Origin of the sequence: Ectopseudomonas oleovorans (assembly GCF_029845265.1) — a bacterium.
Lineage (GTDB): Bacteria > Pseudomonadota > Gammaproteobacteria > Pseudomonadales > Pseudomonadaceae > Aquipseudomonas > Aquipseudomonas oleovorans.
On sequence record NZ_JAOCLK010000005.1, the window covers coordinates 56938 to 142892 of the forward strand.

79 protein-coding genes and 2 tRNA genes (1 of these 81 running past the window's edge) are annotated in these 85955 nt (G+C 63.8%); 51 read left to right on the top strand and 30 right to left on the bottom strand.

Features of this window, described 5'->3' with window-relative positions; genetic code table 11:
* Together N5J71_RS04110 and N5J71_RS04115 are read right to left on the bottom strand one after the other, a co-directional pair.
* Positions 1–144 carry the 5' portion of an NUDIX hydrolase gene (locus N5J71_RS04110; protein WP_084340334.1) on the bottom strand. The gene continues 405 nt to the left of window position 1, outside the view, so only the first 144 of its 549 coding nucleotides appear in the window; the start codon lies at positions 142–144; its stop codon lies off the left edge, out of view.
* Positions 144–1205, bottom strand: coding sequence for a DUF2333 family protein (locus N5J71_RS04115; protein ID WP_279916368.1), 1062 nt, complete (start codon positions 1203–1205; stop codon positions 144–146). The genes N5J71_RS04110 and N5J71_RS04115 overlap by 1 nt, the downstream gene beginning before the upstream one ends.
* Positions 1206–1462: 257 nt before the next feature.
* Between N5J71_RS04115 and N5J71_RS04120 the strand changes: the two genes are divergently transcribed.
* The 21 genes from N5J71_RS04120 (at position 1463) to urtE (ending at position 28944) form a co-directional block, all read left to right on the top strand.
* The gene (locus N5J71_RS04120) at positions 1463–3067 is read left to right on the top strand and encodes a response regulator (protein ID WP_074856137.1); all 1605 of its coding nucleotides are present in this window, start codon (positions 1463–1465) and stop codon (positions 3065–3067) included.
* 96 nt (positions 3068–3163) lie between these two features.
* Entirely contained in the window at positions 3164–5128 is a 1965-nt protein-coding gene (locus N5J71_RS04125; protein WP_279916369.1) for a methyl-accepting chemotaxis protein, read from the top strand.
* Between the two features lie 167 nt (positions 5129–5295).
* Complete coding sequence (gene dsbD, locus N5J71_RS04130; RefSeq protein ID WP_279916371.1) at positions 5296–7080, top strand: protein-disulfide reductase DsbD; 1785 nt, start codon at positions 5296–5298, stop codon at positions 7078–7080.
* A 265-nt stretch (positions 7081–7345) separates the two neighbouring features.
* A complete protein-coding gene (gene aroQ, locus N5J71_RS04135) occupies positions 7346–7792 on the top strand; it encodes a type II 3-dehydroquinate dehydratase (protein ID WP_074856144.1) in 447 nt (148 codons plus the stop codon).
* Positions 7793–7842: 50 nt separating this feature from the next.
* On the top strand, positions 7843–8304 hold the full coding sequence (gene accB / locus N5J71_RS04140) for an acetyl-CoA carboxylase biotin carboxyl carrier protein (protein WP_004425115.1): 462 nt from the start codon (positions 7843–7845) through the stop codon (positions 8302–8304).
* A 17-nt stretch (positions 8305–8321) separates the two neighbouring features.
* On the top strand, positions 8322–9677 hold the full coding sequence (gene accC, locus N5J71_RS04145) for an acetyl-CoA carboxylase biotin carboxylase subunit (protein ID WP_074856146.1): 1356 nt from the start codon (positions 8322–8324) through the stop codon (positions 9675–9677).
* Positions 9678–9805: 128 nt separating this feature from the next.
* Positions 9806–10684, top strand: coding sequence for a 50S ribosomal protein L11 methyltransferase (gene prmA / locus N5J71_RS04150; protein WP_084340338.1), 879 nt, complete (start codon positions 9806–9808; stop codon positions 10682–10684).
* A gap of 53 nt (positions 10685–10737) precedes the next feature.
* Positions 10738–12015, top strand: coding sequence for a DUF3426 domain-containing protein (locus N5J71_RS04155; RefSeq protein ID WP_279916372.1), 1278 nt, complete (start codon positions 10738–10740; stop codon positions 12013–12015).
* Between the two features lie 229 nt (positions 12016–12244).
* Complete coding sequence (gene dusB / locus N5J71_RS04160; protein ID WP_026088754.1) at positions 12245–13243, top strand: tRNA dihydrouridine synthase DusB; 999 nt, start codon at positions 12245–12247, stop codon at positions 13241–13243.
* Positions 13240–13560 carry a DNA-binding transcriptional regulator Fis gene (gene fis / locus N5J71_RS04165; RefSeq protein ID WP_003242613.1) on the top strand — a complete coding sequence of 107 codons (321 nt, stop codon included), beginning with the start codon at positions 13240–13242 and terminating at the stop codon, positions 13558–13560. The genes dusB and fis overlap by 4 nt, the downstream gene beginning before the upstream one ends.
* Before the next feature lie 74 nt (positions 13561–13634).
* Complete coding sequence (gene purH, locus N5J71_RS04170) at positions 13635–15242, top strand: bifunctional phosphoribosylaminoimidazolecarboxamide formyltransferase/IMP cyclohydrolase (protein ID WP_279916373.1); 1608 nt, start codon at positions 13635–13637, stop codon at positions 15240–15242.
* A gap of 202 nt (positions 15243–15444) precedes the next feature.
* Entirely contained in the window at positions 15445–16734 is a 1290-nt protein-coding gene (purD, locus tag N5J71_RS04175) for a phosphoribosylamine--glycine ligase (RefSeq protein ID WP_084340341.1), read from the top strand.
* Positions 16735–16849: 115 nt separating this feature from the next.
* Positions 16850–19630 (top strand): hybrid sensor histidine kinase/response regulator, encoded by a 2781-nt coding sequence (locus tag N5J71_RS04180; protein ID WP_279916374.1) that lies wholly within the window; start codon positions 16850–16852, stop codon positions 19628–19630.
* Positions 19631–19705: 75 nt separating this feature from the next.
* The gene (locus tag N5J71_RS04185; protein ID WP_004425132.1) at positions 19706–20299 is read left to right on the top strand and encodes a MarC family protein; all 594 of its coding nucleotides are present in this window, start codon (positions 19706–19708) and stop codon (positions 20297–20299) included.
* A 270-nt stretch (positions 20300–20569) separates the two neighbouring features.
* Positions 20570–22369: an allophanate hydrolase gene (gene atzF, locus N5J71_RS04190; protein WP_279916375.1), complete on the top strand. Its 1800-nt coding sequence runs from the start codon at positions 20570–20572 to the stop codon at positions 22367–22369.
* An 8-nt stretch (positions 22370–22377) separates the two neighbouring features.
* Positions 22378–23082 (top strand): GntR family transcriptional regulator, encoded by a 705-nt coding sequence (locus N5J71_RS04195; protein ID WP_279870531.1) that lies wholly within the window; start codon positions 22378–22380, stop codon positions 23080–23082.
* 73 nt (positions 23083–23155) lie between these two features.
* Positions 23156–24421 (top strand): urea ABC transporter substrate-binding protein, encoded by a 1266-nt coding sequence (gene urtA, locus N5J71_RS04200; RefSeq protein WP_074856160.1) that lies wholly within the window; start codon positions 23156–23158, stop codon positions 24419–24421.
* Positions 24422–24522: 101 nt separating this feature from the next.
* Positions 24523–26091, top strand: coding sequence for an urea ABC transporter permease subunit UrtB (gene urtB / locus N5J71_RS04205; RefSeq protein ID WP_004425141.1), 1569 nt, complete (start codon positions 24523–24525; stop codon positions 26089–26091).
* A 125-nt stretch (positions 26092–26216) separates the two neighbouring features.
* Complete coding sequence (urtC, locus tag N5J71_RS04210) at positions 26217–27305, top strand: urea ABC transporter permease subunit UrtC (RefSeq protein ID WP_279870529.1); 1089 nt, start codon at positions 26217–26219, stop codon at positions 27303–27305.
* Positions 27302–28144, top strand: coding sequence for an urea ABC transporter ATP-binding protein UrtD (urtD, locus tag N5J71_RS04215; RefSeq protein ID WP_257597694.1), 843 nt, complete (start codon positions 27302–27304; stop codon positions 28142–28144). The genes urtC and urtD overlap by 4 nt, the downstream gene beginning before the upstream one ends.
* 101 nt (positions 28145–28245) lie before the next feature.
* Positions 28246–28944: an urea ABC transporter ATP-binding subunit UrtE gene (gene urtE, locus N5J71_RS04220; RefSeq protein ID WP_279916376.1), complete on the top strand. Its 699-nt coding sequence runs from the start codon at positions 28246–28248 to the stop codon at positions 28942–28944.
* Positions 28945–29121: 177 nt separating this feature from the next.
* On the opposite strand, the gene N5J71_RS04225 is transcribed toward urtE, so the two are convergent.
* Positions 29122–29907 carry an aldolase gene (locus N5J71_RS04225; RefSeq protein WP_279916377.1) on the bottom strand — a complete coding sequence of 262 codons (786 nt, stop codon included), beginning with the start codon at positions 29905–29907 and terminating at the stop codon, positions 29122–29124.
* A 182-nt stretch (positions 29908–30089) separates the two neighbouring features.
* Here N5J71_RS04225 and N5J71_RS04230 point away from each other — a divergent pair, with 182 nt between their 5' ends.
* Positions 30090–31409, top strand: coding sequence for an aspartate aminotransferase family protein (locus N5J71_RS04230; protein ID WP_279870527.1), 1320 nt, complete (start codon positions 30090–30092; stop codon positions 31407–31409).
* Between the two features lie 152 nt (positions 31410–31561).
* Here the strand turns inward: N5J71_RS04230 and N5J71_RS04235 are convergent, their stop codons facing one another.
* On the bottom strand, positions 31562–32485 hold the full coding sequence (locus tag N5J71_RS04235; RefSeq protein WP_255311552.1) for an aminotransferase-like domain-containing protein: 924 nt from the start codon (positions 32483–32485) through the stop codon (positions 31562–31564).
* A gap of 42 nt (positions 32486–32527) precedes the next feature.
* Here N5J71_RS04235 and N5J71_RS04240 point away from each other — a divergent pair, with 42 nt between their 5' ends.
* From N5J71_RS04240 to N5J71_RS04250, 3 genes are read left to right on the top strand one after another with little or no spacing between them, the layout of a single operon-like run.
* A complete protein-coding gene (locus N5J71_RS04240; RefSeq protein WP_211098120.1) occupies positions 32528–32695 on the top strand; it encodes an ABC transporter permease family protein in 168 nt (55 codons plus the stop codon).
* On the top strand, positions 32688–33446 hold the full coding sequence (locus N5J71_RS04245; protein ID WP_004425154.1) for an amino acid ABC transporter ATP-binding protein: 759 nt from the start codon (positions 32688–32690) through the stop codon (positions 33444–33446). Before N5J71_RS04240 ends, N5J71_RS04245 begins: the two co-directional genes overlap by 8 nt.
* A 55-nt stretch (positions 33447–33501) precedes the next feature.
* Positions 33502–34260, top strand: coding sequence for an SDR family NAD(P)-dependent oxidoreductase (locus tag N5J71_RS04250; RefSeq protein ID WP_279916378.1), 759 nt, complete (start codon positions 33502–33504; stop codon positions 34258–34260).
* A 66-nt stretch (positions 34261–34326) separates the two neighbouring features.
* Here the strand turns inward: N5J71_RS04250 and N5J71_RS04255 are convergent, their stop codons facing one another.
* Positions 34327–35040: a sulfite exporter TauE/SafE family protein gene (locus tag N5J71_RS04255; RefSeq protein ID WP_075745335.1), complete on the bottom strand. Its 714-nt coding sequence runs from the start codon at positions 35038–35040 to the stop codon at positions 34327–34329.
* A 179-nt stretch (positions 35041–35219) separates the two neighbouring features.
* Here N5J71_RS04255 and N5J71_RS04260 point away from each other — a divergent pair, with 179 nt between their 5' ends.
* The 5 genes from N5J71_RS04260 to ureC all read left to right on the top strand — a co-directional run bounded on the left by N5J71_RS04260 (position 35220) and on the right by ureC (position 39138).
* Positions 35220–36056: an urease accessory protein UreD gene (locus N5J71_RS04260; RefSeq protein ID WP_143509913.1), complete on the top strand. Its 837-nt coding sequence runs from the start codon at positions 35220–35222 to the stop codon at positions 36054–36056.
* A 184-nt stretch (positions 36057–36240) separates the two neighbouring features.
* Positions 36241–36543: an urease subunit gamma gene (gene ureA, locus N5J71_RS04265; protein WP_017678731.1), complete on the top strand. Its 303-nt coding sequence runs from the start codon at positions 36241–36243 to the stop codon at positions 36541–36543.
* A 3-nt stretch (positions 36544–36546) separates the two neighbouring features.
* A complete protein-coding gene (locus N5J71_RS04270) occupies positions 36547–37047 on the top strand; it encodes a GNAT family N-acetyltransferase (RefSeq protein ID WP_279916379.1) in 501 nt (166 codons plus the stop codon).
* Positions 37048–37054: 7 nt separating this feature from the next.
* The gene (locus N5J71_RS04275) at positions 37055–37360 is read left to right on the top strand and encodes an urease subunit beta (RefSeq protein ID WP_106732559.1); all 306 of its coding nucleotides are present in this window, start codon (positions 37055–37057) and stop codon (positions 37358–37360) included.
* 77 nt (positions 37361–37437) lie between these two features.
* On the top strand, positions 37438–39138 hold the full coding sequence (gene ureC, locus N5J71_RS04280) for an urease subunit alpha (RefSeq protein ID WP_279916380.1): 1701 nt from the start codon (positions 37438–37440) through the stop codon (positions 39136–39138).
* Positions 39139–39308: 170 nt separating this feature from the next.
* Here ureC and N5J71_RS04285 read toward each other — a convergent pair whose 3' ends face one another.
* From N5J71_RS04285 to N5J71_RS04320, 8 genes are all read right to left on the bottom strand, one after another.
* A complete protein-coding gene (locus N5J71_RS04285) occupies positions 39309–39854 on the bottom strand; it encodes an REP-associated tyrosine transposase (protein WP_279916382.1) in 546 nt (181 codons plus the stop codon).
* A 101-nt stretch (positions 39855–39955) separates the two neighbouring features.
* Positions 39956–40399: a hemerythrin domain-containing protein gene (locus N5J71_RS04290; protein WP_017678727.1), complete on the bottom strand. Its 444-nt coding sequence runs from the start codon at positions 40397–40399 to the stop codon at positions 39956–39958.
* A 74-nt stretch (positions 40400–40473) separates the two neighbouring features.
* Entirely contained in the window at positions 40474–40740 is a 267-nt protein-coding gene (locus N5J71_RS04295; protein ID WP_004425171.1) for a DksA/TraR family C4-type zinc finger protein, read from the bottom strand.
* A 69-nt stretch (positions 40741–40809) separates the two neighbouring features.
* Positions 40810–41673, bottom strand: coding sequence for an isocitrate lyase/PEP mutase family protein (locus N5J71_RS04300; RefSeq protein WP_026088748.1), 864 nt, complete (start codon positions 41671–41673; stop codon positions 40810–40812).
* A gap of 137 nt (positions 41674–41810) precedes the next feature.
* Entirely contained in the window at positions 41811–42812 is a 1002-nt protein-coding gene (locus N5J71_RS04305) for a type II secretion system F family protein (protein WP_279916383.1), read from the bottom strand.
* A 53-nt stretch (positions 42813–42865) separates the two neighbouring features.
* Positions 42866–43621, bottom strand: a complete 756-nt coding sequence (locus N5J71_RS04310) for a substrate-binding periplasmic protein (RefSeq protein ID WP_279916384.1) — start codon at positions 43619–43621, stop codon at positions 42866–42868.
* A gap of 53 nt (positions 43622–43674) precedes the next feature.
* The gene (locus tag N5J71_RS04315) at positions 43675–44448 is read right to left on the bottom strand and encodes a substrate-binding periplasmic protein (RefSeq protein WP_004425179.1); all 774 of its coding nucleotides are present in this window, start codon (positions 44446–44448) and stop codon (positions 43675–43677) included.
* A 79-nt stretch (positions 44449–44527) separates the two neighbouring features.
* Positions 44528–45451 (bottom strand): substrate-binding domain-containing protein, encoded by a 924-nt coding sequence (locus N5J71_RS04320; protein ID WP_055984180.1) that lies wholly within the window; start codon positions 45449–45451, stop codon positions 44528–44530.
* 164 nt (positions 45452–45615) lie between these two features.
* Here N5J71_RS04320 and N5J71_RS04325 point away from each other — a divergent pair, with 164 nt between their 5' ends.
* The 8 genes from N5J71_RS04325 to N5J71_RS04360 all read left to right on the top strand — a co-directional run bounded on the left by N5J71_RS04325 (position 45616) and on the right by N5J71_RS04360 (position 51501).
* Positions 45616–46341, top strand: a complete 726-nt coding sequence (locus tag N5J71_RS04325) for a VC0807 family protein (protein ID WP_279916385.1) — start codon at positions 45616–45618, stop codon at positions 46339–46341.
* 12 nt (positions 46342–46353) lie between these two features.
* Positions 46354–46791 carry a YqaA family protein gene (locus N5J71_RS04330; protein WP_004425185.1) on the top strand — a complete coding sequence of 146 codons (438 nt, stop codon included), beginning with the start codon at positions 46354–46356 and terminating at the stop codon, positions 46789–46791.
* 237 nt (positions 46792–47028) lie between these two features.
* The gene (locus tag N5J71_RS04335) at positions 47029–48003 is read left to right on the top strand and encodes a lysylphosphatidylglycerol synthase transmembrane domain-containing protein (protein ID WP_279916386.1); all 975 of its coding nucleotides are present in this window, start codon (positions 47029–47031) and stop codon (positions 48001–48003) included.
* Positions 48004–48067: 64 nt separating this feature from the next.
* A complete protein-coding gene (locus N5J71_RS04340; protein WP_279916387.1) occupies positions 48068–49333 on the top strand; it encodes an Hsp70 family protein in 1266 nt (421 codons plus the stop codon).
* A gap of 285 nt (positions 49334–49618) precedes the next feature.
* Complete coding sequence (locus tag N5J71_RS04345) at positions 49619–49783, top strand: hypothetical protein (RefSeq protein ID WP_004425190.1); 165 nt, start codon at positions 49619–49621, stop codon at positions 49781–49783.
* The gene (locus tag N5J71_RS04350; protein ID WP_004425192.1) at positions 49784–50266 is read left to right on the top strand and encodes a hypothetical protein; all 483 of its coding nucleotides are present in this window, start codon (positions 49784–49786) and stop codon (positions 50264–50266) included.
* A 271-nt stretch (positions 50267–50537) separates the two neighbouring features.
* Positions 50538–51071, top strand: coding sequence for a hypothetical protein (locus tag N5J71_RS04355; protein ID WP_279916388.1), 534 nt, complete (start codon positions 50538–50540; stop codon positions 51069–51071).
* 4 nt (positions 51072–51075) lie between these two features.
* Positions 51076–51501 carry a bleomycin resistance protein gene (locus N5J71_RS04360; protein ID WP_004425198.1) on the top strand — a complete coding sequence of 142 codons (426 nt, stop codon included), beginning with the start codon at positions 51076–51078 and terminating at the stop codon, positions 51499–51501.
* 38 nt (positions 51502–51539) lie between these two features.
* Here N5J71_RS04360 and N5J71_RS04365 read toward each other — a convergent pair whose 3' ends face one another.
* Positions 51540–52439 (bottom strand): AEC family transporter, encoded by a 900-nt coding sequence (locus N5J71_RS04365; RefSeq protein ID WP_074856201.1) that lies wholly within the window; start codon positions 52437–52439, stop codon positions 51540–51542.
* A gap of 275 nt (positions 52440–52714) precedes the next feature.
* Between N5J71_RS04365 and N5J71_RS04370 the strand changes: the two genes are divergently transcribed.
* The gene (locus N5J71_RS04370) at positions 52715–53194 is read left to right on the top strand and encodes a hypothetical protein (RefSeq protein ID WP_279916389.1); all 480 of its coding nucleotides are present in this window, start codon (positions 52715–52717) and stop codon (positions 53192–53194) included.
* A gap of 87 nt (positions 53195–53281) precedes the next feature.
* Here the strand turns inward: N5J71_RS04370 and N5J71_RS04375 are convergent, their stop codons facing one another.
* A complete protein-coding gene (locus N5J71_RS04375; RefSeq protein WP_424960557.1) occupies positions 53282–54364 on the bottom strand; it encodes a fatty acid desaturase family protein in 1083 nt (360 codons plus the stop codon).
* Positions 54361–55446 (bottom strand): ferredoxin reductase, encoded by a 1086-nt coding sequence (locus N5J71_RS04380; protein WP_147810412.1) that lies wholly within the window; start codon positions 55444–55446, stop codon positions 54361–54363. The genes N5J71_RS04375 and N5J71_RS04380 overlap by 4 nt, the downstream gene beginning before the upstream one ends.
* Positions 55447–55593: 147 nt before the next feature.
* Between N5J71_RS04380 and fabR the strand changes: the two genes are divergently transcribed.
* From fabR to N5J71_RS04410, 6 genes are all read left to right on the top strand, one after another.
* Complete coding sequence (gene fabR / locus N5J71_RS04385; RefSeq protein ID WP_147810431.1) at positions 55594–56229, top strand: HTH-type transcriptional repressor FabR; 636 nt, start codon at positions 55594–55596, stop codon at positions 56227–56229.
* A gap of 163 nt (positions 56230–56392) precedes the next feature.
* Entirely contained in the window at positions 56393–56893 is a 501-nt protein-coding gene (ureE, locus tag N5J71_RS04390; protein WP_108233601.1) for an urease accessory protein UreE, read from the top strand.
* A 67-nt stretch (positions 56894–56960) separates the two neighbouring features.
* Positions 56961–57635, top strand: coding sequence for an urease accessory protein UreF (locus N5J71_RS04395; RefSeq protein ID WP_279916391.1), 675 nt, complete (start codon positions 56961–56963; stop codon positions 57633–57635).
* A gap of 16 nt (positions 57636–57651) precedes the next feature.
* Positions 57652–58266: an urease accessory protein UreG gene (gene ureG, locus N5J71_RS04400; protein ID WP_013713893.1), complete on the top strand. Its 615-nt coding sequence runs from the start codon at positions 57652–57654 to the stop codon at positions 58264–58266.
* A gap of 22 nt (positions 58267–58288) precedes the next feature.
* Complete coding sequence (locus N5J71_RS04405) at positions 58289–58861, top strand: HupE/UreJ family protein (RefSeq protein ID WP_279916392.1); 573 nt, start codon at positions 58289–58291, stop codon at positions 58859–58861.
* 607 nt (positions 58862–59468) lie between these two features.
* Positions 59469–60083 carry a LysE family transporter gene (locus N5J71_RS04410; protein ID WP_279916393.1) on the top strand — a complete coding sequence of 205 codons (615 nt, stop codon included), beginning with the start codon at positions 59469–59471 and terminating at the stop codon, positions 60081–60083.
* A gap of 84 nt (positions 60084–60167) precedes the next feature.
* On the opposite strand, the gene N5J71_RS04415 is transcribed toward N5J71_RS04410, so the two are convergent.
* Positions 60168–60308, bottom strand: coding sequence for a hypothetical protein (locus tag N5J71_RS04415; RefSeq protein ID WP_187272782.1), 141 nt, complete (start codon positions 60306–60308; stop codon positions 60168–60170).
* 11 nt (positions 60309–60319) lie between these two features.
* Between N5J71_RS04415 and N5J71_RS04420 the strand changes: the two genes are divergently transcribed.
* The 3 genes from N5J71_RS04420 to azu all read left to right on the top strand — a co-directional run bounded on the left by N5J71_RS04420 (position 60320) and on the right by azu (position 62747).
* Positions 60320–60907: a cytokinin riboside 5'-monophosphate phosphoribohydrolase gene (locus N5J71_RS04420; protein ID WP_257597661.1), complete on the top strand. Its 588-nt coding sequence runs from the start codon at positions 60320–60322 to the stop codon at positions 60905–60907.
* A gap of 65 nt (positions 60908–60972) precedes the next feature.
* Positions 60973–61908 (top strand): DUF808 domain-containing protein, encoded by a 936-nt coding sequence (locus tag N5J71_RS04425; RefSeq protein ID WP_279916394.1) that lies wholly within the window; start codon positions 60973–60975, stop codon positions 61906–61908.
* A 389-nt stretch (positions 61909–62297) separates the two neighbouring features.
* Complete coding sequence (azu, locus tag N5J71_RS04430) at positions 62298–62747, top strand: azurin (protein ID WP_257597701.1); 450 nt, start codon at positions 62298–62300, stop codon at positions 62745–62747.
* A 50-nt stretch (positions 62748–62797) separates the two neighbouring features.
* Here azu and N5J71_RS04435 read toward each other — a convergent pair whose 3' ends face one another.
* From N5J71_RS04435 to N5J71_RS04450, 4 genes are all read right to left on the bottom strand, one after another.
* The gene (locus N5J71_RS04435; protein WP_257597659.1) at positions 62798–63691 is read right to left on the bottom strand and encodes a transglutaminase family protein; all 894 of its coding nucleotides are present in this window, start codon (positions 63689–63691) and stop codon (positions 62798–62800) included.
* Positions 63688–66174, bottom strand: a complete 2487-nt coding sequence (locus tag N5J71_RS04440; protein ID WP_084341826.1) for a circularly permuted type 2 ATP-grasp protein — start codon at positions 66172–66174, stop codon at positions 63688–63690. The genes N5J71_RS04435 and N5J71_RS04440 overlap by 4 nt, the downstream gene beginning before the upstream one ends.
* Before the next feature lie 112 nt (positions 66175–66286).
* Entirely contained in the window at positions 66287–69580 is a 3294-nt protein-coding gene (locus N5J71_RS04445; RefSeq protein ID WP_279916395.1) for a transglutaminase family protein, read from the bottom strand.
* A gap of 230 nt (positions 69581–69810) precedes the next feature.
* Positions 69811–72090 (bottom strand): YgiQ family radical SAM protein, encoded by a 2280-nt coding sequence (locus N5J71_RS04450; RefSeq protein ID WP_279916396.1) that lies wholly within the window; start codon positions 72088–72090, stop codon positions 69811–69813.
* A gap of 290 nt (positions 72091–72380) precedes the next feature.
* Here N5J71_RS04450 and N5J71_RS04455 point away from each other — a divergent pair, with 290 nt between their 5' ends.
* Positions 72381–74288 carry a diguanylate cyclase domain-containing protein gene (locus N5J71_RS04455; protein ID WP_279916397.1) on the top strand — a complete coding sequence of 636 codons (1908 nt, stop codon included), beginning with the start codon at positions 72381–72383 and terminating at the stop codon, positions 74286–74288.
* Positions 74289–74526: 238 nt separating this feature from the next.
* Here the strand turns inward: N5J71_RS04455 and alr are convergent, their stop codons facing one another.
* The 8 genes from alr to rnr all read right to left on the bottom strand — a co-directional run bounded on the left by alr (position 74527) and on the right by rnr (position 83326).
* On the bottom strand, positions 74527–75603 hold the full coding sequence (gene alr, locus N5J71_RS04460; protein WP_074855149.1) for an alanine racemase: 1077 nt from the start codon (positions 75601–75603) through the stop codon (positions 74527–74529).
* A gap of 159 nt (positions 75604–75762) precedes the next feature.
* Positions 75763–77157: a replicative DNA helicase gene (gene dnaB / locus N5J71_RS04465; RefSeq protein ID WP_004423263.1), complete on the bottom strand. Its 1395-nt coding sequence runs from the start codon at positions 77155–77157 to the stop codon at positions 75763–75765.
* 117 nt (positions 77158–77274) lie between these two features.
* Positions 77275–77721: a 50S ribosomal protein L9 gene (rplI, locus tag N5J71_RS04470; RefSeq protein WP_108234431.1), complete on the bottom strand. Its 447-nt coding sequence runs from the start codon at positions 77719–77721 to the stop codon at positions 77275–77277.
* Positions 77722–77742: 21 nt separating this feature from the next.
* Complete coding sequence (locus tag N5J71_RS04475; protein WP_104730035.1) at positions 77743–78636, bottom strand: YybS family protein; 894 nt, start codon at positions 78634–78636, stop codon at positions 77743–77745.
* A gap of 36 nt (positions 78637–78672) precedes the next feature.
* Positions 78673–78903: a 30S ribosomal protein S18 gene (gene rpsR, locus N5J71_RS04480; RefSeq protein WP_003246847.1), complete on the bottom strand. Its 231-nt coding sequence runs from the start codon at positions 78901–78903 to the stop codon at positions 78673–78675.
* Between the two features lie 28 nt (positions 78904–78931).
* A complete protein-coding gene (rpsF, locus tag N5J71_RS04485) occupies positions 78932–79354 on the bottom strand; it encodes a 30S ribosomal protein S6 (RefSeq protein WP_003246846.1) in 423 nt (140 codons plus the stop codon).
* Between the two features lie 715 nt (positions 79355–80069).
* Positions 80070–80834, bottom strand: coding sequence for a 23S rRNA (guanosine(2251)-2'-O)-methyltransferase RlmB (gene rlmB / locus N5J71_RS04490; RefSeq protein ID WP_074855070.1), 765 nt, complete (start codon positions 80832–80834; stop codon positions 80070–80072).
* A complete protein-coding gene (rnr, locus tag N5J71_RS04495) occupies positions 80831–83326 on the bottom strand; it encodes a ribonuclease R (protein ID WP_004423253.1) in 2496 nt (831 codons plus the stop codon). The genes rlmB and rnr overlap by 4 nt, the downstream gene beginning before the upstream one ends.
* Positions 83327–83533: 207 nt before the next feature.
* Here rnr and N5J71_RS04500 point away from each other — a divergent pair.
* Together N5J71_RS04500 and N5J71_RS04505 are read left to right on the top strand one after the other, a co-directional pair.
* Positions 83534–83620 (top strand) — tRNA-Leu (locus tag N5J71_RS04500).
* A gap of 84 nt (positions 83621–83704) precedes the next feature.
* Positions 83705–83791: transfer RNA gene (locus N5J71_RS04505), tRNA-Leu, on the top strand.
* A 121-nt stretch (positions 83792–83912) separates the two neighbouring features.
* On the opposite strand, the gene N5J71_RS04510 is transcribed toward N5J71_RS04505, so the two are convergent.
* A complete protein-coding gene (locus N5J71_RS04510) occupies positions 83913–85847 on the bottom strand; it encodes a methyl-accepting chemotaxis protein (RefSeq protein WP_084340819.1) in 1935 nt (644 codons plus the stop codon).
* Between the last annotated feature and the right edge of the window lie 108 nt (positions 85848–85955).

Here is an 85955-nt window from a genome sequence, read left to right on the forward strand (position 1 = left end):
GGTGCCGCGCCCGATCAGCCGGCGCTCGCGCATTTCGGCCCGGGAAACACCACCCAGTGGCCGATCATGCTCGTCGACCCAGGCCACCCGCTCGCGGTCAGAGGCAGCACGATGCGCCGCCTCCGCTGCCGAAATCGCGACCATCAACCCTGGCTCAGCAACTGACGCAGATCGATCAGACCCGCATTGGCGCGCGAGATGTAGTTGGCCATCACCAACGAGTGGTTGGCCAGAACACCGTAACCGCTGCCGTTGAGGATCATCGGGCTCCACAGGGTGGCCTGCGCGGCCTCCAGCTCACGAATGATCTGGCGCACGCTGACGGTGGCGTTCTTTTTCGCCAGCACGTCGGCGAAGTCCACCTCGATGGCGCGTAGCAGATGAGCCAGCGCCCAGGCCTGGCCGCGAGCCTCGTAGAACACGTTATCGATCTGCAGCCAGGGCGTCTCGTAAACGCCGCCTTCACCAATCACCCCGGACTCTTCGGCATCGCTGCCCACCTGCAGCTTCTCGTTCAGGCGCACCTGACCAACGCTGGCGGACAGCCGCTGGGACAGCGAGCCAAGACGTGTGCCGGCATCACCCAGCCAGTTATTGAGATTGTCGGCACGCGCATAGAACTGCGCGTTTCTCTGCGCCGGGTCGGCCAGACGAGCGAGGTAGCGGTCCAGCGACTTGATGCCCTCGCAATACTCGGACTCGGACGCCGGCAGCGCCCAGCTCTTGTTGTCGAAGTGAAAACGCGGCTCAGCCTTGGCCAGGTCGGGGTCCTCGGTGGACTGCGACTGCGAACGGGCGAAGTCCTTGCGCAGCGCACGCGAGAAATCGCGTACCTGCACCAGCACGCCGTATTCCCAGCTCGGCATGTTGTCCAGCCACAGACCGGGCGGCGCCAGGTCGTTGGAAATGTAACCACCAGGCTTGTCGAGCAGCGTGCTGGCGACCTGCTTGAGGGTTTCCACCGAGGTGTAACCGGTGACCATCTGCCGTTGCGCCTGCTGCGCCGAATTCTGCGCATGCTGCTGGACCTGGAAGGCAGACGGTTCCTGACTCCAGTACCAGCCGACCACCAGCGCGATCAGCAGATAGACACCGATCAGGCCGCCCAGAGCTCGGGCAATCAGGCTGCCGCCACTGCGACCGCCCCCTGAGGTCTTGGCGGCGCCGTCTGGCGAGTTCGTCGCACGATTCTTCCAATCCAGCATGGCAGTGTCCTTTTCAAGCGAATTCGAGTGTTCGACCACAACCCGACCAACGGGTTGCGACCTGCTACGCACTATAAGGCAAGCCCACAGCAAAACGCAGGGCAGAGGGGCAAACTTACCGCTGGTAAGAGAAAACTACATTTCTGTCGCTTATTCGACAGAAATACCGACGCCAATTGATCGACGGCAATGTCAGCGCCTCCAGCAGCTGATAGCATCAAGCCACCACTGACTTAACCACCTATAGAAGTCGGCCAATGACCGAGCACCCAGATCCCAGTCGCGATCGCCTCAAGCATCACTTCGCCCAGCGCGTGATTCACCAGGCGCGCCAGGTGCTGGAAGTCTGGCAGCGCCTGCAGCGCAGCGAATGGAACGATGCCGGCATGGCCGAGCTGACCGAGGCCAACCTGCGCCTGCTGCGTTACGCCGAGCGCTTCGAGCAGATCGAGCACGCGCAACTGGCGCAAAGCATTGGCACCAGCCTCGATGAGGTCGTGGAAAATCGCGGCCGTCTCAACAGTACGCTGATCGCTCGCCTCAATCAGGCCATGCAACGCCTCTCACGTACCGGCCTGCGCCACAGCGACGCCTTCGAGCAAACCTTCCTGCCACCGCTGCGCAAACCGGTGTATCTCGCCCTGCAGGACGCCCAACGCGCCGAGCGCCTGGCCCAGCAACTGGAGTTCTTCGGCCTGGCCGCGCAGGCACTGAGCGATGAACGTGCTTTCCGAGCCGCCATCACCGAACGCCACCCCGCCGCCATCGTCATGGACGTCGACTTCGCCGGCGCCGGCCTGGAGCTGGCAGGCTCGGTGCAGGAAGGCCTGGAGCAGAAGATTCCGCTGCTGTTCTTCAGCCACTGCGACACCGACACCCCGACACGCCTGGCCGCCGTACGCGCCGGCGGCCAGGAGTTTTTCACCGGCTCGCTGGATGCATCGAGCCTGCTCGAACGCATCGAAGTGCTGACTCACGTCTCGCAATACGACCCGTACAAGGTGCTGATCGTCGACGACTCCAAAGCCCAGGCGACGCACACCGAGCGCGTACTCAACAGTGCCGGCATCCTCACCCACACCCTTACCGAGCCTATCCTGGCGATGGATGCGCTGGCCGAGTTCCAGCCGGATCTGATCATCCTCGACATGTACATGCCCGAGTGCAACGGCACCGAACTGGCCAAGGTGATCCGCCACAACGACCGCTACGTCAGCGTGCCGATCATCTATCTGTCGGCCGAGGACGACCTCGACAAGCAGCTCGATGCCATGAGCGAGGGCGGCGACGACTTCCTCACCAAGCCGATCAAGCCACGCCACCTGATCGCCACCGTACGCAACCGCGCGGCACGTGCGCGCAACCTCAAGGCGCGCATGGTGCGTGACAGCCTCACCGGCCTGTACAACCACACCCATACCCTGCAACTGCTCGACGACGCCTGCTACCGAGCACGCCGCGAAGAGCAGCCGCTGGCCTTCGCCATGCTCGACATCGACCACTTCAAGAAGGTCAACGACACCTATGGCCACCCCATGGGCGACCGGGTGATCAAGAGCCTGGCGCTGTTCCTCAAGCAACGCCTGCGCAAGACCGACCATATCGGCCGTTATGGCGGCGAGGAATTCGCCGTGGTGCTGCCCGACACCGATGAACAATCGGCGCTCAAGGTACTGGAGGAAATTCGCCAGCGCTTCGCCGAAATCCATTACCCAGCCCAGCCGCAGGACCTGTCCTGCACCTTCAGTTGCGGCATTGCCATGCTGCAACCAGGCCTGGATGGCAATGCCCTGTCCAAGCGCGCCGACGAAGCACTGTACAAGGCCAAGCATGGCGGGCGTAATCGGGTCGAGCTGTACTGATAGCAATCTGATTGCACTTACCCTTGCGCCGTCATAAAACAGCAACCAAACCGCAATAAGCTCGCGACCATCGTCCAGTCGTCGATCGAGCCCGCCATGCGCCTCAAGCTGCTCACCAACCTCAATACAGCGCTGCTGGTCACTGTCTGCGTCGCGCTGGCGGCCACACTCTGGTGGTCGCAGCGCGCCTTGCAACAGCCCATGCAACTGATGGCGCGCTACCTGACGCTGTCCCAGCAGTTCCAGAGCCAGGTGGCCGATAACATCCTGGCCTACCTGGCCAGCGGCAATACCGTGCAGCACAGCACCGCGACCCAGGCCATCGACACCTTCGAGCAAGACCTCGCGCAACTCCCGCCGCAACTGATCGTCGAACTGCGCCCAAGCCTCGAGCAACTGCGCGACTTCAGCGCCAATCAGCTGCTGGCGGCCGGCAAACTGGCCGGCGACCCACAAGGGCTGCTGCTGCAGGCCGAACGCGAGATGCTCGCCACGCTGGAACAACTGAGCCAGTACGTCGCAGATGCCAGCAGCCCCGCCGCCGGTGACTACCGCAAACCACTGCAGGAAGCCGGTTCGCGCCTGCTGAGGCTGGCCCACGCCCGCGAGCGCTTCATCGGCCAGGGTCGTAGTGAGCTACTCGGCGATGTCGAACGCGAACTCAAGGCTCTTGCTCAGCTGGCAGAGGCTCTGGATAAGTTGCCGCTACTCGGCGTACAGCAGGCCGATAGCTCTGCCAGCGTCGGTTTCGCCGCGCTGCTAGATCTGGATGAGGCACAGCAGGAGCAACAGGCGCAGGACCGTGGCATCGAGCTGAAGCGTGAGTTGAATGCCCTGGTACGTCGCTACCCCGGTGAACTGCAGCGCACCCGTGAGCTGGTCGAGCAACGCCAGCAACTGGCCGTAACCACCACCGAACGCGTGACCCAGGTGCAGCAGGCACTGGCGGCACTGGAGCCGCTGGTGCAGAACGAATATGACCGCATCCAGGGTGAAGTACGCCTGCTCCAGGGCCTGATGATCGGCCTGATCCTGCTGATCGCCCTGCTCATCGACCGCATCCAGCGGCGCCTGTCGCAGGTGCTGGGCCATCTGGTTCCTGCCCTGTCGCGCTGGGCCAGCGGCGACTTCGCCATGACGATCACGATCGATTCGCGCACCCGCGAATTGCGTGACATCGAGGATTCGCTCAACCACCTGCGCCGCTACCTGGTGGAGCTGGTCGCCAGCATCCGCCATCACGCCGAACAGGTTGCCGACTCCAGCCACACGCTGGCCGACCTCACGGGAGGCCTGCACGCTGGCGCCGAACGCCAGGCCGGCGATACGGCATTGATCCGTGATGCGCTGGGCGAGCTGGAAGCAACCATCGGCCAGGTCGCCGAGGATGCCAGCCAGACCGCCGACGCCAGCCGCGACGCCGACCGCGCCTTGGTCCAGGGCCAACAGGTCATCGGCCAGAGCCTGGAAGGGCTGTATGCCCTGGTCACCGAGGTGCAGGGCAACGCCCAGGCCATCGAGCGCCTGGCCGACGAGACTGCCACCATCGGCAGCGTGCTTACGGTGATTCGCGGCATAGCCGAACAGACCAACCTGCTCGCCCTCAACGCCGCCATCGAGGCCGCACGCGCCGGCGAGGCCGGCCGCGGTTTCGCCGTGGTCGCCGATGAGGTGCGCTCACTGTCGCAACGCACCGGCAGCGCCACGGCGGAAATCCAGGATGTGATCGGCCGCCTGCAACAGGCTGCGCACCAGTCGGTACAGGCCATGCGTGCGCAGGTCGAACACGCCGAAGAGACCGCGGGCAAGGCCGAAGCGGCCGATGGTGCGCTGGACGAGATCGTCAGCGCCATCCGCACCATCGCCAGCATGGCCGGGCGCATCGCCGAGGCCACTGCCCAGCAGAGCGATGCGGTCAGTGAGATTCGCGAACATGGCGAACGCATCCACCAACTGGGCGACGACAACCTCGGCCTGATCGCCAACGGACGCAGCGAGAGTGAACGCCTGCTGCACTTGGGTGGCCAGTTGCACAGCGCCGTACAGGCGTTTCGCGTCTAAGCGCCTGCGACACGGCAGCGCAGGCTTGATCTGCACGGGAACTCGACAAGGCCGGCCTGCTCCAAGGTTCCGCTCATCCCGGCAATCGACGCCCCGGCGCGGCGACGACGATACGGGTGAGCGCTTTCCGGTATCATGCCGCCACCTTTCGCCGAGATATTCGCCCGATGTCACTGTGTCGACTGCTGCTTCCCCTGCTTCTGCTCTGCCTGAGCCTGCCCGCCAGTGCCAACCTGTTCGACCAGCGCCCTGCTACCTCGCCGATTGGCGCACCGCTGAACAACAGCAGCGATTTCCTGCCGGTGCGTGAAGCCTTCAAGCTGAGCCTGGTGAGCAGCGACTCACAGGCAGTGACGCTGCGCTTCGTCGCGGCCGAGGGTTACTACCTCTATCGCCATCGATTCAATTTCAGCGTCGAACCGGCGGACTTGGTGCTCGGCGACGCCCAATTGCCAGCAGGCGAAGCCAAGCACGATGAATACTTCGGCGATGTCGAGGTGTACTACGGCGTGCTGGATATCCGCGTGCCGCTGGACAACCCGGATAACCGCCCGCTGCGCCTGCAGGTGGACTATCAGGGCTGCGCCGACAAGGGCCTGTGCTACCCGCCGGAAAGCGAGTTCATCGAGGTCGGTGATATGCCTGCCGCCACCAGCGGTGATGTGGCACCGGTCGCGACAGGCTGGAACTGGAAAGTGCTGGCGCTGTTCTTCCTCGGCGGTCTGGCACTGACCTTCACCCCCTGCGTGCTGCCGATGCTGCCGATCCTCTCCGGCGTGGTGCTGCGCGGCCAGTTGGGCGGCCTGCGCAGCCTGACCCTGTCACTGGCTTATGTCCTGCCGATGGCCGCCTGCTTCGCCATTCTCGGCACGCTGATGGGGCTGTTCGGCGCGGGCCTCAATCTGCAGGCTCGCCTGCAATCGGCCTGGGTATTGGTGCCTTTCGCCGCCTTCTTCGCCTTCTTCGCGCTGGCCATGTTCGGCCTGTTCGAGCTGCGCCTGCCTCGTTTCATCAGTGAACCTCTGGATCGCCTGGCAGGCAAAACCCATGGCGGCTCGCATCTGAATGCAGCCCTGCTCGGCGTACTCTCCAGCCTGCTGGTCAGCCCCTGCGTTTCGGCGCCGCTGGTCGGTGCCCTGCTTTATATCAGCGCCAGTGGCGATGCCTTGGGCGGCGGCCTGAAGCTACTCGCGCTCGGCCTCGGTATGGGTACGCCGCTGGTGCTGTTCGCCGTTGGCGGAGGTGCGCTGCTGCCGAAAACCGGCACTTGGATGGTCACGGTGCGCAATGCCTTCGGCGTGCTGCTGCTGGCCGTTTCGGTCTGGCTGCTCGAGCGCGTACTGCCGGGCAGTCTCAGTCTGGCTCTATGGGGGCTACTGGCTGGCGGTGTGGCGGTATTCCTCGGTGCGCTGGAGTTCGGCCCCAAAACACATCGACAAAAGCTCGGCCAGATCGCCGGTCTGGCACTGCTGGTTTATGCCCTGGCCGCCTGGGTCGGTGCGCTACAGGGTGCAAGCGACCCGCTCAAGCCACTCGGCCAGCTGGCTGGTGCCGGCCAAAGCAGCGCCAAGAGCGGTGCCTGGCAAACCCTGAGCAGCCCCGCCGAACTGGACGCCGCACTGGCCGAGGCCAAAGCCGGCGGCCAACCGCTACTGCTGGACTGGTACGCCGACTGGTGCATCAGCTGCAAGGTCATCGAGCGCGAGGTGTTCGGCAATGCCGAAGTAGGCAGCAAACTGGCCGGCTGGCGCCTGATCCGCTTCGATATCACCGAAAGCAATGCCGCCCAGCGCGCTCTGCTGGATCGTTACAACCTGTTCGGGCCACCGGCCATCCAGTTGTTCGCCGGCAATGGTGACGAATTGCTCGATCTGCGTGTCGTAGGTGAGATCGATGCCGCCGCCTTCGCAGGGCTCCTGGATCAGGCCAGCAACCGCCTAGGAAAACGCTGAAAAGCCCCAAACCGTCACTCCCGCGAAGGCGGGAGTCCAGGTACTGCGGGGTCTGGATTCCCGCCTTCGCGGGAATGACAACTATTTCAGACCATCCCCAGGTAGCTGAACGCCGCCAAGACGATCATCGCTAGCGCCTGGCAACGACCAAAACCAACGCTATAGTCATATTTCTGCCGCAAACAGCAGGCATCGTGTCGACTATTGCTGACATCGCGCAGCTGCGGCATAGTCCTGCGCAGCCCGAACAACAAGGAACGCGACCATGGCCACCCTACTGGTGCTGCACGGCCCCAACCTCAACCTGCTGGGCACCCGCGAGCCCGACAAATATGGCGCCACCACCCTGGCCGAGATCAATCAGGATCTGGAGCGCCGCGCCCGCGAGGCTGGCCACCACCTGCTGCATCTGCAGAGCAATGCCGAATACGAATTGATCGACCGCATTCACGCCGCAAAGGGTGAAGGTGTCGACTTTATCCTGATCAATCCCGCCGCTTTTACCCATACCAGCGTCGCATTACGTGACGCATTGCTGGCGGTGAGCATCCCATTCATCGAAGTGCACCTGTCCAACGTGCACAAGCGTGAACCTTTCCGCCATCACTCCTATTTTTCCGACGTTGCAGTAGGGGTGATCTGCGGCCTTGGCGCCAGCGGTTATCGGCTGGCCCTGGAAGCGGCACTCGAACAACTGACCGGGCGCGCCTGACGCGACGCTCGGTAGACAAGTCCTACCTCACCTCTGGGAGTTGAACCTTCATGGATATCCGTAAAGTCAAGAAACTGATCGAGCTGCTGGAAGAGTCCGGTATCGACGAGCTGGAGATCAAAGAGGGCGAAGAGTCCGTACGTATCAGCCGCCACAGCAAGCAGCCGGCCTACGCGCCGCAGCCGGTCTACGCTCAGGCTCCTGCGCCGGTCGCCGCCCCGGTTGCCGCAGCTGCACCGAGCGCTGACGCTGCCCCGGCCGCCGCACCGAAACTGAACGGTACCGTCGCGCGCTCGCCGATGGTCGGCACCTTCTACCGCGCGGCTTCGCCGACCTCGGCCAACTTCGTCGAAGTCGGCCAGACCGTGAAGAAAGGCGACATCCTGTGCATCGTCGAAGCCATGAAGATGATGAACCACATCGAGGCCGAAGCCAGCGGCGTGATCGAGTCCATCCTGGTGGAAAACGGCCAGCCGGTTGAGTACGACCAGCCCCTGTTCACCATCGTTTGATGCCCGGGGAGCCTGCAATGCAGAAGCTGGAAAAAGTCCTGATCGCCAACCGTGGCGAAATTGCCCTGCGTATCCTGCGTGCCTGCAAGGAGCTGGGTATCAAGACGGTGGCCGTGCACTCCACCGCCGACCGCGAACTGATGCACCTGAGTCTGGCCGACGAATGCGTCTGCATTGGCCCGGCTCCTGGCTCGCTGTCGTACCTGAACATCCCGGCGATCATCAGCGCAGCTGAACTGACCGGCGCCACGGGCATCCACCCGGGCTACGGCTTTCTCGCCGAGAACGCCGACTTCGCCGAACAGGTGGAGAATTCCGGTTTCGCCTTCATCGGCCCTAAAGCCGACACCATTCGCCTGATGGGCGACAAGGTATCGGCCAAGGAAGCCATGATCAAAACCGGCGTACCGGTGGTTCCCGGCTCCGACGGCCCGCTGCCGGAAGACGAGGAAGAAGCCCTGCGCATCGCCCGTGAAGTGGGCTACCCGGTGATCATCAAAGCTGCTGGCGGCGGCGGTGGTCGCGGCATGCGCGTGGTGCATAAGGAAGAAGACCTGATCAAGTCGGCCAAACTGACCCGCACCGAAGCCGGTGCAGCGTTCGGCAATCCGATGGTCTATCTGGAAAAATTCCTCGGCAACCCGCGCCACGTCGAAGTCCAGGTGCTGTCCGACGGCCAGGGCAACGCGATTCACCTGTACGACCGCGACTGCTCGCTGCAGCGTCGTCACCAGAAGGTGATCGAAGAGGCTCCGGCCCCACTGATCGACGAGAAGGCCCGCGCCGAAGTGCTCAAGCGCTGCGTCGATGCCTGTGTCGAGATCGGCTACCGTGGCGCCGGCACCTTCGAGTTCCTCTATGAAGACGGTCGTTTCTACTTCATCGAGATGAACACCCGCGTTCAGGTGGAGCACCCGGTCACCGAGATGGTCACTGGTATCGACATCGTCAAGGAGATGCTCAGCATCGCCGCTGGCAACAAGCTGTCGATCAAGCAGGAAGACGTGAAGATCCTCGGTCACTCGGTCGAGTGCCGGATCAACGCCGAAGACCCGGACAACTTCATGCCCAGCCCAGGCAAGGTCAAGCATTTCCATGCTCCGGGCGGTAATGGCGTGCGCGTCGATTCACACCTGTACAGCGGCTACAGCGTTCCACCGCACTACGACTCGCTGATCGGCAAGCTGATCACCTTCGGCAAGGACCGTGACGAAGCCATGGCCCGTATGCGCAATGCCCTGGACGAGATCGTGGTCGATGGCATCAAGACCAACGTACCGCTGCACCGCGACCTGACTCGCGACAAGGGTTTCGTCAAAGGTGGCGTAAACATCCATTACCTGGAAAAGAAACTGGGTATGGACAAGCACTGAGTCCTGACTCGCTGCTTCACAGGGGCTGCCTTCGGGCGGCCCCTGTCGTTTCAGCGGTCGAACTGGCAAGCCGCCCGCCCCATCAAGTAAGCTGCGCGGCCAAACGCGCGCCCTTCACGAGGTTTTCCATGCCCTGGTTACAAGTCCGTCTCGCCATCACTCCTGAGCAGGCAGAAACCTACGAGGATGCGCTGCTGGAAGTGGGCGCCGTATCGGTAACCTTCATGGACGCCGAAGATCAGCCGATCTTCGAGCCGGATCTGGGCACCACCCCGCTGTGGTCGAACACCCACCTGCTGGCCCTGTTCGAGGCCGACACCGACGAGACCGCACTGCTCGCCCACCTGCAACTGCTGTGTGGCGGCGCACTGCCGGAGCATCATGTCGAGCGCATCGAGGACCAGGACTGGGAACGCAGCTGGATGGATGGCTTCCAGCCGATGCGCTTTGGCCAGCGCCTGTGGATCGTGCCGAGTTGGCACGCCGCGCCGCAGCCGGACGCGGTCAATCTGCTGCTCGATCCAGGCCTGGCCTTCGGCACCGGCACCCACCCGACCACCGCACTGTGCCTGGAATGGCTCGACGGCCAGAATCTGGACAACTGCAGCGTGCTCGACTTCGGCTGCGGCTCGGGCATCCTGGCGATCGCCGCCCTGTTGCTCGGTGCGCCGCAGGCAGCGGGCACCGATATCGACCCGCAGGCGCTGGAAGCTTCGCGCGACAATGCTTCGCGCAACGGCATCGATCCTGCCCGTTTCCCGGTGTATCTGCCGGCCGACCTGCCTCAGCAGCCTGCCGACGTGGTCGTCGCCAACATCCTCGCCGGCCCGCTGGTGTCTTTGGCACCTCAGATCACCGCGCTGGTCAAAAGCGGTGGACGCTTGGCGCTGTCGGGTATCCTCGCCGAACAGGCTGAGGAAGTCCGCGCCGCTTACGCAAGCGCCTTCGACCTCGACCCAACGGCCGTCAAGGACGGCTGGGTGCGCATCAGCGGCGTCAAGCGCTGAACCGCGCGCAGTCGTTGCGTTAGACTAGCTGCTTGGATTTTCCGGACCCGCGCATGAGCGAAAGCCACGTCACCCAGTGCCCCAATTGCCGTACCAGCTTCCGCGTCAGCCAGGCGCAGCTGGCTGCTGCCCATGGCGCAGTACGCTGCGGTGCCTGCCTGCACGTGTTCAATGCTGCCGAACAACTGTTCGGCCCGCGTGCCGTCGCACCTGCGCCAGCGGCAGCTAAAACGGTGAGCGCTCCGGCCACAGCCCAGCCCGACACACACACCAGGCCGCCAGCGACCAAGCCCGCCGACGATACCCTGTGGATTCATGACGATCTCGACCTGGACAGCCTCAACCTCGATGAGGAACTGGCCAGACTGGAGGAGCAGGAACAGCAGTTGTCGCAGCAGTTCCTCGCGCTGGAACAGGCGCCGCGCTACGCCGAGAATTTCGGCAGCCGCACGACGGACGAGCCCGACGACGTGCATGACGAAGCCTGGGCCGAAGCCCTGCTGCGTGACGAGCCGGTGAAGCGCGAGCGCGACAGCTTCGAACTGCAACCGACTGAAGAGCACCCTGAACCGATCACCGCACCTGAGCCCAAAGCGGCCATTGAATTCGTCGCTCCCGCCGCGCCCCGTAAGCAGCAGCCCATCGCCGATGACCTCGACGACTCCGTTGAGCCGCGCCTGGGTGATCTCGATGACGAGCAGACCGAACCGGAGCGCCAGGACGAAGACCTGCGTACGGCACCTGAAGAACCCAAGGTAGTACGCAACGAGCCGGGGCTGCGCGAGGAACGGCTGTTCGAACTGGACGACGAACCCCTGCAACTCGACTGGCACCAGCCACCGGCCACATCATGGGGCCGTCTGTTCGGCTGGTGCTTGCTCAATCTGCTGGCGGCTGCTGGCCTGCTGGCACAATACGCTGCCTACAACTTCGATGAGCTGGCACGCCAGGACCGCTATCGCCCCTGGTTCGAACAACTGTGCCCGAACATCGGCTGCACCCTGCCCTCGAAAGTCGACATCAGCCAGATTCGCAGCAGCAACCTGGTGGTACGCAGCCACCCGGAGTTCTCCGGCGCACTGATCGTCGACGCCATCCTGTACAACCGCGCGCCTTTCGCCCAACCCTTCCCGCTGCTGGAGATGCGCTTCGCCGACCTGGGTGGACAACTGGTCGCCAGTCGTCGCTTCAAACCCAGCGAGTACCTGGCCGGCGAGCTGGCCGGACGGAGCGAGATGCCACCGCAGACGCCCATCCACATCTCCCTGGAGATCCTTGATCCGGGCACCCGCGCGGTGAACTACAGCCTGAGCTTCCACTCGCCCGAGTAGTCTGGAGACGGCGCGCCCCGTGGTCGCAGACCTTCCATCTAACTACTGGCGATCAGCCCATAGCTGTTCAGAATTTGTTCAAAACGACCTTTATCCGGTCATCCAGAGCGGGTATCATGCCCACCCTTTCGCGAGCACCAACCCACCGCAGTTTCCCCTGAGGACACAGTGGAGGGCGGGTGTTGATCGCCCTTTGTCTCAACTGCGCAACAACAAGCAGGGACGCCCCATGTCGGCCCCACGTATTGGCCCTTACACATTGCCCAATCGGTTGATCCTGGCTCCCATGGCCGGCGTCACCGATCGCCCGTTCCGCCAGCTGTGCCGCCGTCTCGGTGCCGGCCTGGTGGTGTCGGAGATGGTCACCAGCGATGTGCGCCTGTGGAATAGCCGCAAGTCCAGCCTGCGCTTGCTGCACGCCGGTGATCCCGAGCCGCGCTCGGTACAGATCGCCGGTGGCGACCCGCAGATGATGGCCGACGCAGCACGCAAGAACGTCGAATTGGGCGCGCAGATCATCGACATCAACATGGGCTGCCCGGCCAAGAAGGTCTGTAACAAGGCCGCCGGCTCCGCCCTGTTGCGTGACGAGCCGCTGGTACGGGAGATCCTCGACGCCGTGGTCGGTGCGGTGGACGTGCCGGTGACCCTGAAGATTCGCACCGGCTGGGACCGGCAGAACAAAAACGGCATTACCGTGGCGAAAATCGCCGAAGATGCCGGCATTGCTGCACTGTCCGTACACGGTCGCACCCGCGCCGACCTTTATACCGGCGAAGCCGAGTACGACACCATCGCCGCCATCAAGCAGGCGATATCAATTCCGGTGTTCGCCAATGGCGACATCGACTCTCCACAGAAGGCCAAGGCCGTGCTCGACGCCACTGGCGCCGACGCCCTGCTCATTGGCCGCGCCGCCCAAGGGCGGCCGTGGATCTTCCGTGAAATCGAGCACTACCTGCGTACCGGCGAAACCCTGCCGGCACCGAGCCTGCTCGAAGTGGAACGCATTCTGCTAGAGCACCTGGCTGCACTGCACGCCTTCTATGGCGAATTGATGGGCACGCGTATCGCCCGCAAGCATGTCGGCTGGTATCTGGCAACCCTGCCGGGCGCCAGGGAGTTTCGCGCCCAATTCAACCGTCTGGACAGTACGGACGCACAGTGCGCCCACGTTCGCGCGTTCTTCCGCGAACGGCACAACGATGGAAACGAGGTGGCCGCATGACGTTGATGACAGAGACCCTAGTGAGTGGAATTGCACCCGTGAGTGACAACACCAGCCTTAAACAGCACCTGAACACGCCGAGCGAAGAGGGCCAGACCCTGCGCGGCGCCGTGGAGAAGGCGTTGCACAATTACTTCGCCCATCTCGAGGGCGCGGACGTCACCGACGTGTACAACCTGGTGCTCACCGAAGTCGAAGCGCCGCTGCTGGAAACCGTCATGAATCATGTGAAAGGTAACCAGACCAAGGCCTCCGAGCTGCTCGGCCTGAACCGCGGCACGCTGCGCAAGAAGCTCAAGCAGTACGACCTGCTGTAACCCTGAACTCCCGAAAAGGGCGGCCCGCATGAGCCGCCTTTTTTGCTGATATCCCCGCTCTGATGGATAGTGAAATGACCGACCAGACCACCCTTCTGCCTGTCCGCCGCGCGCTGATCAGCGTTTCCGACAAGACCGGCGTTCTCGAATTCGCTCGCGAACTGGCCGCCCTCGGTGTCGAGATTCTCTCCACCGGCGGTACCTGCAAGCTGCTCAAGGACAACGGCGTAGCCGCAGTGGAAGTGGCTGACTACACCGGCTTCCCGGAGATGATGGACGGCCGCGTGAAGACCCTGCACCCGAAGATCCACGGCGGCATCCTCGGCCGTCGCGCCATCGACGGCGCGGTGATGGAACAGCACGGCATCAAGCCGATCGACCTGGTCGCGGTCAACCTCTATCCCTTCGAAGCCACCGTGGCCAAGCCTGATTGCTCTCTTCCCGACGCCATCGAGAACATCGACATCGGCGGCCCGACCATGGTCCGCAGCGCGGCGAAGAACCATAAGGACGTCGCCATCGTGGTCAACACCGGCGACTACGCCGGCATCGTCGCCTCCCTCAAGGCCGGCGGCCTGAGCTACGCCCAGCGTTTCGACCTGGCGCTGAAGGCCTTCGAACACACCGCTGCCTACGACGGCATGATCGCCAACTACCTGGGCACCATCGACCAGGCGGCGGACACCCTGTCCACCGAAGGCCGTGGCGCTTTCCCGCGTACCTTCAACAGCCAGTTCATCAAGGCGCAGGAAATGCGCTACGGCGAGAACCCGCACCAGAGCGCGGCGTTCTACGTCGAAGCGAAGAAGGGCGAAGCCAGCGTCTCCACCGCCGTGCAGCTGCAAGGCAAGGAACTGTCGTTCAACAACGTCGCCGACACCGACGCCGCGCTGGAATGCGTGAAGAGCTTCGTCAAGCCGGCCTGCGTCATCGTCAAGCACGCCAACCCCTGCGGCGTGGCCGTGGTCCCGGAAGAGGAAGGCGGCATTCGCAAGGCCTACGACCTGGCCTACGCCACCGACACCGAGTCGGCGTTCGGCGGCATCATCGCCTTCAACCGCGAGCTGGATGGCGAAACCGCCAAGGCCATCGTCGAGCGCCAGTTCGTCGAAGTGATCATCGCCCCGAAAATCAGCGCCGCCGCCCGTGAAGTGGTGGCCGCCAAGGCCAACGTGCGCCTGCTCGAATGCGGCGAATGGCCGGCCGAGCGTGCTGCGGGTTGGGACTTCAAGCGCGTCAACGGTGGCCTGCTGGTGCAGAGCCGCGACATCGGAATGATCAAAGCAGAAGACCTGAAGATCGTCACCCAGCGCGCGCCGAGCGAGCAGGAAATTCACGACCTGATCTTCGCCTGGAAAGTGGCCAAGTTCGTCAAATCCAACGCCATCGTCTACGCCAAGAACCGCCAGACCGTGGGCGTCGGCGCCGGCCAGATGAGCCGCGTCAACTCCGCCCGTATCGCCGCGATCAAGGCCGAGCATGCTGGCCTGCAGGTGCAGGGCGCGGTAATGGCCTCCGACGCCTTCTTCCCGTTCCGCGACGGTATCGACAACGCCGCCAAGGCCGGCATCACCGCAGTGATCCAGCCCGGTGGCTCGATGCGCGACAACGAAGTGATCGCTGCGGCCGACGAAGCCGGCATGGCCATGGTGTTCACCGGCATGCGCCACTTCCGCCATTGATGATTGTGCCCACGCTCTGCGTGGGCGCGCAGCCTGGGACGCAGAGCGTGGGAACGATCCAGATCCACCCTGCACACAGGCGAGACGTAGGAGCCCGCTTGCGGGCGATCAACCCGCAAAGCATCGCCGGCAAGCCGGCTCCTACAAACAGCACAGACTGATCCTCCTCACGCAGAACGTGGGAACGATCCAGGAGAATGCAATGAATGTATTGATCATCGGCAGCGGCGGTCGTGAACACGCCCTGGCCTGGAAAGTGGCGCAGGATCCGCGCGTCGAGAAGGTCTTCGTCGCCCCGGGCAACGCCGGCACTGCGGTGGAAGCCAAATGCCAGAACGTCGCCATCGACGTGCTGGCCATAGAACAGCTTGCTGATTTTGCTGAGCAGAACGTGCAACTGACCATCGTCGGCCCGGAAGCGCCGCTGGTCAAAGGCGTGGTCGATCTGTTCCGCTCGCGCGGCCTGGACATCTTCGGCCCCACCGCCGCTGCCGCCCAGCTGGAAGGCTCCAAGGCCTTCACCAAGGATTTCCTGGCGCGTCACAAGATCCCGACTGCCGACTACCAGAACTTCACCGAGATCGAGCCGGCACTGGCTTACCTGCGTGAGAAAGGCGCACCGATCGTGATCAAGGCCGATGGCCTGGCCGCCGGCAAGGGCGTGATCGTCGCCATGACCCTGCAGGAAGCCGAAGACGCGGTGCGCGACATGCTCGCCGGCAACGCCTTCGGTGAAGCCGGCTCGCGCGTGGTGATCGAGGAGTTCCTCGACGGCGAAGAAGCCAGCTTCATCGTCATGGTCGATGGCGAGAACGTACTGCCGATGGCCACCAGCCAGGACCACAAGCGCGTCGGCGACGGCGACAGCGGCCCGAATACCGGCGGCATGGGCGCCTACTCGCCAGCCCCGGTAGTCACCGCCGAAGTACACAAGCGCGTGATGGACGAGGTGATCTACCCCACCGTGCGCGGCATGGCCAGCGAAGGCAACGTCTACACCGGCTTCCTCTATGCCGGCCTGATGATCGACAAGGCTGGCAAGCCCAAGGTCATCGAGTTCAACTGCCGCTTCGGCGACCCGGAAACCCAACCGATCATGTGCCGCCTGGAAAGCTCCCTGGTGCTGCTGGTCGAGGCTGCCCTGGCCAAGGCCCTGGACAAGGTCGAAGCGACCTGGGACCCGCGTCCGACCGTGGGCGTGGTACTGGCTGCCGGTGGCTACCCGGGCGACTACGCCAAGGGCGATGTCATCGAAGGTCTGGATGAAGCCGCCAAGCTCGACGGCAAGGTGTTCCACGCCGGTACCGCGCTGAAGGACGGCCAGATCGTCACCGCCGGCGGTCGCGTACTCTGCGCCACCGCCATCGGCGCCAGCGTCGCCGATGCCCAGCAGCAAGCCTACCGCCTGGCCGAGAAGATTCGCTGGAACGGTATGTTCCACCGCAACGACATCGGCTACCGCGCCATCGCCCGCGAGCGTGGCGAAGGCTAAGGCCAGCACCACTCGGAGAATACGGTGCGGATAGCGCAAAAAGCCGCGCCGCGCCGTATTCTCGCGAGCAGATGCTTGGCTATAATCCGGCCACTCATTTAGAAGGATTTTGCCCGTGCGCCGGCTCAGGATTGCCATCGGACTACTCGCCAGCATGCTGTTTCTCAGCCTTGCGCTGACAGCCAGTGCGAACTCAGTCCCGCCAAGCGCGCACAGCTGGTCCTATCTGGTCGACGCCAGTGCCCGCCTGGGCCTCGAAGAGGTCCGCGCCCAGCGCCAGCAGTTCAAGCCCCTCAGCAAGCAGTCCTTTACCTTCCCGCCCAGTGACCACGCCGTCTGGCTGCGTGCCGAATTCGCACCGCAGCAGCAGCCCGCCTGGCTGTGGATATTCTCGCCGCGGGTGCAGTACCTCGATTACTACCTGCTGAGAGATGGCCAGCTGGAGCAGAACCTGCACACCGGCGAGGCCATGCCGCTGGATTCGCGACCGCTGCCGTCGCGCTTCTACCTGATGCCGTTGCCCAATGACGGCCAGGCCCGCGTCGCCTATGTCCGCCTGACCTCCAACCACCCGCTGATGACCTGGTTCAAGGTGATGGATCAGGCCGAACTGGTCAGCCTGGAAAAACCCGCCTACCTCTACGGCATGCTGTTCGGTGCTCTGCTGCTGCTGACCCTGTACAACCTCATCCGCTTCATCTACAGCCGCAGCGCCAGCGGCCTGTGGCTGGCCGGGGTGAACATCGGCCTGGCCGTATGCTCGTCGGCCAACCTCGGCATTTTCGCCCAATGGCTGCCCAGCCTGGGCTACAACCAGTCATTGATCGCCGACCTCTCAGCGCTATTCGCCGCCTTCAGCGCCCTGGCCTTCGGCCTGAGTTTCATGCACGGCACCCCCGTGCAGCGCAGCCCACTCAACCGCCTGCTGCAGGGCAATGCCTTGCTGATCCTGGCCTACGCTCTGTGCATCGCCGTCACCGGGTTGTTCTGGTACAGCTCGCTGGTCTATTTGCTAGTGGTCATGAGCTCGATCAATCTGCTGCTGGTGAGCAGCCGGCACTGGCGCGCCGGTTATCAGCCGGCACGCCTGATCACCATAGGCATGCTGGTTTTCAACCTGGGCTTCGGCTTCTTCGTGCCGGTGCTGCTCGGCTTCGATCAGCTCAATCCGGGCTGGCTGGTGCTGGGCGTGTTCAGCGTTGCCACCCTGGCCGGCCTGATTCTCAGCGTGTCGCTGACCGAGCGGCAGCGGCAGATCCAGCGCGACACCCTGCAGGAAAGCACCGCCCTGGCCGCCAGCAGCGCCGAGCTGAAGGCCAAGGCCGAGTTCCTGGCCAAGATCAGCCATGAGATCCGCACACCGATGAACGGTGTACTGGGCATGACCGAGTTGCTGCTGGGCACGCCACTGTCGGCCAAGCAGCGTGACTACGTGCAGACCATCCACAGTTCGGGCAACGAGCTGCTCACCCTGATCAACGAAATCCTCGACATTTCCAAGCTCGAATCCGGGCAGATCGAGCTGGACGACGTGCAGTTCGATCTCGGCGCACTGATCGAAGACTGCCTCGACATCTTCCGCGCCAAGGCCGAACAACAGCGCGTGGAGCTGATCAGCTTCATCCAGCCGCAGGTACCACGGGTGATCAGCGGCGACCCAACGCGCCTGCGCCAGGCCCTGCTGAGTCTGCTGGACAACGCCTTCAAGCAGACCGACGAGGGCGAGATCCTGCTGGTCGCCGCCCTCGACAGCAGCGACGGCCAGCAGCGCCTGCGCATCGCCGTGCAGGACAGCGGCCGCCCGCTGCTGGCGGAAGAGCGCGACGCCCTGCTCAACGCCGAACTGCAGAGCCGCGACTTCCTTTCTGCCACCCGCCTGGGCGGGCGTCTTGGCCTGATCATCGCGCGCCAACTGGTGCGCCTGATGGGCGGCGAGTTCGGCATCCAGGGCAGCGGCAACCAGGGCACCACCCTGTGGCTGACCCTGCCGCTGGACGCCGCCCGCCTGGAACAGCCGGAAACCGACCTGGACAGCCCGCTGCAGGGTGCACGCCTGCTGGTGGTGGACGACAACGACACCTGCCGCAAGGTGCTGATGCAGCAGTGCAATGCCTGGGGCATGCAGGTCAGCGCCGTGCCCTCCGGCAAGGAGGCCCTGGCCCTGCTGCGCACCAAGGCACACATGCGTGAATACTTCGACGCGGTGCTGCTCGACCATGACATGCCCGGCATGACCGGCATGCAGCTGGCCACCAAGATCAAGGAAGACCCGAGCCTCAATCACGACATCCTGCTCATCATGCTCACCGGCATCAGCAACACGCCGAGCAAGGTGATCGCACGTAACGCCGGGATCAAGCGCATCCTGGCCAAGCCGGTGGCCGGCTACACACTCAAGACCACCCTGGCCGACGAGCTGGCACAGCGCCCCAACGACACCCCCGCCCAAGCCGCACCGACGCCGGTGAGCACACCACTGAACGTGCCGGCCGACTTCCGCATCCTGGTGGCCGAAGACAACAGCATCTCGACCAAGGTAATTCGCGGCATGCTCGGCAAGCTCAACCTCAAGCCAGACACTGCCAGCAACGGCGAAGAAGCCCTTAGCGCGATGAAGGCAAAGCCCTACGACCTGGTACTGATGGACTGCGAGATGCCGGTGCTCGATGGTTTCTCTGCCACCGAACAGCTGCGTGCCTGGGAAAAGAGCGAGAAGCGCCCGCGCACGCCGGTGGTGGCGCTGACTGCGCATATCCTCAGCGAACACAAGGAACGCGCGCGTGCCGTCGGCATGGATGGCCATATGTCCAAGCCGGTGGAGCTGTCGCAACTGCGCGAGCTGATCGAGCACTGGATCGCCGAACGCGAACTGCATCGCCAGCGCGAGGTATCGTAAGTGTCGTAGGGCGGGTGAAACCCGCCTGACTGTCGATGGCGGGTTGCACCCGCCCTACTCTCAAACGAGCGCCCCATGTCCGAGTTGTTCAGCCTGTACTTGAAGATGCTGGTGCTCTACAGCCCCTTCTTCGTCCTCTCCTGCTTTATCGGCCTCAGCCGCGGCTACACCCTCAAGGAACGCAAGCGCCTGGCCTGGAAGGTGGCGCTGGCCACGCTGATCGCCAGCGTGCTGCTGTACCTGTTCGGCAAGCACATTTTCACCCTGTTCGGGATCACCATCGACGCCTTCCGCATCGGCGCAGGCTCGGTGCTGTTCATCTCCGCGCTCGGCATGGCCCAGGGCAAGTCGGCGGTGCAGAGTGATAACGTGCAGCAGGATGTGACCATCGTACCGCTGACCATCCCCATCACCGTCGGCCCCGGCACCATCGGCGCCCTGCTGCTGATGGGCGCCAGCCAGCCGCACTGGGACGACAAGCTGGTAGCGGTGGCAGCGATCTTTCTCGCCAGCCTTACCGTCGGCGTGGTGCTGTACCTGTCCAACCAGTTCGAGCGCCTGCTCGGCGACCAGGGACTGCAAATCGTCAGCCGCTTGATGGGCCTGTTCGTCTGCGCCCTGGCCGCGCAGATCATCTTCACCGGGGTGAAGAACTACCTGATGCCATAAGACGGCGAGCTTCGAGCCCTCGGTGCGCACGGCGCCCCCTACCTAGCGAATGCCTGCAGGCCCCCCTCGATCCCGTAGGGAGGGCTATGCGCACCGCCAGCCCTTAAAACCCTGCACCATTCGCTTGCAGACCAGCCCCGCCTCGGTGCGACGCCTCTCGTCAAAACCCCTTCCGTTGCACTGTAATCCCCGAAAATAAAGGCCTGCACCAAACTGGCACCGTCATTGCTCCAGCGATTCCAACTTGGATACAAGATGGGATCTAAACGCATGTCCAACACACCAATCGCTTTCACCCTCGCACAATGGCAACAGGTCTACCGCGACGGCCAATCACCTGCTGAACTGCTGCATGCCCTGCGCCGGGAACTGCGCGCTGACGACACGGCGTGGATCGCCCTGGCCAGCGAAGCTCAGCTAAACGCCCAACTCGATGCCCTGACAATCGCACAGGAAGGTGCAGGCGGCGACCTGAGCAAGCTGCCGCTGTATGGCGTGCCCTTCGCCATCAAGGACAATATCGATGCGGACGGCTGGCCCACCACCGCCGCCTGCCCCGAATTCGCCTATCTGGCCAAGGCTGACGCCACAGTAGTCGCGCGCCTGCGCGCCGCCGGCGCGATCTTGGTCGGCAAGACCAACCTCGATCAGTTCGCCACCGGTCTGGTCGGCACCCGTTCGCCTCACGGCGCGGTGCCCAACAGCTTCAACCCGGCTTACGTCAGCGGCGGTTCCAGCTCCGGTTCGGCCAGTGTGGTCGCGCGCGGCCTGGTGCCCTTCTCGCTGGGCACCGACACCGCAGGCTCGGGCCGCGTGCCGGCGGGTTTCAACAATATCGTCGGGCTCAAACCGACCAAGGGCTGGCTGCCCAACACCGGCCTGGTGCCGGCCTGCCGCACCGTCGACTGCATCTCGGTATTCGCCCTGACCGTCGGCGATGCCCTGGCCGTGGCCAACATCGCTGGCGGCTATGACGCCGCCGATGCCTACAGCCGCAAGAACCCGAACAGCGCCAAGGTCGGTATGCCGGCCCAGCCGCGCCTGGCCGTGCCGGCCAACCCCGAGTTCTTCGCCGACAGCCAGAACCAGGCCGTCTATGAGGCCGCACTGGGCAAACTGCGTGAATTGGGCGCCGAACTGGTGGAGATCGATTTCGCCCCCTTCCAGCAACTGGCCGAGCAGCTCTACTACGGCCCCTGGGTCGCCGAACGCACCGTTGCGGTGGAAGGCGTGAACCCCGAACACATCAACCCGGTGGTGCGCGGCATCGTCGACAACGGCCACAAGTACAGCGCCTGCGACGCTTACAAAGCCGAGTACATTCGCGCCGAACTGAGCCGCGTGATCAACGGCGCCCTGGCCGACTTCGACGCCATGGTGGTGCCGACCTCGCCAACCATCCGCACCCTGGCCGAGATGCAAGCCGAACCCGTGCTGTTCAACAGCCAGTTCGGCACCTACACCAACTTCACCAACCTCGCTGACCTGTCTGCCCTCGCCGTGCCGGCAGGGCTGCGCGCCGACGGCCTGCCGGCCGGCATCACCCTGCTCGCACCAGCCTGGCATGACCAGGCACTGGCCGCCTTCGGTCAGCGCTGGCAGCAGGCAGTCAATCTGCCGCTGGGCGCCACCGGCAAGCCGCTGCCAAAGCAAACCACCAGCGACAAGCCTGCACCCGGTTGCATCCGTGTTGCCGTGGTCGGCGCGCACATGACCGGCATGCCGCTGAACTTCCAGCTCAGCACACGCGATGCGGTGCTGGTGGAGCAGACCACCAGCACGGCGCATTACCGCCTCTATGCCCTGCCCGGTACCGTGCCGCCCAAGCCGGGCCTGGCCCGTGTGGCCGAGGACGGCGCGGCGATCATCGTCGAGCTGTGGGACGTGCCGCAGGCGCGCTTCGGTGAGTTCGTCGCCGAGATCCCGCCACCACTGGGTATCGGCAACCTGGAGCTGGCCGACGGCCGTTGGGTCAAGGGCTTTATCTGCGAGCCCTATGCGCTGGATGGCGCGCGCGACATCACCAGCTTTGGTGGTTGGCGCGCCTATATCGCCAGCACCAAGGCCTGAGCACGCTCATGCCGCGTGCTGCCGAGCGCCCAGAGAGCCTGGCCGAGCGCATCTACGCCCGGCTCAAGGACGACATCTTCGAGTTCCGCCTGATGCCCGGCGACCGCTTCTCCGAAGGCGAGGTCGCCGCGCGCATGGCGGCCAGCCGCACGCCGGTACGCCAGGCGCTGCACCGTCTGCAGCGCGAGGGTTTTCTCGACGTGCACTTTCGCAGCGGCTGGCAGGTTCGCCCGCTGGACTTCGTGCAATTCGATGAATTGTACGAGCTGCGCATCGTCCTTGAACTCGACGCCGTACGCCGACTTTGCCAGCGCCCCACGGACGAACACCCGCCTGCACTGCAGATGCTTGCGCGCACCTGGATGGTGCAAAAGGAAGACCAGTTGCAGGACGGCGTCGCCGTTTCACGCCTCGACGAAGCCTTTCATTGCCAATTACTGGAAGCCGCCGGCAATCGCGAGATGGCCCGCGTGCACCGTGAGGTCAGCGAGAAGATCCGCATTCTAAGGCGGCTGGATTTCACTCAGACCCGACGCATCGACCTGACCTATGCAGAGCACCAGCAAATTCTCGAGGCAATCCTGATCCGTCGCTCAGAACAGGCACAGCAATTGCTCAAGGGCCATATAGAGGTCAGCAAGGCAGAGGTGCATTCGATCACCTTGCACAAGCTGTACGGCGCTCGCCAGTGCGTAGAGCCGATGCCGGAATAACCGAGCCATGACCTTCACTGCCACCAATAAAAACGCTGTCCACTTAGTCACAATTGTGAATGGAGATCGCACCATGCAACGTCGCAGCCTGATCAAGGCCTTTACCCTTTCCGCTTCCATCGCCGCCATGGGCCTGAGCTGGTCCATCCAGGCCGCCGAGACCATCAAGGTCGGCATCCTGCACTCGCTGTCCGGCACCATGGCCATCTCGGAAACTTCGCTTAAAGACATGGCGCTGATGACCATCGACGAGATCAACGCCAAGGGCGGCGTGCTCGGCAAGCAGTTGGAGCCGGTGGTGGTCGACCCGGCGTCGAACTGGCCGCTGTTCGCCGAGCGTGGCCGCCAGTTGCTGACCCAGGACAAGGTCGCGGTGACCTTCGGCTGCTGGACCTCGGTATCGCGAAAATCCGTGCTGCCGGTCTATGAAGAGCTCAACGGCCTGCTGTTCTACCCGGTGCAGTACGAAGGCGAAGAGATGTCGCCGAACGTGTTCTACACCGGTGCAGCGCCAAACCAGCAGGCCATCCCGGCGGTGGAATACCTGCTCAGCGAAGACGGCGGCGCCGCCAAGCGCTTCTTCCTGCTCGGCACCGACTACGTCTACCCACGCACCACCAACAAGATCCTGCGCGCCTTCCTGCACAGCAAGGGCATCGCCGACAAGGACATCGAAGAGGTCTACACCCCCTTCGGTCATAGCGACTATCAAACCATCGTCGCCAACATCAAGAAGTTCTCCGCTGGCGGCAAGACTGCCGTGGTTTCCACCGTGAACGGCGACTCCAACGTGCCGTTCTACAAGGAGCTGGCCAACCAGGGCCTGGAAGCCACCGAAGTGCCGGTGGTGGCCTTCTCCGTGGGTGAGGAAGAACTGCGCGGCATCGACACCAAGCCACTGGTCGGCCACCTGGCGGCCTGGAACTACTTCCAGTCCGTGGAGAACCCGGTCAACGAGAAATTCGTCGCCAACTGGAAAGCCTACGCCAAGGCCAAGAAGCTGCCGAACGCCGACACCGTGGTGACCAACGACCCGATGGAAGCCACCTACGTGGGCATCCACATGTGGGCGCAAGCGGTCGAGAAGGCCGGCACCACCGACGTCGACAAGGTGCGCGAAGCCATGGCCGGCCAGGAATTCGCGGCCCCGAGCGGCTTCACCCTGAAGATGGACGAGAAGAACCATCACCTGCACAAGCCGGTGATGATCGGCGAGATCCAGGAGGACGGTCAGTTCTCCGTGGTCTGGGAAACCGAAGGCCCGATCCGCGCCCAGCCGTGGAGCCCGTACATCGAAGGCAACGACAAGAAAGCCGATACCCCGGTGAAGTCGAACTGATTCTACGGTTCTCACCCGCTGTAAACCTGTAGGAGCTGGCTTGCCAGCGATCACCCTGATCGCCCGCAAGCGGGCTCCTACAGGCCATCAAGGACCCCCTTATGCCCACTGCCCTTACCCGGATTCTCCTGAGCCTGCTGCTGTTGCTGCCACTGGCGGCGCAGGCTGGCGAGGCCGACGATTTCGTCGCCGCCAACGCCAGCAAGCAGGCCAAACTGCTGCAGGACTGGGCCGCAGCGCCCAGCCCCGAGCGTATGCCACTGTTGCAAGCCCTGCGGCAGGGCCGCGTCGGCAGCGATGCCGACAAACGCGCCTTCATCGAACAGGACGGCACCTGGCAGGCCGCCGATGGCGCAGCCGAAGCCAATGGCACGCCACGCAAGCTGCGCCTGAACAACCGCCTGCGCGGCCTGATCGCCTTCGCCGTGGCCAGCCATCAGTTGCTCGATGACGATGCCGCCGTGCGCCTCGCCGCCGCCAAGCAACTGCAGCGCAATACACCGCCGGCACTGCTGCCGCTGCTGGAAAACCGCCTGAGCATGGAAGCCGACGAGAACGTGCGTGACGCCATCACCCTGGCCCTGGCCAACCTGCAGCTGGAGGCCAGCGACCCGGCCGTGCGCCTGGCTGCCGTGGAGCGTCTGGGCAAGACCGGCGACCCGCTGGCCCGCACCCGCCTGCAAAGCCTGCTCGATGGCGAAGAAAGCGATGCCACCGTGCGCGCCGCTGCCGAGCAGAGCCTGGCTCAAGTGAAGAACAAACTGCTGATCGGCGAACTGCTCGGCCAGGCCTTCAGTGGCCTGTCGCTGGGTTCGATTCTGCTGCTCGCCGCCCTCGGTCTGGCCATCACCTTCGGCCTGCTCGGGGTGATCAACATGGCCCACGGCGAAATGCTGATGCTGGGCGCCTACACCACCTACGTGGTGCAGCTGAGCTTCCAGCGCCTGGCGCCCGAATACCTCACGCTCTACCCACTGGCCGCGTTGCCGATCGCCTTTCTGGTCACGGCCTGCATCGGCATGGCGCTGGAGCGCACGGTGATCCGCCACCTCTATGGCCGGCCGCTGGAAACCCTGCTGGCCACCTGGGGCATCAGCCTGATCCTGATTCAACTGGTACGCGTCACCTTCGGCGCACAGAACGTCGAAGTGGCCAACCCGGCCTGGTTGTCTGGCGGCATGCAGGTGCTGCCGAACCTGGTGCTGCCCTACAACCGCATCGTCATTATCGGCTTCGCCTTGTTCGTCGTGGTCCTGACCTGGCTGCTGCTGAACAAGACGCGCCTGGGCCTGAACGTGCGCGCGGTAACCCAGAACCGCAATATGGCCGCCTGCTGCGGCGTGCCCACCGGACGCGTGGACATGCTGGCCTTCGGTCTCGGTTCGGGCATCGCCGGCCTCGGCGGCGTGGCCCTGAGCCAGATCGGCAACGTCGGCCCGGACCTCGGTCAGAGCTACATCATCGACTCCTTCCTGGTGGTGGTACTCGGCGGCGTCGGCCAACTGGCCGGTAGCGTGCTGGCCGCCTTCGGCCTGGGCGTGGTGAACAAGTTCCTAGAACCGCAGATCGGTGCGGTGCTCGGCAAGATCCTCATCCTCGCGCTGATCATCCTGTTCATCCAGAAACGCCCGCAAGGCCTTTTCGCTCTCAAAGGACGGGTGATCGACTGATGACCAGCGACCGTTATTGCGCCAACGGGCGTAGGGCGGGTGAAACCCGCCAGACAGACCGAACGCCATCACTGCAGCGGCGGGTTGCACCCGCCCTGCGGGCTTAAAGGACGAGTGATCGACTGATGAATGCGATAAATCAAACGCTGCTGGCCCGTGCCAGCGCCAAGCTCGGCCCTCAGGTTTCGCTGGCCATCGGCCTGCTGGTGCTGGCCGTGCTGCTCGCCATGCCACTGCTGCACCTGTTGCCGGCCGACCATGCCCTGCACGTCTCGGCCTATTCGCTGACCCTGGTGGGCAAGATCCTCTGCTACGCCATCGTCGCCCTGGCGCTGGACCTGGTCTGGGGCTACGCCGGCATGCTGTCGCTGGGCCACGGCCTGTTCTTCGCCCTCGGCGGCTACGCCATGGGCATGTACCTGATGCGCCAGAGTGCCGGTGACGGCCTGCCGGCCTTTATGAGCTTCCTCGCCTGGAGCGAGCTGCCCTGGTACTGGTACGGCACCTCCAGCTTCCTCTGGGCCATGTGCCTGGTGGTGCTGGCGCCCGGTCTGCTGGCGCTGGTGTTCGGCTTCTTCGCCTTCCGCTCGCGGATCAAGGGCGTGTACTTCTCGATCATGACCCAGGCGCTGACCTTCGCCGGCATGCTCTTGTTCTTCCGCAACGAAACCGGCTTCGGCGGCAACAACGGCTTTACCGGCTTCACCCGCATCCTCGGCTTCGACATCACCGCGCAGGGCACCCGCGCCGTGCTGTTCTTCGCCACCGTGGTGTTGCTGGTGGGCAGCCTGTACCTGGGCTTTCGCCTGGCACGCAGCAAGTTCGGCCGCGTGCTCACGGCCCTGCGTGACGCCGAGAACCGCCTGATGTTCTGCGGCTACGACCCACGCGGTTACAAGCTGTTCATCTGGGTGCTGAGCGCGGTGTTGTGCGGCCTGGCCGGCGCGCTATACGTGCCGCAGGTGGGCATCATCAACCCCAGCGAAATGGCGCCGACGCAGTCCATCGAAGCTGCCGTATGGGTCGCCCTGGGCGGTCGCGGCACGCTGATCGGCCCGCTGCTTGGCGCCGGCCTGGTCAATGGCATGAAGAGCTGGTTCACCGTGGCCTTCCCGGAATACTGGCTGTTCGCCCTGGGCGCGCTATTCATCGTCGTCACCCTGTTCCTGCCAAGAGGCGTCGTCGGCCTGTTGAAGAAGGAGAAGGATCAATGAAAGCCACACCGGTCTCTGAAACCATGCTCGAAGCCGCCTTCGACCCTACCGGCCTGGCGCTGGACACCGGCAAGAACGTCGGCAAGGGCGTCAACGTCCGCCATGGCACCATCCTTACGCTGGAAGATATCAACGTCAGCTTCGATGGCTTCAAGGCGCTGACCAACCTGACCCTGTACATCGGCGTCGGTGAGCTGCGCTGCATCATCGGCCCCAACGGCGCCGGCAAGACCACCATGATGGACGTGATCACCGGCAAGACCCGCCCGGACAACGGCGTGGCCTACTTCGGCGAGCAGTACGACCTGACTGCCATGAGCGAAGTGCAGATCGCCCAGGCCGGCATCGGCCGCAAGTTCCAGAAGCCGACGGTGTTCGAAGCGCTGACGGTGTTCGAAAACCTGGAGCTGGCACAGAAGACCAACAAATCGGTATGGGCCAGCCTGCGCGCCAGACTCAGCGGCGAGCAGAAGGATCGCATCGAAGAGGTGCTCAATACCATTCGCCTGGAGACGTCTCGCAATCGTCCCGCCGGTTTGCTCTCCCACGGCCAGAAACAGTTCCTCGAGATCGGCATGCTGCTGATGCAGGAGCCGCATCTGCTGCTGCTCGACGAACCAGTGGCAGGCATGACCGACGCCGAGACCGAGTTCACCGCCGAGCTGTTCAAGTCGCTGGCACGCAAGCACTCGCTGATGGTGGTGGAGCACGACATGGGCTTCGTCGGCTCCATCGCCGACCACGTCACCGTACTGCACCAAGGCAGCGTGCTGGCCGAAGGCTCGCTGGAGCAGGTACAGAACGACGAGCGGGTGATCGAGGTTTATCTGGGTCGCTGAAAAGCCCCTCTCCCCCGGCCCCTCTCCCGCAAGCGGTAGAGGGGAGAAGGCTGGCGCTCCGTAGGGTGCGCCGCGCGCACCGCATGCTTAAGGACATCCATATGCTGCAAGTCCAACAACTCCACCAGTATTACGGCGGCAGCCACATCCTCCGTGGCCTGTCGTTCGACGTGAAGGTCGGCGAAGTCACCTGCCTGCTTGGCCGCAACGGCGTGGGCAAGACCACGTTACTCAAATGCCTGATGGGTCTGATCCCGGCCAAGGACGGTAGCGTGCAATGGGAAGGTAAACCCATCACCGCTTTCAAACCGCACCAGCGCGTACACGCTGGTATCGCCTACGTGCCCCAGGGACGCGAAATCTTCGGCCGCCTGACGGTGGAAGAGAACCTGCTGATGGGCCTGTCGCGCTTCCCCGGCAGCCAGGCCAAGGCCGTGCCGGAATTCATCTACGAGCTGTTCCCGGTGCTGCGCGAGATGAAGCATCGCCGTGGCGGCGACCTGTCCGGTGGCCAGCAGCAACAGCTGGCCATCGGTCGCGCCCTGGCCAGCCAGCCGCGCCTGCTGATCCTCGACGAGCCCACCGAAGGTATCCAACCCTCGGTGATCAAGGAGATCGGCGCGGTGATCAAGAAGCTCGCCGCTCGCGGCGACATGGCCATCCTGCTGGTGGAGCAGTTCTATGATTTCGCTGCCGAGCTTGCCGACCAGTATCTGGTGATGAGCCGTGGCGAGATCGTCCAGCAGGGCCGTGGCGAGAACATGGAAGCCGAAGGCGTGCGCGGGTTGGTGGCGATCTGATGCGGAACGTAGGGCGGGTGTAACCCGCCTGATCCATCCAGGGAGCGTCAATTGGTGGGCTGAAACGGATCGCCGCCCGGCCCACCCTACAAATCTGATCCCGCCTTGTAGGAGCCGGCTTGCCGGCGATCCGTTGGCCGAAACGACGGATCGCCCGCAAGCGGACTCCTACAGGCATCACCCGGCGAAATCCGATCCCTCGCGCAGCAACTGGCGTTTCACGCTCTCCAGATGCAGATGCGCGCTTTCGGCGTTGCCCTGCAGCATCTGCCGGCACGCCGCACTGGCAATCGCCGGTGCCACGGCCTTCAGCGGCCGACCGCTGGCCATGGCCTTGAGCTGCACCTCGGCGGCGCGCTCCAGGTAGTAGAGGTCGTCCCAGGCTTCGGCAATACTTAGCCCCAGCACCAAAGGGCCATGGTTCTTCAGCATCACCACATCGGCATCACCTGCCGCGCGGGCGATGCGCTCGCCCTCGGCATCATTCAGGGCAAGGCCCTGATAATCCTCATCCACCACCAGCCGTTCGTAGAACTTCAACGCCGTCTGCCCGGCCCAGACGAAGGGCTCGCCCTCCAGCATGCACAGTGCCGTGGCGTTGGGCATATGGGTGTGGAACGCCGCCGTGGCGCGCGGGTTGAGGCGGTGCAACTGGGCATGGATAAAGAACGCCGTGGCCTCCGGGCGGCCATCGTCCAGCACCACGCGCCCGTCGAAATCGCAGACCAGCAGTGAGGACGCTGTAACCTCGGCGAAGGCCAGGCCATAAGGGTTGACCAGAAACAGCTCGGGCCGCCCGGGCACCACCACGGAAAAGTGGTTGCAGATGCCCTCGCCCATGCCGAGGCGTGCAGCCATGCGAAAGCAGGCGGCCAGGTCGATACGCGCCTGGGCGATCGCGGCGCTGTTCAGGCCCTCAGTGGACACCAGCGGGGCGGTGTTGATTTCGAATGCGTGGGCCATGGTTTCACTCCTGAAAACGGATGCCTCCAGCCTAGCCTGTACATACCAAGCGCCTAGGGACAGTTACCCGACGTCGGCGAGCCAGACGCGCTGACCCGGCCACTTCCAGCATCTGGCTCTACGGCCAACGACCGCTTTGTTCCTAAGGTGCAACCATCCGCAACGGCCAGCCCGAGGTCATCATGAGCACACCGATCAGCAACCAGTACGTCCACGATCTGGATCGCCAGCACGTCTTCCACTCCTGGTCGACCCAGGGCGCCCTCAACCCGCTGGTGATTGCCGGCGGCGAGGGCTGCACCCTGTGGGACTACGACGGCAAACGCTACCTCGACTTCAGCAGCCAACTGGTCAACACCAACATCGGCCACCAGCACCCCAAGGTGATCGCCGCCATCCAGGAACAGGCCGGCAGCCTGGTGACCATCGCCCCGGCCACCGCCAACCTGATGCGTGGCGAAGCGGCCAAGCGCATCCTCGCCCGCGCGCCGGCCGGTTTCTCCAAGGTGTTTTTTACCAACGCCGGCGCCGATGCCAACGAGAACGCCATGCGCATGGCGCGCCTGTATACCGGTCGCGACAAGATCCTCTCCGCCTACCGCTCCTACCACGGCAGCACCGGCGCGGCCATTGTCGCCACCGGCGACCCACGCCGTGTGCCCAATGAGTACGCCCGTGGCCATGTGCACTTTTTTAATCCCTACCTGTACCGCACCGAGTTCAATGCGGCGAACGAAGAAGAAGAATGCGCACGTGCCCTGCAGCACCTGCGCCGGGTCATCGAATGTGAGGGGCCGGGCGCCATCGCCGCCATTCTGCTGGAGAGCATTCCCGGCACCGCCGGCATTCTGGTGCCGCCCAAGGGCTACATGCAGGGCGTACGCAAGCTGGCCGACGAGTTCGGCATTCTGCTCATCCTCGATGAAGTGATGGCCGGTTTCGGCCGTACCGGCAGCTGGCTGGCGCTGGAGCATTTCGACGTGGTGCCGGACCTGATCGTCTTCGCCAAGGGCGTCAACTCCGGCTATGTGCCGGCCGGTGGAGTGATGATTTCCAAGCCGATCTGCGAGCACTTCGACAACCACTTCTTCCCCGGCGGGCTGACCTACTCCGGGCACCCACTGGCCATGGCCGCCATCGTCGCCACGCTGGATGCGATGACCGAGGAAGGCATGGTGGAAAATGCCCGCGATATCGGCGCCCAGGTGCTCGGCCCGGGCCTGAAGAAACTGGCCGAACGCTACCCGATGATCGGCGAGGCGCGTGGCGTCGGCCTGTTCTGGGCGCTGGAATTCGTCAGCGATGTGCAGAAGAAGACGCCGATGCCGGCGCCGGTGATGCAGGAAATGAAGGCGGCGCTGACCGCGCGCGGGCTGCTCAGCTTCGTGGTGGAAAACCGCATCCATGTAGTGCCGCCGTGCATCGTCAGCGCCGCGCAGGTAAACGAGGCGCTGGCGATCTTCGACGAGGTGTTCGCCCTGTTCGCACCGCGTTTTGCCTGACTCTGTCCAGGCCGCAGACAGCCCCCTCTCCCATTTATTGGGGGCACGCCTAGTGGAGAGGGTTGGGGAGAGGGCAAGTACGGCAGATAGGAGTCGCCGGCAAACCCTCTCCCCCGCCCCTCTCCCGCAAGCGGGAGAGGGGAGACAAGCGATCACAACCCCGCCAGCACCTCCCCCAGCTTCTGCACGCCCGGCCGAATGCGTTCGGCATCGATGGCGTGGAACCCCAGGCGCATGAAGTTCTTCGGCGCCTCGCCATCACCCAGGAAGAACTGCGCCCCGGATTCGATCAACACGCTCTGCTGCGCCGCCGCCCAGGCCAGGCGCTGAGTGTCGATGCCCGCAGGCGCCGCCAGCCAGCAGGCGCTGGCACCAGGGCTGCCCATCGGCTGGCAGTCGCTCAGGTCGCTGCGCAGCGCCTGGTAAAGCAGCTCGCGGCGGCGGCAATGTTCCTCGCGAAAACGCCGCAGGTGCGCGTCGTAATGCCCCTGGGCGAGGAAGTCGGCGAGCATGCGCTGGTTGTTCAGCGGCGGATGTCGGTACATCAGCCGGCGCAGGGCGCGGAGCTCGTCGATCAGCTCAGCGTCGGCGACCATGTAGCCGATCCGCAGCCCCGGCGAAAAGGCCTTGGACAGGCTGCTCAGATAGATCACCCGGCCGCTGCTGTCGCTGGCCTTGAGCGCCGGCAGTGGGTGGTTGTCGAGGTTGAATTCGGCGTCGTAGTCGTCCTCGATCAGCACCTGGTCGTGCTCACGAATCTGCCTCAGCAGTTGTTCGCGCCGCGCCGTGCTCATCGCCACGCCGGTGGGTACCTGGTGCCCCGGCGTCACGTAGAGGTACTGGCAGTCATCCAGCCGCCGGTCCACCACAAGGCCCTGATCGTCGACATCCTGCAGGTGCACCTTGGCGCCGTGAATGTCGAAGATGCTAGCCGCATCGCGAAAACCAGGGTTCTCCACGCCAACGCGCACACCGCGCGCCATCAGCAGGCTGGCCAGCAGATAGAGCGCGTTCTGCGAACCGAGGGTGACCAGAATCTCGTCGGCCCGCGCCCAGATGCCGCGCTTGGGCAGCACGCGGGTGCACTCAAGGACACCGCCTTTCTCACCATCATCACCGTGCAGGAACTGACCGCTGCGGCCAACTCGGTGCAAGCCACCTACTTCATCCCCAGCGAGGCGTTCATCGTGGTCATCGCCCTGTACTGGATCATCAGCATCTGCCTGGAACTGGCGCTCAAATGGGCGAGCCGGTTCGGCGCCAAACGAGGTTTCGAACATGCCTGAGGCACCTGCGGTACAGATCGACAATCTTTCCAAGAGCTTCGACGGTATCGAGGTGCTGCGCGACATCTCGTTGACCGTGAACAAGGGCGAGGTGGTCAGCGTGCTGGGTTCGTCCGGCTCGGGCAAATCCACCCTGCTGCGCTGCATCAACTGGCTCGAAGAGCCGGATCGCGGCAGTATTCACATCGCCGGCCAGCGCATCGGCGTCGACGCCCAGGGCAAGCGCATGAACAACCGCGACCTGGCAGCGATCCGCGCCAAGACCGGCATGGTGTTCCAGAGCTTCAACCTGTGGCCGCACCTGAACGTGCTGCAGAACGTCATGGAAGCACCGATGCAGGTGAAGAAGATGCGCAAGGACGAGGCCCGCGCCATCGCCCAGACGCTGCTGGAAAAAGTTGGCATGGAACAGAAGGCCGAAGCCTTTCCCTACACCCTCTCCGGCGGGCAGAAGCAGCGCGTGGCGATAGCCCGTGCCCTGGCCATGAGCCCGGAGGTGATCCTGTTCGACGAGCCGACCTCGGCACTCGACCCGGAGCGGGTCGGCGAAGTGCTGACGGTGATGAAAAACCTCTCCAGCGAGGGCTACACCATGATCGTGGTCACCCACGAAATGGAATTCGCCCGCGCGGTGTCCGATCAGGTGGTGTTCCTGGAAAAGGGCCTGCTGATCGAGAAATCCGCCCCGGAGAAGTTCTTCACCAACCCGGAAACCGAACGCGTGCGCAAGTTCCTCGAACTTTCCGCATGACCCTCGCCGGCACGCAGCCGGCGAGCCAACCGCTAGTAACGAAACGAGGTTATCCATGAGCAAGGTGGCATTCATCACAGGCGCGACATCCGGTTTCGGCCGCGCCACGGCACGACGCTTCGCCGAGGCCGGCTGGATCCTGGTACTCAGCGGCCGACGCCTGGAGCGCCTGGAAGAGCTGAAGGCCGAGTTGCAGGACAAGGTACCAGTGCACATCGCCGCGCTCGACGTGCGCGATGCTGCTGCGGTGAAGGCGCTGGTCGACGGCCTGCAAGCGCCCTTCGACCGTATCGACGTGCTGGTCAATAATGCCGGTCTGGCGCTGGCCCCGGAGGCCGCGCAGAAGGTTGCCCTGCAAGACTGGCACACCATGATCGACACTAACATCACCGGCCTGGTCAACGTCACCCATGCGGTACTGCCCAAGCTGCTGGAAATCGGCAAGGGCACCAGCATCATCAACATCGGCTCGGTGGCCGGCGAATGGCCCTACCCGGGCGGCCACGTCTATGGCGCCAGCAAGGCCTTCGTCAAACAGTTCAGCTTCAACCTGCGCTGCGACCTGGTATCCACCGGCGTGCGCGTCACCGACATCGCGCCGGGCATGGCCGAAACCGAATTCACCCTGGTGCGCACCAAGGGCAACCAGGCTGCCTCCGACGCGCTGTACGGCAGCACCACGCCGCTGACCGCCGAGGACATCGCCGAGCAGATCTTCTACGTCGCCACCCTGCCGGACCATATCAACATCAACCGTCTGGAAATCATGCCGAGCCGCCAGGCCTGGTCGCCCTTCGCCGTCGACCGCGATTGAAGGACGAAACTCACCGTAGGGCGGGTGCAACCCGCCAGGCCACCCATGTCTGATGACGCCCCTGCCCTACGCCCACAACACCCGCAACAGACTCCCCACCGACAGCAGTACCAGCAAACCACCGACCAGCACCCGCAGCGAAAACGGCTGCCAGCGCGGATGCAGCCATTGGCCGAGCAGGTTGCCGGCCAACGCCGGCAATGCCAGCTCCAGTGCCAGCCGCCAGAGCGCGCCGTTCAACACACCCGCAAGGCCCAACCCGATCAGCGCAGCGCCACTGCTGGCGAGGAAGAACAGCACTGCCGTACCGCGCAACTGGCGCGCATCGAGGCCGCTGCGCAGCAGGTAGATCATCAATGGCGGGCCGCCGGCCGAGGCCAGGGTGGTCGCCAGGCCGGATGCCAGCCCGGCCAACCAGGCCATACCCTGGCCCACCGGTGTGGCGACGGACGGACGCCACAACACCAGCACGCCACCGCACAAACAAAGCACCGCCACCAGCGGCGCCATGATGTGGGCAGGCAGCCACAGCAATAGCCAGGCGCCCAGCGGCACCGCCAGCAGCATGCCGACCAACAGACGCCCCAGCACGCGCCCATGCACGGCGCGCAGCGCCGCCGGCCACAGCGTTACGCTGCAGGCCACATCGAGAATCAGCGCCACTGGCACCGCTTCCGCAGGCGGCAGTCGCAGCATCAGTCCGAGCGCCATCAGCATGGCGAAACCGAAGCCGCTGTAGCCGCGCACCAACCCCGCGGCGAAGGCGATAAAGGTAAACATGAGCGCTCCGCACGAATCGACGCCCGACTCTAGAGCTGGCCATGCTCGATAGGCAGAGCCAGATGCAGCAGTGCGACTGGCCACCGCCGCAGACAGCCGTAAATGCGCACCGAATTGGTTCAGGGCACGCCTCTTGCTTGCCCACTCGGTCAACTATCCTGCGGACCCCCTGCCTTAACATGAATCTGCCTGCCGCCCTGTTCACGCCAAGCTGGCCTGCCGAGCTGGAGCTGGCCTACGCGCGCCACGGCGAACGCACCACACCAGTGCAGAGACGCCACCTAGGCCCACTTAGAGTGCAGAAGCACCTGTATGCCGAAGGCCCGGAGGTGTGCCAGCACATCATCGTCCACCCGCCTGGAGGCATTGCCGGCGGCGACGTCCTGGACATCTCGGCCCACGCTGGCGAAAACACCTGGGTGCAGCTCACCAGCCCCGGAGCGGCCAAGTGGTATCGCGCCTCCGGTGTCGCTCGGCAGGATCTGCGCCTGCGCATCGACGCCGGCGCCACCCTGGAGTGGCTGCCGCAGGAAACCATCATCTATGCCGGCGCCCAGGCCGAACTGCATACGCAGATCGACCTGCACGGTGACGCCCGCCTGCTTTACTGGGACATCGTCGCCCTCGGCCGCCCGGCTGCCGACGAGCGCTTTGCCAGCGGCCATTTTCAGGCCGCGCTGGATGTCCGCCGTGACGGCAAGCTGCTCTGGCACGAACGCCAGCGCGTGGTCGGCGGCGACGGTCTGCTCGATTCACCTATCGGCCTCAACGGCCAGCCGGTGTTCGCCACCCTGCTGATCAGCGCCGATGTAGACAGTGATTTGCTGGAGCGCTGCCGGGAGCTGAAGATCGACGGTGTACGCGGTGACCTCAGCCAGCTCTCGGGCCTGCTGGTCGCACGCTGCCTGGCCAGCGAAGCACTCAAGGCTCGCGCCTGGCTGATCGAGCTCTGGCGCCTGCTGCGCCCGGCGATGCTGGGGCGCGAAGCAGTGTCACCCCGAATCTGGAGCACATGAGCACAACGGACATGTAGGAGCCGGCTTGCCGGCGATCAGGCCTCTGTCGATCGCCGGCAAGCCGGCTCCTACAAATTGCAGTACAGCCACGCCAGAGTGGAACAGCGCACGCCGCGTTCCACCCAGCGACCGAAGCACTATTGCGGACAAGGCACAGCCTTGCCGCTCCAAGACTGGAGCCGTCATGGATTTGTCACCAAGAGAAAAAGACAAGCTGCTGATCTTCACCGCCGGCCTGGTGGCCGAGCGCCGCCTGGCGCGTGGGGTCAAGCTGAATTACCCGGAGGCCATGGCTTACATCTCTGCCGCCCTGCTCGAAGGCGCGCGCGACGGCCAGACAGTCGCCGAACTGATGCATTTCGGCACCACCCTGCTGAGCCGCGATCAGGTGATGGAGGGTGTGCCGGAGATGATCCCGGAGATCCAGATCGAAGCCACCTTCCCTGACGGCACCAAACTGGTGACCGTGCACCAGCCGATCGCCTGAACCATGAATTTCGACATAGTGAATGCCGGCGAAGCCGACCTGCCCGGCATTCTCGCCATTTACAACGACGCGGTGCAGCACACCACGGCGATCTGGAACGAGACCCTGGTGGATCTCGCCAACCGCCGCGCCTGGCTGGCGGAGCGCACTGCAGCGGGCTTCCCGGTACTGGTCGCACATGACGCCGCCGGCGAGGTAGTCGGTTATGCCAGCTACGGCACCTGGCGCACCATCGAAGGCTTTCGCCAGACCGCCGAGCACTCGGTCTACATACGTGCCGACCAGCGCGGCCAGGGCCTAGGCCCGACGCTGATGCAGGCGCTGATCGAGCGCGCTCGCGCCGCCAACCTGCATGTCATGGTCGCCGCCATCGAGTCGGAGAACGCTGCCTCGATTCGTCTGCATCAGCGCCTCGGCTTCGTCACCAGCGGGCAGATGCCCCAGGTCGGCCGCAAGTTCGGGCGCTGGCTGGATCTGACCTTTATGCAACTGATTCTGGAGTGAGAACCCCATGATTCCCGGCGAATACCAGATTGCCGACGGCGAGATCGAACTCAATGCCGGTCGCCGCACCCTGACCCTGTCCGTGGCCAACAGCGGCGACCGGCCGATCCAGGTCGGCTCGCACTACCACTTCTTCGAAACCAATGACGCCCTGCTGTTCGACCGAGCCAGTACTCGCGGTATGCGCCTGAATATCCCGGCCGGCACTGCCGTACGTTTCGAGCCGGGGCAGAGCCGTGACGTGGAGCTGGTCGATCTGGCCGGCGCCCGCCGGGTGTTCGGCTTCGCCGGCCGGGTGATGGGCGATCTATAGCCCGTAGGATGCGCCGTGCGCACCAGCAACGACACAGATAGCAACGGTGCGCACAGCGCACCCTACGAGGACTTCCAATGAAGATTTCCCGCCAAGCCTACGCCGACATGTTCGGCCCCACCGTCGGCGACAAGGTGCGCCTGGCCGATACCGACCTGTGGATCGAAGTCGAGAAGGACTTCACCACCTACGGTGAAGAAGTGAAATTCGGCGGCGGCAAGGTGATCCGCGACGGCATGGGCCAGGGCCAGCTGTGCGCGGCCGACGTGGTCGACACGCTGATCACCAACGCGCTGATCATCGACCACTGGGGCATCGTCAAGGCCGACGTCGGCCTCAAGGACGGGCGCATCAAAGCCATCGGCAAGGCCGGCAACCCGGATATCCAGCCGGACGTGACCATCGCCATCGGTGCCGGTACCGAGGTGATCGCCGGCGAAGGCATGATCCTCACCGCCGGCGGCATCGACACCCACATCCACTTCATCTGCCCGCAGCAGATCGAAGAGGCGCTGATGAGCGGGGTGACCACCATGATCGGTGGCGGCACGGGACCTGCCACCGGCACCAACGCCACCACTTGCACCTCCGGGCCCTGGCACATGGCGCGCATGCTGCAGGCCGCCGACGCCTTCCCGATGAACCTGGGCTTCACCGGCAAGGGCAACGCCTCGCTGCCCGAGCCCTTGATCGAGCAGGTCAAGGCCGGCGCCATCGGTCTGAAGCTGCACGAAGACTGGGGCACCACCCCGGCGGCCATCGACAACTGCCTGAGCGTGGCCGACCAATACGACGTGCAGGTGGCGATCCACACCGACACCCTGAACGAATCCGGCTTCGTCGAGACCACCCTCGGCGCGTTCAAGGGCCGCACCATCCACACCTACCACACCGAGGGTGCCGGCGGCGGCCACGCCCCGGATATCATCAAGGCCTGCGGTTTCCCCAACGTACTGCCGTCCTCGACCAACCCGACCCGGCCGTTCACCAAGAACACCATCGACGAGCACCTGGACATGCTGATGGTCTGCCACCACCTCGACCCGAGCATCGCCGAGGACGTGGCCTTCGCCGAGAGCCGTATCCGCCGTGAAACCATCGCCGCCGAGGATATCCTCCACGACCTCGGCGCGTTTTCCATGATCAGTTCCGACAGCCAGGCCATGGGCCGCGTCGGCGAGGTGATCACGCGTACCTGGCAAACCGCCGACAAGATGAAGCAGCAGCGCGGCGCGCTGCCCGAAGACGAGCCCGGCAACGACAACTTCCGCGCCAAACGCTACATCGCCAAGTACACCATCAACCCGGCGATCACCCACGGCATCAGCCATGAAGTGGGCTCGGTGGAAGTGGGTAAATGGGCTGACCTGGTGCTCTGGCGCCCGGCCTTCTTCGGCGTCAAGCCGACGCTGATCCTCAAGGGTGGCGCCATCGCCGCCAGCCTGATGGGCGACGCCAACGCCTCGATCCCCACGCCGCAACCGGTGCACTACCGACCGATGTTCGCCAGCTATGGTGGCAGCCGCCATGCCACCAGCATCACCTTCATCAGCCAGGCGGCGTTCGAAGCCGGCGTGCCGCAGCAGCTCGGCCTGCAGAAGAAAATCGGCGTGGTCAAAGGTTGCCGCGAGGTGCAGAAGACTGATCTGATCCATAACGGCTACCTGCCCAATATCGAGGTCGATCCGCAGAACTACCAGGTCAAGGCCGACGGCCAGTTGCTCTGGTGCGAACCGGCCGAGGTACTGCCGATGGCGCAGCGTTATTTCCTGTTCTGAGTTGCCTGGCGGGTTGCACCCGCCCTACGGGAGCGGTGATTGCCACACCTGCGCAAACCACACGGCCTGTTTTGACATCCCTGGCGGGTTTCACCCGCCCTACGGGGTAGGTGATTGCCCACTTGCGCAAACCTGTAGGGCGGGTGCAACCCGCCAATTCATTCTCCGGTTTATTCCCCGACACCCAGCTCATCAAGGCTCGCATCCCCGCCCCAATCGACGGGGTAAATGCCCTGCTTCACCCAACGATGAAACGACGACCAGGGCCAATCCCCCACACGCGTTACCAGCCCATGCTTGAGCGGGTTGCCGTGCAGGTAGTCGAAATGTTGCGCGTAGTCGCACTCGTCACGGATCAGATGCTCCCAGAAGCGCTGCTGCCAGAGCGTGCCCTGGCCCTTCGTCTGACGTCGGTGGCTCAACAAATCCGAGCGGTTATAGCGGCTGCCACACGCATGCGTGACATGCCGCTTGATCAACCGCCAGCGATTGGAAAAGTCCGCATCACCTGCCGGCAAGCGCCAGATGGCATGCAGGTGATCGGGCAACAATACCCAGGCGTCGATGACGAAGGGCTGGGTAAGACGCACCGTTTCGATGGCTTCGCGCAAAGCCTGGCGGATATCGGGATCAGTGAGGATCGGCTGACGCCGCTCAGTGACAAGCGTGAAGAAATAGGTGCCGCCAGGAACGGCGGCGCGGCAGTAGTCAGACATGGCAACGTCCTTGTTGCGGAGTTGGCTGTGGCGGGTTTCACCCGCCCCACGGTCATGTGTAGAGCGGGTGCAAACCACCATTACCACTCAGGCTAGCTCATTCAGGACGCCTGCTTCATCTCGTCGTAGGCGTTGAGATAGTCACCCGCCAGTTGCTGCTTCTCCTTGTCGCGAAGCAGCTTGCCGGCCATCTGGAAGAAGGTGTGTTCTTCTTCCTTGAGGTGATGCTCGACCTTGTCCGCCAGCGCCTTGGCTTGCGCCAGCCAGCTCGGGCTGCTGGGGTCGGTTTCCTCCAGGTCCTCGATCATTTCGTCCATCTGGTGATGCTCGGCGATCGCGTGGCGCGACAGATCCACGCCCGCATCCTGCTGCATCAGGGGAATATAGAAATGGCGTTCTTCGGCCACCGAGTGCACGGCCAGCTCCTGCTTGAGCTGAGAGAACAAAGCGTGGCGTTCGGCGCTGTCGCCCTGGGTGGCGATCAGTTTCTGCGCCAGTTCGCGCTGGATATCGTGGCTGATGCGTAGGGCTTCAAAAATCGTCATGCAGGCACCTCTTCCTGAGTCACGGTCTAGTAGCACTAGACCATCAGGACTCGAATAGGTGCCGTACCGCTTGCTCAGCGCAGCTGGCTGTCCTTGCTACCGCGACGGTTGTAGCCGCTGTAGGCGGCATTCTCCCGGTCGTGCTCGGCCTGGCAGTTGACGCACAGGCGCACGCCGGGAATCGCCTGACGCCGAGCCTCGGGAATGATTGCATCGCACTCTTCGCAATGACGCAGGCTCTCGCCCTTCGGCAGCTGGCTGCGAGCACGCGCGACGGCGTCCTCGATGCTGCTGTCGATCTGCTCCTGCACTGCGTCGTCACTTGCCCATCCGCCTGCCATGCTCTGTTTCCTCGCGCTCTCCGGACAGATATGCGCCCGAGAAATGCGAAGTGCAAGTGCTGCTGGTCGTTATTCGCGCACTTCCATGAACTCCTTGGCCCAGAGGATGTAATCCTCGGGCATGGTGTACTTGTGGGTCAGCTCGGTGGCGTTGAGGTCGCACGGCTGGGCACCGCGCTGTTCGCGCAGGCAGTCGTAGGTGGCCTTGATCGCGGCGAAGTAGGCAGCATGGCCGTTGACCACGATGCGCACGCCCAGGCGCGCCAGACGTTGGTTGTCGCGCAGTTCGGGATTGCCGTAGGTGACCAGCATCAGCGGCACCTTGAGGCCTGCGGCGATCTGCTCCAGGTGGGCGAAATCCTTGATCCCGACCAGGCAGATGCCGTCGGCGCCGGCTGCCTCATAGGCGCGAGTGCGGCGGATCACTTCGTCCACCTCCAGCACCCCCGCGTGGGTACGGGCGATGATCGAGAGCTCCGGATCGACACGCGCCTCCAGCGCAGCGAGGATCTTGCCGACGCCTTCCTCGATGGAGATCAGGTCGGTGGACTTGCGACCGAACTGGGCCGGCAGCAGGGTGTCCTCGATGGTCAGCGCGGCGACGCCGGCGCGTTCCAGCTCGACCACGGTGCGCATCACATTGAGCGCATTACCGTAGCCGTGGTCGGCATCGGCGATCACCGGCAAACGCGAGACGCGGCCGATGCGCGCGGCCTGCTCGACGAATTCGCTGAGAGTGATCAGGGCGAAGTCCGGCGCACCGAGTACCTGCAGGGAGGCGACGGAGCCGCCGAGGATACCGACCTCGAAGTCGAGATCGGCGGCGATGCGGGCGGACATGGGGTCGAAGACCGAAGCCGTGTGGTAGCAGCGGTCGGAAGCCAGCAGGGCACGAAAGGCACTGCGTAACTCATGATGAGATGCACGTTGCAGGATGGGCATGGGGCGTATTCCAAAGTCGGTTGAATCGCTTTTTTCTCTTTTTAGTAATGGCGTAGACGTGACGAATGCTAGCGCAAGGCACTTGCTGCCAGCTTTCAAACGGACCGCCGTGGTCGATAACCAGCAAATTATCGGCCAGCCAGCTCCGCGGGCAGGGCCGGGAAGAATCCGCCACCGGTCAGCAGGCCGTACGCCATCCACACGGCGACGGCCAGATAGAACAGTTGTGGTGCCCAGCTCGCCAACGCCTGTTGGCTCGCAGCCAGCTGCTGCGCCTGCAGGCGGGCGAAACGCAGCAGCGCCTCGCCTGGTCGGCCGGTCGCTTCGCCGGTATTGAGCACGCCGATGAGCATGGCTTTGCCATGAAAACTCAGCCCGTCGAAAGCGCGCACCAACGACTGCCCAGCCGCAACCCGTGGTGCCAGGTTGGCGAAATCCCGCCGCAGCCGTGCATTGGTCACGGCATTGCAGGCACGCGGCAAGGCATCGAGCACCGGCATGCCCGCCTCCAGCAACAGCCCGAGGCTGTCACAGAAGTTACGGATATCCGCCCGCAACTGCAGGCTGCCCAATATCGGCAGGGCCAGCAGAAGATCGTCGAGTGGACCTGGCTGATCGCTTCGCCGCTGCTGCCAGCGCCGCCACAACGCACGCGCACCGAACAACAGCGCAGCCAGCCACAACACCGGCAGCAGAACGGCCGCCAGGTAACCTGCACCACTCAGGCTGCCAGCGACCAGAGAAGGCAAGGGCTTGACCGCCAGCGCCAGCAGCAAAACCCCGGCGGGCAGCAGAAGACGTGACTTCAATTCTGCGGCATGACGCGCCTGCTCATCGTAGCGCTGCGCCAGTTGCTCGTAGATATGCGCCAGCGCTCCGGCTTCTTGAGCGGCGCGTACCAGGCCGCTTTCCAGTGGCGTGAACACGCCACTCAACTGGCCGGAACTCGCCAGGTCGCGGCCGCCGCCGACCATCTGCCGCAAGCGCTTCACGGCGGCCTCGTGGCGCGTACCGAGATCCAGACTGGCCAGCGCCCGATCAATGGGCACACCGGCCCGTTCCATCGCACCAAGGTGAGCGAACAAGCCGGCGCGACTGCGCAGATCGAGAGTGAGATGACGAGGCGACATGATCGGGCTCGGTGGATTTCAGCGCTCAGGTTAACCAGTCGTCACGCGAGGCGCTACGGAGCGATGGGAGGCATCGGCGCATGCGGCAGCCAGCGCCCGAGGATCGCCGCGAGGCTGCCGTCCTCATGCATCTGCTGCAAGGCGCGTTGCCAGCGCACCACACGCACCACCGAAGTCTGCGGGGAGAAAGCGATGTAATAGGCCGAACGCATGAACGGCACGTGCGCGGTGACGTCCTGCGGTTTGAGATCGACAGCAGCCAGCTCGCCAGCCAGGGTCAGGTCTTCGGTAGCAATCAGCTTGACCCGGCCATGCTTGAGCATGGTCACCATCTGTTTCGAACTGGGCACGCCGTAGAGGTTGGTAAAGCCACTCGCGCTGAGGGTCTCGAAGGTGTACCACTGCTTGGGCAGCGCCAGTGGCCCGCTGGCCGCGGCCTGCTCCAACGTATCGATGACCAGGTCGCGCGACTTGAGCGAATAGAAGCTGGTGGTGCCGACCACGATGGGCCCGACCCACTGAAACCTGTTCTCGCGCTCAGGAGTGCGCACGGTGGAAAACAGCGCGACATCTTCATCCTGTTGAGCCAGATGCAATGCTCGCGTCCAGGGCATCAGTTCGATCTGGCCGCTGTCGCCGGTGCGCGCCAGTAATGCTCTGACCACCTCGATGGAGAAACCGCTGGGCTCGCCCTCGCGCAAGAAGCTCATTGGCGGCGCATCCTCGGTGAGCAGACGCAACTGAGCTTCCACCGGAGCGCACAACACCACCAGCAGGACACACAGCCATTGCTTAATACACTTGGCCATCACCGCCCCTCCCGCTTGCAGCCTAGCAAGACGTGGAGCGCCATGCAGCCACTTCACTCGAGGCGCAGCAAATCGACCAATGTCCGCTCATCGGCCGTCGGAAACCAGTGTCGATAGATCCGCTCCAGGCTGCCGTCATGACGCATCTGCTGCAGCGCCTGCTGCCATCGCGCGACACGAGCGGCATCCGTCTGCAGGGAAAAGGCGATATAGGAGTCATTGGGCATCAGGTCGAACTGCGCCTGCAGTTGCCCGGCATTCATGCCCTGTTCGGCAAGCATGCCGTCGAGGGTCAGGTTGTTGGCCAGCAGCAGCTTGACCCGGCCATGGCGAAACATGCGCAGCATGTCCTGAGGCGTCGGCACGCCATACAGGTTATCCAGCTCCTGTTCACGCAGCAGTTCGTAGCTGTACCACTGCTTGGGCACCGCAAGGGTGCCGAGCTGGCGCACGTCGTCCAGACTGGTGACTCGCAGCCCGGCATCCTTCTTGTGCGTGTAGAAGCGCGTATAGCCTCGTGCGATCGGCCCGACCCACTGAAACTCGGCTTCGCGCTGCACCGTGCGCACGGTGAAAAACAACGCCGTGTCGGCCTGATGACGAACCTGGTGATAGCCGCGTGTCCAGGGCACCAGTTCGATGCGCGCCAGCTCACCGGTACGGCGGATCAACTCTTCGACCACCGCCACAGCCATGCCACTCGGCTTGCCATTCTCGAGATAGCTGAAAGGTCGATAGTCTTCGGTATACAGCCGCAACTCGGCCGCCGTCACGTTGACGCAAAAACTGCAGAACAACAGAGCTGCGAGCAGGTACTTCAGGTTCATTGCACGCCACCGTCTAGAGCGCGCCCTACAGCGAATTCAGGGCGGCCAGGACAAGGATCATAAACCCGCGCTCTGCCCATCACCAAGGCTGTTGCGGCGCGGTCATATCGGCCAATTCCCTGGCGGTCATTACCCGTGGCTCGAGCAACAGCTGCAGGCGTGGAATGGCGCGTTCGCCACTCAGGGCCCGATGCACCAGACGCACCGCATGATCGCCCATGGCCTGCGGTTGCTGAAGCAACAGGGCGTGAATCTGTCCTTGTCTCACGGCATCGAACAGCAGTTCGCCTCCATCGAAGCCGACGAAGTCCACGGTACCGGCCTTGCCCAACTGGCGCAGGGCCGCCAGTGTCGCCCGGCTGTTGGTGCCATTGGGGCTGAACAGGCCGTCGATCCTGGGCAACTGCTCGCTCAGGGCCTCGGCGATGCGCTGGCGGTCATCCCCCAGATAGGTATCGAACACCACCTGCAGCCCTGACGCCTGTGCCGCCAGCAGAAAGCCGCGCTCACGTTCCTCGGTCGATTGCAGCCCGGGACGCAAACGCAACAACCCGACCCTGCCACCCTGCCCGAGACGCTCGGCCAGTTGTTGCCCGGCCAACTGACCTGCGAGGAAGTTGTCGGTCGCCACCAGCGCATAAGCGCCATCTCCCGCAACGCCGCGGTCGACATAGACGGTGGGAATACCTTCGTCACGCAAGGCCACTATCCGGGTATCGATGGCATCACCAGCCGGGGCAATGATCAGCGCCTTGCAGCCCTGTGCAAGCACGCGATCTATCAGTTGCAACTGCACCTCGACGCGGCCCTCCTGGGTCGGGCCGCGCGTATAGAGTTCCAATTGCAGATCGTCAGCGGCGCGTCTCGCGCCGGCCTCCAGCTCGCTCCAGAACGCCGATGTGCCAGCCGGCACCATACCGATGCAGTCCCGCGCCCAAGCCGGCACAGGCGTCAGGAAAAGAGCAGCCAGCAGCAGGTAAATGAAAGGGATGATTCTTGGCATGTTCGACTCCCAGGCCTTGCCATCACTTTAGCATCACCAGCCAGCTCTTCTCTCCTGTCGGATGGCTGTCGACTCATACTTTTCACATTCAAAACCGACGGTCGGGCTAGCCCTGGCGCGCCGGGCAGGCGATCATCGGCCTTCCTACGCAGACTCCAGCCACCATGACCGCCACTACTGACAGCCGTACCCCGACGCACAAGCCCCGCCCGCTGATCGACCTGGTCATCAGCATCCTGATTCCCTCGTTGATCCTGATGAAGCTCAGTGGCGAGCACCGCCTCGGCGCCGATGGTGCGCTGATTCTGGCCCTGGCGTTCCCGCTGGGCTGGGGCGCGTTCGAGCTGATCAAATATCGCAAATTCAACTTTATCGCCCTGCTCGGCCTGATCAGCGTAGCGCTGACCGGCGGTATCGGCCTGCTCAAGCTCGACACTCAGTGGCTGGCAGTCAAGGAAGCACTGATCCCCGGCCTGATCGGCATTGCCGTGCTGGTTTCCACCCGCACCCGCTACCCGCTGATTCGCACCCTGCTGTTCAACAAGACGGTGCTCAACATCGACAAGATCCATGCTCGCCTGGAGCAAGGCGGCCATGTCGAGCACTTCGAAACGCGCCTGATGCGCGCGACCTACTGGCTCAGCGGTACCTTCTTCTTCTCCTCGTTCATGAACTACGTGCTGGCCAAGTGGATCGTGGTCAGCCCGGCCGGTACCGAGGCCTTCAATGATGAACTGGGGCGCATGACCCTGCTCAGCTACCCGATGATCGCCATTCCCTCGATGGTCATGCTGATGGCCATCTTATACTACCTGTGGAAGACCATTCACGGCCTGACCGGCCTGAGTCTGGAAGAGATCATGGCCAATCCCCAGGATCGCCAGTCCTGACCGGCTGATCCCATGCTGGCCGCCTCCGCCTACCTGGGCCTGTTCCTTTCTGCCTTCTTCGCCGCCACCCTGCTACCCCTGCAATCGGAGGCGGTGCTGGTGGCGCTGCTGCTCGGCGGCGCTCATGCCACCTGGGCGCTGCTCACGGTTGCCACCGCCGGCAACGTGCTGGGTTCCTGGGTCAATTGGCTGCTCGGGCGCTCCCTCGAACACTATCGCCAGCGGCGCTGGTTTCCGGTAAGCGACGCGCGCCTGCAACAGGCGCAGAGCTGGTATGCCCGCTATGGTCGTTGGTCACTGCTGCTAAGCTGGATGCCAGTGATCGGCGATCCGCTCACCCTTGTGGCCGGCGTGATGCGCGAACCGCTGTGGCGTTTTCTGCTGATCGTCACCCTGGCCAAGGCCATGCGCTACGCCGTACTGGCCGCAATCACCCTGACCTGGATCTGAGCCGATGACTCGCTCGCGGATATCCACACCCCCTGCGAGGACATACTCGGTAACGCCGCAAATGCGCACAGCGGTTGAGCATCTGCCGCGCCTCCGTGATACTGCGCAGCGCGCTGAGCAGGCATGACACGTCCGCGCGCCCGCATAACCGGCCCACTAAGCCGATGAACAGCAGCCTCGATAGGGGCGTACGGCCCGTCTTCACCGCCTCATGGGCCTATCGAGTGAGGAGTTGCAGTGTCCGTTGTTGAAGCCAAACCCAAACTGAAACGCAGCGATCTGATCTGGTCGCTGATTGGTCTTGGCGCCGTAGTGCTGTCCTGCTTCCTGCTCTACCGCGAATTGCGCAACATCTCCCTCGACGAGATTGCTGACAGCCTGCGCGCGATCAGCCACACCAATTGGTTGCTGGCAGCCGGCGCCACGCTCGGTGCTTATTGGGCCCTGGCCTGGTACGACCGCATCGCCATCGCCCACCTGGGCCGAAAGATCTCCTGGCGCTTCATCACGCTCTGCTCCTTCACCACCTATGCCCTGGCCCACAATATCGGCGCCTCGGTATTTTCCGGTGCCGTGGTACGTTACCGGGCCTACCGCAGCAAGGGCCTGACGCCACAGGAAATCGGCATCCTTATCGTTTTCTGTTCCTTTACCTTCGCCCTCGGCACCCTGCTCGCCAGCGGCTGTGTGCTGATCGCCCAACCGGATCTGATCCACCGCGTCGTCGACGTCACGCCGCTGGTGTCCATCGCCATCGGCGGCGTCCTGCTCGGCCTGGTCGGCCTCTACGTGCTCGGTTCCTGGCGCCAGTTCAAGCCCTGGACCCTGGGCAAGCTGCATGTGGAATATCCACGCCTGCCCATCGTCAGCCGTCAGTTGCTGGCCGGCCCGCTGGAGCTGTTGTGCGCAGCGGCAATCATCTACTTCGCCCTGCCGGCCGATAACCATCCCGGCTATCTGGTGGTACTCGGCGTGTTCCTCGCCTCTTTCTCGCTGGCGCTGCTGTCCCATGCACCAGGCGGCCTGGGCGTGCTGGAGGTGACCTTCCTCGCCGCCCTGCCGGAAATCCCCGCCGCCGATGTACTGGCCGCGCTGATCGTATTCCGCATGTTCTACCTGCTGCTGCCCTTCGCCCTGTCGCTGTTGGTGGTGCTGGGCTTCGAGTGGAGCCAGTGGAAGGAAAAGCAACTGGGCAACAACCTGCCGTCCTGACGGCTCGCCGCCACCGCTTTGCTGACATAGAATGCGCGGCCATTTTGCGGCCCTGCGTTCTGTCATGTCCTTCAGCACTCCCGCCCGCGCCTGCGGCATCGACTTCGGCACCTCCAACTCCACCGTCGGCTGGCTACGTCCCGGCCAGGACAGCCTGCTGCCCCTGGAAGACGGCAAGATCACCCTGCCCTCGGTGATTTTCTTCAACACCGAAGAGCGTCGCCCGGTCTATGGCCGTCTGGCCCTGCACGAATACCTGGAAGGCTACGAAGGCCGGCTGATGCGCTCGCTGAAGAGCCTGCTCGGCTCCAAGCTGCTGAAGAGCGAAACCACCGTGCTGGGCAGTGCCCTGCCGTTCAAGGATCTGCTCGGGTTCTTTATCGGCGAGCTGAAAAAGCGCGCCGAGACCCAGGCCGAACGGGCCTTCGAGGAAGTGGTGCTGGGCCGCCCGGTATTCTTCGTCGATGACGACCCAGCGGCCGACCAGGAAGCGCAGAACACCCTGGTGGCCGTGGCGCACAAGCTCGGCTTCAAGGACGTGTCGTTCCAGTACGAGCCCATTGCCGCGGCCTTCGACTACGAGTCGAACCTCGACCGCGAGGAGCTGGTGCTGATCGTCGACATCGGCGGCGGCACCTCGGACTTCTCCCTGGTGCGCCTGGCGCCGGAACGCCACCACCTGGCCGAGCGCCAGGGCGACATCCTCGCCACCGGCGGCGTGCACATCGGCGGTACCGACTTCGACAAGCAACTGTCGCTGGCCGGGGTGATGCCGCTGTTCGGCTACGGCAGCCGGATGAGGAGCGACGCCTTCATGCCCACCAGCTACCACCTCAACCTGGCGACCTGGCACACCATCAACGCGCTGTACGCGCAGAAGACCCAGTTGGCCCTGCAGAACATGCGCTACGACATCGTCGACGCCACCGGCATCGACCGCCTGTTCGGCCTGATCGAACAGCGCGCCGGGCACTGGCTGGCGATGCAGGTGGAAGAGAGCAAGATTGCCCTGAGCGAACAGGACGCGCGGCCCATCGACCTGTCGCGCGTCGAGCCGGGCCTGGTCGCCGAGCTGACCCGCCCGCTGTTCGAGAATGCCATCGAGCCGCTGCTCGAACGCATCCGCGCTAGCCTCACACAATTGCTCGCCGATGCCGGCATCGCTGCCGATCAGGTCGACACACTGTTCTTCACCGGCGGCTCCAGCGGCGTGCCGGCGCTGCGTCAGAGCGTGGCCGCCATGCTGCCGAATGCATGCAGTGTGGAAGGTAATACCTTTGGCAGCATCGGCAGTGGCCTGGCCATCGAAGCGAAGAAACGCTACGGCTGAGCCGATTCTGTTCCCAAATACTACCCGTACGTCGCAGCATCAGTTACAGGGCCTAGGTTTACCCGGTGTTCAATCAGCCCACCGGGTGATCGCCATGCTGAAGAAACTGCTGCTCACCACCACACTTGGCCTGCTGCTGGCTGGTGCCATTTTGCCCAGGCCCACCATGGCTGGAGTTTCTACGACACCGATCAGCTTCTGAGCCTGGAAGTACCGCTGCAGACCGTCAACTACCGCAACCCGCACGCCGACGTGAGCATCGAGCACGACGGGCGCACCTAGCAGGTGATCCTCGCCCCGATCAGCCGCCTGCAGGCCCCCGGCCTGCCGGAATCCGACCTGACCGCGGGCAAGACCGTGATCATAGTCGGCTACCCACGCAAGGACGGCACCACGGAGATCCGCGCCGAACGCATCATCGTCGACGGGCGCACCATCGAACTGCGCTAGATGAACAGCCTGATCGCCTGGGCCGCCTGGCTCGAAGCCACGGCGCTGGGCGAGCAGATGCGCAGCTCGGCACTGCTCTACCCGGCGCTCAACCTGCTGCATCTGCTTGGCCTGGTGCTGCTGCTTGGGCCCATGCTGCTGCTCGATGCGCGTCTGCTTGGCGCCGGCCGCAGTTTCCCGCTGACAGCGGTGTCGCGCACGCTGACGCCACTGGCGGTGGCCGGCCTGTTGCTCCTGCTGGGCAGCGGCGTCTGTCTGTTCGCCGCCGACGCAGGGCCGCTGGCAGTCGACCGTCTGCTGCAGCTCGAGCTGCTGCTGATCGCCCTGGGTATTGGCAACGCTCTGTTGCTTCGCCAGCTATGGAGTGCCCGGCTGGGCGACTGGGATACGTACGCGCCACTGTTCGGTCGGCTGAAAGCGGCGCTGTCGCTGCTGTTGTGGCTCCCGGTGATGAGCCTCGGCCGCCTGCTGGACTACTTCTAGCGCAGCGTGCTTTGCCTTAACAGGACGTTGAAAACTACCTACGTTGGCAATCCTGCGTTAAAAACAACCTCGCGTGCGAGCCCAGTCAAAATGCTCATTTACAAATATGTAAACTGCGCTTTTTCGGTCGTTTGACTCGCTGGCGCTCGCCCTTCGGGCCAGCCTGCGGCTGTTACTCCCGTTGGTCGTTGCGCCTTGTCTTGCCTGCCTCGCCTACGTTTTCAACGACCTGTTATCCTGCGCGCCTTCGCCCTCGAACAGGAATGCCCCGATGAAAGCCCAGCTGGAAGAACTGATCGCCAAGATAAGCTCCGGCTGCCTGGCCGAGGACGAGATCGCCCGTATCGCCGACGAGGCCACCCAGGCTTACGCCGATCCGACCGCCTTCCTCGCCGCCAACCCGGACGTCAACTACGACGACGAATTCCCCATCCCCCTGGGCGAATGGGTGGTGGTTGGCAGCCTGCCGGATACCGTGCTGTTCCAGGCCGACAGCTATGAAGAGCTGTTCCAGCGCATCACCGAGTCCTTCGGCCCGCAGGTGCAGTTCGTGCTCAAGGCCAAGCAACTGGCCAAGACCGAGCCACTCAAGGCGCTCAACCGCATTCAGGTGCAGCTTTCGGCCCTGTCGCCGGAAACTGGCGGCTACGTACTGCTGGATTTCAGCGAACCGTTGGACGACGAACTGCAGGCGGTACTGGTGTACGCCAGCGACCTGCCGCGGGTGATGGAGCTGGCGGTGGAAGTGGGCATCTATGCGGCGCCAGCGCTCGAAGCGCTGAAAGCATCTCAGTCTGACGAGTAAAGCCATGCCCCGGCCCTTGCCTGCACTGACCCCGGAGTTACTGGTGCATAACCTGTCCATCAGCCTTGGCTTCTATTGCGACTTGCTGGGCTTCAAGGTTCTGTTCGAGCGTGTAGAGCAGGGGTTCGTCGCGATTGGCCTGGGAGAGGCGGCGCTCATGCTGGAGCAGATTGCCGACAACCAGGACAACGATGATCCCTGGGTCGTCGGCCCACTGGATGCACCATTGGGCAGGGGCATTAATCTGCAGATAACCGTGGATGACATTGAACGGCTGCATCAGCGGCTGCTGTCCTCAGACCAGCGCCTGAGACTGCCGCTGGAAGACGTGTCTTACCAGGCAGGGGCTCAATTGCTGAACGTGCGCCAGTTCATGCTGCAGGATCCGGATGGTTATCTGCTGCGTTTCAGCCAGATCGTCAAAGGCTGATCCCTCCCCCCCGCGGTCAAGGTCGGAGAGCACGACCTTCAGATGCCCATCACCATCATCCACAGCGGCAGCGTCACCGCCGACAACAAGGTCGACAGCGAGATCGCGGCGCTGACGCTACGGTTGTCCTCAGCCGTACGGCAGAACGCCATGACGTTGACACCGCTGGGGCAGGCTGCCAGCAGCACCAGCACCGTACGCGCTGAGTCGTTCAATCCCGGCAGCAGACCACTCAACAGCCAGACCATGGTCGGGAACAGCGCCAGCTTGGCGAAGGTCAGCCCCCAGGCCTCCGTCGTCGGGCGCAGGCGATACCGCGACAGGCTGGCGCCGAGCACGATCAGCGCGCAAGGCAAGGCAGCCTGGCCCAGCCAGGTGATCGCCCGCCACAGGCTTTCCGGCACCTGCAGCCCGGACAGGTTGACCAGCGCCCCCAACCCCAGACCGATGATCATCGGGTTGGCCAGATTCTTCAGCAGCGCGCGACCGTCGACACGCTCCTGACTACCGAAAGCGGCATAGAAACTGTGCAGGGAAAACAGTGTGAGGCTATGGAACACCAGGATGGCAAAGACGTAGAGCAGACCGTCATTGCCCATCAGGCTGGCGATCAGCGGAATGCCCACCAGCACGTTGTTGGAGAAGGCCGCCACCAGCCCCAGCGGCGTCGCCGTACCGCGACGCCAGTGCGCCAGCACGTTTACCACGCCGAACACCAGCAGTACCGGTAAGTAGTAGGCCAGCAGCAGCATTGGCGACAGACCTTCGGCCAGCGATGCCTTGGCGATACCGGCGAACAGCAGCGTCGGCATGAACAGCTTGAAAGTGATGTTGGCCAGACCGGTCGCCGACTCGTTGGTCAGCCATTGCCGCCAGCCAAGCACATAGCCGAGAACGATCAGAGAGAAGATCGGCAAAATTGCCTGTGCCGCGAGCATGACGGATCCTGCCTCCTGGGAACTGCTGAAGAAGGCGGGTCGCACTGGACCCGCGAGGGTCGCCAAGCATACGCGTGCCGGGTCATCGGCGCGATGCGTGGCGAAACATTCGCCGCTCGGCTTGCCGGCCGGCCAGAAACCCCGTGATAGAGCCTCTCGACCAAGTATTGAAGGTATCGATGTTCACTATCAGGACAGTCAAGTTCTTATCTGCGCTCATGTCCTCAAGAATTGCCTCCGAAGCCACTTATTAACTCCCCCACGGAGACACCGACATGAAAACTCAACTGACCCTCGCCGCTCTGGCCCTCAGCCTGATGACCACCAGTGTATTCGCCGCCCCGAGTAGCGCGCCCTTCCCGCTGGTGGGCGAAGCCAAGGACAGCCAGGTACAACAGCAACCCATCGCACCGCTCGCCGAAGACGGCTCCGACCGTACGCCGGGTGCACAGCGCATCCAGCTGGTAGAAGGCGGCTACGAGCGTACTCCGGGCGCTCAGCGCCTGCAGCTGGCCGAAGATGGCTACGACCGTACTCCGGGTGCACAGCGCATCCAGCTGGCCGACGACGGCTACGACCGTACCCCGGGTGCACAGCGCATCCAGCTGGTAGAAGGCGGATATGAGCGTACCCCTGGTGCCCAGCGCGTTCAGCTGGCCGAAGGTGGTTACGAACGTACTCCTGGCGCACAGCGTGTACAGCTGGCCGAAGGCGGCTCTGATCGCCTGATCGAACAACGTGGACGCACTGCATAAGTGCTATCGCAACACCCCAAGCCCGGCACAGGCCGGGCTTTTTCATGCCTGCGATTTATAGGCGAGCGCGCACTGGCACGCAGCGAGTCATGCCATCCCTGCAGAGGGCAAGCGGTAGATCCAGATACGTCGAAGCACAGTCGCAAACTGCCCCCACAAGGTGCCGCAGTTGTAATGCTGGCCATAACGCTCGGCGATCAGGCGCACCTCACGTGCCAGTTCGGCATAGCGCCGCGCCGGCAGATCCGGGAACAGGTGATGCTCGATCTGATGACTGAGGTTGCCGGTCAGGATATGCAGCAGCGGCCCACCGGACAGATTGCTCGAGCCGCGCAGTTGGCGCAGATACCAGTGCCCGCGCGTCTCCCCTTGCAATATTTCTGGCGCAAAGACCGCCGCCTTCTCGGTGAAATGACCGCAGAAGATCACCAGAAAGGTCCATAGATTGCGCAGCAGATTGGCCACCAGATTGCCGGTCAGTACGGCCAGTGCATTGGCGCCGAGCAGCAGGGCAAGCAGCGGAAACGCCAGATAGTCCTTGCCCCACTGCCGCGCCAGCTTGGCACCGAACTGACGTGCCAGCGGACGCACCTCCTCCTTGCTGATGCGGCCTTTCACCAGCTTGTCCAGGCGCAGGTGCTGGATCGCCACCGCGTACTGGAACAGCAGCGCCTGGATCGTCACCCACAGGGGTTGCCAGCGGTAGAACGGCTTCCAGCGCTGTTCGGGGAACAGGCGCACCACGCCGTAGCCGACATCGTCGTCCATGCCCAGCACGTTGGTGTAGGTGTGGTGCATATGGTTATGCGTGTGCCGCCAGAAATCAGCCGGCCCGACGATATCCCATTCGTACTGGCGCCCGGAAAACTCCGGATCGTTCATCCAGTCGTACTGGCCATGCATGACGTTATGGCCCAGCTCCATGTTCTCGAGAATCTTGCCCAGGCCCAGCAGGAAAGTGCCGAGCAGCCAGGTCGGCGGGAACCAACCGAACATCAGCAGCGCGCGGCCGCTCCAACAGCACAGGCGCACGGCACTGCGCACTCGGCGGATATAACGCGCGTCGTGTTCACCCAGGTCAGCCAGCGTACGCTGGCGCAGGGCGTCCAGCTCCTGGCCGAAGGCCTCCAGCTCGGCAGGGTTCAGCTCTCGATCAAGGCGGACAGTCACAGGTCGATCTCCACATCCCCATGCGGGGCACTGACACACAAACGAATGGGTTGGTTGGGCTCGGCGAACAACGCGCCACTGCGCAGATCACGCACCGTACCGGCCAGCAGCAGGCAGGTGCAGCTGGTGCAGATGCCCTGGCGACAGCCATGAGCCGGACGCAACCCGGCCGCCTCGGCTTGCTCCAGCAGACTGGCGGTGCTGCTGCCCGAGACCTGCTGCTGGCTGCGGGCAAAGCTCAGGCGGATCGCCCTCGCCTGCGCGTCGGCCAATACCGGCAACGGGCTGAAACTTTCCGATTGCAGGCTGCCTCCGCGTCCGGCGTCATGCAACCCGCCACAGGCCTGCTCGACGAACCCACGCGGGCCACAGACCCGCACATGCTCACCCGGCAATGCGGCCAGCCGCTCGGCCGACAGCCGCTCGCCCTCACCACTGAAAGCCCACTGCACCTGGAAGTTGGCATGCCGTGCCGCCAGTGCCTGCAGCTCTTCAGCAAAGGCCTGCTGGCCGCGATGCCGCACCTGATGCAGCAGTGTCACCGGCGCAGAAAAGCCTCGCGCCAGCGCCTCACGCAATAACCCGAGCAACGGCGTGATGCCGCTGCCGGCCGCCAGCAACAGCACCGCGCGCGGCTCTTGCGGCCAGGCGAAGTCACCAAAGGCCTGGCCCAGTTCGATGAGTTGCCCCACGGCCAGATTATCGAGCAGCAGATTGGATAACCGCCCACCGGGTTGACGCTTGATCGCGACCTCGATACGCCCGTCGGCCGCCACCGAGGTCAGGCTGTAACTGCGCCCGTGACGCACCCCGTCCTGCTGCAGATACAGCTGAACATGCTGCCCGGCACGCCAGCCGCGCGCGTTGCCGTTGCAACGCAGTTGTATCGCCAGCATGTCGTCGGCCACCCAGCGGCGTGACTCGACCCGCGCATAAACACGATTGAGGCGCAGCGCCGGGTGCAACAGGCGCAGGCAGAGATCGACATCCGCCTCGCGCAACCAGCCGCCCGCACAGAGCCGGCGCAGCGGCTGCAGAGCAGGCGACAAGCGCCGCGCCAATGACAGGGGAATCAGGGGCATCCGTAATTATCCAGTGAACACTTGTTCACAAGACTGGCAGAAAGCCCATATTTCAGTCAACACTTGTACACAGACTGCTGTCACCGCGGTTCGACGCTGCCGCCCTGCTTTGCTAGAGTGCGGCATCCCTCAATGATCCGATTCCGCATGACGCCACGCGCCGAACAAAAGCAGCAGACCCGCCAGTCCCTGATGGACGCCGCCCTCACGCTAATGGAAAGCGGGCGCGGCTTTGGCAGCCTGAGCCTGCGCGAAGTGACGCGCGTCGCCGGTATCGTGCCCACCGGTTTCTATCGGCACTTCGCCGACATGGACGAACTCGGCCTGGCACTGGTGGCGGAAGTCGGTGAGACCTTTCGCGCGGCGATCCGCCAGGTACGCCGCCATGAATTCGAGATGCGCGGCATGATCGATGCCTCGGTGCGCATCTTCCTCGCTGAAGTGGCGGCCAACCACGCTCAGTTCCTATTTCTCGCCCGCGAGCAGTACGGCGGCTCACAACCTGTGCGCCAGGCCATTGCCGCCCTGCGCGAACGCATCACCAGCGACCTGGCCGCCGATCTCAAGCTGATGAACCGCATGCCGCACCTCGACGATGCGGCGCTCGACGTGGTCTCGGATCTGGTGGTCAAAACCGTCTTCGCCACCCTGCCCGAGCTGATCGATCCGCCCGCCGAAACCCTGCCCGCGCACCTCACCGCAGAGGCCAAGGTCATCCAGCAACTACGCTTCATCATGGTCGGTGGCAAGCATTGGCTGGGGCTGGGCAAGCCTTCAGACTAGCGCGCACCAAAATCGCTCACCCCTAACAAAAACGCACCAAATCAAACCTGACCGCCTCGCCTAGTTATCCACAACAGGCTTGAACGCCCCGCCCTGCGCCACTCTTCAGCCTTGGCAAGCCACTTGCACTATTTCCGGGCACATTGCCCCGGAATAGATACGCATGCTGGTGATCCACTCCCGAATCGCGCCGCAGAGCGCCTGCGACGCCGAACTGGAACTGACCTTCGAAGCCCGCAGCAAGAGCCGCCTGCGCTGCTTCACCACTGACGGTGAAGAGGTCGGCCTGTTTCTCGAACGCGGCCAGCCGGCACTGGCCGATGGCGAGTGCCTGCTGGCCAAGGATGGCCGCATCGTGTGCGTGCGCGCCAAGGCCGAGCCGCTGCTGCATGTGACCTGCGCCAGCCCCTTCGAGCTGATGCGCGCCGCCTATCACCTGGGCAACCGCCATGTCGCCCTGCAACTGGGCGACGGCTGGCTGCGCCTGCCGGATGACTACGTACTCAAGGCCATGCTGGAGCAGCTCGGCGCCACGGTCGAAGCCATCGAAGCGCCCTACCAGCCCGAACAGGGCGCCTATGGCGGCGGTCACCATCACTCCCATCATGGCGACGAGGAGTTCAACTACGGCCCGCGCCTGCACCAGTTCGGGGTGCGCAAGTGAGCCCGAGCCTATCGCCTCAGGCAGGGTGTCGCGGGGCCGCCCAAGCCGTGCGCAGCGGAGCACAATCATGAAACCCGCCTGGGCTCTTTTACGCCTGGCCAGCCCACAGCTGCCCATTGGCGGCTACAGCTACTCGCAAGGCCTGGAATGGGCCATCGACAGCGCGCTGGTCAGCGATGCCGAGAGCGCCGAGCGCTGGCTGGCCGATCAGCTCTTGCTCAATCTCGCGCGCTTCGAAGCGCCGCTGCTGCTGGCCCACTGCCGCGCAGCCGCACAGGCTGACTGGGCACAGCTTCAGCTACTGGCCGAACAACACCGCGCCAGCCGCGAAACCCGCGAACTGGCCCTGGAAAGCCGGCAGATGGGTTATTCGCTGCGGCAACTGCTCGAAGGCCTGCCCGAGCTGGACGAGGCCGCGCGTGAACTGCTCGCAACCCAGGAGGAGCCCGGCTTGGCTCTGGCCTGGGCACTGGCGGCACGCGCCTGGCAGATCGCCCCGGACGATGCCCTGGCCGCCTGGCTCTGGGGCTGGCTGGAGAACCAGCTCGCCGTGCTGATGAAGGTGCTGCCGCTTGGCCAGCAGGCCGCCCAGCGCCTGACCAGCCGCCTGCTGCCGCAGCTCGAGGCGGCCCAGCAACAAGCCGCCAGCCTTTCCCCCGAACACTGGGGCAGCGCCGCCTTCGGCCTGGCCCTGGCGAGCATGGCGCACGAGCGCCAGTACTCGCGTCTTTTCCGCTCCTGACGAGGAACAACACCCCATGAACAGCCAACCCCTGCGTGTCGGCATCGGCGGCCCGGTCGGTTCCGGCAAGACTGCCCTCACCCTCGCCCTGTGCCGCGCCCTGCGCGAGCGCTACAACATCGCCGTGGTCACCAACGACATCTACACCCAGGAAGATGCCCAGTTTCTGGTGCGCAACGAGGCGCTGGAGCCCGAGCGCATCATCGGCGTGGAAACCGGCGGCTGCCCGCACACCGCCATCCGCGAGGACGCCTCGATCAACTTGGAGGCGGTCGAGCAGCTCAACCGCCGCTTCCCCGGCCTCGACCTGATCATCGTCGAGTCCGGCGGCGACAACCTGTCGGCCACCTTCAGCCCCGAGCTGTCCGACCTGACCCTATACGTGATCGACGTGTCAGCCGGCGACAAGCTGCCGCGTAAGGGCGGCCCCGGTATCTGCAAATCCGACCTGCTGGTGATCAACAAGGTCGATCTGGCCCCGATGGTCGGCGCCTCACTGGAAGTGATGGAGCGCGACACCCTGAAGATGCGCGGCGACAAACCCTTCGTCTTCAGCAACCAGAAAGTCGGCCAGGGTCTCGATGAGATCATCGCCTTCATCGAACGCCAGGGCATGCTCACGGCAGCCTGATTCCACCTTCAAGGAGATCCCTATGTACCTGCGCAAGACCCTTTCCGCCATCGCCCTGCTCTGCACCCCGGCACTGGCCTTCGCTCACCCTGGGCATGGTGATTCCGGCCTGATGGCCGGCCTGGCCCACCCGGTGTTTGGCCTGGATCACCTGCTGGCGATGTTCGCCGTTGGCCTGTGGGCCGCCCAACAGAGCGGCGCGGCGCGCTGGGCGCTGCCGCTGACTTTCGTCGGCAGCATGCTGCTCGGCGGCCTGCTCGGCTTCTCCGGCGTGGAAATCCCGTTGATGGAAACCGGCATCGCCGGCTCGGTACTGGCGTTCGGCTTGCTGGTAGCCGTCACCGTGCGCCTGCCGATGGCGGTATCCGTAGCCCTGACCGCCTTCTTCGCCCTCACCCACGGTGTCGCTCACGGTCTGGAGTTGCCGGAACTGGCCAGCCCCTTCGGCTACGCCATCGGCTTCATCGTCGCCACTGCCGCACTGCATGCCATTGGCTTTGCATTGGTGCGTTTTCTGCCCCAGGCCGCAGCACCCTTGGTACGTATCGCGGGCGGCGCCTCGGCAGCAACGGGTGCCTGGTTGCTGCTCAGCTGAGCATCCGCTGCAGGCAGGGTGTACACGCACCCTGCCTGTTGGCGTCCAGAGCCGACGTGACGGGCGCTAGCGTGATCGTTCACCAGCTTATCCACAGCTTTCTTCACATGCTCAGGGGATAATTGTTCGGCCTGCCTGCCAAGGTATAAAAAAGACTGGACAACGGTGTTTCCAGCATCCTCAGAACAGCACTGATCAAAGCTTGGCCAATACACTGAGAGCCAGTCATATCGGGCCATACAGCAACAATTACAACAGTTACCCACAGCATCACCCACAGCAATCGTGGAAAACCAAAAGGCACGCTTCGAGCTTTCCCAAAAACTGTCAAGTCCTTGTGTGAAAAGGAAAAACAACGCTGTTCAATTCTTCACCAACAGGCTGTAAACAAGGTATTTCAGGCATCGCAGGCAAACGCCACCAGCTTATCCACAGAAATGCCCACAGCCTTCGTGGAAAACTTTATTGCCGTTGTCCGGATGGTGCACAAACACACAAGGCCCTTGCATCGATACAGGCACCAACGCGACGCTAGCGGCTGCAACCGGAGTCGCTTTCAGTGGTCTTGCAGGCGCATCACGCCGCCAAGTTCATCCAGGGATGTTTCATGTTCAGTTTCTTCCTCGCCGCCATGCTCCTTGGCTTCGTCTTCAACGCGACGCCCGGCGCCGTATTCAGTGAAACCCTGCGCCGCGGGCTGCGTGACGGCTACAAACCGGCATTGTTTGTACAGATCGGCTCGCTGGTGGGCGATGCCACCTGGGCCGCCCTGGGCCTGACCGGCCTGGCTCTGCTGCTCGACAGCGCGCAGATTCGCTATCCGCTGACGCTGGCCAGCGCGCTCTACCTGGCCTGGCTCGGTTATCAATCACTGCGCGACGCCCATCGCCCGCCGCTGCCCAGCGACGACAGTCAGGGCGCCGCTGGTGGTGCCTTCGCCGCAGGCGCTGCGCTGTCGCTGACCAACCCGCAAAACATCGTTTACTGGGCGGCCATGGGCGGCGCGATGGCGGCCATCGGCGTCGCTCAGCCAACGCCAGCTCACCTGGCGGTGTTCTTCGCCGGCTTCATGGTCTCGTCGCTGCTCTGGTGCTTCATCTGCGCCGGCCTGGTGGACTGGTTTCGCCGCGCGGCCTCGCTGCTCTGGCACCGCCTGACCTACGCAGCCTGCGGCGTGGTGCTGCTGGGGCTGGCCGGCATGAGCGCACTGGAGCTGGTCTGATCGACTCGCGGCTATCGCCACCATCGAAATAATCTAAGGGCGCAGCATCCCAGGCAGGACTAGGCTCAAGCACATATCCCTGCGTCAGGAAGCCGCGCCATGCACCTCAACGACCTGCTCAAGCAACTGCTCGCCAGTTACGCCTGCGCCACCTGCGGCATCGATACGCGCCACTGACCCTTGGTGGCTGGGCGACGGCTGGTTACCCTTGGCGCCTTCAGCCAAGGAGCCTGCTCATGTCCCTGCGTAGCGTCTGCGTCTTCTGTGGTGCCAGCCCTGGTGCCAGTCCCATCTACCGCGAAGCGGCCGAAGCCCTCGGTCAGCACCTGGCCAAGCGCGGCATGCGCCTGATCTACGGCGGCGGCGCCGTCGGCCTGATGGGCGTGGTCGCCGATGCGGCGCTGAACGCCGGTGGCGAGGTGATCGGCATCATCCCGCAAAGCCTGGAACGTGCCGAGATCGGCCATCGCAACCTGACCTGTCTGGAAGTGGTGGATGGCATGCATGCACGCAAGGCACGCATGGCCCAGCTGGCCGATGCCTTCATCGCCCTGCCCGGTGGCCTCGGCACCCTGGAAGAGCTGTTCGAAGTGTGGACCTGGGGCCAACTCGGCTACCACGCCAAACCGCTGGGCCTGCTGGAGGTGAACGGTTTTTACAGCAAACTCGGCGACTTCCTCGATCATCTGGTCGCCGAACGCTTCGTGCGCCCGCAGCACCGCGAGATGCTGCAGATTGCCGGTACCCCCCAAGACCTGATCGATGCGCTGGTCGAATGGCGCCCGAGCGCGGCGCCGAAGTGGGTAGATCGCGAGCCCGTCTGAGCCAGTACGCAGAGATGTAACACAATGCTACGCTCTGCGGCTTCACTCCTTATGGAAGCCGCACCATGGCCGCAAGCAGCCTGCTCGCCCTGATCGACGATATCAGTACGGTACTCGATGACGTCGCCACCATGACCAAGGTCGCCGCGCGCAAGACGGCCGGCGTACTGGGCGATGACCTCGCGCTCAACGCCCAGCAGGTCACCGGGGTCAAGGCGGATCGCGAGCTGCCAGTGGTCTGGGCCGTGGCCAAGGGTTCGCTGGTGAACAAGGCGATCCTGGTGCCGGCCGCGCTGCTGATCAGCGCCGTGGCGCCCTGGCTGGTGGTGCCGCTGCTGATGCTCGGTGGCCTGTTTCTCTGCTACGAAGGCGCGGAAAAGCTGCTGCACAAGTTGCTGCATCGGCATGAGCCCGTGGAGCAGCAGGCGCGCCTGGAGGCGATTGCCGACCCTGCGATCGACCTGGTGGCATTCGAGCGCGACAAGATTCGCGGTGCGGTGCGCACCGACTTCGTGCTGTCGGCCGAGATCATCGCCATCACCCTCGGCACCGTCGCCACCGCCAGTTTTCTCAATCAGGTGCTGGTGCTCAGCGGCATCGCCCTGGTAATGACCGTCGGCGTCTATGGGCTGGTCGCCGGCATCGTCAAACTGGACGATGCCGGGCTCTATCTTAGCCAGCGCGCCAGCTCCTTCGCCCAGGCCTGTGGGCGCGGCATCCTGCGCCTGGCCCCCTGGCTGATGAAGGCGCTTTCGGTTGTGGGCACCGCAGCCATGTTCATGGTCGGCGGCGGTATCCTCAGCCACGGCCTGCCGCCGGTGGAAAGCGCCGTGCACCTGGCTGCCGAATGGGTGGCCGAGGATGCAGGCGCCCTGCTTTCGGCCCTGGTGCCGACACTGTTCAACGCCCTGTTCGGCATCATCGCCGGATTGCTCAGCGTACCGCTGGTCAGCGCGGCGAGTGACCTGTGGCGGGCGCTGCGCAAAACGCCGGGGCGTTAGCCGCTCACTTTCTCAGCAGTTGCCTGCGCCCCTTGCGGGGCGCTGCCCGAAGCGACTTGCCCCAGGCTTATCCACAGCTTGCTCCACCGCTTTCGGGGATAACCTCTCAGCCCCCTATGCAGCGTCGGGCAGAGCATTGCCTGCTCACTCAAGCAATTCATTACAAAGCATTTTCTCGCAACGCCACGAACATCTGGACAAAAGCTGCACAGCGCCTCGCCAAGCCCGCATGGCAGAGCCTCTGGCGGATCTTGCAGAGCTTCCCCACAGAACTATCCACAGCTTTTCTGGATAACCGCCGTGGCGTTCGGTCGCACCCATGAGCAGCGGTAGCTGTGCGAACCTTCACTGGACCTGACCGGAAACTCAGAATCTGGAGACTTCACATGATGTTGCGTAACGCTGCTCTAATCGCTCTGCTCGGCCTGGCCAGCACCCCGCTCCTTGCTGCCGAATGCTCGGTGGATGTCGAATCGACCGACCAGATGACCTTCAACACCCAGGCCATCTCCGTCAGCAAGAGCTGCAAGACCTTCACCGTCAACCTCAAGCACACCGGCTCGTTGCCCAAGACCGCCATGGGCCACAACTGGGTACTGAGCAAGACCGCCGACATGCCCGGCGTGGCCACCGACGGCATTCCCGCCGGCCCGGAGGCCAGCTACGTAAAAGCCGGTGACGAGCGCGTGATCGCCTACACCGACCTGATCGGCGGCGGCGAAAGCACCTCGGCCACCTTCGACGTCAGCAAGCTGGCGGCGGGCGAAGACTACAGCTTCTTCTGCTCCTTCCCCGGCCACTACTCGCTGATGAAAGGCAGCCTGACCCTGGTCGACTAAACGATCTGCGATGATCGTGGGAGAGGTGCCATGACGCTCTCCCACGCCTCCTACCCCAACGGCAGCACCGTGACCTGCACGTCCGGATCGTGACTGCCGCCCCCCAGGATCACCCCCCGCAGCGGCGACACATCGGAGAAATCCCGGCCCCAGGCCAGGGTGATGTGCTCCAGCGCCGGCCGTACGTTGTTGGTCGGGTCGAAATCCACCCAGCCCTGACGCGGGCAGTACAGCGAGATCCAGGCATGCGAGGCATCGGCGCCGATCAGCCGTGGTTGGCCGGGTGGCGGCTGGGTCAGCAGGTAGCCGCTGACATAGCGGGCCGCCAGGCCGCGCGAACGCAGGCAGGCAAGCATCAGATGGGCGAAGTCCTGGCAGACGCCGCGTTTTTCTTCCAGCACCTGCAGCAGTGGCGTGGCCACCTGAGTGGCGCCGGCATCGAAACTGAATTCCTCGAAAATCTTCTGCATCAGTGCCTGGCCGGCCTGCAGCAACGGGCGCCCAGAGGTGAAGCAGTCGTCAGCGAAGTCGGCGAAGACCTGCTTGAGGCGTACATAGGGTGACTCGAAGCGGTAACGTGCCGCTTCCAGCAATGCCGGCTCCATCGGCTTGCCGCTATAGCTGAGCGCCGCGCAGGCCGCCTCCCAATTCGGCGAGTCGTCCAGCTCCAGCGGCGCACGCGCCAGCACCTCGACGCGCAACCGCGCGCTGACGACCAGCGCCTCATGCGGGCGCTCGAACACCAGCCGGGTCAGCGGGTTGCCGAACACGTCCAGACCGTCGCGGCGCTGACAGGGCTGCGGATCGATGCGCAGCTCCCGTTCATGGCAACGCTGCCAGGGGCATTCGCGCGGCCACAGGTGCGCCAGCTGCTGGGCCAGGGAAACCGGCGCCGAGTATCGGTAATGGGTGTCGTGAAGCACCTGATACAGCGCGCTGCTCATGAGGATTGCGTCCGCTGGCTGACATCGACATGGGCGAAGAAGCGCAGCCCGAGGTGATCGGATACCGCGCCAGCGGCCTCGCTGATGGCCACCAGCAAATCGGCCAGGCCTTCGAGCACCGCGCGGGTACTACCGAGGCCAAACAGCGGGTTTTCCAGGCTGGCCAGGCTGAAGGCCGTGAGTTGCTCCTCCAGATAAGCCAGGTAACGCTCAGCGGGCAACTCGAAGCGCTCGTGAAGCCCTTCCAGCGAACGCAGCAGGGTGCGCATCTGGAAGATCACGGAGTGCGGGTTCTGCTCATCGAGCAACAGCAGGTCGAGCACTGGAATCAACTGCGCCGAGGCCAGGTAACGGGTGCGGTAGGTGATGCTGCTGTTACCCAGCTCCAGCAACCATTCCAGCGCCGACTGGTCGGTGGCCGAGCCGCTGCGCAGGAAGCCGGCGAAGCTGTCGCAGAGAAACTGCAAACGCTCGATATAGCGGCCGAGCATGAGAAAGCGCCAGCCGTCGTCTCGCGTCATGTCGTCGAGGGCGAAGCCCGACAGCGCCGCCAGCGACATCAGCAGGCGGTTGAGAAAATCCAGCAGTTCACCGAAGTCGGCCGGTTGGCCTTCAAGCAGCTGCGCCTCGCGCTGCAATTCCACCAGCGCCTGCCAGTTGGCCTGGGACAGCTTGCCGCGCACGCTGCCAGCGGCCCACTGCAAGCGCTGCAGATTGGCCCGCAGGCTGGCCGGCCAGTCGCTGCCGAGCAGCGCCTGCAACAGACGCTCGGCCAGCTCGCCCTCCTCGGGATCTGCCAGCAGGCCCAATTCCTGCGCCAATGCCAGCGCGCTCTGCAGCGCCTGCGGGTCGTCATCGTCATCGACGTAGCGCGCCAGCATGATGCGCAGCAGGCGCGCATTGCCCTCGCAGCGCTCGGCGTAACGACCGAACCAGTACAGGTTCTCCACCACGCGTGAAGGCAGGAAGGGGTCGCTGCGCACCAGGTCGGCAGTGCCCAGGGTGCGTTGCGTCTGCCAGGGCTCGCCACCGCTCTGCCGCGTGCCGAGTACCCAGGTGTCCTTGCTCACCCCGCCGCGCTGCATCGACACCACCTCGGCATCGGCCTCGGCGGCCACGCGGGTCAGGCCACCCGGCATCACCCGGTAGCCATCGGCGCTGGCCACGGCGAACACGCGCATGCCGATGGCCCGCGGCTGCAAACCGCTGCCATCCCACACCGGCGCCAGCGACAACTTGGCCCGCGCCTGTGCCACGTAGGCGTAGGGTCTCTGTTTGAGGCGCGCGGCCAGCTTGACGCGCTGCGCCTCGTCCAGGTCACGACCGAACACCGGCGTAAAGCTCTGCGAGGGGAACGCCGGGCGCACCAGCAACTGGTCGAGTTTCTCCAGCGCCTCGTCCAGCACCGGCGGCTCGCCGCACCACCAACTGGCAATGGACGGCAATAGCAGTTCCTCACCCAACAGGTGCTCGCTGATCGCCGGCAAAAAGCCGGGCAGACCGGGCGACTCCAGCACGCCACTGCCCAGGGCATTGGCTACCAGCACGCGACCACGGCGCACGGCTTCGAGCAGGCCGGGCACGCCAAGGGCGGAATCGGTGCGCAGCTCCAGCGGGTCGCAGTAGTCGTCATCGAGGCGGCGCAACACCGCATGCACGCGGCGCAGGCCGGCCAGGGTCTTGAGGTAGAGGGTGGCGTCGCGCACGGTCAGGTCGCTGCCTTCGACCAGCGGATAACCGAGCTGGCGCGCCAGGTACAGGTGCTCGAAATAGCTTTCGTTGAAGCGCCCTGGCGTCAGCAGCACCACCAGCGGCGTCTCGCCACCGCTCGGCGCCTGGCGTGCCAGGGTGTCCTGCAGGGTACGGAAGAAGCTGGCCAAGTACTGCACGCGCAGATCGCGGTACAGCTCGGGGAAGGCGCGCGAGACGATCTGCCGGTTCTCCAGCGCATAACCGGCACCGGAGGGTGCCTGGGTGCGGTCGGCGGTGACCCACCAGCGCCCGTCCGGCGCCCGGGCAAGATCCACCGCATACAGGTGCAGCCAGGTGCCGCCCGGTGCCTGCATGCCCTGACAGGGCCAGAGGAAGTTGTTATGGCCGAACACCAGCTCGGTCGGCAGCAGGCCTTCGGCAATCAGCTTCTGCGGGCCGTAGAGATCGGCCAGCACGCGGTTGAGCAGGGTCGCACGCTGCGCCACGCCGGCGGCGATCTGCTGCCACTCGTCAGCGGGGATCAGGTTGGGCAGCAGGTCGAGTTCCCACGGGCGATCAGCGCCATCCGGGTCGGCATAGACGTTGTAGGTAACGCCGTTTTCCTGGATCTGCCGCGCCAGCATGGCCTCACGCTGCGCCAGGTGCTCCGGGCGGCTGCGCGCCAGTTGCTCGTACAGACGGCGCCAGTGCGGGCGCACGTTACCCTTGGCGTCGAGCAGTTCGTGGTAGGCGCCGTTAGGCGGCGGGTAATCGGCTAGCAGGTCGTGCATGGCAGGCTCGAAAAGGTTTGGCGCAAGGCGTTCCCTGTAGGAGCCCGCTTGCGGGCGATGCTTTTATGCGTGCATCGAATCGCCCGCAAGCGGGCTCCTACGGGTTGTTCAATCAAACGCGACGCAGATCCAGGGTCATCGGCAGTTCATTATTGTCTATCGGCTGCATGACAGGGCGCTTGCCGGGGCTGTGGCCCAGGCGGAAGAAGCGTGCCAGGCGCCGGCTCTCGGCCTCGTAGGCGTTGACCGGCAGGCTGTCGTAGTTACGACCGCCCGGATGCGCGACATGGTACTGGCAACCACCCAGCGAACGCTGCATCCAGGTGTCGATGAGGTCGAACACCAGCGGCGCATGCACGCCAATGGTCGGCTGCAGGCAACTGGCCGGCTGCCAGGCGCGGAAACGCACGCCACCGACGAACTCGCCGACCTTGCCGGTCGGGCGCAACGGCACCGGCATGCCGTTGCAGGTCAGCACGTAGCGATCCGGCGCCATGCCGTTCACCTTCACCTGCATGCGCTCCAGCGACGAGTCGACGTAGCGTACGGTGCCACCGACCGCCCCCTCCTCACCCAGCACGTGCCAAGGCTCCAGCGCCTGGCGCACTTCCAGGTCGATACCCTTGACCATGAAGTCGCCGGCCTTGGGAAAGCGGAACTCCAAATGCGGGGCGAACCATTCGCTGCGCAGGCGATAGCCAAAGGCACCCAGTTCCTGCAGCACATCGGCGAAGTCCTGCTCGATGAAATGCGGTAGCAGGTAGCGGTCGTGCAACTCGGTGCCCCAACGCACCAGCTTCGCCGGCCGATAGGGCTCCTGCCAGAAACGCGCGATCAGCGCACGCAGCAACAGTTGCTGAGCCAGGCTCATCTGCGCATGCGGCGGCATCTCGAAGGCGCGCAGTTCGAGCAGGCCCAGGCGACCAGTGGCCGAGTCCGGCGAGTACAGCTTGTCGATGCAGAACTCGGCGCGGTGGGTATTGCCGGTGACGTCCACCAGTAGGTTGCGCAGCAGGCGGTCGACCAGCCACGGCGGGCAGTCGCGCCCCGGTTCGGGCATCTGCGCGAAGGCAATCTCCAGCTCGTACAGCGCATCGTTGCGCGCCTCATCGACACGTGGCGCCTGTGACGTCGGGCCGATGAACAACCCGCTGAACAGATAGGACAGCGACGGGTGGTTGTGCCAATAGCTGATCAGGCTACGCAGCAGATCGGGACGGCGCAGGAAGGGCGAATCCCCCGGCGTCGCCCCACCGAGGACGAAGTGGTTGCCGCCGCCGGTGCCGGTGTGGCGTCCGTCGATCATGAATTTCTCGCTGGACAGACGCGACTGCCGCGCCGCCTCGTAGAGAAATTCGCAGCGCTCGACCAGCTCATCCCAACTGGCAGCCGGGTGGATGTTGACCTCGATCACGCCCGGGTCGGGGGTGACGCGGAAATACTGCAGGCGCGGGTCCAGCGGCGGCTCGTAGCCCTCCAGCAGCACCGGGCATTTAAGCTCGGCAGCCACGGCCTCGATGGCCGCGACCAGCTCCAGATAGTCTTCGAGGTGGCTCAGCGGCGGCATGAACAGATACAGGCGGCCATCGCGGGGCTCGGCGCACAGCGCGGTACGGACGATGCCGGCAGCCGATTGCCCGTTGGCCGGGCGCGCGCTCTGCTGGCCGGCACTGGCGCCGCGCCAGACACCGCGCAGCTGACGCTGGATCTGCGCCGGACTGGGCAACGGCGGCAACGCCTGGCTGGGGTCGACCGGATTGATGTAGGGGTAATCGGCCTGGCTGACCCAGGGCAGCGAATCGAGTGGCAGGCGATAACCCAGCGCCGAGTCGCCCGGCAACAGACGGCAATGCTCGTCACGCAGGAACCAGCGCCCACTCTGCCAGCCCTCGCCCACCACCTGACGCGCCAACGGCAGCACGTGGCCAACCACCGAGTCGAGCCCTTGATCGAACACCTTGCGCAGGCGCTCGCGCTCCAGCGGATCACTCAAGCGCGGGTCATCCGGGGTGACGTTGTCCGGCAGCTTGCGCTCGCGCCACAGGTAATAGAACCAATCCTCATAGGCCGGAAAAACGTTGCCAGCATCCACCCCCAGATGCGCGGCCAGCGTCCCCAGGAAACGCTCGGCAGTTTCTGCCGTCGCGCCATAGCCACGCTTTTCGTCAGCCAGCAGCTTGGGGTCGTGCCACAGCGGCTCACCATCGCGACGCCAGAAGCAGTTCAGCGACCAACGCGGCAACTGCTCGCCGGGGTACCACTTGCCCTGACCGAAATGCACCAGCGCCTTGGGCGCGTAATGGTTGCGCAGGCGATAGAACAGGTCGGCCGCCAGGCGGCGCTTGTTCGGCCCGAGCGCGGCGGTGTTCCACTCGTCGTCATCGGGATAATCGAGAGCGACGAAGGTCGGCTCGCCGCCCATGGTCAGGCGCACGTCGTGCTTGTGCAGGTCATCGTCGATCTGTTGGCCCAGCGCCTGGATCGCCTGCCACTGCGCCTCGCTGTAGGGCTTGGTGACGCGTGGTGCTTCCCACACACGCTCGACGCTCATCAGGTGCTCGAATTCCACCTCGCACTCGTCCAGACCACCGGTGATCGGCGCCGCCGAGGATGGCTCCGGGCTGCAGGCCAGCGGGATATGACCTTCGCCGGCAAACAGGCCTGAAGTGGGATCGAGACCGACCCAGCCGGCCCCGGGTAAATACACCTCACACCAGGCGTGCAGGTCGGTGAAATCCTTATCGGTGCCGGAGGGACCGTCGAGAGCTTTGACGTCGGCCGTGAGCTGGATCAGGTAACCGGAGACGAAGCGCGCCGCCAGCCCCAGGTGACGCAGCAGTTGCACCAGCAGCCAGGCCGAATCACGGCACGAACCGGCGGCCAGCTCGAGCGACTGTTCCGGCGTCTGCACACCCGGCTCCATGCGGATCAGGTAACGGATATCGATAGACAGGCGTTGATTCAGCGCCACCAGGAAATCGATGCTGGGCACCGGCTCGCGGGAAATGCCGGCCAGGTACTTGGCGAACAGCGGCGTGGCCGGCAGCTTGACCAGATAAGGCGCCAGCTCGCGCTGCTCGCCCTCGGTGTAAGCGAAGGGAATGCGCTCGGCATAGGGTTCGAGGAAGAAGTCGAAGGGGTTGAACACCGCCATCTCGGCGACCAGGTCCACCTCGACCTTGAACTCGCGAGTCTTCTCGGGAAACACCAGGCGCGCCAGGTAGTTGCCCTGCGGGTCCTGCTGCCAGTTGATGAAGTGCTGGCCCGGTTCGACCTTCAGCGCGTAGGAAAGGATACGCGTGCGACTGTGCGGTGCCGGGCGCAGACGCACGACCTGCGGCCCAAGGTTGACCGCACGGTCGTAGCGGTAGTGGGTGACATGGTGCAGCGCGACATGAATCGACACGGCGGCCTCCTGCTAGCCTGGACGATACCCAGTGCAGCGCAAGACTTATGCCAGGGCCGCAACACCGTTTTCCAAGGGTGAGCATTGAGGCAAGCCCTATAGCAGTGCGTAACCCGCACCAGCCTCGAGTGAATGCACAGCAATGGCGCAGAGCACAACTGACAGCAGCGGCACTCTAACTCATTCGACCATGCAAACAGCATTACGCCAGCTCGAAGCTGGCGTCATGTTCAACGCGGCACAGCTGGACGCGGCTTCTTCTTGCCGCTGGCACCTTTGCCGCTGTTTTTCTTCTGCTCCTGCAACTTGGCGAACGCCGCTGCCTTGGCCTGCTCGCGCTTGTCCCAGGGCTTGGCGCCATCGCTGGCGCGTGGCGGCAGGCCGTTGTGCTGGGTGAGGATCTTGCCGACTTTCTTGCTGCCCGCTGGCGTCGAGTTTTTGCGCCGTGCGCTCTGGTACTCGTCGGTCTGCGGTTGGTAGGTTGGGATCAGGTGGTGCTTGCCATTGCCGATCAGATCGCTACGGCCCATGCGCTCCAGCGCTTCACGCAGCAGCGGCCAGCCCTTGGGATCGTGATAGCGCAGGAAGGCCTTGTGCAGGCGACGCTGCTGCTCGCTCTTGACGATCTCCACGCCATCGCTCTTGTAGGTGACCTTGCGTAGCGGGTTCTTGCCCGAGTGGTACATGGCCGTGGCCGTGGCCATCGGCGACGGGTAGAAGGCCTGTACCTGGTCGGCGCGGAAGCCGTTGCGCTTGAGCCACAGGGCGAGGTTCATCATGTCCTCGTCGGTGGTGCCCGGATGAGCGGCGATGAAGTACGGGATCAGGTACTGCTCCTTGCCCGCCTCTTTCGAGTACTTCTCGAACATCTGCTTGAAGCGGTCGTAGCTGCCGATACCCGGCTTCATCATCTTGTCCAGCGGGCCGCGCTCAGTGTGCTCCGGGGCGATCTTGAGGTAACCGCCGACGTGGTGGGTCACCAGCTCCTTGACGTACTCCGGTGACTCGACGGCCAGGTCGTAGCGCAGGCCAGAAGCAATCAGAATCTTCTTCACGCCCGGCAGCGCACGCGCCTTGCGGTACAGCTCGATCAGGGAGGAGTGATCGGTATTGAGGTTCTCGCAGATACCGGGGAACACGCACGACGGCTTGCGGCAGTGCTTCTCGATCTCCGGGTCCTTGCAGGCGATGCGGTACATGTTGGCGGTCGGCCCGCCGAGGTCGGAGACCACGCCGGTGAAGCCCGGCACCTTGTCGCGCATTTCCTCGATCTCACGGATGATCGACTCGTGCGAACGGTTCTGGATGATGCGGCCCTCGTGCTCGGTGATCGAGCAGAAGGTGCAGCCGCCGAAGCAGCCGCGCATGATGTTCACCGAGAAACGGATCATCTCGTAGGCCGGGATCTTCTCCTTGCCATACGCTGGGTGCGGCACACGCGCATAGGGCATGCCGAACACGTAGTCCATTTCCTCGGTGGTCATGGGGATGGGTGGCGGGTTGAACCAGACGTCCACCTCGCCATGCTTCTGCACTAGCGCGCGAGCGTTGCCCGGGTTGGTTTCCAGGTGCAGCACGCGGTTGGCATGGGCGTAGAGCACAGGGTCGTTGCGCACCTTCTCGAACGACGGCAGGCGGATCACCGTCTTGTCGCGGGTCATGCGCGGGCTTTCGAGAATCTGCACGACCTTGGCTTCATTCGGGTCTTCGACCGGCCCTTTGGCCTGCTCGATGGCGCAGGCCTCGGTGTCCTGCGTATTGACGTAGGGGTTGATGATCTTGTCGACGCGGCCGGGGCGATCGATACGGGTCGAGTCGACCTCAAACCAGCCCTCGGGCGTATCGCGGCGGATGAATGCAGTACCGCGCACATCGGTGATGGCCTCGACCTTCTCGCCTCGCGACAGGCGCTGGGCGATTTCCACCACGGCACGCTCGGCGTTGCCGTAGAGCAGGATGTCGGCGGTGGCGTCCATCAGGATCGAGCGGCGCACCTTGTCCTGCCAGTAGTCGTAATGGGCGATACGGCGCAAGGACGCCTCGATGCCACCGAGCACCACCGGCACATGGGTATAGGCCTCCTTGCAGCGCTGGCTATAGACCAGGCTGGCGCGATCCGGGCGCTTGCCGGCCAGGCCGCCGGGCGTATAGGCGTCGTCGGAGCGAATCTTCTTGTCGGCGGTGTAGCGGTTGATCATCGAGTCCATGTTGCCGGCTGCGACACCGAAGAACAGATTCGGCTCGCCGAGCTTCATGAAGTCGTCTTTGGACTGCCAGTTCGGCTGGGCGATGATGCCCACGCGAAAGCCCTGGGCTTCCAGCAGACGGCCGATGATCGCCATGCCGAACGAAGGATGGTCGACGTAGGCATCACCGGTGACGATGATGATGTCGCAGCTGTCCCAGCCGAGCTGATCCATCTCTTCCCGGCTCATCGGCAGGAAGGGCGCAGGCCCGAAACACTCGGCCCAGTACTTGGGATAGTCGAACAGCGGCTTGGCGGCTTGCATATTTTTTGATCAATGGGCTATCACGAGGGGCGCGGATAATAGCACAAATATTGACCAAACCAGACTGTTGCACTGGGTTTAATACCGCCTGCGCGCACGGCGACGAACGCTCAAGCACGCGCCTGGCTCACTGGTCCGGGCATCGGCCCTGGCGCAACACCGACCCGGGGAAAGAAAGGACAGAAAAATCAGATATTTTCCTGCAGTAGCCATACGCCATATTTGTTTTCGCCCGATAACAATCCCGTGCATATACTCAAGCTACTCGGTCAGCCGACTCCAGGAAATCTATGCCGCGGCGCTTCGCCTTAGTGCTCGCTCTTCTGTTGGGACTGTCGACCACGGGCCTGGCAGCGGCGTCCGTGGTGCTCACCGACGCCAGCAGCGGCATGCCGCTCAATGCGCATATCGAGCTACTGGAAGACGACCAGGGCACTCTGGCCATCGATGACCTCGCCGCGCCTGAGCAGCAGTCGCGCTTTCAACCGGCCAATGGCCGTGCCAGTGTCGGCCAGAGCCTCAATCCCTGGTGGATCAAACTCACTCTGCAACGCGACATGTACGCTCCCGCCTACTGGGTACTGGAGGTGGGCTCAGTGACTCAGCTGGACCTGCAGCTCTATCTCCCTGACGGCCAGGGTGGCTGGCAGTTGCGTCAGTCCGGCGAGCGAGTCCCCTTCAGCGAAAACCGCGACCACCCCTACCGACGCATGGTGTTCGACCTGCCAACCCTGGGTGAACAGCCAACGACCTTCTACCTGCGCGCCTTCGACCCGGCGGGCAACTCCTTCCCGCTGCGCATCTGGCAGCTCGACGACCTCACGCAACTGGCCACCCGCGAGAATCTGGCGCTCGGCGTCATCTATGGCGTGGTCTTCGCACTGCTGCTGTACAACCTGTTCATCCTCATCTCGCTGCGCGACAAGGCCTATTTCTGGTATGTGCTGACCACCGCCTTCGCCCTGCTGTTCATCATGAGCATGACCGGTCACGGCGCGCAGTACCTGTGGCCGAACCACCCGGTGCCGGCGTGGCTCGACCGCATCACCTTGCCGTCGTTGTGGGGCCTGTTCGCCAGTCGTTTCACCCAGACGCTGCTGCAGACGCGCGTTTACGTACGCTGGGCGCATCATCTGCTGAACATGGCCTGCGTGATCTACCTGATCGCCATCGTTCTGACCCTGTTCGATCAGCGCTACCTCGCTGCCTGGGCCATCGCCCTGCTGTCGCTGACCAGCATCCCTGCTGCCCTGGGCAGCGCCGTAATCCGCTGGCGCCAGGGTTTCTTCCCAGCGCAGCTGTATCTGTACGGCTACGGGTTGGTCCTGGGCAGTGTCGCCATTCTGCTGCTGCGTACCACCGGCGTGCTGCAGCCGGCCGAGTGGAATGCCTACGTGTTCCCTCTGGCAGTGGCTGCCGAATCCATCCTGTTCTCCTTCGCCCTGGCCTATCGCATCCAGATCCTCAAGCAGGAGCGCGCCGTTGCCCTGCAACAGGCCGATCGCGAGAAAACCGCACGTTTGGCGCAACTGCAGGCCAGCGCTGACGAACTGCAAGCTGCAGTGACCGCACGTACCGCCGAGTTGGCCGCGACCAACGAACAGCTACGCGACCGCGAACGCGAACTGCAGCACGCCGCCTTCCATGACTCGCTGACCGAACTGCCCAATCGACGCTATCTGGTCGAGCGTAGCGAGTCGGCCCTGGCTCACGCCGAGCGGCACAAGGAGAGCGTGGCTTTGCTGCTGATCGACCTGGATCACTTCAAGCCGATCAATGACCGTTTTGGTCACGCAGCCGGTGACCTGATGCTGCAGGTAATCGCCAAGCGCCTGCGCGAGCAGGTTCGCGCAGGCGATGCGGTTGCCCGCCTGGGCGGCGATGAGTTCGCCGCTCTGATCTGCGGCAGCGATGCCGAAAGCCAGGCCAGGGAGATCGCCGAACGCCTGCTGGCAGAACTATCCGAGCCCGTGCACTACGGCGCCGAACGCCTGCGCGTGACCATCAGCATCGGCGTGGCGCTCTACCCGCTCCATGCGAGAAATTTCACCGGGCTGTACAAGGCGGCAGACATGGCCCTTTACCGGGTAAAGGAACTGGGCCGCTCCGATTCGCGCGTGCATGGCGACGATGGCGAGCTCAGCGAACAGGCCTGCCTGGAGCTGGACGTACTGAAAGTCCCGAGCGGGCTGGCCTAGGCTAGCAGGCCGTTGAAAAACGTAGGCGACGACTGCATGGATGCAGGAGGTAGAGCGAAGCAGGAAGCCCGAGCCGAGGCAGCCAGTGCAATACCGACGGCGGCCCCACAAAAACAGGCGAAAAACGGTCGGAGTCGCGCTCGACTTTACGCGCTGTAAATGAGCATTTTGACTGGGCTCGCACGCGAGCCTGTTTTTAACGCAGCAATGGCAACGCAGGTAGTTTTTCAACAGCCTGCTAGCCGATATAGCGCCGAGGCACCCGCGCAGTGACCTTGCTCAGCAACTCATAGCCGATAGTGCCGCACGCCATGGCCACTTCATCCACCGGCAACTGGCCGCCCCACAACTCCACCGGCGAATCTACATCTGCTTCCGGTAGGTCCGTGATATCCACCGCCAACATGTCCATCGACACCCTGCCCGCCAGCTTGGCGCGCTGCCCCTCGATCAACACCGGCGTGCCACTGGGCGCGTGACGCGGATAACCATCGGCATAACCACAGCTGACCGTGGCAATACGCGAAGGCCGCTCGGCCACCCAGGCCGCGCCATAACCAACGCTTTCACCGACTGCCACCTCACGCACGGCGATCACCCGCGCAGCCAGGGTCATGGCCGGTTTCAGCCCCAGTTCGCGCGCACTCAGTTCGGCGAACGGCGTGGCACCGTAGAGCATGATGCCGGGGCGCAGCCAATCCATATGCGCCGCTGGAATGGTCAGCACGGCCGCCGAGTTCGCCAGCGAACGATGATTGAAATCCAGATCCAGCAGATCGAGAAAGCGCTCGACCTGCAGCTCCGTCAGCGGATGGCCGCGCTCGTCGGCGCAGGCGAAATGGCTAAGCAGGTTGAGCTCGGCAACCTGCTCGGCGTCTTCGAGCCGTGCATGCCAGTGGCGCAGGCTGGCGGCATCGAAACCGAGGCGGTGCATGCCCGAATCCAGCTTGAGCCAGACGTTGAGCGGACGCACCAGCTCACTGGCAATCAGCGCCTCGGCCTGCGCCGTGCTCTGCAGCGCCAGATCCAGCCCCAGTTGCGCGGCGATGGCATATTCACTGGCCTCGAAACAGCCCTCCAGCAGCAGGATGCGCGCCTCACCGTGCATGGCGCGCACCTCGGCCGCCTCCTCCAGACAGGCCACGGCGAAGCCATCGGCAATCTCGTGCAACGCCGTGACCACCTCGCGCACACCATGACCATAGGCGTTGGCCTTGACCACGGCGAAGGCCTGGCGCCCGGGCGCGCAGCGCTTGGCCACGGCGTAGTTATGAGCGATGGCTGAGAGGTCGACGATGGCGGCAAGCGGACGCATGACGGAAGGCCTGAACAAAAAACGGGCGCCCATCTTAACCGCTGGGCGCCCGTTTTCATTGAGCGAGATCAGACTGTTGCCGTAGCCACGGGCTCTGCTGGCGAAACGTTCACCTTGCTTGATTCGCGAGCAGAGCTCGCTCCTACACTGCTCGCGCGGTTATTCGTCCTCGAACTGGTAGCTACCCGGTGCCAGGTTCTCGAAGCGCGAATACTTGCCGAGGAAGGCCAGGCGCGCGGTACCCAGCGGGCCGTTACGCTGCTTGCCGATGATGATCTCGGCCACGCCCTTGTACTCGGTCTCCGGGTGGTACACCTCGTCGCGGTAGACGAACAGGATGATGTCGGCGTCCTGCTCGATTGCACCGGACTCACGCAAGTCGGAGTTGATCGGGCGCTTGTTCGGGCGCTGCTCCAGGCCACGGTTGAGCTGCGACAGGGCAATGACCGGGCAGTTGAATTCCTTGGCAAGGCCCTTGAGCGAGCGCGATATCTCGGAAATCTCGTTGACCCGGCTATCGCCGCTGGAACCGGGAATCTGCATCAGCTGCAGGTAGTCGACCATGATCAGGCCGATCTCACCGTGCTCGCGTGCCAGACGCCGCGTGCGCGCCCGCATCTCGCTCGGGGAAATACCGGCGGTATCGTCGATGAACAGCTTGCGGTCGTTGAGCAGGTTGACCGCGCTGGTCAGCCGCGGCCAATCGTCGTCATCCAGCTGGCCGGCACGCACCTTGGTCTGGTCAATGCGCCCCAGCGAGGCGAGCATACGGATGACGATGGACTCCGAAGGCATCTCCAGCGAGTACACTAGGATCGCCTTGTCGCTACGCATCAGCGCGTTTTCCACCAGGTTCATGGCGAAGGTGGTCTTACCCATCGACGGACGGCCAGCGACGATGATCATGTCGGCCGGCTGCAGACCGCTGGTCAGGTTATCCAGGTCATCGAAGCCGGTGGACAGACCGGTAATCGCGTCGCCGTTGTTGAACAGCGTGTCGATGCGGTCGATGGCCTTGACCAGAATGTCGTTGATGCCCACCGGCCCGCCAGTCTTGGGGCGGTCTTCGGCGATCTGGAAGATCAGGCGCTCCGCTTCGTCGAGAATCTCCTCGCCGGTACGGCCTTCCGGGGCGTAGGCACTGTCGGCAATCTCGTTGCTGATGCTGATCAGCTTGCGCAGGGTGGCGCGCTCACGAATGATCTGCGCATAGGCCTTGATGTTGGCCACCGACGGCGTGTTCTTCGCCAGCTCGGCGAGATAGGCCAGACCGCCGACCTGCGACAGTTGCCCTTCCTTGTCCAACTGCTCGGACAGGGTCACCACGTCGAAGGGTTCGTTACGCTCGGCCAGCTTGAAGATGGCGCGGAAGATCAGCCGGTGGTCGTGGCGATAGAAGTCGACATCCGACACACCATCGAGCACGCGCTCCCAGGCATTGTTGTCGAGCATCAGGCCGCCGAGCACCGCCTGTTCCGCCTCGATGGAGTGCGGTGGCACTTTCAGGGCGGCAGTCTGCAGGTCGTATTGCTCGGGAATGCTGATGTCGTTCATAGGCTCGGGAAGAAAATACTGCGATAGAAAAACAAAGGGCACGGATCGCAGAGCGATACCGTGCCCGATTGTCAGCAGACCTACGCTACAGCGCAAGTCCGCCTGGCGGCTACTTGATTAAGCAGCGACCACGATCACCTTGACGGTGGCTTCAACGTCGGTGTGCAGGTGCACAGCTACGTCGTATTCGCCAATCTGGCGAATGGTGCCGTTCGGCAGACGAACTTCAGCTTTGGCCACTTCAACGCCGGAGGCGGTCAGGGCGTCAGCGATGTCGTGGGTGCCGATGGAACCGAACAGCTTGCCTTCATCGCCAGCGGTGGCGGTGATGGTGACTTCCAGCTCAGCCAGCTGAGCAGCGCGAGATTCAGCGGAAGCTTTCTTCTCGGCAGCAGCTTTTTCCAGCTCGGCGCGACGGGCTTCGAACGCAGCTACGTTTTCAGCGGTAGCAGCGGTGGCTTTGCCTTGCGGCAGCAGGAAGTTACGGCCGTAACCGGCTTTAACGTTCACTTTGTCGCCCAGGTTGCCCAGATTGGCGATTTTTTCCAGCAGGATGACTTCCATTTGGGTCTTACCTCTTAACTTTTAACCTTCACCGTTCGCAGAGCCCGGGCCATTCTTGCGCGCCAGGCGACCGCGAAAATCAAACAGACTGTCGACGATGGCCAAGACCACCAGTAACGGATAGATCAGCTGCATGAACAGCAGGAGCGTGATGTACATGCCCACCAGCCAGAAGCGGGCGAGCCCACCCTTATCCACCAGGCCGTGCACCAGGGCGATCCCGGCGAACAGCAGCGGCACACTGCACAGCGGCGTGAGCATGGCCAACTGCGGCCCCAGATTGGGACCTAGCATCATGCCCGCCAGCAGCAACAGCGCCTGCGGCAGCGACAGCCTCAGCGCGCGAAACTCGCGACCAAAACCGCCAGGGTTGTACAACACGGCCTGCCAGTAACGCCCAAGGATCAGGCTCAGCAAGCTCAGAATCTGCAGCAAGGCTGCCAGCAGTCCGGTCAGCACCGGTGCGATCAGTGCCTCGAGACGCTCGCGTTCACCCACCGACAATTGCTGGTGAGCCCCATCGAACATGGTTGGCAGCAGCTTCTGCAGCTCACCAGCCATGGCCGCGATGGGTTCGCGGAACACTGCCCCAAGGACAAATCCATACACCAGGCCCAGCGCCACACTGCTCAGCAGTATGCGGTTCCAGGTCCAGTTGGCGCGCAACAACAACGCCAACCCCAGCGCGCCGACCAGCACCAGCAAGGTGCGCGGTTCGCCGAAATACCACCAGGCAATCGCCGGTAGCATGGCCCAGGCCAGGATGCCGATGGCATCACTGGCTCCACGCCGCAACAGCACCAGGCTGCCAGCGGCGGCACTCAACCAGAACAACAGCGGCATCGCTGCCGATCCCACCACCACGAGGGTGGCCTGCATACGGCCGCGCATGATGTATTCAGCCAGGGCGCGCATGCGATCTATTCCTTAACTCTTGTCGACTGCCCGGTCTCAGCGGCCGTGGCTGTCGGTGTAGGGCAGCAGGGCCAGGAAGCGGGCGCGCTTGATAGCGGTGGCCAGCTGACGCTGATAACGAGCCTTGGTACCGGTGATACGGCTAGGAACGATTTTGCCGGTTTCCGAGATGTAGGCTTTCAGGGTGTTGAGATCTTTGAAATCGATCTCTTTCACGTCTTCAGCGGTGAAGCGGCAGAATTTACGACGACGGAAGAAACGTGCCATGTGATTGGCTCCTCAATAGATCCGTGGATTACTCGTCAGCGTTGTCGCTGTCGTTGCTGTCGCTGTCATCGCCGTCGTTGGACTCGGCGTTTTCAGGACGTTCACGACGCTCGCGGCGCTCACTGCGGTTTTCTTCGGCCTTCAGCATCTCGGACTGGCCAGTGACGGCCTCGTCGCGACGGATGACCAGGTTACGGATCACGGCGTCGTTGTAGCGGAAGTTGTCTTCCAGCTCGGCCAGGGCCTTGCCGGTGCACTCTACGTTGAGCATCACGTAGTGGGCTTTGTGGACGTTGTTGATGGCGTAAGCCAGCTGACGACGGCCCCAATCTTCCAGGCGGTGAATCTTGCCACCGTCTTCTTCGATCAGCTTGGTGTAACGCTCGACCATGCCGCCGACTTGCTCGCTCTGGTCCGGGTGAACCAGAAAGATGATTTCGTAATGACGCATAAATGCTCCTTACGGGTTGTAGCCTGCCAACTAAGGTGGTCAGGCAAGGAGTGGGTTTTTCTCGTGATGAGCTTGCCAGGCGGTAGGCGCGAAAGGGCCTGCCGTCACGGCAAGGGGCGCCATTCTAGAGAAGCCCCTCGCCGCACGCAAGGCAGATTGGCGATTATTTGAACAGCCAGCCGCGGGCGCATCCGTGGGCAGCAGGCCCCGAGCGTAAGACAACCTGGAGCGCAGAGCATAGGACTAGGGTCTGTTGCCGTTTCGACGTGAGCCGCGTTGCTGCGCCAAATTGCGCCACGCGAGGCGCGGGATGCAGGTAATGGTCGTTCCCCTGCCAAATCCAGCAACGACGCATGGCGCAATTTGCCGCGCAACCCGAAGGGACGGGCCAGTTTTTGCGTGGTACGTCGTTACTCGACGGCTCATTTGGGCGACCAAACTTCGCGTCTCGCGCCTAGCCCCACGCAAAAACTGGCTCCGTCGCGGCCGTGCGCGAAACGGCAACAAACCCTAGGACGTAGGGCGGACCCAGGAGCGCAGCGAACAGTCCGCCAAGGCATACCGAGTCCAGCATTACGCTCCATCAGGACACCTGGCGTACTGCTTCGTGACGACTGCTGAATGCAGGAGGTAGAGCAGCGCAGAATGCCAAAGCCGAGTACGCCCTACGACGGCCGGGGTACGCAGCACGCACACCGGCCCGCAGTAATCGCTGTTACTTGGAGCTTTTTACCTGACGCTTATTGTTTCTCTGACGCACCGCCTCGAACAAGCAGACCCCGGTAGCAACCGAGACGTTGAGACTGCTGACACTGCCGCTCATGGGCAGCTTGACCAGGTAATCGCAATGCTCGCGGGTCAAACGGCGCATTCCCTTGCCCTCGGCCCCCATGACCAGCACGGTCGGCCCGGTCATGTCCTGCTGATAGACCTCAAGCTCGGCCTCACCGGCCGTACCAACCACCCACAGGCCGCGCTGCTGCAACTTCTCCAGACTGCGCGCCAGGTTGGTCACCGCCACCAGCGGAATCACCTCGGCAGCACCACAGGCCACCTTGCGTACCGTGGCGTTGAGGGTTGCCGATTTGTCCTTGGGCACAATCACCGCCAACGCGCCGGCGGCATCTGCCGTGCGCAGACAAGCCCCAAGGTTGTGCGGGTCGGTCACGCCGTCGAGCACCAGCAGCAAAGGCGGGCCCTCGCAGCGCTCAAGCAACTCCTCGAGCATCGCCTCGCCCCAGACCTGACTGGGGCTGACATCGGCAACCACACCCTGGTGCACACCCTCGACCCAGGCGTCCATCTCACGGCGCTCGCACTGCCCCACTTTTACGCGAGACTGCGCAGCCAGCTCCAGCAAGGGCTGCACCCGAGGATCACTGCGACCATCGGCCAGCCAGACCTGCTTCACCCGTTTGGGATGATGACGCAGCATGGCCTCTACGGCATGTACGCCGTAGATCTTTTCCAGATCACTCATGACTTGGCCTTACGCTTGCGCGGCTTTCCGGCAGCTGGCGGGGCACTGTCACTACGCCCGGAGCCTTTGCGCGCACCACCGGCCGGCTTGCTCGCCGACTTGCCGGCAGCGCCCTTGCCAGCCTTGGCGCCGGCCAGCAGCGCCTTCTTCACGTCTCGGCTCTTCTGCACGTCGGTATTGCCCATGCTCGGCGCCTTGCCAGCGCGACTGCCACGACCAATGGCCTCACGCTCAGCGGCCTGGGACAGTTCGAATTCAATCTTGCGCTCGTCGAGATCGACGCGCATGACCTTGACCTCGACGCTATCGCCCAAGCGGAAGCTGCGCCCACTGCGCTCGCCGGACAGACGATGGTGAACCGGGTCGAAGTGGTAGTAGTCGGCCGGCAGCGCGGTCACATGCACCAGGCCCTCGACGTATATGTCGCGCAGCTCGACGAAAATACCGAAACCGGTCACGGCAGTGATCACACCGGGGAAGGTCTCACCGACACGATCCTGCATGAACTCGCACTTGAGCCAGTTGACCACGTCGCGGGTCGCTTCGTCGGCACGGCGCTCGGTCATCGAGCACTGCTCGCCGAGCTTTTCCAGGGTCGCTTCGTCGTACGGATAGATACGCGCCTTGGGCATGACTGCCGCACCGGCACGCTCCACGTGCTTGGTGTCGCGCTTGGAACGGATCACGCTGCGAATGGCACGATGCGCCAACAGGTCGGGATAGCGACGGATCGGCGAGGTGAAGTGAGTGTAAGCCTCGTAATTGAGGCCGAAGTGCCCTTCGTTCTGCGCGCTGTACACCGCCTGACTCAGCGAACGCAGCATCACGGTCTGGATCAGGTGATAGTCCGGGCGCTCGCGGATGCTTTCCAGCAGGCGCTGATAGTCCTTGGGTGACGGACCATCCTTGGACTTGCCACGCTGCAGCGACAACCCCAGCTCACCGAGGAAGGCGTTGAGTTTCTCCAGGCGCTCCGGCGGCGGGCCACCGTGCACGCGATACAGTGACGGGATCTGGTGATCCTGCATGAAGCGCGCGGTGGCCACGTTGGCGGCCAGCATGCACTCCTCGATCAGTTTGTGCGCATCGTTGCGCTGGGTCGGGCGGATCTCCGCGATCTTGCGCCCTTCGCCGAAGATGATGCGGGTTTCCTGGGTCTCGAAGTCGATGGCGCCGCGCTCGTGACGAGCGGCGGCCAGTACCTGATACAGCGCGTAGAGCTGATTGAGGTGCGGCAGGACCTCCTTGTACTCGCTGCGCAGGGACTTGCCCTCGCTGCTCTTGGGATCTTCCAGCATCAGGCTGACCTTGTTGTAGGTCAGGCGCGCATGGGAGTGGATCACCGCCTCGTAGAACTTGTAGTCGACCATCTGGCCGCTCTTGGACATGGTCATTTCGCAGACCATGGCAAGGCGATCGACATGCGGGTTGAGCGAGCACAGGCCGTTGGACAGTTCCTCCGGCAGCATCGGTACGACGCGCTCGGGGAAATACACCGAGTTGCCGCGCACGACCGCCTCGGCATCCAGCGCCGAGCCGACCTTGACGTAGTGCGAGACGTCGGCGATGGCCACGTAGAGTTTCCAGCCACCGGAGAACAACTTCCAACGGCTGCTGTTCTTCTCGCAGTAGACCGCATCGTCGAAGTCGCGGGCGTCTTCACCATCGATGGTGACGAAAGGCAGATGGCGCAAGTCGATGCGCTTCTCCTTGTCCTTCTCCTCCACCTCAGGCTTGAGCTTGCGCGCTTCCTTGACTACCGCCTCGGGCCAGACGTGCGGGATGTCGTAGCTGCGCAGCGCCACGTCGATCTCCATGCCCGGCGCCATGTAGTTGCCGATTACCTCGACGATGTCGCCCTGCGGCTGGAAACGCTGCGTAGGCCAGTGAGTGATCTTGATCTCGACGAACTGACCAATGCGCGCACCGGCAGTGCGCCCTGGGGTGACCAGCACTTCCTGCTGGATCTTGGGATTGTCGGCAACGACGAAGCCGATGCCGTTCTCTTCGTAGTAACGGCCGACGATGCTCTCGTGAGCACGGCTGATCACCTCGACGATGCTGCCTTCGCGACGGCCGCGCCGGTCGAGACCGGCCACGCGCACCAGGGCACGGTCACCATCGAACACCAGACGCATCTGCGCCGGACTGAGGAAAAGGTCATCACTGCCGTCATCCGGCACGAGGAAGCCGAAGCCGTCGCGGTGACCGCTAATGCGCCCGCAGATCAGATCGAGCTTGTCCACCGGCGCGTAGGTGCCGCGGCGGGTATAGATGAGCTGACCATCGCGCTCCATGGCGCGCAGGCGGCGGCGCAGCGCTTCAAGCTGGTCCTCGGTATCGAGACCGAACTCTTCGACCAGCTGCTCGCGACTGGCGGGCGAACCTCGCTCGGCCAGATGGGCCAGGATCAGTTCGCGACTGGGGATGGGGTTGTCGTATTTTTCCGCCTCGCGGGCGGCCTCGGGATCGAGGGATTGCCAATCGGCCATGTAGGAAGGATTACCTATGCTTATGTATAAAAGGTGTATGCCATTTGCCTATTGAAGCGCGAAAACGTCATTCAAGGCAGCTTTTCCGGCGACAATAATTTTTTGGGGTCAGGGGTTTACAAGGTAAATGCCCGCCCGTATAGTTCGCGCCCACAGCGTCGAGCAGACGTTGTAACACGAAGCAGATGATGATTCATCGGTTTCTGTGCCCAGGTGGCGGAATTGGTAGACGCGCTGGTTTCAGGTATCAGTGACTTAACGGTCGTGGAAGTTCGAGTCTTCTCCTGGGCACCAAATTTCGTGAAGTGGTTTGATAACCCACTTTACAAATAAACGGATGCAACGCTCCGTGTCGGCAACGACGAACATTGCTGTAGTGCCCAGGTGGCGGAATTGGTAGACGCGCTGGTTTCAGGTATCAGTGACTTAACGGTCGTGGAAGTTCGAGTCTTCTCCTGGGCACCAAATTTCAAATAACCGAGCCAATGGCTCGGTTTTTTATTGCCCACGAAAAAGCAGACCTCCTCGCAGGGCGCGCTACGCCCCCCGCCCAGACCATAGAACAGCGAGGTGCGCACTGCGTACCCTACACTTTGAATTGCCCTAGGCTGGCCTTGAGCTGAGCTGCCAGCTCGTCCAACGCGCGCGCATTGCCGGCTATCGCTGCCACCGCCTCTGCCGCACGCTGCGCTTCGGCATGAATGATCTCTACACGCCCGCGTACCGCTCCCGCACCGTCCGCCTGATGTGCCGCGGCCTGAGTTGCCGCATTGATGGCGCCATGCACTTCGTCTACCGACTGCTGCACCGATTGCTGCAGGCGCGCACTGTCACGCAGCACCTGCAGCCCTTCACTACCTTGCGCGCCCGCCTGGGCGATGGCGGCGACCGCCTCCTGCGCGCCCCGCTGCAGGGCAGCGATATGGGTCTGGATATCGCCGGTGGACTGCTGAGTCTTGCTCGCCAGCGCACGCACCTCGTCAGCCACCACGGCAAACCCGCGACCACTCTCGCCAGCGCGCGCCGCCTCGATGGCGGCATTGAGCGCCAGCAGGTTGGTCTGCTCGGCGATGGACTGAATCACCGTCAGCACCACCTCGATCTGCTCGCTCTGCTTGGCCAGGCGCTCGATCACTGCCGAGCCATCGGCCACCCGCGCCACCAAGCCCTCGATCAGCGCAGACAGACGCTGAGCGATAGCCGCGTTCTCGTGCGCCGCCTGGCGGATGGTGTCGACGCGCTGCAGCGCCTCCTGCATGGCCTGGCTTTCCGCCTGCGCCTCGTCGGCCATTTGCTCCAACGCCTGCAGGCTACCCGCCACCTCATCACGCTGCCGGCCGGCCGCTGCCTCGGCCGCCACGCCGCGCTGAGTCAAGCTGCGAATCTGCTCACCGGTACGCAACGCCACCTCACCCGACTCACGCACGATGGGTTGCAGCTTGGCGATGAAGCGATTGACTGCATCGGCCATCTCGCCGACCTCGTCCTGACTGTCGATGCTCACGCGCCGGGTCAGATCGCCCTCGCCCGCCGCCAGATCGTTCAGCGCCGCGCTGAGCAGGCGCAAGCGACTGAGCACTCGCCAGCCAAGCACCAGCGCCACCACGACCATTGCCAGCGCCCCCACGATCAACAGGCCGAGGGCGATGTTCCAGCGCAGCGAATCCGCCGCCACGCGCACCGACTCACCACCGTTGCGTGCCATTTCCTGGGTGTAGCGCTCAGCCGACTGCAGACGCTCGCGCAGCGCACCGGTCGCCTCCTCGGCAGCACCTGCCAGGCTGCTGTCGACCAACTCACCGGCACCACTGACCAACGACGCAAAGCGGCCGTCGAGCGCGGCCAGCTCCTTTTCCACCACATCCAGTGACAGGCCCATCTGCACCTTGCCGATCGACGCCCCCATCGGACTGATTTGCGCCTCGACCACGTATACACGCGGATCACGCGAGGCCGCCTCCACCAGCTTCTCCAGCGGCGAGTCACCCTGCCCGGCAGCGACCAGCTCACGCACCTGCGCATTACTGCGATTGAAGTTGCGCGTCAGGCGCTGACCATCGGCGTCATAGATGATGGCGAACAACACCGCCGGATCCTGCTGGGCGATTCGGGTAAGCGCAGTGAGCGCAGGAATATCCAGATCCCAAATGGACTTCGGCGCCACCCCAGCCAGCAATTGCGCGAGCGCCTGACCGGACTGTTTGAGATTGCCCTCGAGTACCACGCGCAACTGAGCCTGCTCATCCTTCAACTGCCCGGAAAGCCCCTCACCAAGGCGAGCCCGGGTACTGCCGGCCAACGCAGCGAGGCCCTGACTCATCTCACGCTCAGCCATGCTCAACTCTTCACCCAGGCGGCGGCTCTCACCGCCCAGACGCTGCGCCAGATCCTCGACCATGCCGTCGACCGAGGCGCGCATCAGCCAAACAGCCAAACCGACCTGCACCAACATGGCCAGGCCAAGCGCGACGAACACCGGGCGCAACAAACGGCTACGCAACATGGAAACGATGGCGAACACGGGGAACACTCCTCAACAACCGTAATAGCTATAACGGCGACTTCCGGGATTTATTGATACAAGCAAAGCGCATGCCCAGCTCCCCGCGGGAGCCCCCATAAGAACGGA

Excerpts from the sequence above, each read along its gene's own strand:
- ureA (WP_017678731.1), top strand. The coding sequence starts at position 36,241 with ATGGATTTGTCACCAAGAGAAAAAGACAAGCTGCTGATCTTCACCGCC.
- urtE (WP_279916376.1), top strand. The coding sequence starts at position 28,246 with ATGCTGCAAGTCCAACAACTCCACCAGTATTACGGCGGCAGCCACATC.
- N5J71_RS04310 (WP_279916384.1), bottom strand. The coding sequence starts at position 43,621 with ATGGCCAAGTGTATTAAGCAATGGCTGTGTGTCCTGCTGGTGGTGTTG.
- rplI (WP_108234431.1), bottom strand. The coding sequence starts at position 77,721 with ATGGAAGTCATCCTGCTGGAAAAAATCGCCAATCTGGGCAACCTGGGC.
- N5J71_RS04455 (WP_279916397.1), top strand. The coding sequence starts at position 72,381 with ATGCCGCGGCGCTTCGCCTTAGTGCTCGCTCTTCTGTTGGGACTGTCG.
- azu (WP_257597701.1), top strand. The coding sequence starts at position 62,298 with ATGTTGCGTAACGCTGCTCTAATCGCTCTGCTCGGCCTGGCCAGCACC.
- alr (WP_074855149.1), bottom strand. The coding sequence starts at position 75,603 with ATGCGTCCGCTTGCCGCCATCGTCGACCTCTCAGCCATCGCTCATAAC.
- N5J71_RS04330 (WP_004425185.1), top strand. The coding sequence starts at position 46,354 with ATGCTGGCCGCCTCCGCCTACCTGGGCCTGTTCCTTTCTGCCTTCTTC.
- N5J71_RS04350 (WP_004425192.1), top strand. The coding sequence starts at position 49,784 with ATGAACAGCCTGATCGCCTGGGCCGCCTGGCTCGAAGCCACGGCGCTG.
- N5J71_RS04320 (WP_055984180.1), bottom strand. The coding sequence starts at position 45,451 with ATGCCAAGAATCATCCCTTTCATTTACCTGCTGCTGGCTGCTCTTTTC.
- N5J71_RS04305 (WP_279916383.1), bottom strand. The coding sequence starts at position 42,812 with ATGTCGCCTCGTCATCTCACTCTCGATCTGCGCAGTCGCGCCGGCTTG.
- N5J71_RS04380 (WP_147810412.1), bottom strand. The coding sequence starts at position 55,446 with ATGCCCCTGATTCCCCTGTCATTGGCGCGGCGCTTGTCGCCTGCTCTG.
- dusB (WP_026088754.1), top strand. The coding sequence starts at position 12,245 with ATGTCGGCCCCACGTATTGGCCCTTACACATTGCCCAATCGGTTGATC.
- rpsR (WP_003246847.1), bottom strand. The coding sequence starts at position 78,903 with ATGGCACGTTTCTTCCGTCGTCGTAAATTCTGCCGCTTCACCGCTGAA.
- N5J71_RS04255 (WP_075745335.1), bottom strand. The coding sequence starts at position 35,040 with ATGTTTACCTTTATCGCCTTCGCCGCGGGGTTGGTGCGCGGCTACAGC.
- rnr (WP_004423253.1), bottom strand. The coding sequence starts at position 83,326 with ATGGCCGATTGGCAATCCCTCGATCCCGAGGCCGCCCGCGAGGCGGAA.
- N5J71_RS04340 (WP_279916387.1), top strand. The coding sequence starts at position 48,068 with ATGTCCTTCAGCACTCCCGCCCGCGCCTGCGGCATCGACTTCGGCACC.
- urtA (WP_074856160.1), top strand. The coding sequence starts at position 23,156 with ATGCAACGTCGCAGCCTGATCAAGGCCTTTACCCTTTCCGCTTCCATC.
- urtC (WP_279870529.1), top strand. The coding sequence starts at position 26,217 with ATGAATGCGATAAATCAAACGCTGCTGGCCCGTGCCAGCGCCAAGCTC.
- purD (WP_084340341.1), top strand. The coding sequence starts at position 15,445 with ATGAATGTATTGATCATCGGCAGCGGCGGTCGTGAACACGCCCTGGCC.
- N5J71_RS04370 (WP_279916389.1), top strand. The coding sequence starts at position 52,715 with ATGAAAACTCAACTGACCCTCGCCGCTCTGGCCCTCAGCCTGATGACC.
- N5J71_RS04450 (WP_279916396.1), bottom strand. The coding sequence starts at position 72,090 with ATGCAAGCCGCCAAGCCGCTGTTCGACTATCCCAAGTACTGGGCCGAG.
- atzF (WP_279916375.1), top strand. The coding sequence starts at position 20,570 with ATGTCCAACACACCAATCGCTTTCACCCTCGCACAATGGCAACAGGTC.
- N5J71_RS04115 (WP_279916368.1), bottom strand. The coding sequence starts at position 1,205 with ATGCTGGATTGGAAGAATCGTGCGACGAACTCGCCAGACGGCGCCGCC.
- accC (WP_074856146.1), top strand. The coding sequence starts at position 8,322 with ATGCAGAAGCTGGAAAAAGTCCTGATCGCCAACCGTGGCGAAATTGCC.
- N5J71_RS04270 (WP_279916379.1), top strand. The coding sequence starts at position 36,547 with ATGAATTTCGACATAGTGAATGCCGGCGAAGCCGACCTGCCCGGCATT.
- N5J71_RS04260 (WP_143509913.1), top strand. The coding sequence starts at position 35,220 with ATGAATCTGCCTGCCGCCCTGTTCACGCCAAGCTGGCCTGCCGAGCTG.
- N5J71_RS04395 (WP_279916391.1), top strand. The coding sequence starts at position 56,961 with ATGAAACCCGCCTGGGCTCTTTTACGCCTGGCCAGCCCACAGCTGCCC.
- dsbD (WP_279916371.1), top strand. The coding sequence starts at position 5,296 with ATGTCACTGTGTCGACTGCTGCTTCCCCTGCTTCTGCTCTGCCTGAGC.
- prmA (WP_084340338.1), top strand. The coding sequence starts at position 9,806 with ATGCCCTGGTTACAAGTCCGTCTCGCCATCACTCCTGAGCAGGCAGAA.
- N5J71_RS04355 (WP_279916388.1), top strand. The coding sequence starts at position 50,538 with ATGAAAGCCCAGCTGGAAGAACTGATCGCCAAGATAAGCTCCGGCTGC.
- fabR (WP_147810431.1), top strand. The coding sequence starts at position 55,594 with ATGACGCCACGCGCCGAACAAAAGCAGCAGACCCGCCAGTCCCTGATG.
- N5J71_RS04230 (WP_279870527.1), top strand. The coding sequence starts at position 30,090 with ATGAGCACACCGATCAGCAACCAGTACGTCCACGATCTGGATCGCCAG.
- rlmB (WP_074855070.1), bottom strand. The coding sequence starts at position 80,834 with ATGAGTGATCTGGAAAAGATCTACGGCGTACATGCCGTAGAGGCCATG.
- N5J71_RS04250 (WP_279916378.1), top strand. The coding sequence starts at position 33,502 with ATGAGCAAGGTGGCATTCATCACAGGCGCGACATCCGGTTTCGGCCGC.
- accB (WP_004425115.1), top strand. The coding sequence starts at position 7,843 with ATGGATATCCGTAAAGTCAAGAAACTGATCGAGCTGCTGGAAGAGTCC.
- N5J71_RS04425 (WP_279916394.1), top strand. The coding sequence starts at position 60,973 with ATGGCCGCAAGCAGCCTGCTCGCCCTGATCGACGATATCAGTACGGTA.
- N5J71_RS04185 (WP_004425132.1), top strand. The coding sequence starts at position 19,706 with ATGTCCGAGTTGTTCAGCCTGTACTTGAAGATGCTGGTGCTCTACAGC.
- N5J71_RS04405 (WP_279916392.1), top strand. The coding sequence starts at position 58,289 with ATGTACCTGCGCAAGACCCTTTCCGCCATCGCCCTGCTCTGCACCCCG.
- N5J71_RS04290 (WP_017678727.1), bottom strand. The coding sequence starts at position 40,399 with ATGACGATTTTTGAAGCCCTACGCATCAGCCACGATATCCAGCGCGAA.
- purH (WP_279916373.1), top strand. The coding sequence starts at position 13,635 with ATGACCGACCAGACCACCCTTCTGCCTGTCCGCCGCGCGCTGATCAGC.
- N5J71_RS04365 (WP_074856201.1), bottom strand. The coding sequence starts at position 52,439 with ATGCTCGCGGCACAGGCAATTTTGCCGATCTTCTCTCTGATCGTTCTC.
- N5J71_RS04275 (WP_106732559.1), top strand. The coding sequence starts at position 37,055 with ATGATTCCCGGCGAATACCAGATTGCCGACGGCGAGATCGAACTCAAT.
- urtD (WP_257597694.1), top strand. The coding sequence starts at position 27,302 with ATGAAAGCCACACCGGTCTCTGAAACCATGCTCGAAGCCGCCTTCGAC.
- N5J71_RS04120 (WP_074856137.1), top strand. The coding sequence starts at position 1,463 with ATGACCGAGCACCCAGATCCCAGTCGCGATCGCCTCAAGCATCACTTC.
- aroQ (WP_074856144.1), top strand. The coding sequence starts at position 7,346 with ATGGCCACCCTACTGGTGCTGCACGGCCCCAACCTCAACCTGCTGGGC.
- rpsF (WP_003246846.1), bottom strand. The coding sequence starts at position 79,354 with ATGCGTCATTACGAAATCATCTTTCTGGTTCACCCGGACCAGAGCGAG.
- N5J71_RS04420 (WP_257597661.1), top strand. The coding sequence starts at position 60,320 with ATGTCCCTGCGTAGCGTCTGCGTCTTCTGTGGTGCCAGCCCTGGTGCC.
- N5J71_RS04225 (WP_279916377.1), bottom strand. The coding sequence starts at position 29,907 with ATGGCCCACGCATTCGAAATCAACACCGCCCCGCTGGTGTCCACTGAG.
- N5J71_RS04440 (WP_084341826.1), bottom strand. The coding sequence starts at position 66,174 with ATGCACGACCTGCTAGCCGATTACCCGCCGCCTAACGGCGCCTACCAC.
- dnaB (WP_004423263.1), bottom strand. The coding sequence starts at position 77,157 with ATGAACGACATCAGCATTCCCGAGCAATACGACCTGCAGACTGCCGCC.
- N5J71_RS04195 (WP_279870531.1), top strand. The coding sequence starts at position 22,378 with ATGCCGCGTGCTGCCGAGCGCCCAGAGAGCCTGGCCGAGCGCATCTAC.
- N5J71_RS04315 (WP_004425179.1), bottom strand. The coding sequence starts at position 44,448 with ATGAACCTGAAGTACCTGCTCGCAGCTCTGTTGTTCTGCAGTTTTTGC.
- ureC (WP_279916380.1), top strand. The coding sequence starts at position 37,438 with ATGAAGATTTCCCGCCAAGCCTACGCCGACATGTTCGGCCCCACCGTC.
- fis (WP_003242613.1), top strand. The coding sequence starts at position 13,240 with ATGACGTTGATGACAGAGACCCTAGTGAGTGGAATTGCACCCGTGAGT.
- N5J71_RS04285 (WP_279916382.1), bottom strand. The coding sequence starts at position 39,854 with ATGTCTGACTACTGCCGCGCCGCCGTTCCTGGCGGCACCTATTTCTTC.
- ureG (WP_013713893.1), top strand. The coding sequence starts at position 57,652 with ATGAACAGCCAACCCCTGCGTGTCGGCATCGGCGGCCCGGTCGGTTCC.
- N5J71_RS04155 (WP_279916372.1), top strand. The coding sequence starts at position 10,738 with ATGAGCGAAAGCCACGTCACCCAGTGCCCCAATTGCCGTACCAGCTTC.
- N5J71_RS04435 (WP_257597659.1), bottom strand. The coding sequence starts at position 63,691 with ATGAGCAGCGCGCTGTATCAGGTGCTTCACGACACCCATTACCGATAC.
- urtB (WP_004425141.1), top strand. The coding sequence starts at position 24,523 with ATGCCCACTGCCCTTACCCGGATTCTCCTGAGCCTGCTGCTGTTGCTG.
- N5J71_RS04410 (WP_279916393.1), top strand. The coding sequence starts at position 59,469 with ATGTTCAGTTTCTTCCTCGCCGCCATGCTCCTTGGCTTCGTCTTCAAC.
- N5J71_RS04475 (WP_104730035.1), bottom strand. The coding sequence starts at position 78,636 with ATGCGCGCCCTGGCTGAATACATCATGCGCGGCCGTATGCAGGCCACC.
- N5J71_RS04245 (WP_004425154.1), top strand. The coding sequence starts at position 32,688 with ATGCCTGAGGCACCTGCGGTACAGATCGACAATCTTTCCAAGAGCTTC.
- N5J71_RS04325 (WP_279916385.1), top strand. The coding sequence starts at position 45,616 with ATGACCGCCACTACTGACAGCCGTACCCCGACGCACAAGCCCCGCCCG.
- N5J71_RS04360 (WP_004425198.1), top strand. The coding sequence starts at position 51,076 with ATGCCCCGGCCCTTGCCTGCACTGACCCCGGAGTTACTGGTGCATAAC.
- N5J71_RS04125 (WP_279916369.1), top strand. The coding sequence starts at position 3,164 with ATGCGCCTCAAGCTGCTCACCAACCTCAATACAGCGCTGCTGGTCACT.
- ureE (WP_108233601.1), top strand. The coding sequence starts at position 56,393 with ATGCTGGTGATCCACTCCCGAATCGCGCCGCAGAGCGCCTGCGACGCC.
- N5J71_RS04295 (WP_004425171.1), bottom strand. The coding sequence starts at position 40,740 with ATGGCAGGCGGATGGGCAAGTGACGACGCAGTGCAGGAGCAGATCGAC.